General features: G+C 64.7%; 105 protein-coding genes, 1 other RNA gene and 3 pseudogenes (1 of these 109 running past the window's edge). 63 read left to right on the top strand and 46 right to left on the bottom strand.

The annotated features are described in order from the left end of the window. The 6 genes from BJD12_RS14580 to BJD12_RS14555 form a co-directional block, all read right to left on the bottom strand. On the bottom strand, positions 1-384 hold the 5' portion of the coding sequence (locus BJD12_RS14580; RefSeq protein WP_042828193.1) for a 3-carboxy-cis,cis-muconate cycloisomerase. 969 nt of this gene lie to the left of the window's left edge; only the first 384 of its 1,353 coding nucleotides appear in the window; it begins with the start codon at positions 382-384; its stop codon lies off the left edge, out of view. Positions 385-736: 352 nt separating this feature from the next. Continuing rightward, complete coding sequence (gene pcaG / locus BJD12_RS14575) at positions 737-1,300, bottom strand: protocatechuate 3,4-dioxygenase subunit alpha (protein WP_005994073.1); 564 nt, start codon at positions 1,298-1,300, stop codon at positions 737-739. Positions 1,301-1,304: 4 nt separating this feature from the next. Continuing rightward, entirely contained in the window at positions 1,305-2,036 is a 732-nt protein-coding gene (gene pcaH / locus BJD12_RS14570) for a protocatechuate 3,4-dioxygenase subunit beta (RefSeq protein ID WP_005994070.1), read from the bottom strand. Positions 2,037-2,118: 82 nt separating this feature from the next. Beyond that, a complete protein-coding gene (gene pcaF, locus BJD12_RS14565) occupies positions 2,119-3,327 on the bottom strand; it encodes a 3-oxoadipyl-CoA thiolase (RefSeq protein ID WP_005994068.1) in 1,209 nt (402 codons plus the stop codon). Beyond that, entirely contained in the window at positions 3,324-4,112 is a 789-nt protein-coding gene (locus BJD12_RS14560; protein WP_005994066.1) for a CoA-transferase subunit beta, read from the bottom strand. The genes pcaF and BJD12_RS14560 overlap by 4 nt, the downstream gene beginning before the upstream one ends. Continuing rightward, positions 4,109-4,972, bottom strand: coding sequence for a CoA transferase subunit A (locus BJD12_RS14555; protein WP_005994064.1), 864 nt, complete (start codon positions 4,970-4,972; stop codon positions 4,109-4,111). Before BJD12_RS14555 ends, BJD12_RS14560 begins: the two co-directional genes overlap by 4 nt. Positions 4,973-5,228: 256 nt before the next feature. Here BJD12_RS14555 and BJD12_RS14550 point away from each other — a divergent pair, with 256 nt between their 5' ends. The 7 genes from BJD12_RS14550 to glpK all read left to right on the top strand — a co-directional run bounded on the left by BJD12_RS14550 (position 5,229) and on the right by glpK (position 13,430). Continuing rightward, positions 5,229-6,311, top strand: a complete 1,083-nt coding sequence (locus BJD12_RS14550; RefSeq protein ID WP_039429008.1) for an aromatic ring-hydroxylating dioxygenase subunit alpha — start codon at positions 5,229-5,231, stop codon at positions 6,309-6,311. Positions 6,312-6,333: 22 nt separating this feature from the next. After that, entirely contained in the window at positions 6,334-7,137 is an 804-nt protein-coding gene (locus tag BJD12_RS14545) for a GntR family transcriptional regulator (protein WP_005994060.1), read from the top strand. Further along, positions 7,130-8,113, top strand: a complete 984-nt coding sequence (locus BJD12_RS14540; protein ID WP_005994058.1) for a PDR/VanB family oxidoreductase — start codon at positions 7,130-7,132, stop codon at positions 8,111-8,113. Before BJD12_RS14545 ends, BJD12_RS14540 begins: the two co-directional genes overlap by 8 nt. Positions 8,114-8,254: 141 nt before the next feature. Further along, a complete protein-coding gene (locus tag BJD12_RS14535) occupies positions 8,255-9,076 on the top strand; it encodes a DeoR/GlpR family DNA-binding transcription regulator (protein ID WP_042828187.1) in 822 nt (273 codons plus the stop codon). A 218-nt stretch (positions 9,077-9,294) separates the two neighbouring features. Beyond that, on the top strand, positions 9,295-10,809 hold the full coding sequence (gene glpD, locus BJD12_RS14530) for a glycerol-3-phosphate dehydrogenase (RefSeq protein WP_005994054.1): 1,515 nt from the start codon (positions 9,295-9,297) through the stop codon (positions 10,807-10,809). Between the two features lie 169 nt (positions 10,810-10,978). Further along, a complete protein-coding gene (locus BJD12_RS14525; protein WP_005994052.1) occupies positions 10,979-11,800 on the top strand; it encodes an MIP/aquaporin family protein in 822 nt (273 codons plus the stop codon). 130 nt (positions 11,801-11,930) lie between these two features. Next, entirely contained in the window at positions 11,931-13,430 is a 1,500-nt protein-coding gene (glpK, locus tag BJD12_RS14520) for a glycerol kinase GlpK (protein ID WP_042828185.1), read from the top strand. 114 nt (positions 13,431-13,544) lie between these two features. On the opposite strand, the gene BJD12_RS14515 is transcribed toward glpK, so the two are convergent. Both BJD12_RS14515 and pobA read right to left on the bottom strand, forming a co-directional pair. Further along, on the bottom strand, positions 13,545-14,057 hold the full coding sequence (locus BJD12_RS14515) for a nuclear transport factor 2 family protein (protein WP_005994049.1): 513 nt from the start codon (positions 14,055-14,057) through the stop codon (positions 13,545-13,547). A gap of 211 nt (positions 14,058-14,268) precedes the next feature. Further along, on the bottom strand, positions 14,269-15,447 hold the full coding sequence (gene pobA / locus BJD12_RS14510; protein ID WP_005994047.1) for a 4-hydroxybenzoate 3-monooxygenase: 1,179 nt from the start codon (positions 15,445-15,447) through the stop codon (positions 14,269-14,271). Between the two features lie 97 nt (positions 15,448-15,544). On the opposite strand from pobA, the gene BJD12_RS14505 reads away from it, so the two are divergent. Continuing rightward, positions 15,545-16,441 (top strand): helix-turn-helix domain-containing protein, encoded by an 897-nt coding sequence (locus tag BJD12_RS14505; protein ID WP_005994045.1) that lies wholly within the window; start codon positions 15,545-15,547, stop codon positions 16,439-16,441. 124 nt (positions 16,442-16,565) lie between these two features. Here BJD12_RS14505 and BJD12_RS14500 read toward each other — a convergent pair whose 3' ends face one another. From BJD12_RS14500 to BJD12_RS14470, 6 genes and pseudogenes are all read right to left on the bottom strand, one after another. Further along, the gene (locus BJD12_RS14500; RefSeq protein WP_005994043.1) at positions 16,566-18,047 is read right to left on the bottom strand and encodes a benzaldehyde dehydrogenase; all 1,482 of its coding nucleotides are present in this window, start codon (positions 18,045-18,047) and stop codon (positions 16,566-16,568) included. Positions 18,048-18,080: 33 nt separating this feature from the next. Next, complete coding sequence (locus BJD12_RS14495; protein WP_005994041.1) at positions 18,081-18,848, bottom strand: coniferyl-alcohol dehydrogenase; 768 nt, start codon at positions 18,846-18,848, stop codon at positions 18,081-18,083. Between the two features lie 33 nt (positions 18,849-18,881). After that, positions 18,882-19,902 (bottom strand): annotated as a pseudogene (locus BJD12_RS14490) (SphA family protein). Positions 19,903-20,030: 128 nt separating this feature from the next. Then, positions 20,031-20,507 (bottom strand): MarR family winged helix-turn-helix transcriptional regulator, encoded by a 477-nt coding sequence (locus BJD12_RS14480; protein ID WP_005994036.1) that lies wholly within the window; start codon positions 20,505-20,507, stop codon positions 20,031-20,033. Between the two features lie 549 nt (positions 20,508-21,056). Further along, positions 21,057-22,298 (bottom strand): HD-GYP domain-containing protein, encoded by a 1,242-nt coding sequence (locus BJD12_RS14475; protein WP_039425687.1) that lies wholly within the window; start codon positions 22,296-22,298, stop codon positions 21,057-21,059. A 150-nt stretch (positions 22,299-22,448) separates the two neighbouring features. Further along, the gene (locus BJD12_RS14470) at positions 22,449-23,759 is read right to left on the bottom strand and encodes an MFS transporter (RefSeq protein WP_042828180.1); all 1,311 of its coding nucleotides are present in this window, start codon (positions 23,757-23,759) and stop codon (positions 22,449-22,451) included. A gap of 889 nt (positions 23,760-24,648) precedes the next feature. Here BJD12_RS14470 and BJD12_RS14465 point away from each other — a divergent pair. Then, positions 24,649-25,194 (top strand): gamma carbonic anhydrase family protein, encoded by a 546-nt coding sequence (locus BJD12_RS14465; RefSeq protein ID WP_039424448.1) that lies wholly within the window; start codon positions 24,649-24,651, stop codon positions 25,192-25,194. Positions 25,195-25,250: 56 nt separating this feature from the next. Here BJD12_RS14465 and BJD12_RS14460 read toward each other — a convergent pair whose 3' ends face one another. Next, positions 25,251-25,517, bottom strand: coding sequence for a YkgJ family cysteine cluster protein (locus BJD12_RS14460; protein ID WP_074059403.1), 267 nt, complete (start codon positions 25,515-25,517; stop codon positions 25,251-25,253). 403 nt (positions 25,518-25,920) lie between these two features. Here BJD12_RS14460 and ilvD point away from each other — a divergent pair, with 403 nt between their 5' ends. Further along, entirely contained in the window at positions 25,921-27,759 is a 1,839-nt protein-coding gene (gene ilvD, locus BJD12_RS14455) for a dihydroxy-acid dehydratase (protein WP_005994026.1), read from the top strand. Between the two features lie 112 nt (positions 27,760-27,871). Here the strand turns inward: ilvD and BJD12_RS14450 are convergent, their stop codons facing one another. After that, positions 27,872-28,891 carry an integron integrase gene (locus BJD12_RS14450; RefSeq protein ID WP_005994023.1) on the bottom strand — a complete coding sequence of 340 codons (1,020 nt, stop codon included), beginning with the start codon at positions 28,889-28,891 and terminating at the stop codon, positions 27,872-27,874. Between the two features lie 932 nt (positions 28,892-29,823). On the opposite strand from BJD12_RS14450, the gene BJD12_RS25360 reads away from it, so the two are divergent. The 14 genes from BJD12_RS25360 to BJD12_RS14365 all read left to right on the top strand — a co-directional run bounded on the left by BJD12_RS25360 (position 29,824) and on the right by BJD12_RS14365 (position 39,140). Further along, a complete protein-coding gene (locus tag BJD12_RS25360) occupies positions 29,824-30,165 on the top strand; it encodes a carboxypeptidase-like regulatory domain-containing protein (RefSeq protein ID WP_005992643.1) in 342 nt (113 codons plus the stop codon). A 346-nt stretch (positions 30,166-30,511) separates the two neighbouring features. Next, positions 30,512-30,790 carry a hypothetical protein gene (locus BJD12_RS24310; RefSeq protein ID WP_005992639.1) on the top strand — a complete coding sequence of 93 codons (279 nt, stop codon included), beginning with the start codon at positions 30,512-30,514 and terminating at the stop codon, positions 30,788-30,790. Positions 30,791-31,195: 405 nt separating this feature from the next. After that, entirely contained in the window at positions 31,196-31,498 is a 303-nt protein-coding gene (locus tag BJD12_RS25355; protein WP_074059401.1) for a toxin-antitoxin system YwqK family antitoxin, read from the top strand. A gap of 62 nt (positions 31,499-31,560) precedes the next feature. Further along, positions 31,561-31,989 carry a hypothetical protein gene (locus tag BJD12_RS14415; RefSeq protein ID WP_005992919.1) on the top strand — a complete coding sequence of 143 codons (429 nt, stop codon included), beginning with the start codon at positions 31,561-31,563 and terminating at the stop codon, positions 31,987-31,989. Positions 31,990-32,065: 76 nt separating this feature from the next. Continuing rightward, the gene (locus tag BJD12_RS14410; RefSeq protein WP_005992917.1) at positions 32,066-32,656 is read left to right on the top strand and encodes a hypothetical protein; all 591 of its coding nucleotides are present in this window, start codon (positions 32,066-32,068) and stop codon (positions 32,654-32,656) included. 60 nt (positions 32,657-32,716) lie between these two features. Next, positions 32,717-33,244: a hypothetical protein gene (locus BJD12_RS14405; RefSeq protein WP_005992915.1), complete on the top strand. Its 528-nt coding sequence runs from the start codon at positions 32,717-32,719 to the stop codon at positions 33,242-33,244. Positions 33,245-33,309: 65 nt separating this feature from the next. Beyond that, positions 33,310-33,594 (top strand): hypothetical protein, encoded by a 285-nt coding sequence (locus BJD12_RS14400; RefSeq protein ID WP_005997802.1) that lies wholly within the window; start codon positions 33,310-33,312, stop codon positions 33,592-33,594. A 163-nt stretch (positions 33,595-33,757) separates the two neighbouring features. Beyond that, complete coding sequence (locus BJD12_RS24300) at positions 33,758-34,036, top strand: hypothetical protein (protein ID WP_005997800.1); 279 nt, start codon at positions 33,758-33,760, stop codon at positions 34,034-34,036. A gap of 437 nt (positions 34,037-34,473) precedes the next feature. Continuing rightward, positions 34,474-34,758, top strand: a complete 285-nt coding sequence (locus BJD12_RS14395) for a DUF6881 domain-containing protein (RefSeq protein ID WP_042828739.1) — start codon at positions 34,474-34,476, stop codon at positions 34,756-34,758. Positions 34,759-35,492: 734 nt separating this feature from the next. Beyond that, positions 35,493-35,903: a hypothetical protein gene (locus tag BJD12_RS14385; RefSeq protein ID WP_005994021.1), complete on the top strand. Its 411-nt coding sequence runs from the start codon at positions 35,493-35,495 to the stop codon at positions 35,901-35,903. A gap of 1,065 nt (positions 35,904-36,968) precedes the next feature. Beyond that, on the top strand, positions 36,969-37,451 hold the full coding sequence (locus BJD12_RS14380) for a bleomycin resistance protein (RefSeq protein WP_005994019.1): 483 nt from the start codon (positions 36,969-36,971) through the stop codon (positions 37,449-37,451). A 108-nt stretch (positions 37,452-37,559) separates the two neighbouring features. Further along, the gene (locus tag BJD12_RS14375; protein ID WP_196769979.1) at positions 37,560-37,877 is read left to right on the top strand and encodes a hypothetical protein; all 318 of its coding nucleotides are present in this window, start codon (positions 37,560-37,562) and stop codon (positions 37,875-37,877) included. 93 nt (positions 37,878-37,970) lie between these two features. Then, positions 37,971-38,309: a YciI family protein gene (locus tag BJD12_RS14370; protein ID WP_039424470.1), complete on the top strand. Its 339-nt coding sequence runs from the start codon at positions 37,971-37,973 to the stop codon at positions 38,307-38,309. Between the two features lie 417 nt (positions 38,310-38,726). Next, the gene (locus BJD12_RS14365) at positions 38,727-39,140 is read left to right on the top strand and encodes a putative quinol monooxygenase (protein ID WP_005994015.1); all 414 of its coding nucleotides are present in this window, start codon (positions 38,727-38,729) and stop codon (positions 39,138-39,140) included. Between the two features lie 278 nt (positions 39,141-39,418). Here BJD12_RS14365 and BJD12_RS24290 read toward each other — a convergent pair whose 3' ends face one another. Together BJD12_RS24290 and BJD12_RS24625 are read right to left on the bottom strand one after the other, a co-directional pair. Next, the gene (locus tag BJD12_RS24290) at positions 39,419-39,622 is read right to left on the bottom strand and encodes a hypothetical protein (RefSeq protein WP_126936569.1); all 204 of its coding nucleotides are present in this window, start codon (positions 39,620-39,622) and stop codon (positions 39,419-39,421) included. 92 nt (positions 39,623-39,714) lie between these two features. Further along, positions 39,715-39,888 carry a hypothetical protein gene (locus BJD12_RS24625; RefSeq protein WP_155616255.1) on the bottom strand — a complete coding sequence of 58 codons (174 nt, stop codon included), beginning with the start codon at positions 39,886-39,888 and terminating at the stop codon, positions 39,715-39,717. A gap of 244 nt (positions 39,889-40,132) precedes the next feature. On the opposite strand from BJD12_RS24625, the gene BJD12_RS14360 reads away from it, so the two are divergent. Both BJD12_RS14360 and BJD12_RS14355 read left to right on the top strand, forming a co-directional pair. Continuing rightward, a complete protein-coding gene (locus tag BJD12_RS14360; protein WP_005995374.1) occupies positions 40,133-40,966 on the top strand; it encodes a hypothetical protein in 834 nt (277 codons plus the stop codon). A gap of 86 nt (positions 40,967-41,052) precedes the next feature. After that, positions 41,053-41,436 (top strand): YfeK family protein, encoded by a 384-nt coding sequence (locus BJD12_RS14355; protein WP_005995372.1) that lies wholly within the window; start codon positions 41,053-41,055, stop codon positions 41,434-41,436. Between the two features lie 121 nt (positions 41,437-41,557). On the opposite strand, the pseudogene BJD12_RS14350 reads toward BJD12_RS14355, so the two are convergent. Both BJD12_RS14350 and BJD12_RS14345 read right to left on the bottom strand, forming a co-directional pair. After that, positions 41,558-42,061, bottom strand: a pseudogene (locus tag BJD12_RS14350) (methyl-accepting chemotaxis protein); the annotation flags it as partial. Positions 42,062-42,158: 97 nt separating this feature from the next. Next, the gene (locus BJD12_RS14345) at positions 42,159-42,587 is read right to left on the bottom strand and encodes a winged helix-turn-helix transcriptional regulator (protein WP_042828357.1); all 429 of its coding nucleotides are present in this window, start codon (positions 42,585-42,587) and stop codon (positions 42,159-42,161) included. Between the two features lie 135 nt (positions 42,588-42,722). Here BJD12_RS14345 and BJD12_RS14340 point away from each other — a divergent pair, with 135 nt between their 5' ends. Further along, positions 42,723-43,613, top strand: a complete 891-nt coding sequence (locus BJD12_RS14340) for an SDR family oxidoreductase (protein ID WP_005995365.1) — start codon at positions 42,723-42,725, stop codon at positions 43,611-43,613. Between the two features lie 770 nt (positions 43,614-44,383). Next, on the top strand, positions 44,384-45,835 hold the full coding sequence (locus tag BJD12_RS14335; RefSeq protein WP_005995364.1) for an OprO/OprP family phosphate-selective porin: 1,452 nt from the start codon (positions 44,384-44,386) through the stop codon (positions 45,833-45,835). 332 nt (positions 45,836-46,167) lie between these two features. On the opposite strand, the gene BJD12_RS14330 is transcribed toward BJD12_RS14335, so the two are convergent. Further along, positions 46,168-46,452 (bottom strand): winged helix-turn-helix transcriptional regulator, encoded by a 285-nt coding sequence (locus BJD12_RS14330; RefSeq protein WP_196769978.1) that lies wholly within the window; start codon positions 46,450-46,452, stop codon positions 46,168-46,170. 268 nt (positions 46,453-46,720) lie between these two features. Here BJD12_RS14330 and BJD12_RS14325 point away from each other — a divergent pair, with 268 nt between their 5' ends. Then, entirely contained in the window at positions 46,721-47,704 is a 984-nt protein-coding gene (locus BJD12_RS14325; RefSeq protein ID WP_005995360.1) for a quinone oxidoreductase family protein, read from the top strand. Between the two features lie 568 nt (positions 47,705-48,272). Here the strand turns inward: BJD12_RS14325 and BJD12_RS14320 are convergent. The 3 genes from BJD12_RS14320 to BJD12_RS14310 form a co-directional block, all read right to left on the bottom strand. Next, positions 48,273-49,274 (bottom strand): NADP-dependent oxidoreductase, encoded by a 1,002-nt coding sequence (locus tag BJD12_RS14320; RefSeq protein WP_058563218.1) that lies wholly within the window; start codon positions 49,272-49,274, stop codon positions 48,273-48,275. A gap of 58 nt (positions 49,275-49,332) precedes the next feature. Next, a complete protein-coding gene (locus tag BJD12_RS14315) occupies positions 49,333-50,187 on the bottom strand; it encodes an oxidoreductase (RefSeq protein WP_039421246.1) in 855 nt (284 codons plus the stop codon). 160 nt (positions 50,188-50,347) lie between these two features. Continuing rightward, positions 50,348-50,941 carry a TetR/AcrR family transcriptional regulator gene (locus tag BJD12_RS14310; RefSeq protein WP_201765696.1) on the bottom strand — a complete coding sequence of 198 codons (594 nt, stop codon included), beginning with the start codon at positions 50,939-50,941 and terminating at the stop codon, positions 50,348-50,350. A gap of 290 nt (positions 50,942-51,231) precedes the next feature. Here BJD12_RS14310 and kdgT point away from each other — a divergent pair, with 290 nt between their 5' ends. Next, positions 51,232-52,206: a 2-keto-3-deoxygluconate transporter gene (kdgT, locus tag BJD12_RS14300; protein ID WP_005989159.1), complete on the top strand. Its 975-nt coding sequence runs from the start codon at positions 51,232-51,234 to the stop codon at positions 52,204-52,206. 61 nt (positions 52,207-52,267) lie between these two features. Here the strand turns inward: kdgT and BJD12_RS14295 are convergent, their stop codons facing one another. The 3 genes from BJD12_RS14295 to msuE form a co-directional block, all read right to left on the bottom strand. Next, entirely contained in the window at positions 52,268-53,299 is a 1,032-nt protein-coding gene (locus tag BJD12_RS14295) for a methionine synthase (RefSeq protein ID WP_039421239.1), read from the bottom strand. A gap of 28 nt (positions 53,300-53,327) precedes the next feature. Further along, positions 53,328-54,311 (bottom strand): DUF1852 domain-containing protein, encoded by a 984-nt coding sequence (locus BJD12_RS14290; protein ID WP_005989157.1) that lies wholly within the window; start codon positions 54,309-54,311, stop codon positions 53,328-53,330. Positions 54,312-54,480: 169 nt separating this feature from the next. After that, positions 54,481-55,074, bottom strand: coding sequence for an FMN reductase (msuE, locus tag BJD12_RS14285; RefSeq protein WP_005989155.1), 594 nt, complete (start codon positions 55,072-55,074; stop codon positions 54,481-54,483). 96 nt (positions 55,075-55,170) lie between these two features. On the opposite strand from msuE, the gene BJD12_RS14280 reads away from it, so the two are divergent. The 3 genes from BJD12_RS14280 (at position 55,171) to BJD12_RS14270 (ending at position 59,286) form a co-directional block, all read left to right on the top strand. Further along, the gene (locus tag BJD12_RS14280) at positions 55,171-56,076 is read left to right on the top strand and encodes a LysR family transcriptional regulator (RefSeq protein ID WP_005989154.1); all 906 of its coding nucleotides are present in this window, start codon (positions 55,171-55,173) and stop codon (positions 56,074-56,076) included. Positions 56,077-56,175: 99 nt separating this feature from the next. Then, positions 56,176-57,063, top strand: coding sequence for a methylenetetrahydrofolate reductase (locus tag BJD12_RS14275; protein WP_005989153.1), 888 nt, complete (start codon positions 56,176-56,178; stop codon positions 57,061-57,063). Positions 57,064-57,336: 273 nt separating this feature from the next. Beyond that, on the top strand, positions 57,337-59,286 hold the full coding sequence (locus BJD12_RS14270) for a choice-of-anchor X domain-containing protein (RefSeq protein ID WP_005989152.1): 1,950 nt from the start codon (positions 57,337-57,339) through the stop codon (positions 59,284-59,286). A 214-nt stretch (positions 59,287-59,500) separates the two neighbouring features. On the opposite strand, the gene BJD12_RS14265 is transcribed toward BJD12_RS14270, so the two are convergent. Further along, positions 59,501-60,259 carry an SDR family oxidoreductase gene (locus BJD12_RS14265; RefSeq protein WP_005989151.1) on the bottom strand — a complete coding sequence of 253 codons (759 nt, stop codon included), beginning with the start codon at positions 60,257-60,259 and terminating at the stop codon, positions 59,501-59,503. A 95-nt stretch (positions 60,260-60,354) separates the two neighbouring features. Between BJD12_RS14265 and BJD12_RS14260 the strand changes: the two genes are divergently transcribed. Next, complete coding sequence (locus BJD12_RS14260) at positions 60,355-61,254, top strand: AraC family transcriptional regulator (RefSeq protein WP_005989150.1); 900 nt, start codon at positions 60,355-60,357, stop codon at positions 61,252-61,254. A gap of 280 nt (positions 61,255-61,534) precedes the next feature. On the opposite strand, the gene purU is transcribed toward BJD12_RS14260, so the two are convergent. From purU to BJD12_RS14230, 6 genes are all read right to left on the bottom strand, one after another. Next, on the bottom strand, positions 61,535-62,386 hold the full coding sequence (gene purU / locus BJD12_RS14255; protein ID WP_039421232.1) for a formyltetrahydrofolate deformylase: 852 nt from the start codon (positions 62,384-62,386) through the stop codon (positions 61,535-61,537). A gap of 215 nt (positions 62,387-62,601) precedes the next feature. Further along, complete coding sequence (locus BJD12_RS14250; protein ID WP_005989148.1) at positions 62,602-62,994, bottom strand: XVIPCD domain-containing protein; 393 nt, start codon at positions 62,992-62,994, stop codon at positions 62,602-62,604. A 206-nt stretch (positions 62,995-63,200) separates the two neighbouring features. Continuing rightward, entirely contained in the window at positions 63,201-64,076 is an 876-nt protein-coding gene (locus BJD12_RS14245) for an NAD(P)-dependent oxidoreductase (protein WP_039421228.1), read from the bottom strand. A 39-nt stretch (positions 64,077-64,115) separates the two neighbouring features. Continuing rightward, positions 64,116-65,246, bottom strand: a complete 1,131-nt coding sequence (locus tag BJD12_RS14240) for an NADH:flavin oxidoreductase/NADH oxidase (RefSeq protein WP_005989146.1) — start codon at positions 65,244-65,246, stop codon at positions 64,116-64,118. A gap of 48 nt (positions 65,247-65,294) precedes the next feature. Beyond that, a complete protein-coding gene (locus BJD12_RS14235) occupies positions 65,295-66,176 on the bottom strand; it encodes an NAD-dependent protein deacetylase (RefSeq protein WP_005989145.1) in 882 nt (293 codons plus the stop codon). After that, positions 66,173-66,793, bottom strand: a complete 621-nt coding sequence (locus tag BJD12_RS14230; protein ID WP_005989144.1) for a TetR/AcrR family transcriptional regulator — start codon at positions 66,791-66,793, stop codon at positions 66,173-66,175. Before BJD12_RS14230 ends, BJD12_RS14235 begins: the two co-directional genes overlap by 4 nt. Positions 66,794-66,878: 85 nt before the next feature. On the opposite strand from BJD12_RS14230, the gene BJD12_RS14225 reads away from it, so the two are divergent. The 3 genes from BJD12_RS14225 to BJD12_RS14215 all read left to right on the top strand — a co-directional run bounded on the left by BJD12_RS14225 (position 66,879) and on the right by BJD12_RS14215 (position 71,421). After that, positions 66,879-67,598, top strand: a complete 720-nt coding sequence (locus BJD12_RS14225) for an SDR family NAD(P)-dependent oxidoreductase (protein WP_005989143.1) — start codon at positions 66,879-66,881, stop codon at positions 67,596-67,598. A gap of 227 nt (positions 67,599-67,825) precedes the next feature. After that, entirely contained in the window at positions 67,826-70,309 is a 2,484-nt protein-coding gene (locus BJD12_RS14220) for a TonB-dependent receptor (RefSeq protein WP_229000893.1), read from the top strand. Positions 70,310-70,410: 101 nt separating this feature from the next. Next, the gene (locus BJD12_RS14215; protein WP_042827671.1) at positions 70,411-71,421 is read left to right on the top strand and encodes a phospholipase C/P1 nuclease family protein; all 1,011 of its coding nucleotides are present in this window, start codon (positions 70,411-70,413) and stop codon (positions 71,419-71,421) included. Between the two features lie 124 nt (positions 71,422-71,545). On the opposite strand, the gene BJD12_RS14210 is transcribed toward BJD12_RS14215, so the two are convergent. Further along, positions 71,546-72,814 carry an MFS transporter gene (locus BJD12_RS14210; RefSeq protein WP_042827670.1) on the bottom strand — a complete coding sequence of 423 codons (1,269 nt, stop codon included), beginning with the start codon at positions 72,812-72,814 and terminating at the stop codon, positions 71,546-71,548. A 97-nt stretch (positions 72,815-72,911) separates the two neighbouring features. On the opposite strand from BJD12_RS14210, the gene BJD12_RS14205 reads away from it, so the two are divergent. After that, positions 72,912-73,799, top strand: a complete 888-nt coding sequence (locus tag BJD12_RS14205; RefSeq protein ID WP_042827669.1) for a LysR family transcriptional regulator — start codon at positions 72,912-72,914, stop codon at positions 73,797-73,799. Between the two features lie 148 nt (positions 73,800-73,947). Here the strand turns inward: BJD12_RS14205 and BJD12_RS14200 are convergent, their stop codons facing one another. After that, positions 73,948-74,286: a hypothetical protein gene (locus tag BJD12_RS14200; protein ID WP_005989131.1), complete on the bottom strand. Its 339-nt coding sequence runs from the start codon at positions 74,284-74,286 to the stop codon at positions 73,948-73,950. A gap of 574 nt (positions 74,287-74,860) precedes the next feature. Here BJD12_RS14200 and BJD12_RS14195 point away from each other — a divergent pair. After that, positions 74,861-75,529: a VOC family protein gene (locus tag BJD12_RS14195; protein ID WP_042827679.1), complete on the top strand. Its 669-nt coding sequence runs from the start codon at positions 74,861-74,863 to the stop codon at positions 75,527-75,529. Positions 75,530-75,538: 9 nt separating this feature from the next. Here BJD12_RS14195 and BJD12_RS14190 read toward each other — a convergent pair whose 3' ends face one another. Further along, positions 75,539-76,345, bottom strand: a complete 807-nt coding sequence (locus tag BJD12_RS14190) for a TatD family hydrolase (RefSeq protein ID WP_005989127.1) — start codon at positions 76,343-76,345, stop codon at positions 75,539-75,541. 361 nt (positions 76,346-76,706) lie between these two features. Continuing rightward, on the bottom strand, positions 76,707-77,624 hold the full coding sequence (locus BJD12_RS14185) for a LysR family transcriptional regulator (protein ID WP_005989125.1): 918 nt from the start codon (positions 77,622-77,624) through the stop codon (positions 76,707-76,709). A gap of 126 nt (positions 77,625-77,750) precedes the next feature. On the opposite strand from BJD12_RS14185, the gene BJD12_RS14180 reads away from it, so the two are divergent. From BJD12_RS14180 to BJD12_RS14150, 7 genes are all read left to right on the top strand, one after another. Next, positions 77,751-78,803, top strand: a complete 1,053-nt coding sequence (locus BJD12_RS14180) for an aromatic ring-hydroxylating oxygenase subunit alpha (RefSeq protein ID WP_005989122.1) — start codon at positions 77,751-77,753, stop codon at positions 78,801-78,803. A 17-nt stretch (positions 78,804-78,820) separates the two neighbouring features. Beyond that, complete coding sequence (locus tag BJD12_RS14175; RefSeq protein ID WP_042827678.1) at positions 78,821-79,780, top strand: PDR/VanB family oxidoreductase; 960 nt, start codon at positions 78,821-78,823, stop codon at positions 79,778-79,780. Between the two features lie 575 nt (positions 79,781-80,355). Further along, positions 80,356-81,669 (top strand): NCS2 family permease, encoded by a 1,314-nt coding sequence (locus BJD12_RS14170; protein ID WP_005989118.1) that lies wholly within the window; start codon positions 80,356-80,358, stop codon positions 81,667-81,669. Positions 81,670-81,785: 116 nt separating this feature from the next. Further along, entirely contained in the window at positions 81,786-83,354 is a 1,569-nt protein-coding gene (locus tag BJD12_RS14165; RefSeq protein ID WP_005989116.1) for an adenosine deaminase family protein, read from the top strand. Between the two features lie 129 nt (positions 83,355-83,483). After that, positions 83,484-84,662: a nucleoside hydrolase gene (locus tag BJD12_RS14160; protein WP_005989115.1), complete on the top strand. Its 1,179-nt coding sequence runs from the start codon at positions 83,484-83,486 to the stop codon at positions 84,660-84,662. Positions 84,663-84,884: 222 nt separating this feature from the next. Then, a complete protein-coding gene (locus BJD12_RS14155) occupies positions 84,885-86,345 on the top strand; it encodes an AtzE family amidohydrolase (RefSeq protein ID WP_005989113.1) in 1,461 nt (486 codons plus the stop codon). Next, complete coding sequence (locus BJD12_RS14150) at positions 86,345-87,925, top strand: gamma-glutamyltransferase family protein (protein WP_005989111.1); 1,581 nt, start codon at positions 86,345-86,347, stop codon at positions 87,923-87,925. The genes BJD12_RS14155 and BJD12_RS14150 overlap by 1 nt, the downstream gene beginning before the upstream one ends. Positions 87,926-88,133: 208 nt before the next feature. Here BJD12_RS14150 and BJD12_RS14145 read toward each other — a convergent pair whose 3' ends face one another. Beyond that, the gene (locus BJD12_RS14145) at positions 88,134-88,502 is read right to left on the bottom strand and encodes a tetratricopeptide repeat protein (protein ID WP_005989109.1); all 369 of its coding nucleotides are present in this window, start codon (positions 88,500-88,502) and stop codon (positions 88,134-88,136) included. A gap of 681 nt (positions 88,503-89,183) precedes the next feature. Between BJD12_RS14145 and gvpU the strand changes: the two genes are divergently transcribed. After that, positions 89,184-89,642 carry a gas vesicle accessory protein GvpU gene (gvpU, locus tag BJD12_RS14140; protein ID WP_039425248.1) on the top strand — a complete coding sequence of 153 codons (459 nt, stop codon included), beginning with the start codon at positions 89,184-89,186 and terminating at the stop codon, positions 89,640-89,642. Between the two features lie 491 nt (positions 89,643-90,133). On the opposite strand, the gene BJD12_RS14135 is transcribed toward gvpU, so the two are convergent. Both BJD12_RS14135 and BJD12_RS14130 read right to left on the bottom strand, forming a co-directional pair. Continuing rightward, a complete protein-coding gene (locus BJD12_RS14135; protein WP_005989103.1) occupies positions 90,134-91,333 on the bottom strand; it encodes an MFS transporter in 1,200 nt (399 codons plus the stop codon). A gap of 320 nt (positions 91,334-91,653) precedes the next feature. Continuing rightward, positions 91,654-92,547: a LysR family transcriptional regulator gene (locus tag BJD12_RS14130; protein ID WP_005989101.1), complete on the bottom strand. Its 894-nt coding sequence runs from the start codon at positions 92,545-92,547 to the stop codon at positions 91,654-91,656. Between the two features lie 833 nt (positions 92,548-93,380). On the opposite strand from BJD12_RS14130, the gene BJD12_RS14125 reads away from it, so the two are divergent. The 8 genes from BJD12_RS14125 (at position 93,381) to BJD12_RS14090 (ending at position 100,165) form a co-directional block, all read left to right on the top strand. Continuing rightward, the gene (locus BJD12_RS14125) at positions 93,381-94,601 is read left to right on the top strand and encodes an allantoate amidohydrolase (RefSeq protein WP_229003535.1); all 1,221 of its coding nucleotides are present in this window, start codon (positions 93,381-93,383) and stop codon (positions 94,599-94,601) included. Continuing rightward, positions 94,591-95,847: a pyridoxal-phosphate-dependent aminotransferase family protein gene (locus BJD12_RS14120; protein WP_005989097.1), complete on the top strand. Its 1,257-nt coding sequence runs from the start codon at positions 94,591-94,593 to the stop codon at positions 95,845-95,847. Before BJD12_RS14125 ends, BJD12_RS14120 begins: the two co-directional genes overlap by 11 nt. Further along, positions 95,844-96,734 (top strand): allantoinase PuuE, encoded by an 891-nt coding sequence (gene puuE, locus BJD12_RS14115; RefSeq protein WP_005989095.1) that lies wholly within the window; start codon positions 95,844-95,846, stop codon positions 96,732-96,734. The genes BJD12_RS14120 and puuE overlap by 4 nt, the downstream gene beginning before the upstream one ends. After that, a complete protein-coding gene (hpxZ, locus tag BJD12_RS14110) occupies positions 96,731-97,126 on the top strand; it encodes an oxalurate catabolism protein HpxZ (protein ID WP_005989093.1) in 396 nt (131 codons plus the stop codon). The genes puuE and hpxZ overlap by 4 nt, the downstream gene beginning before the upstream one ends. Beyond that, positions 97,123-97,614: a 2-oxo-4-hydroxy-4-carboxy-5-ureidoimidazoline decarboxylase gene (gene uraD, locus BJD12_RS14105; protein WP_005989092.1), complete on the top strand. Its 492-nt coding sequence runs from the start codon at positions 97,123-97,125 to the stop codon at positions 97,612-97,614. The genes hpxZ and uraD overlap by 4 nt, the downstream gene beginning before the upstream one ends. Next, a complete protein-coding gene (gene hpyO / locus BJD12_RS14100; RefSeq protein ID WP_005989091.1) occupies positions 97,611-99,032 on the top strand; it encodes an FAD-dependent urate hydroxylase HpyO in 1,422 nt (473 codons plus the stop codon). The genes uraD and hpyO overlap by 4 nt, the downstream gene beginning before the upstream one ends. Beyond that, a complete protein-coding gene (uraH, locus tag BJD12_RS14095; protein WP_005989090.1) occupies positions 99,029-99,361 on the top strand; it encodes a hydroxyisourate hydrolase in 333 nt (110 codons plus the stop codon). Before hpyO ends, uraH begins: the two co-directional genes overlap by 4 nt. A 330-nt stretch (positions 99,362-99,691) precedes the next feature. Next, the gene (locus BJD12_RS14090; RefSeq protein ID WP_005989089.1) at positions 99,692-100,165 is read left to right on the top strand and encodes a YehS family protein; all 474 of its coding nucleotides are present in this window, start codon (positions 99,692-99,694) and stop codon (positions 100,163-100,165) included. Between the two features lie 229 nt (positions 100,166-100,394). On the opposite strand, the gene BJD12_RS14085 is transcribed toward BJD12_RS14090, so the two are convergent. Then, on the bottom strand, positions 100,395-102,512 hold the full coding sequence (locus BJD12_RS14085) for a methyl-accepting chemotaxis protein (protein ID WP_005989088.1): 2,118 nt from the start codon (positions 102,510-102,512) through the stop codon (positions 100,395-100,397). Positions 102,513-102,808: 296 nt separating this feature from the next. On the opposite strand from BJD12_RS14085, the gene hrpB reads away from it, so the two are divergent. The 3 genes from hrpB to BJD12_RS14070 all read left to right on the top strand — a co-directional run bounded on the left by hrpB (position 102,809) and on the right by BJD12_RS14070 (position 106,241). Further along, positions 102,809-105,310, top strand: coding sequence for an ATP-dependent helicase HrpB (hrpB, locus tag BJD12_RS14080; RefSeq protein ID WP_005989087.1), 2,502 nt, complete (start codon positions 102,809-102,811; stop codon positions 105,308-105,310). 206 nt (positions 105,311-105,516) lie between these two features. Then, a complete protein-coding gene (locus tag BJD12_RS14075) occupies positions 105,517-105,948 on the top strand; it encodes a hypothetical protein (protein ID WP_005989085.1) in 432 nt (143 codons plus the stop codon). A 218-nt stretch (positions 105,949-106,166) separates the two neighbouring features. Next, positions 106,167-106,241, top strand: a non-coding RNA gene (locus BJD12_RS14070) — sX9 sRNA. Positions 106,242-106,346: 105 nt separating this feature from the next. Here the strand turns inward: BJD12_RS14070 and BJD12_RS14065 are convergent. After that, entirely contained in the window at positions 106,347-106,922 is a 576-nt protein-coding gene (locus BJD12_RS14065; RefSeq protein ID WP_005989081.1) for a pseudouridine synthase, read from the bottom strand. A gap of 322 nt (positions 106,923-107,244) precedes the next feature. Continuing rightward, positions 107,245-108,099, bottom strand: coding sequence for a class I SAM-dependent methyltransferase (locus BJD12_RS14060; protein ID WP_005989079.1), 855 nt, complete (start codon positions 108,097-108,099; stop codon positions 107,245-107,247). 229 nt (positions 108,100-108,328) lie between these two features. On the opposite strand from BJD12_RS14060, the gene BJD12_RS14055 reads away from it, so the two are divergent. The 4 genes and pseudogenes from BJD12_RS14055 to BJD12_RS14040 all read left to right on the top strand — a co-directional run bounded on the left by BJD12_RS14055 (position 108,329) and on the right by BJD12_RS14040 (position 111,882). Then, on the top strand, positions 108,329-109,297 hold the full coding sequence (locus BJD12_RS14055; protein ID WP_005989077.1) for an aldo/keto reductase: 969 nt from the start codon (positions 108,329-108,331) through the stop codon (positions 109,295-109,297). 103 nt (positions 109,298-109,400) lie between these two features. Further along, positions 109,401-110,429 (top strand): NADP-dependent oxidoreductase, encoded by a 1,029-nt coding sequence (locus tag BJD12_RS14050; protein WP_005989075.1) that lies wholly within the window; start codon positions 109,401-109,403, stop codon positions 110,427-110,429. Between the two features lie 61 nt (positions 110,430-110,490). Next, positions 110,491-111,294: a 2,5-didehydrogluconate reductase DkgB gene (dkgB, locus tag BJD12_RS14045; RefSeq protein ID WP_005989073.1), complete on the top strand. Its 804-nt coding sequence runs from the start codon at positions 110,491-110,493 to the stop codon at positions 111,292-111,294. Positions 111,295-111,579: 285 nt separating this feature from the next. Further along, positions 111,580-111,882, top strand: a pseudogene (locus BJD12_RS14040) (hypothetical protein). 377 nt (positions 111,883-112,259) lie between these two features. Here BJD12_RS14040 and BJD12_RS14035 read toward each other — a convergent pair. Then, on the bottom strand, positions 112,260-112,676 hold the full coding sequence (locus tag BJD12_RS14035; protein ID WP_005989069.1) for a hypothetical protein: 417 nt from the start codon (positions 112,674-112,676) through the stop codon (positions 112,260-112,262). Between the two features lie 220 nt (positions 112,677-112,896). On the opposite strand from BJD12_RS14035, the gene BJD12_RS14030 reads away from it, so the two are divergent. Then, positions 112,897-113,697 carry a DUF2884 family protein gene (locus BJD12_RS14030; protein WP_005989067.1) on the top strand — a complete coding sequence of 267 codons (801 nt, stop codon included), beginning with the start codon at positions 112,897-112,899 and terminating at the stop codon, positions 113,695-113,697. Positions 113,698-113,821: 124 nt separating this feature from the next. Here BJD12_RS14030 and BJD12_RS14025 read toward each other — a convergent pair whose 3' ends face one another. Further along, a complete protein-coding gene (locus BJD12_RS14025; RefSeq protein WP_005989065.1) occupies positions 113,822-114,523 on the bottom strand; it encodes an alpha/beta fold hydrolase in 702 nt (233 codons plus the stop codon). Between the last annotated feature and the right edge of the window lie 157 nt (positions 114,524-114,680).

Genomic DNA, 114,680 nt, shown 5'->3' with positions numbered 1-114,680 from the left:
CAGCAGCAGGTCCAGGGCGGCGCGTAGCTGCAAGACGCTGCCGGTATCGATGACGTCCTGGCTGGTGGCGCCCCAATGCACCCAGCGCGCAGCCGCCGCATCGTGCGCGGCCACGCGCGCAGTCAGCGCCTTGACCAAGGGAATGGCAGGGTTACCGGCGAGCGCGGTGGCCTGCGCCAGGGCGGCCATGTCGTAGTGCTGCACCTGACAGGCCGCTGCAATCGCTGCGGCAGCCTCGGCAGGAATGACACCGCACTGCGCCTGCGCGCGGGCAAGCGCGGATTCGAAATGCAACATGGCCTGCACCCGCGCCGCATCATCGAACACTGCGTCGCACGCAGGCTCGCCGAACAGGGATCCCAACAACAACGACGTCGCACTCATGCATCGCATCTCTTGGCGTGCCGGCAGCATGGCACCGAAGCACAGGGGTGCCAACTAGACGTTAGGGCAATGCGCGCGACATACCGCAGCGCGGCCGTGGCTGGCGAAGGTGATCGCGTGCACACCTGGTTTTGTCTCCGCGCCCTGGGCACCAAGGCGTACGCTTGCGAGCCGTCATGCTCATCGATTGCTGCGTGGCGCATGCTGGCTACCTGGCCGGATCGGCCGCACTTGGAGACACCGGTTGCGCGAGCAACGCACCGCGCGCGATGTGGCAGAGGCGGACCTTCTTCCTTCAATCTCTGACGCTCGCGGCAAATCGGGGCACGCACCGTGCTTGCCAATTTGCGCATCAATACCGGAAGAACACGGTTTCCATCTCGCCCTGCATGTGGATATCCCATGCGTAGACACCATTGCCCGTTGGCTGGGCCAGCAGGGTGTCGCGGCGCGCGGCCGGTACCAGCGCCAGAATCGGGTCGCTGCCCAACTGCGGGTCGTCGGCGAAGTACAGCCGCGTCGATGCGCAGCGCAACAGCCCGCGCATGAACACCAGCACGGTCAGATGCGCCGCCTGCGCCTTGCCCTCCGGCCCGGCGACGGCACCCGGCTTGACCGTGCTGAAGCGAAAACGCCCCTGCGCATCGGTTGGCACCCGGCCCCAACCATCGAAACTGGCGTCGTGCGCCGCAGAACGGGCATCGGCAGCATGCGCGTAGATGCCGGCGGCATCGGCTTGCCACAGCTCCAGCACCGCGTCCGCCACCGGGGTGCCGGCACCATCGAAGACGCAGCCGCTGATGTGCACCTGCGTGCCGGTGGCATGCGCCGGCGCGATTTTGTCGCGATACAGCGGTTCCAGGCCAAGCCGGTAATACGGGCCGACCGTTTGCGAGGGGGTTGCGTGCAGGCTCATCGCGTCACTCCCAGACCGTTTGCTTGCGGCCGCGCAGCACGATGTCGAAGCGGTAGGCCAGCGCATATTCGCTCACCGCGTTTTCCCAGTCCAAACTGGAGACCATGCGCTCGCGCGCCAGCGCGTCGTCGACGCAGTTGTAGATGGGGTCGTGCGCCAGCAGCGGGTCGCCGGGGAAATACATCTGGGTGATCAAGCGTTGCCCGATGCCATCGCCATGCAGCGAAAAATGGATATGCGCCGGCCGCCAGGCGTTGTAGTGATTGCGCCACGGATACGCACCTGGCTTGATGGTCTTGAAGACGTAGCGGCCGCACTCATCGGTGAGCACCTGGCCGGTGCCGCGGAAGTTGGGGTCCAGCGGTGCGTCGTGGCGATCGCCTTCGTGCTGGTAACGACCGGCGGCATTGCATTGCCACACTTCCACCAGGCTGTTGCGCACCGGCCTACCGTTTTCGTCGAGCACGCGGCCAGACACGATGATGCGCTCGCCCAATGGCTGACCACTGAAACCTGCGGTGAGGTCGGCGGCATGCTCGCCCAGGGTGAGCCGATCCAGGCGCGGGCCGGTGACTTCCGACAGCGTGGCCGGGAGATCGATAGGCGCACGCGTGGGGCCGCGCAAGGCAGTGGAGGCGTAAGCCGGATGCACATACGCCGGCTGCGTGCCAGGCCGGGTACGGCGGTAGCCGAGCAGCGGGTCTGTAAGCGACGGATCAACGTTGGCATCGCGCATCGTGAGATCTCCTGCGCCGCAGTGCGGCATGGTCAAGCGATGTGGGTGTGCAGTAGCAGCGACTTGGTTGCAGTGGGCTGGCTCACAGGCGCTCGAGCGCCAGTGCCACGCCCTGCCCCACGCCGATACACATGGTGGCCAGCCCGAGTCGGCCGTTATTGGCTTCCAGTTGCCGCAGCAAGGTAAGTGCAAGCCGCGCGCCGCTCATGCCCAGCGGATGACCGAGCGCAATGGCGCCACCGTTGGCGTTGACGTGTGCGGCAGCGTCGGGCAACCCGCAGGCGCGCATGCACGCGAGCGCCTGCGCGGCGAAGGCTTCGTTGAGTTCGATCGCATCGAACTGCTCGATACGCAGGTTCAGCCGGGCCAGCAGGCGCTGCGTGGCCGGCACTGGGCCCATGCCCATGTAGGCCGGCTCGACACCTGCCGCAGCAAAACCCAGTACGCGCGCACGCGGGGTCAGGCCATGCGCCTGCACCGCCTGCGCCGAGGCCAGCAACAACGCGGCCGCACCATCGTTGATGCCGGACGCATTACCGGCAGTAACGCTACCGGGCTGGCGGAATACCGGCTTGAGCTTGGCCAGCATCTCGGCGGTGGTGTTCGGGCGCGGCGCCTCGTCGTATTCCACGGTACCGACATCGCCGCCCTTGCGCGCAGCCACGGGCACCGAGGTGATCTCTGCATCGAAGAACCCGGCGGCCTGGGCGGCGGCCACGCGCTGCTGGCTGCGCAGGGCGAAGGCGTCCTGCTCTTCGCGCGAGATTGCGTAGCGCTGCGCGACGTTTTCAGCCGTTTCGCCCATCAACTCAGTGCCGTAGGCGGCCTGCAGGCGCGGGTTGATGAAGCGCCAGCCCATGGTGGTGTCTTCCAGTTGCTGGGTGCGGGCGAAGGCGTTTTCGGCCTTGCCCATGACCCAGGGCGCGCGCGACATCGATTCGACACCGCCGGCGATCGCCAGCCCCAGTTCCCCGGCACGGATACCGCGCGCCACCGTGCCGATCGCATCCAGCCCGGAACCGCACAGGCGATTGAGCGTGCTGCCCGGCACCGAACTCGGCAGGCCTGCCAGCAACAGGCTCATACGCGCGACATTGCGGTTGTCTTCGCCGGCCTGGTTGGCGCAGCCCAGATACACATCGTCGATCGCGGCGGGGTCCAGCTGCGGATGGCGGGCCAGCAACGCGGCGATCGGCACCGCGCCCAGGTCGTCGGCGCGCACGCTGGACAGCGCACCACCGTACCGGCCGATGGGCGTGCGGATACCATCGATCAGATAGACCTCGCTCATGCCTCAGCCCCGGCGGACGGGGTGCCGTGCGCGGCATCGGTGCGTGCCTGCAGCGCGCGCAGTGCCTGCAGCTCGGTCGCGGTGGGCGGAGGGGTCTGGGCAAGTGCGTCGGCAAAACGAATCGGCCAACCGGTGGCCGCACTCACCTGCTCGCGGCTGATGCCCGGATGCAGCGTGGTGACCGTGAGTTCGCGGGTGACCGGATCGGGCTCCATCACGCACAGGTCGGTGACCACCACGGTGGGGCCGGCGCCGGGCAGGCCGGCGCGCGCGCGCGCATCGCCGCCCTCCAGATGCCCGACGGTGGTAATGAAATCCAGTGCCGGCACGAAGCTGCGTTTGGACTGGCGCATGATGATGAAGACCTGCTTGGCGCTTGCCGCGATTTCCGGCGCGCCGCCAGCACCGGGCAGGCGCGTCTTCGGCGCTGCGTAGTCGCCGATCACGGTGGTGTTGAGGTTGGCATGACGGTCGATCTGCGCCGCGCCCAGAAACCCCACGTCCACGCGACCGCCCTGCAGCCAGTAGCGAAAGATTTCCGGCGTGGAGACCACGGTGTCGGCGGTCTCGGCCAGCTCGCCGTCGCCGATCGATAGCGGCAGCACGTCCGGGCGTGCGCCGATCGGACCGGATTCGTAGATCAAGGTGACATCCGGCGCATGCGTGAGCCGGGCCAGATTGGCCGCGGTGGACGGCAGGCCGATCCCGACGAAACACACCGCCTCGTCGGGTAAGCGGCGCGCGGCTGCCACGGTCATCATTTCGTTGGTGCTGTACGCACTCATGCCGCCACCTGCTGCTGCGAGTGCGCATGGAAGCGCACGAATGCGGCGAAGTCGTCGGTGTCCAGGATATGCGTCTGGATCCACGCCTGGAAGCGCGCGCGATCGCGCGCAATGGCGTCCCACTCAAGATAAAACCGGTTGTCGCGGGCGTAGTAGCCATGCGCGTACGACGGCGCGGCGCCACCGGGCACATGGCAGACCGCATCGACCACCCAGCGCGGCAGGATGCAGGCATTGGGTGGCGCATCGAGCGTGTCGACAATCTCTTCCACCGTCACGATCACCTTGCGCGCGGCCAGCGCCGCCTCCTTCTGCACGCCAAGGATGCCCCACAGCAACACGTTGCCGCGGCGGTCGGCCTGTTGTGCGTGGATCACGGTGACATCGGGGTTCACCGCCGGCGTGGTGGCCAGCGTCTCGCCGGTGTAGGGACATTGCAGGAACTTGATGCTGTCGTTGACGCGCGGCAGGTCCGAGCCGACATAACCGCGCAACACCGCAAACGGCAACCCGGAGGCGCCGGCCACATACGCGTTGGCCATGTCGGCGTGGCTGTGTTCGCGGATCTGCACCGGCTGCGGCCAGGCGTGTTCCACCGCATCGCGCAGGCGGTGCAGCGAGCCCACACCCGGGTTGCCGCCCCACGAAAACCGCAATGCCGCCGCGCAACCGGCGCCGATCAGCTGGTCGTAGATCAGGTCCGGGGTCATGCGCACCAGGCGCAGGTCGCGCTTGCGTTGGCGGATCACCTCATGGCCGGCCGCATGCGGGATCAGATGGGTGAAGCCTTCCATCGCCACGCAATCACCGTCGGCGATCAGGTGGGACACCGCCTCTCTCAGGGAAACGACTTCGGCCATGGCAGCACGCCTGGGTTACGAACGAGCCATCACGGTAGAGCCGGCCAGATGGCTCGGTCAATCCGATTATCGGTATTTACATTCGATAACCGCACAACTTTGCGAATGTAGTGATGTCTCGACATTGTCTCCGGTGTATACATAACTTCGCTTGCAAGCAGACGCCAGCGTTGGCATGCGCGTCAACTGCTTGCACGCCGGCGCCGTGCGCCGATTCGTACCCCAGGTTGTATACAAAACCCCAGGAGTCACGGTCATGTCCGAGTCCCAGTCCAAGCCGCTGTTTCCCCTCAACGCGTGGTATGCCGTCGCCTGGGACCACGAAATCAAGCACGCACTGACGCCACGCAAGGTCTGCAACCTCGAGGTGGTGGTCTACCGCACCACGGCCGGCGCAGTGGTCGCGCTGGAAGACGCTTGCTGGCACCGGCTGGTGCCGCTGTCGATGGGCAAGCTGCGTGGCGACGATGTGGTGTGCGGCTACCACGGCCTGGTTTACAACACCCAGGGCCGCTGCGTGCACATGCCCTCGCAGGAAACCATCAACCCGTCGGCCTGCGTGCGCAGTTTTCCGGTGGCCGAGAAGCACCGCTATGTGTGGATCTGGCCGGGCGACCCCGCCAAGGCCGACACCGCGTTGATCCCCGACCTGCATTGGGCCCATGACCCGGCATGGGCCGGCGATGGCCGCACCATCTACGCCAAGTGCGACTACCGGCTGGTGCTGGACAACCTGATGGACCTGACCCACGAGACCTTCGTGCATGGTTCGAGCATCGGCCAGGACGAAATCGCCGAGGCGCCGTTCGATGTGGTGCATGGCGACCGCTCGGTGGTGGTGTCGCGTTGGATGCGCAACATCGACGCGCCGCCGTTCTGGGCCAGCCAGATCGCGCGGCATCTGGATTACCACGGCAAGGTCGACCGCTGGCAGATCATCCGCTTCGAGGCGCCCGGCACCATCGCCATCGATGTCGGAGTGGCCATCGCCGGCACCGGTGCGCCGGAGGGCGACCGCAGCCAGGGCGTCAACGGCTACGTGCTCAACACCGTCACGCCGGAAACCGACACCACCTGCCACTACTTCTGGGCATTCATGCGCAACTACGCGCTGCACGATCAGTCGTTGACCACGCTTACCCGCGCCGGGGTCACCGGTGTGTTCGGCGAGGACGAGGCGATACTGGAAGCGCAGCAACGCGCCATCGACGCGCATCCGGATCACACCTTCTACAACCTCAACGTCGATGCCGGCGGCATGTGGGCGCGGCGGGTGATCGATCGCCTGATCGCGCACGAACAGCGCGCGCAGGATCTGTCGCTGCGCATGGTGGGTTGAGCGCAGCGCGCAGGAGCCTCCCATGCCACCGACCACACCGTTCCACAGCAGCGCGGCACAGACCACGCGCGCGCTGCTCTCGCTGCGCGAGCTGATTCTCGACGGCACCCTGCCCGCCGGTGCGCGATTGTCCGAAGTGGCGGTCGTGCAGCGGCTGGGCATGTCGCGTACGCCAGTCCGCGCGGCACTGCAGCGCCTGTGCGAAGAAGGCCTGGCCAGCGCCTTGCCGGGCGGCGGCTACGCGGTGCAGGCCTTCAGCGAGCACGACGTGCACGATGCCATCGAGTTGCGTGGCACGCTCGAAGGCCTGGCCGCGCGCATGGCCGCCGAGCGCGGGGCGACTGCCGCGCAGCTGGCCCAGGCGCATCAGCTGCTGGAGACGCTCGATGCCATCGTCGGCGCGCCGCAGGACGCCATCGACTTCGCCGCCTATGTCCAGGCCAACGCGCTGTTCCATGCCCTGTTGGTGGCGATGGCCGGCAGCGATGTACTCGGCCGCGAGCTCACCCGCGTGCTGCAACTGCCGTTCGCCTCGCCCAACAGCCTGGTCATGGCCCAGACCAGTGCTGCCGATGCGCAGGTGATCCTGACCGTGGCGCAGGACCAGCATCGCGAAGTGATCGCCGCCATCACGCAGCGCCAGGGCAGCCGCGCCGAAGCGCTGATGTGCGAGCACGCCCGTCTGGCCCACCGCAATCTGCGCCACATCCTGCAAACCCCCGCAGCCATCGCCAAGGTGCACGGTGGCGCCCTGCTCGGCCACGCCCATGCATCCACCGCCGGCACTGCCCGGCACGCTTTTCTGCCTGGAGTTCCCCATGCGTAAAGACACCCAGTGGCATCGCGCCCATGTCGTCAGCATCGCCGACGCCTGCGAGGGCGTGCGCGAAATCGTGCTCGACCCAGGCACTGCAGTACGTGCCTTCGAGGTGGGCAGCCACCTGGATTTTCGTCTGCAGTTGAACGGCCGCAGCGATGTGCGCTCTTACTCGCTGGTGGGCGAGCCGCGGGCGGACGGGTACTACCAGATCGCGGTACGGCAAATGCCCGACAGCCGCGGCGGCTCGCTGCATATGTGGACGCTGCAACCGGGCGATGTGGTGGAAATGTCGCCCCCGAGCAACAACTTTGCGCTGGACGAAAGTGGCGAAGAAATCCTGTTGATCGCCGGCGGTATCGGCATCACGCCGATCCTGGGCATGGCGCAACGGCTGGCGCAGCGGCACCAGGCGTTTCGCCTGCTGTATGTCGGGCGCTCGCGCAGCGCGATGGCTTACGTGGAACCCTTGGAGGCGCTGCTCGGCGCACGCATGCAGCTGCATTGCGACGACACCGACGGCCCGCCCGATCTTGCCGCCGAACTGGCACGGCTTTCGCCCAATGCCGAGGTCTATGTGTGCGGCCCGCTGGGCATGCTGGAGGCCGTGCGCCAGCACTGGCATGCCGCCGGCCGCCCGCGTGCGCGGCTGCACTTCGAGACCTTCGGCAATAGCGGACGGGTGCCGGCGCAGGCGTTCGTGGTCAAGCTGCCCGGGCTGGGCCTGGAAGTGCCGGTGGCCGAAAACGAATCGATGCTCGATGCGCTGGCCGATGCCGGCGTCGAACTGATCGCCGAATGCCGCCGTGGCGAATGCGGCCTGTGCGCGGTGGAGGTGCTCGACAGCGCTGCCGATATCGATCACCGCGATGTGTTTTTCAGCGACGAACAACGCCGCGAAAATCGCAAGCTGTGCGCGTGCGTGTCGCGCGCGGTGGGCGGCAGCATCAGCATCGACACCGGCTACCGCGGCGAGCTGGGCTAGGCATCGTCAGCATGCGTATCGCGCCCGCTGTCGTGCTGGCGCGGTGCTGCTGAACTCGCCATGCAAGATGCGTCGGCGTACACCGACGCGTCTGCGCGACCGAGCATCGCCAGCAACCGCTGTGCTTGCATCCTCACGCGCATGCGCGATCATCAGCGCATGGAGTCAACTCACTACAGGACTGTCCCGGCGCCGGCCTTGAACCCGCGCCAGGAGCAATTGGTGGCGCTGGTGCGGCAGCAGGGCTTTGCCGATGTGGAAGGCCTGGCCACGCGCTTTGAGGTCACCCCGCAGACCATCCGGCGCGATCTGACCTTGCTGTGCGATGCCGGGGTGCTGCGCCGCTATCACGGCGGCGTCAGCATGCCCTCCAGCGTGGAGAACCTGGCCTACACCGCGCGCAAGGCGCTGCAGGCACGCGAAAAGCAGCACATCGCCGCGCACGTCGCGCGCTTCATTCCCGACGATGCCTCGCTGTTCATCAACCTCGGCACCACCAACGAAGAAGTCGCGCGCGCGCTGCTGCAGCATCGCGGCCTGCGCGTGATCACCAACAACCTCAACGTGGCGGTGATGCTCAGCGCCAATCCCAGTTTCGAGGTGATCGTGGCCGGCGGCGTGGTGCGCGGGCGCGACCAGGGCGTGACCGGCGAAGCCACGGTGGAACTGATCCGTCAGTTCAAGGTGGACTTCGGGGTGATCGGCATTTCCGGGATCGATCTGGACGGCACCTTGCTGGATTTCGACTACCAGGAGGTGCGGGTGGCCCAGGCCATCATCGAGCACTCGCGCCAAGTAGTGCTGGCCGCCGACCACAGCAAGTTCGGCCGCAACGCCATGGTGAGGCTGGGCGCCATCGCACAGGTGCACGACTGGTTCACCGATCGCCCGCCGCCCCAGGAACTGGCCAGCGTGCTGGCAGAGGCCGGCACCCGGGTGCATCTGGCGGACGCTGACGGCTGAATTTGTTCGTTTAAGTACATTTTCGATGCGGGCTTCTTCGAAAACGCCACATTTGATTCATAAAATAAATCGAATTCCGATAATCGATTGCTCTCGCGACCAAATTCGTCAGGTTTGAGGGCAGTCCGCGTCTTCACGTCCCGAAAAGGTTGGATGTTCGAATATGTTCGAACATGACAACTTAGGTTCGCTCACAGCGCACCTGGACGGAGGCACCGATGGGCGAGACGTACGATCTTCTGGTGGTAGGTGGCGGCATCAACGGGGTAGGTATTGCCCGCGATGCAGCTGGACGTGGCCTGTCGGTGTGTCTGTGCGAGCAGGATGATCTGGCCGCACATACCAGCAGCGCCAGCACCAAACTCATCCACGGCGGCCTGCGTTATCTGGAGCAGTACGAATTCGCACTGGTCGGCAAGGCGTTGGCCGAGCGCGAAGTGCTGTTGCGCCTGGCCCCGCACATCATCTGGCCGCTGCGCTTTCTGTTGCCGCACCAGCCGCATCTGCGTCCGGCCTGGATGATTCGCGCCGGCCTGTTCCTATACGACCATCTCGGGGGCAGCAAGCGCAGTCTGCCGCGCTCGCGCCGGCTGTCGCTGCGCACCCACCCGGTGGGCGCGCCGCTGCAGGAATCGCTGCGCACCGGCTTCGTGTATTCCGACGCATGGGTGCAGGACGCGCGGTTGGTGGTGCTCAATGCAATGGATGCCGCCAAGCGCGGCGCCAAGATCCACACCCGCACGCGTTGCGTGGGGGCCTGGCGCGATGCCGGGTTCTGGTACGCGGAGCTCGAAGACCGCGATGGCCGCCGCCGCACCGTGCAGGCGCGCGCACTGGCCAATGCGGCCGGGCCCTGGGCGGTGTCGTTCCTGGACAAGGTGGCGGCGGTGCCGCATCAACACGCGCTGCGCCTGGTCAAGGGCAGCCACATCGTGGTGCCCAAACTGTTCGATCACGATCACGCCTATATCTTCCAGCAACCGGACCGGCGCATCGTATTCGCCATTCCCTACGAGCACGACTTCACCTTGATCGGCACCACCGACGTCGATTACGAGGCCGACCCCGCCGCACCCAAGATCGACGCGGCCGAAGTGCAGTATCTGTGCGATGCGGTGAACCTGTATTTCCAGCAGCAGATCAGCCCCACGGATGTGGTGTGGAATTACAGCGGCGTGCGTCCGTTGCTGGACGATGCAGAAGACAACGCCGCCGAGGTAACGCGCGACTATCAACTGGAAGTCATCAACGACGGCGCGCCATTGCTCAATGTGTTTGGCGGCAAGTTGACCACCTACCGCAAACTCGCCGAAGAGGCGGTCGACCGCCTGACGCATGCGCTGGGCGCACGCAAGCCGGCGTGGACGGCGCGCGGCGACGCGCTGCCGGGCGGCGAACAGCGCGATATCGCCAGCCTGCTCGAACGTGTGCGCAGCGCACGCCCCTGGCTGCCTGCCGCCACCGCGCAGCGGCTGGTACGCAATTACGGCACCTCTGCAGAGCAGCTTCTGGGCGATGCGCAAGATGTTGCCGGCCTGGGCACGCACTTCGGTGCAGACCTATATCAGGCCGAGGTGGACTATCTGCGTCAACACGAGTGGGCGCAGACCGCCGACGATATCCTGTGGCGTCGCAGCAAACTCGGGCTGCGGCTCGATGCGGCCGGACGCCAGCGGCTGGAAGACTATCTGCAGACGCAGGTACACCCATCAGCAGATGTCGCGACCGTTTGACACACCGCGTTGCCGGCGAGGACGGGTCGTCCGGCAACGTATCCTGGCGCACTGCCTGCATCAGCCTGTGGAGGGCACCCCCGATGAGCACGACCCACTCCCCCTGCGCACCAACGCGCGCGTCGCAATCCCCTGTTCGTTGCAATGACCTTCTCACGAGCATGCGCGCATGAACCGCCAACTTGTGGGTGAGTTGATTTCCGAAGCGATCGCAATGTTCATCATCATCGCGCTCGGCGATTCGGTTGCAGCGATGTACATCCTCTACGACCCCAGCCCGTATCAGAACGCCTATTGGGGCGTGTGTATCGCCTGGGGCCTGGCAGTGACGTTGGCGATCTATGTCACCGGCTCGGTGTCGGGCACGCATGCCAACCCGGCGGTGACGCTGGCACTGGCGCTGTTCCGCGATTTTTCCTGGAAGAAGGTGGTGCCGTACTGGATTGCCCAGGTCGTCGGCGCCTTCCTGGGCGCGGCCATCGTCTATCAGTTGTACGGGCCGGTGATCGACCATTTCAACCAGGTGCAGCAGCTCACCCGCGAAGCGGGCGGCGCGGCCGGGGTGTTCTTCACCGCGCCCGGTCTTGCGGTCACCCCGATGCATGCGCTGGTCGACCAGATCATCATCACCGCGTTTTTGATCTTCGGCATCTTCGCCATCACCGAGCGCTTCAACGAAGCCGCACCGGGCGCCAATTCCGGCGCGTTGATGATCGGCCTGCTGGTGGCAACGCTGGGCGCGTCGATGGGCTATCTGGAAGCGTGGGCGATGAACCCGGCGCGCGATTTCGGCCCGCGGCTGTTCGCCTACTTCGCCGGTTGGCGCGAGGCCGCGCTGCCGGCCAAGGACAATTACTGGTGGATCCCGATTGTGGGCCCCTTGATCGGCGGGCCGATCGGCGCATTGGCGTACCAATGGCTGATCCTGCCGTTCCTGCCGGCGCGCGTGCGCCATCTGCAGGGCGACACCGGGCCGCTCGATCCGCGCTAATCGCCGTGCCTTGAATCGGCCACCACGACGATGCGCGGGCGACTGATCACTGCCGCCACGCGCATCGCTCCCAGGCTGCACCGACCACTCTCGCCGCGCGCCAATGCCGGCATTGTTTGAGGAATCTTCGATGGAAAAGCAATACGTCCTTGCGATCGATCAGGGCACCACCAGCTCGCGCGCGATGTTGTTCGATCGCCAGGGCAAGGTGGCCGGCGTGGCGCAGCGCGAGTTCGGGCAGATCTTCCCGAAACCGGGCTGGGTGGAGCACAACCCGCGCGAGATCATGACCAGCGTCTACACCACCATTACCGAGCTGCTCAACAACGCGCAGATCGATGCGCGCGCGATCTCCGGCATCGGTATCACCAACCAGCGCGAGACCGCGGTGGTATGGGACAAGGCCACCGGCCAGCCGATCTACAACGCCATCGTGTGGCAATCGCGACAGACCAAGGACATCTGCAACCAGCTCAAGGAGGCAGGGCACGAGCAGATGGTGCGCGACAAGACCGGGCTGCTGATCGATGCCTATTTTTCCGGCACCAAGGTCAAGTGGATCCTCGACCACGTGGAAGGCGCACGCGAGCGCGCACGTAATGGCGAACTGGCCTTCGGCACCATCGACAGCTGGCTGATCTGGAACCTCACCGGCGGCAAGGTGCACGTCACCGACTACACCAACGCCTCGCGCACCATGATGTTCAACATCCACACCCTGGAATGGGATGCCGAACTGCTGGAGATGCTGGACGTGCCGGCGCAGATGTTGCCGGAGGTGCGCTCCTCCAGCGAGGTCTATGGCATGACCCAGACCCAGTATTTCTATGGCGAGCAGGTGCCCATCGCCGGCATCGCGGGCGACCAGCAGGCGGCGTTGTTCGGCCAGGCCTGTTTCGAACCGGGCATGGCGAAAAATACCTATGGCACCGGCTGTTTCATGCTGATGAACACCGGCGACAAGGCGGTGGCCTCCAAGGCCGGTCTGTTGACCACCATCGCCTGGGGTATCGATGGCAAGGTCGAGTACGCACTGGAAGGCGCGATCTTCGTCGCCGGCTCGGTGGTGCAGTGGTTGCGTGATGGCTTGCGCATGCTGGGCAAAGCCAGCGACTCGCAGGCATATGCCGAGCGTGCCGGCGACAATGATGGCGTGTACCTGGTGCCGGCCTTCGTCGGCCTGGGCGCGCCGTACTGGCGCAGCGACATCCGCGGTGCGGTATTCGGCCTGACCCGCGGCACCACGAAAGAGCACTTCGTGCGTGCCGCGGTGGAATCGATGGCGTATCAGACCCGCGACGTGCTCACCGCGATGCAGAGCGATTCGGGCATCGAGTTGAAGGAACTGCGCGCCGATGGTGGCGCGATCGCCAACGATTTCATGGCGCAGTTCCAGAGCGACATTCTCAACGTGCCGGTGCTGCGTCCGGAAGTGGCCGAAACCACCGCGCTCGGTGCGGCCTACCTGGCGGGTCTGGCGACCGGCTTCTGGAGCAGCCGCGAAGAAATCGCCACGCAATGGGCAGTGGATCGACGCTTCGAGCCCGCCATGGCCGAGGACAAGCGCGAGCAGCTCTATGCGGGTTGGCAGCAGGCGGTGGAAGCGACGATGGGCTTCCGCATCAGCTGACAGCTGCGCTCAAACGACTGCGCCCACCATCGGGTGGGCGCACGGTTATGTCGGCTGTTCGCTCGGACGACGCACCGCAGGGCCGCATTGGGCAGCCCCGCAGTGCTGCGACAATTACTGGCCGCCGGTATTGGCGCGGCCGGCAATGGTGTCCGGGTCCCAGTGCTCCTTGATCAGGCCTTTTTCGATGCGAAACATATCGAACCAGGTGGTGGTATAGGTTTTGCTCGGATCACGCGGGTCCGGCAGCGTGCGCACCGACACCAGCGTGACCAGATCACGATCCGCGGTAATGGCCACCAGCGGCAACTGCACGCGTGCCTGTACCGGCGTTGGCGGCACAAACGCTGTCAGGAACGCGATAAAGGCATCGCGACCGTTCGCGACGTTCGGGTTGTGCTGGATATAGTTCTTGTCCATGTATTTCGGCGCTTCCTGCACCTGGCCAGCTTCAAACACGATGCGCCAGAAGTCGTAAACCAGCCGCTTGTTAACAGTTTCGGGCCAGGTGGAACCGAGCAGCATCTTCTGGTGATTGGGATTCTCAGTGACGGCGGTCTGCGCGAACGCCGCCATCGGTGCGACCAGCATGATCAGCAACAGGGCGCGGGAAACGATCTTTTTCATGGGATCTCCTGAGAGGAAACGGGCCGTGCGCTCGCGGGGGAGTTGGCACACGGCGCGATTGGGGCAACGACGCGTCCTTGCACAGACAGCAACCGCCACGCGTCAACGCCACCCTACCGAGCACATCCGCTGCCGCGCTAGCCACCCCGAAGTGCACCAGGGCACTTCACAACGGCCAGGTGATCAAAACATTACCTCTGAACACGCTGCATCAGACCTCGACCAGCGGCAGTCCCGCATAGTTTTCTGCGATGGTCGCGCGGCCAGCCTCGCTGCCCAGCACGTACTCCAGCTCGGCCTGGCGGATACGCGCAGTGAAGGCATCTTCGTCGTCGAAGGTATGCAGCAGCGTGGTCATCCACCACGAAAACCGCTCGGCCTTCCACACCCGCTGCAGCGCCAACGCCGAGTAATGCCGCACTACATCGGCATCGCCAGATGCCTTCCAGCGTGCGAACAGCTGCGCAAGCAGGCCGACATCGGCCAAGGCAAGGTTCAGCCCCTTGGCGCCGGTGGGCGGCACGATATGTGCCGCATCCCCGGCCAGAAACAGGCGGCCGTACTGCATCGGCTCGGCGACGAAGCTGCGCAGCGGCGCAATGCTCTTTTCGATCGATGGGCCGGTGACTAGCTGCTCGGCCAGCGCTGCCGGCAACCGCGCGCGCAACGCATCCCAGAATGCCGCATCGCTCCAGGCTTCCACACTTGCGTCAGCTGGCACCTGCACGTAATAGCGCGTGCGGGTGGGCGAGCGCATCGAGCACAACGCAAAGCCATGCTTGTGGCGCGCATAGATCAGCTCATCGTGCACCGGCGGCGTGTCGGCCAACACGCCTAACCAACCGAACGGATAGACGCGCTCGAACAGGCGCATGCGTTCGGCCGGGATGCTGGCGCGGCTGACGCCATGAAAACCGTCGCAGCCAACGATGTAGTCACAGGCAACGTGCACGCGGCGGCCCTCATGGATGAACTCCACGCTGGGCGTCGCGCTGTCCAATGCATGCAGGGTGACGTCGCGTGCGTTGTAGTACGTCGGCGCATCGCTGCGCTGACGCGCCTGCATCAGATCGGCAGTGACTTCGGTCTGGCCATACACCGTGACCCCGCGACCGCAACCGCGCAGCAGATCGATGCGCTCACGCCGCCCATCGAGCGACAGCTCAAAGCCATGATGCGGCAGGCCTTCGCGCTGCAGGCGATCGCCTACACCGGCGCGTTGCAGCAACTCCACGCTGCCCTGCTCCAGCACCCCGGCGCGAATGCGGGCCATCACGTGTCCCGGCGTCTGCCGCTCGACAATGAGCGTGTCGATACCGGCACGCAGTAACAGCTCGCCCAGCAATAGGCCAGATGGCCCGGCACCGATGATTGCAATTTGCGTCCGCATTGGGGCGCTCCTGCCTTCGATGATCAGACCTGCAGTGTGGGTAGCCAAGCGCGACCATTGAAGGGATGATTGCGTGCAGTGCTTGGACTTTTCGACGATGCCCACACGCGCACGCCACTCTGCTGCAATCGCTGCTGTTCCCGCCTTCGGCCTGTATGGCGAGCGGCACGCCGACGCACCGGAGTTATTGCATTGGGAATCGATCGCCGCGCGCAGCCGGCTGCATGACTGGCACATCACTCCGCACCGGCATGAAGATCTAGCGCAGCTGCTGTATGTGCAGCGCGGGTCGGCGACACTGCAACTGGATGGACGCACCCAACGCCTGCGCGGCGCCACCGTGGTGTGGCTGCCGCCGCTGTACGTACACGGGTTTGCGTTCCACCCGCAGGTGCGCGGGCACGTCATCACCTTGTGCATGCCACTGGTGCGCAACGCATTGAGCGCTGCGCCGCTGCTGCAATCCGGCCTGGCGATGCCGGCGGTGCTGCCGGTCAAGGCGTCGCAACGCCTGCTCGATGTGCTGTTCGGCAGCATCGCCGACGACCATGCGCACCAGCGCTTGGGGCACGACGCCGCACTGCAGGCCGCGGCGACGCAGTTGGTGATCTGGACCGCACGCACGGCGCTGCAACGTCTGCAAGACGCGGCCGTGGCCAACGCGCAGGCCGATCCTGCGCTGCGTCATCTGCGCGCGTATCAGGCCTTGATCGACCAGCACTATCGCGCGCATTGGCCGATCTCCCGCTACGCCGACCAGCTGGGGCTGACGCCGGGCCATCTCAATGCGGTGTGCCGACGGCTTGCCGATGCCTCGGCCCTGGAACTGCTGCAACGCCGGATCATGCTCGAGGCACGTCGCAACCTGCGCTACACCAGCTTGAGCGTGCAGCAGATTGCCGCTGCGCTTGGATTTTTCGATGCTGCGTATTTCAGCCGCTCCTTCGCGCGGCATGCAGGCTGCTCGCCGACGCGTTTTCGCAGCGGCGAGTGAGTGCGTCGATCCGGCAGTGCTGAAAAAACGCAACGACACGGCGTCGATTGGCCCACACCGCGACGCGATCGCACCATGCCTCTCGCCCACGCCGAAACCAACCCATCGATCTCGGCGCCCGCCATCAGAACGGGTATTGCGGCACCTCGCTCTTGATGGTCAGCCACTGCCAGTGCGTGTACTGCTCCCAGTCGGCTGGACCACCGACGCTGGTGCCGTTGCCGGACGCGCCGGTGCCGCCAAACGGGTTGATCACCTCGTCCAACACGGTCTGGTCGTTGATGTGCAGCAGGCCTGGATGCAGGCGTTCGCCCAGCGCCAACGCCCGCGAGACCGAAGCCGACATGATGCCGGCGGCCAGCCCATATTCGCCGTGGTTGGCCATTTGCGCGGCTTCTTCGTCGGTGTCGAACACGGTGATGTTGATCACCGGCCCGAATACTTCCTCGTCGAACACGCGCATGCCTGGGCGCACGTTGGACAACACGGTCGGTGCGTAGAACAGGCCCTCGTTGGTTGCGCCGGCTTCCACCACCGCACCGGCAGCGACGCTGTCAGCGACGATATCGATCACCCGTTGCAGCTGGCGCTGGTCGATGATGGGCCCCAGGGCCACGGTGCCGCTGACCGGATCGCCTACCGGCAGATGCCGCGCTTTTTTCGCCAGACGGTGGGTCAACGCCTCCGCCACGCTGCGCTGTACCAGCACCCGTCCGGTGGCCATGCAGATCTGGCCCTGGTGCATATACGCACCAAAGGCAATCGCCGATGCGGCACGGTCCAGATCTGCGTCGTCGAGCACGATCACCGCGTTGTTGCCGCCCAGCTCCAATGCCACCTTTTTCAGATGCCGCCCGGCAATTTCGCCGATGCGCCGGCCGGCCGCAGTGGAGCCGGTGAAGGCGATCATCGGGATATCCGGCGCTTCCATCAGCGCCTGGCCGATTTGAGCATCGCCGTGCAGCACGTGCAGCAGGCCCTTGGGCAGGCCGGCTTCTTCCAGCACCTGCGCGATGATCACGCCACCGGTGTACGGCGTGCGCGGGTCGGGCTTGAGGATCACCGCATTGCCCATCGCCAATGCCGGCGCCACCGAACGCAGCGACAGGATCAGCGGAAAGTTGAACGGGGAGATCACCGCCACCACACCCAATGGCATGTGACGCGCTAGGCTGAGCTGGCCGGCCCCGGTCGGCAGCACCTGTCCCATCGCCTGCAACGGCAGGCTAGCAGAGTGTTGGTAAAACGCGACCGCTTCATCGACCTCGCGCTGCGCCTTGGGCAGGATGCCGCCGGTTTCGCGTGCGATCAGCAACGCGGCCTCGGCGCTGCGTGCCTGCATCGCCTGCGCGGCACGGTGAAAGACCGCAGCACGTTCGCGCGGCGCGGTGGCGGCCCAGGCGCGCTGCGCCTGTTTGGCTTGTGCGACGGCAGCGGCAACATCGGCCAGATCGGCCTTGCTCACCTCGTGCAGCAAACCGCCGGTGGCCGGCTCATAGATCGGCAACGCGCCACCGTGGCCCGGTATCCACTCGCCATTGAAGATGCAGCCGTGCCACGCGGGTGTCGCGGTGGCGGCAATCGCTGCGCTGGGAAGAGCATTCATGGTCTAGCCTCCTGCTAAAAAACGATGGGGGAATTACAGGGTGGTGGACGCGAGGCCGCCATCGACCGGCAGCGTGATGCCGTTGATCCAGCGCGCCGCATCGGATGCGAGAAACACGATGGCCTCGGCCACTTCGTCGGCATACGCCGGGCGGGTCATGCGCTTGGCATCCTCCTTGACGCGCTCCTCGCCCAGCATGGCTGCGAAATCGCCGAGGATCGGGGTAAAGACCGGCCCGGGCGAGACGTTGTTGACGCGCACACCGCGCTCGGCAAACCACGACCGCGATTGCAGCAACGTCCATACGATCAACGCTTCCTTGAAGTATTGATAGCAGGTGTCATGCGCAACCGGATGCGCGGCAAGCCATTGGGTGCCGGCGTCGAAACTCTCGGTGGCGGCCAATTGCTTATGCAGGTCCAGCCGCTGCGGCCATTCGGCGCCCAGGATCGACGCGACATTGATGATGCTGCCGCCGGAGGCGATGCGCGGCAACAGCGCCTGGCTCAGATGACGCAGCCCCAGGTAATTGACGCGTGCCACCACATCCAGCGGAGCGGTACCCGGCACGCCGGCCACGTTGGCCAGCGCATCGATCTGCTGCGGCAGCGCGCGCACCAGCGCATCGATGGAAGCCGGGTCGCCCAGGTCGGCCTGATGGAAACCGTGGAGTGTCATCTGCACCGGTGTGCGATCAACACCGATCACCGTGGCGCCGTGGAACCGCGCAAGCCGCGCAACCTCTGCGCCGATGCCCGACGCCACACCGGTCACGACGATCGTCTTGTTCTGCAAATTCATTGCCACCCTCCGTAGGAGCCGGCTGCGCCGGCGCTAGAACACATGGACGTACTGCAGGTTGACGTTGTTGCCGGAAGCCGCGTTTCTGACTTCCACCGGCAGGTAAAGATTGGCGAACAGGATGTTGTTGGCATCGAACCGCCACACGCCTCCCGGCCCGGCGTAGAACACGCGCTGGCGGCTGTCGGGAACGCGCTGGCCATTGGTGCGGTTATCGCGAAATTGGGTGAGGTAATACGCGTTGATGCCGAACCGCACGTCCGGCACCACTTCCCAGGACGTGGCGAGGTTGATCCAGCCCGCATCGCCGGCCTGTCCGTTGCGGAAGGCAAACCCGCCGGGCAGGTTGGGCCGGCGTTCGCTGCGAAAGTTGTAGACGTAATTCAGGCGCGCGCTGATTTCCCAGTTGGGCGTAGGTAGCACCGTGACTGCGTAATTGGGGATCAGCGACCAATAGCCCGCGCCCTGGTTGAGATCGCGGTCGCGATCGAACTTACCGATCGGTGCCACCGCGTTGAACTCGAAGCGCTGCGAAAACACCGGCCGCCCGTCGCGCATCACCGGCAGCATCTGCAGATACGGGCCGAAGGTCAGGTCGCCCACCCCGGCGCCGTTGTCGCGCAAGTTGGCGATGCTGTTGCGGCCGAACGAGGCATCCAGATTGACCAGCGGCAGCAGCGTATTGATGCCGAGCGCGCCACCGAACAGCTTATAGGGCGTGACGTACGCGACCCTGGGTCAGCAGCAGTGTCGAGTCGATGCGCGGATTGTCGAACACCGGCACATCGTCGCCACGTGCGTCCTTGACTGCATCCAGCGAGGTCTGGCGCAGATAGGTGACCACCGCCCAGCCGGGCGTGGTGCGGGTAAAGCCATCCAGAAAACTTGTCCCACCGGTGTTCAGGCCGTTGCTCAACGTCATGCTCTGCGGCACGCCCTGCCCAAGCGCTGCCCCGCTCGCAAGCAGCCCAACGATGCCCAGGGCTGCACGCACCCGCCACGCCGTCCGTCCAGCCACGCCACGCACCACCGAGGGTCGAATCACTGCGCACATCTCCAGCGTTGGAAGGAAACAGCGGGCATGCCACCTGGCACGCGATCAGGCAGGGGCGATCCCCGCGCTGCGTACGGCACGTGCCATCAAGACGTTGGTAAGGCCGGCAGAGGGCCGGCGCAGGGGGCTTACAGCGTGTCGAGCCGATCCAGGCGATCGAGCGCGCGCAGCAGCGGCGCTTCGCTGGTGCCGAGCACCGCACTGAGCTGCTGTTCCATGCGCAGCACTTCGGCTTCGGCATCGGTCAGCAGGGTGACGCCGGCCGGCGTCAACGACAGATGCTGCATGCGCCGGTCCTGCCGCCCGCGCACCTGCCGCAGCAGACGGCGCTTGACCAGCCGCGCCACCACGATGGCCAGGTTCGGCGGTGAGACATGCAGCACGTCGCCGATCTGGCGCTGGTTGATGCCCGGATTGCCATCCACCAGCATCAGCAACGAGAAGTCGACCGGCTTCAGATCGAAGGCGGCAACGCATTCCTGAAACATCCGGCGCACCAGCAGCTCGGTGCGGGTAATGCGGTAGCCCAGCAATCGCAGCAGGCGCGCCTGGTCCACCGCAGTGATGGCGTCGGGCAACGGTGCAGCAGTGGCAGTAGCGGGCATGACGGTTCTCGCGACAAAGGCAGCGGGCGGAGCGGGACGCGCCATGCGCCCGGTCCGCAACGCCGATCCCCGGCGTGCAGCGCATTGTAGACGCGGCCAGGCCCGGCAATGTGCACATGCAGGCTGCCGGCAAGTGCGATGACTGTGCGCATGTGCGTGCCGCCGCCGCACCGCCTTTCCACGCGCGCGCCGGGCAGCGGTACGACGCTGCGCTGTGCGATGGGCGGCGATGATCCAGGCACGGCTTGGACATGAGATCCGGTCGGCAAGTGATTGCGTTCCGTAATAGTTATGGCTCATAACTACATTGCCAAGCTGCAGCGCAGCATGGTCGTGCTCGCTAGCCCGCACGGGTGCCAGCCAGGCGGTACGGCAGGCGGACGCCGCCCAGGCGCCAGGGCCATCGTTCTTTGCGGGTGTCTACGCTGTCCGGCAGCATGGAGGTCGCTGCCGGCGTCACCCAGAAAGCCGCAGCAGCGTGGGGCAGTTGATGCACGCGACTGCACCTCGCGCATGCAACGCCCGGCAACGCTGCAGTGCGCAGCGCGCTTATGGCAGCCAGAGCTTCTCTAGATCGCGGAAGCCCCAGTCGGTCGGGCTTTCCATCTGCGCGATGCGGTCCTGGCAGTCGGGCCGCGACAGGTCGATGTCCTGCACCAGCACGTGGCTGCGCAGCTTGGCCGAGTAGAACACGCGCACCTTCGGCTTGAGCAGCGCATCCGGGCTTTGCTCGATCACCACCGCCAGCTTCTGCGATTCCAGGCGCACCAGCGAGCCCACCGGATAGATACCCAGCCGGCGCACGAACGCCTGAAAGATCGTCGGGTCGAAGTGCCCCTTCCAGGACGCCATCTGCTTGAGCGATTCGGCCGGGTCCCAGCCGCGCTTGTAGGGCCGGTCCGAGCTGATGGCATCGTAGACATCACATACCGCGCCCATGCGCGACATCAGCGAGATCTCTTCGCCGACCAGACGGCTCGGATACCCGCTGCCATCCATCTTTTCGTGATGATGCAGCGCAATTTCCAGGACCACCGCGTTCTGTACGCCGCCGGCCACCAACAGGCGATGTCCATCCAGCGGATGCTGACGCATCACGTCCATCTCATCGTCGGTCAGGCGTCCGGGCTTGTTGAGAATGTCCAGCGGCGTTACCGCCTTGCCCATGTCATGCAGCAGCCCCCCCATCGCCGCTTCCACGACCTGGCCGTCGGGCAAACCGAGCTGCCGTGCCAGCCCGCTCATCAGCCCGGCCACGGCCATCGAATGCAGATAGGTGTAGTCGTCTGCGGTCTTCAGCCGCGCCACGCTGATCAAGGCCTGCGGATGACGCAGCACCGAATCGTTGATCGCTTCCACCAATGGCATGGCGGCCTCGGTGTCGACGGTGCGGCCCAGCCGCACGTCACGAAACATCGCTTCCACGGTGTCACGACCGTCTTCGAAGATACGCCGCGCACGTACCACTTCGGCCTCGATACCGACCTGAGCGGTGACGCTGCCGGTGCGGGTACTGCGCGCGGTGGGAGCAGGTTCCGGCTCCGGCTCCGGCGGCGGTTGCGGCGGCGCATCGCCGGCGTCCTGCTGGTCGACGGTTGTACCCGCATCCACATCCAGCCCGCGTGCGGTGTCGATCACCAGCTGCTCGATCCGGCTGCCATGGATCTTGTCCACATCGTCGGAATCGACCAGAAACGATGTCTTCCAAAACGGATGGTGCACCCAGGCGCCCAGCAGCTTGCAGACATACATGCCAGGGCGGAGTTGGTCGGAGTCGATGGTTCTGAGCATGCCGGCGCTGGTCTGCACGATGTCCACGGAAGAGTCCGCCACGGGCTTGGCGGTCTTCGAAGTTATCGGCAGGCGTTGCGATTTCTTTGGCTAGCCGGCGCAAAGCTCGGCTGCTTGGTCGGCGCGGTTTTGACCTGCAGGCTGAGCAGTTCAGCGATCCGGCAGGCGCATCGCCACCACCGCGGCGGCAGCGAACAGCAACGGCACGCTGCAGGCCAGATACAACATGGCCGGCGACCACCCAGCATCCAGCAGGACCCCGGCGCATAGCGGCGACACAATCGCGCCAAATCGCCCCACACCAATCGCCCAGCCCATACCGGTGGAGCGCACCGCCGCCGTGAAGACCACCGGCGCCACTGCATACAGCCCGCCCATCGCAGCGCTCATGGCCGCGCCGGTCAGCAGCGCGGTGGCGAATGCCCAGTGCAACACCGTACTGCTCAGCCCGAACGCGACCATCGCCACTGCCATCATGACCAGCGCGCCGGCTGTCAGCGGCGACAAGCGGCCGCGCAGGGCCAGCCAACTGAACACCGTGCCGCCGACGATGCCGCCCAGATTCAGAAGCACCCCGCCGGTGACGCCCTGGGCTGCCGACAGGCCGGTCGTCACTAGCAGTTTGGGTGTCCAGCTGAGCACAAAATAGAACCCGAACATCAGCAGGAAAAATGCCAGCGCGATCAGCAGCGATGGCCGCCGCATGGGACCGACGAACAGAGCCGCATAACCCTGCGCCTGCCCGGCGGCTTGCGCCGGTGGCAACGGCAACTGGGGATGCGGCGGCATCCCCATGCGTGCCAACACCGCATTGAAACGCGCATGTGCGCCGGCCGGCCGGCGGGCAATCAGAAATTCCAGCGACTCGGGCAAACAGGCCAGCACCAACGGCACGCAGAGCAGCGCGCCAAGCGCGCCCAGCCAGAACACCGATGGCCAGGACCAATGCTGTAACAGCAGCGCTGCGATCGCGCCCCCGATTGTCGCCCCCACCGGGTAGCCGGTGGCCTGCAGCACCGTTGCCGTACTGCGCCACCGAGCTGTGGAATATTCGGCAGCGGTCACCGCCACGCAGGCCAGCATGCCGCCGATCCCGATCCCGGTGAACGCCCGTAGCGCGCCCAGCTGCCAGGCGTTGCCGGCCAGTGCGGATGCGCCCATGCCCACGGTCAGGATGGCCAGACACACCAGGATCAGCGCACGCCGGCCGATGCGGTCTGCCAACGGCGCCAGCAACAGCGAGCCCACTGCCATGCCGACCAGCCCGGCACTGAACAGCACCCCCAGCAGCTTGCCCGACAGTTGCCAGTCGGCCGACACGTGCGGGGCGGTGAACGCCATTGCCATCACGTCGAAGCCGTCGAGCATCGTCAGCAGCACGCACACCGCCACGGCCCTCCACTGGAATGGCGTCATCCGCTCCAAGGCGAAGTGCGTGGGTGTTGGCGTGCTCTGGAGCATTGGCGTGTCCTGTGAGAGAGCTGGGGTGGCGTCGCGTTGGGGCTCTTGCATCGGGCCTGCGACAGGGGAGGCCACGTCCGCGCAACCTTGCAGATCTTGTGCACGCGGCAGCCGCGACCGGTGGGTGGCAGCAGCATGCACGCTAGGCCAGTGACAGGTGCCGTTCAAGGCCGATTACCGCAGTGCTGTGCGCTTATCGGATGCAAGCCTGATGGACTTCGCTTGTGCAGCGCTGCGTTCGGATGTGGCGTCTGCGTTGGCGGCTGCGCCTCAAGCAATGAAGCGCGACTGGTGATCAGATCCGTCGCGCTGCAGCGTTGTTGGCCGCATCGTTAACCGCTTAGCTGTTTGAGATCGCGCTTAACGCGAGTGTGCGGCGCTTGTTCGGAATGTCGCGCCACCTTGCATAAGGCACTTCATCGGCGAATGTCACGGCAACAAGGATCTTTCGGCTCATGGCAGCTGACACATTCTGGCGAGCAACCGCCAGATGGCAATGGACTGCGCACTCAGAATCGGGGGACTACGAGTAGCCCATGCCGATTCCGATGACCGGACGGACGCGCCCGCCTGTCGGTCGCGCACGCGTTTTGTCAGCTGTTCCGCACCTGCACGCCTCGTGATTTACGAACGCGCTGCCCGTCTGTCATAGCGCGGGAGAGACAGCATGCGCATGCAACAACACCGTGCGTGACGTCGAAACTCCGGCTCACATGCGCGACACCATAGCTCGCCCACACGCATCGAAACGCGCTGCCTCCAACGCATCCACAGCGCGCATCTATGCCACCTGCACCCATCGCGCAGCACCGCCGCAGCAACATGCACCGCACAGGTATCATCCACCCGTGTCCGCAGTTGGCGGCACGCTGACTTGCCGGAGAGTGCCGTGACCCCGATTCGCCCGTTTCTGGACCACACCCCACAGCTGGGCGACCGCGTCTATGTCGACCCGGCCTGCACCATCATCGGCAAGGTGAGCCTGGGCGACGATGTCTCGGTGTGGCCGGGCACGGTGATCCGCGGCGACGTCAATCATGTGCAGATCGGTGCGCGCACCAATGTGCAGGACGGCACCATCATTCACGTCAGCCACCACAGCCCGTTCAACAAGGCCGGCTATCCAACCCTCGTCGGCGCCGACGTGACCGTGGGCCACGGCACCATCCTGCATGCCTGCACCATCGAAGACCTGTGCCTGATCGGCATGGGCGCCTGCGTGCTGGATGGCGCCACCATCAAACGCTACGGATTTGTCGGCGCCGGTGCGGTGGTAGGCCCAGGCAAGGTGGTTGGCGAAGCGGAATTGTGGCTGGGCAATCCGGCGCGGCTGGCGCGCACGCTCAGCGACAGGGAAATCGAAAGCCTGCATTACTCCGCACAGCATTATGTGCGGCTCAAGGACCAGTATCTGGGCGTGCCGGCCGGCGACTGAGCAGGCCCGCGGCCGGATCCTCACTGGCGTCGACGCGCCAGCGCAGGCCTGGTGCTTCAGGGCTGTGTGGCGCGCTCCAGCGCCGTCAGCATCCTCAGCGCCTGTTCGCGCGATGTGCCGCACATCTCCAGCGACGGCCGCAGGCTGCCGCAGACCGCCGGGCGCTGCGGCGACCCGAATAGCCGGCAGCCCAGCTGCGCATCCAGTTGTACGCACGCCACCCCGGCCGGCTTGCCATTGGGCATCCCGGGAATTGGCGAACTGATCGAGGGCGCGATGCAGCACGCGGCGCAGCCGGCGCGGCACAACATGGCAGAAGTCATGCGCGCAGTTTAGAGCGGCCAGCAGAGCGTAGCGAGCGAGCGCCGGTGACAGTGGGCCAGGCACGCGGACCAAAAGTCCGCGTACTTGGCGACGATGCTGCGGAACGCGCGGGTCCGCCTGACAGTGAGCGCAGTGGTTGTGGTGGCGGCACGCGACCCGCGCAACGGCGCGCAGCCTGGAATGCGCATGTTTCGCTTCGCATCAATGGACACGGTTCGGGTAGCCGCATACGTCCGCCTGGCCGCGCGTTCGCCGTCTCCAGCTCGCCTGTGCCGCGCTCCTGCCCGCACCTGCGTGCTACCGTGACCGATCACCAGAACGCGCCGGGACGGTTGCAGCAGCAACAGTCGCGACGCGCTCTAATTGCCAGCCACCGCTCGCTGATCAGTCGTCGATATCGCCATGCCCGAATACCGCTCCAAGACCTCCACCCACGGCCGCAACATGGCTGGCGCACGCGCACTGTGGCGCGCCACTGGCATGCAGGATGGCGACTTCCACAAGCCCATCATCGCCATCGCCAATTCCTTCACCCAGTTCGTGCCCGGGCATGTGCACCTGAAGGATCTCGGTCAGCTGGTCGCGCGCGAGATCGAGCGCGTTGGCGGCGTGGCCAAGGAGTTCGACACCATCGCCGTGGACGACGGCATCGCGATGGGCCATGACGGCATGCTGTATTCGCTGCCCAGCCGCGAGATCATCGCCGACTCGGTCGAATACATGGTCAACGCGCATTGCGCCGACGCGCTGGTGTGCATTTCCAATTGCGACAAGATCACCCCCGGCATGTTGATGGCCGCGCTGCGGCTGAATATCCCCACCGTGTTCGTCTCTGGCGGGCCGATGGAAGCCGGCAAGACCAAGCTGGCCGAACATAAGCTCGATCTGATCGATGCGATGGTGATCGCCGCCGACGACAGCGCCTCCGACGAAAAGGTGGCCGAGTTCGAGCGCAGCGCCTGTCCCACCTGCGGTTCGTGCTCTGGCATGTTCACCGCCAACTCGATGAACTGCCTGACCGAAGCGCTGGGCCTGTCGCTGCCCGGCAACGGCACCGTGGTGGCCACGCATGCCGACCGCGAACAACTATTCCTGCGTGCCGGCCGTGTCGCGGTGGAACTGTGCCACCGCTGGTATGGCGGCGAAGATCCCACCGCATTGCCGCGCGGCATCGCCACCTTCGAAGCCTTCGAAAATGCGATGACGCTGGATATCGCCATGGGTGGCTCGACCAACACCATCCTGCATCTGCTCGCCGCCGCGCAGGAAGGCGAGGTGCCGTTCGGCATGCGCGACATCGACCGCCTGTCCAAGCGCGTGCCGCAGCTGTGCAAGGTGGCGCCGAACACGCCCAAGTACCACATCGAGGACGTGCATCGCGCCGGCGGCATCATGGCCATTCTTGGCGAGCTGGCACGCGGCGGTTTACTGCATACCAACGCCGCCACGGTGCACGCACGCAGCCTGGCCGATGCCATCGCGCAATGGGACGTCACCCAGACCGGCGATGACAAGGTGCATACGTTCTACAAGGCCGGCCCGGCCGGCATTCCCACGCAGATCGCCTTCAGCCAGGCCACGCGCTGGGACAGCCTGGATACCGACCGCAGCGAGGGCTGCATCCGCGATGTCGCCCACGCGTTCTCGCAGGAAGGCGGCCTGGCCGTGCTCTACGGCAACATCGCACGCGACGGCTGCGTGGTGAAGACCGCGGGCGTGGACGAATCCATCCATGTCTTCGAAGGCAACGCCCGCGTGTTCGAGAGCCAGGATTCGGCGGTCAAGGGCATCCTTGCCGACGAAGTAAAAGCCGGCGACATCGTCGTGATCCGCTACGAAGGCCCCAAGGGCGGCCCCGGCATGCAGGAAATGCTGTACCCCACCAGCTATCTCAAATCCAAGGGCCTGGGCAAGCAATGTGCCCTGCTCACCGATGGCCGCTTCTCCGGCGGCACCTCGGGTCTGTCGATTGGCCATACTTCACCGGAAGCGGCGGCAGGCGGGGCGATCGGCCTGGTGCGCGGTGGCGACAAGATCCTGATCGACATCCCGAATCGTTCGATCAACCTGCTGATTTCGGACGAAGAACTTGCCCTGCGTCGTGCAGAGCAAGATGCCCAGGGCTGGAAACCGGTGGAGGTGCGTCCGCGTAAGGTCACCACAGCGTTGAAGGCATATGCGTTGTTGGCGACTAGCGCGGACAAGGGCGCAGTGCGCGACAAGGCGCTGCTGGACGGCTGAGGCATTCGGGCGAATTTCACCGGCGTCGGTTCTATCGCCGTCTACAGGGAAACGCTTCGGCAACGGAGCAGCACCTGCGCCCCAAGACCGCGCATCCACCGCCGGCTTGGCCTTACGCGTCACTCCCGGTGAGGCCGAGCCTATCAAGTGGACTACGCACCGCAGACGCACCGCAGCCCAACACATGCGTATAGATCTGCGTGGTGGCCACATCCTTGTGACCCAATAGCTCCTGCACCGTGCGGATGTCGTGGCCCGCCTCCAGCAAATGCGTCGCGAACGAATGCCTCAACGTGTGGCAGGTGGCCGGCTTGACGATGCCGGCATGCCGGCGCGCCATCTGCACTGCACGCTGCAGGACTTCCTCGGACACGTGATGGCGACCGACCCGACCACTGCGCGGATCCCGCGACTGGCGCGCAGACGGAAACAGGTACTGCCATCCCGGTTCGGCGCCGGCATTGGGATATTTGCGTGCCAGGGCATGCGGCAGGAAGACCCGTCCTGTGCCGGCCGCCAGATCAGCCGCATGCAGCAGCAATGCCCGTTCGCGTTGCCGCTGTAGCACCTCTTTCAGGCTGCGTGGAAGCGGCACCCGCCGATCCTTACCGCCTTTGCCATCGCGTACCACGATCTCGCCACGCGCGTCGTCCACGTCCTTGATGCGCAGCCGCAGGCATTCCAGCAGACGCATGCCGCTGCCGTAGAGCAGGCTGGCCATCAACCAGCACGGCCCCTCCAGCGCGGCGAGCAGGCGTGCAACTTCCTCACGCGAAAGCACCACCGGGATGCGCCGGGGCCGCTTGGCGCGCACCAGGTTTTCCATCCACGGCAGCTCGATGCGCAGCACCTCGCGGTAGAGAAACAACAGCGCCGCCAACGCCTGGTTCTGCGTTCCCGCGGACACCTGCCCATCGGTTGCGAGCCGTGTGAGGAACGCCTCGACTTCCGCCTGCCCCATTTGGGCCGGATGGCGCCTGCCGCTGGCCAGAATGAAGCGGCGTATCCAGCTCAGATAGGCCTGCTCGGTACGCAGGCTGTAGTGCCGAACCCGCAGCCGATCGCGCACCTGATCCAACAACTTCGGCCCCGATCGGGCTGTTACACCTCCATCTTTCTGGGTGTAATTCATACGCCTGCTCAACAGTGGGATAACACCACCAGCATCGACGCCGGGCGTGGCCCCGGCTATCAGGTAAGCGACTGATATTAGATAGGAAGAACCTATTCCCACGCGCCCGCCGATTGCGGATACTAGGTGCAACACCGCGTTTAGGCGGTCCAATAGAAGTTAGGCATTGGTGGAGCAAATGCGTTGGTGGTTGCTGCTTCGGTAAGTTCGCTGGCGTGCATGCTGTCGGCTCCAGGCAGCAGCCATCGCCGTTATTTGTGGGGCAAGTTCGGTGCTTCGCCCTTAGCCGTCGTTGCCGCGCTGCGCTCGTAGCACTTGGCTTCGGTGGCATCACGCGCTGCTGAATCGCTTGGCAAGCTCCAACCCGTGAGGTGTGGCACACTCGGTCTAGGCGGCTGTGCTGGGGAGCAGGGTTGCACCATCAACCTTTGCGGCCACTCACTGCCTAACAACTCATTCAAGCCGAAGTTACTTCGCAACTCGGCTTAATTCAAGCGTTAGGCCCGCAATGGAAATTCCAGGCACACTTGCTCAAGAGCTGAAAGACATCGTCCTCGCCGAGATTTGGGCTGGAAATGTCATCAGCCAAGTCGATGCAATTTGGCCTCGCCCAGGCGCACTCTGCGTACAGTTGAAGCATCGCTTTGTTCTCAAGCACCGCGCAGATGGCCTCATCCAGTATGCTGAGGACAATGATCCACATGGTCCGGTAGCAGAGTATGTCCATACACAATCCGGCCAAAGCGTCCTGTGCTCATTGCATGGCGTGCGGCCCTAACAACTCATTCAAGCCGAAGTTGCTTCGCAACTCGGCTTAATTCAAGCGTTAGGGGCCGCTAGTGAAATCATTGATCTCAAGGATTTTTCTTCTAAGCACTCCGTTACTTCTCAGCGGCTGCTGCTATTTCACGCCGTGCCATCGCGGCACCTACATGACGGGAGTAACGACTGACGCGGTGTCGCACCAGCCTATCCACAACGCCGCCGTTCGCCTGTACCACTACGAGACCCGCACGGCTCGGTCGGGCTGCTACTCACTGGGGGGCGCTGATGCACTCCCATTTGAGTTTCACGTCTCGGCCCCTGGTTACAAACCCATTGCCACTGAGGCCGTACCCGGCTCTTACCAGGCAACGGTTACACTCGTGCCGGAGGGCAGCTCGGGTGAGAGCTCATTTAAGGTTATCGAGATTTCTCGGACCGGTATGCCGAGCTTTCACGGAGCTGCCCCTAACAATTCATTCAAGCCGACACCGCTTCGCGGCGCGGCTTAATTCAGGCGTTAGGCCCGCAATGGAAATTCCAGGCACACTTGCTCAAGAGCTGAAAGACATCGTCCTCGCCGAGATTTGGGCTGGAAATGTCATCAGCCAAGTCGATGCAATTTGGCCTCGCCCAGGCGCACTCTGCGTACAGTTGAAGCATCGCTTTGTTCTCAAGCACCGCGCAGATGGCCTCATCCAGTATGCTGAGGACAATGATCCACATGGTCCGGTAGCAGAGTATGTCCATACACAATCCGGCCAAAGCGTCCTGTGCTCATTGCATGGCGTGCGGCCCTAACAACTCATTCAAGCCGAAGTTGCTTCGCAACTCGGCTTAATTCAAGCGTTAGTCCTCATGAAGCCAGCTCTCCCAGATATCTTCTGCGATTTGAACGCACGCATGACTGAAAATGGCTACGCTTTGGCCAGCGGCTCAATAGAAGATCTGGCACGCCTTGGGCTCACTCCAGAGCAGGCAGTTGGAATGCCGTTTATCTTCAACGGCGGTGATGACACTCCTGATGGAGGAGACCCAGTCGAGATCGTTTTTGACGGAACGATAGAACGGGATTCAAGATGGGGCTATCTTGCAGTCTCGGATCCGAAGGGCGTTTACTGGCGGACTAAGGCATGAGGCCTAACAATTCATTCAAGCCGACGCCGCCTCGCGGCGCGGCTTAATTCAGGCGTTAGGCCGTGGTGGAGCAAATCAGTTGGTGAGTTCGGCTTCGGTGGACTCGTTGGCGTGCAGGTAGTCGGCTCCGGGAAGCCGTCATCACCGATGCTGGTTGCGGTAAGTTTGGTGCTTCGCGCTTGTTCGTCATTGCTACGCTGCGCTCCTTGCGTTTGTCTTCGGTGGCATCACGCACCGCAGCCTCGCTGGGCAAGCTCCATCCTGCAAGCTGTGGCACACTCGGTCCAGGCGGCAGTGCTGGGGAGCATGGTTGCACCATCCAACCTTTGTGACCACTCACTGCCTAACAACTCATTCAAGCCGAAGTTGCTTCGCAACTCGGCTTAATTCAAGCGTTAGGCCGCTATGACAGATCTCCACATAGCTGAGATTCCATATCCGTCAGGCGTGGTTCGCTTACGGTATATGCGCTACTTGTCGGCAGATGGCTCTGCTTGGTTACGGCATGGCTTATTCTGTGCATATCACGGAGATGGCTCGCTTGCGTCCGAGGGCAACTATGAGCACGGCCAAGAGTGCGGGCTATGGCGGGACTACCATTCCAATGGACAGCTTGCGGCGGAGGGTTCCTATGCAAATGGTGTTGAGATTGGCGTTTGGCGTTACTGGTCATCGGACGGGTCGCCCGAGCCGTCCGACGCGGCCTAACAATTCATTCAAGCCGAAGCCGCTTCGCGGCTCGGCTTAATTCAGGTGTTAGGGCTCACACCATGCAACTCGACGACTTCATAAAAACGACTCTCATCCAGATCGCGCGCGGCGTGCATGACGCTCAGAAATCTGTGAGCGATCTCGGTGGCATCGTCAATCCCGCGACTCTCGGAACATCGCAGACTAGCGGCGCGTACTTCGCTACGGTGAATGACATGCACCATGTCTTTCTCGTTGACTTTGACGTAGCAGTAGAGGTCTCCCAGAGCACCGGCACTAACGCAGAGGCGGGCCTCAGTGTTGCCTCCTTTGCCAAACTCGGCGCTGGTGGCAAGTCAGCCAACTCAAATTTTACGTCTAACCGCATCGCGTTTAAGGTCCCGCTGGCGCTGCCAATTGACCAGACTAGTCAGACTCAACTAAAGAACGAGATCGAGCAGGCAAATGCCAAGGTCCGGGGCGTTAACTTCAAGTCGGAGTGGCAGTGAGCCCTAACAATTCATTCAAGCCGAACCCGCTTCGCGGGTCGGCTTAATTCAGGCGTTAGGGCCCACCGCAAGCAACATGGCAACTGAACTTTATCCACTCACCGAAGCCAAGCTCAATGAGCTCTCTCGCCCGACGAGCGAAAGAATCATGAAGTGGCGGTTCTTCAACGCACAGAAGGGTGTTGAGACAACAAAGCAGGATGGTTCGGTTGTTTCAATTCATGGGGTCAAGTACGCGGGTTCTGTCCCGCTTGTCTATTGGTCCGGTTTCTTTGAGCCATTCATGATCCACGCCGCATCCGAGAATCTCAAATGGGTATCGGAGCACTGCAAGGCTAATCGTCTTGACCCAGCTGCTTACATTGATGAAGCGCGCCTGCTAGTTCACGACTTCATCAGAAAGAGCTATACAGAGATCGCTCGTACGGACCAGCTTCTACGAGGCAATGGATTTCCGGACACTGTCACCCCACGGAACGTCTCGGGCAAAGCGCAAGCCGCGTGTGATCAAGTTGATCAGCTAGCCAAGGCCTATCTTCTGTCTGGTCCGCCCATGGCCTTGGTGGCGCGCGAGGACATCTTGGAGCTAAAGCCCAACTTATGGGGTATCGGCCTCAATCTAAACGCGGCATGGCGTCGCTTCAGGGCCAAAGTAAGTGGGCCCTAATAGTTCATTCAAGCCGAACCCGCTTCGCGGGTCGGCTTAATTCAGGCGTTAGGTGCCCTTTTGAACACTGTCGCGAACGTCAAAGAAAGACATGAGCTTGCAGTCCTTAACGCTGCCTTGGCGGAGCACAATCGATTGCATGGCTCCGTGCTGAAAATTGTCGCTCGCCCCGACCCGCCTGACGCGATTTTGTCGGATGGGTCTACCACAACATGGATGGAGCACACTGACGCCTTCTTCTCGAGGGATTGGGCAAGGGACTTGACCACCTATGCAGCAGATGTAGTCCATCGCCCTATGGAGCAACGTGGGTATTTTGAGCCAGACGCTCAGCTTGCGGGTGCCTTTTGCAAATCCGTTCTGGACAAAGCCGGCAAGACCACGTACTCCGCCAGCATTGCTCAGTACGGCCCAGGCATACTTGTTGTCGGTATCGAATCACCTTGGCTCGATGACGACACAATCCGCGAGATCAATGAGGCTTGGGCTGAGCTGGGCAGTCCTGATATCTCTGGCACGTTCGCGCATGTATATCTCGGGTATCGTGACGCATCAGGTAACCGGGCTACAGCTTGGCCGGGCACCTAACAATTCATTCAAGCCGACGCCGCTTCGCGGCGCCGCTTAATTCAAGCGTTAGGCGTCTCTAGCCCATGAAGCAATACTCGCGAATTTCGTCCGTCCTCAAGACAGCCTTCAACGCCGAAGACGGCTTGTCGCTTGAGGTAAGCAAGAGACTCTACGAACGGTTAGTCACACGCTCTCCAGGATTCGAAGGGTTCAAAGCGGAGTTGGCGGAGGCATTCGAGAACCCACGCACTTCGTGGAAATCTCTACTGCTGAATGATCAATACGAGGTCTACGACGCGATCAATGAAATGGAAGCGCGCGACTACGCGTTCAGCATTCTCTGGTTGCCACTTCAGGACAACCTATAAACGGAGTCGCAGGTTCTCTGCTGTTGTCTTCGTTCGAGAGCGCTCACGCCATGCCACGAGGGCAGTGGCACGCGAAACAGACGCCCAACCCTTCCGTCGAGCGGACGTCGTCGGCAAGCCGGACGACGCCTCTCATATCAAAGGTTAGGCCGCAGGAGATAAGGTGCGCGACATTGATGCAATCATTGCTCAGCTGCATCTGACACATCCGAACATGTCGGCAGCGCAGCTTACTGTCTTACATCCCGAGAGTGACGATGACGGTTTGTGGTTCTTCCGCCATCCGGCTACTGACATTGAGGTGCAGCTTGAGTCCTGTTCGGGATCTTGCCCGTTCTTGTTTGAACGTTCGGGGTCTCCTGATCGGCTCACTGCGAGCAATGTTGAGCAAGCTGTTGCATTCGTGGTCGCTGGACTTGGCTTTTCCGAGCCAGCGGCCTAACAATTCATTCAAGCCGGACCCGCTTCGCGGGTCGGCCTAATTCAGGCGTTAGCCCGCACATGAGCCGTCCAGCTTCTGAAGTACTGAAGGATATCCAAGCGTTTACTCCGACAGACGGCTTATGGCGGCCTCTGGATACCCTCTTGGCAGAGCTTTGGGCACATGGCCCTCTTGCGCGTGAGGCGTTGCCGGTCCTATTCGGAGTTTTCGAGCGCTTCCCAACCGATGATGGCGCTGGCGTGCTCTGGTCGATAGTTCATGGAGTAGAGGATCTGCCGTACGACTATGAGAATGAGCTAGCAGCCTCCAACAATAGGGCATCGTCATATATGGCCGAGGTTATGCTTGCGCGCCTTACCCGTTCATAGGGTGAGGGCTAACAATTCGTCCAAGCCCACACCGCTTCGCGGCGCGGCTTAACTCAGGTGTTAGACGCTATGGAATACATAGACGTAATTTGGCACCACGAAGAGCATCAAGATCCCATTCGTCTCGTCTCCGAGTTGGATGCTCAGCGCTATGAAGTCCGTAAGCTTGAGTTTTTCCGCAGCGGGGCGGTCGGCTTCGCATTCATCGGCCAGCACTCTGAGGGCACCGAGCTTGGTGAGTTGCCAGTTCCACCCTTGACAGAGATCAATGCATCGCCCGAGTTCTCCGGCATCCCCATATCCGGCAAGGCATTCGAGCAAATTTGGCACGAGCATGTATCGCGACGTGTCTAACAATTCGTTCAAGGCGGACGGCTTCGCCGCCGCTTAACTCAGGCGTTAGGCCACGTCCCCATCATGACCGACAACATCAGAAGAATGTCGCAATCTCAGGCCGCCGCCGCTGTTGAGCGAATAGCTCTGGCATACGCCGCGACTGAAGGCATTGAGGGAAACTACTTGAGGTTTTGCCGGACAGTTTCTCCGCGGAGCGCAGGGGCAAAACACCCGTTAACTGGGTCGCCGTGTTTGAGTCGGTGATAAGCGAGGCTACGTTTGATGGCCCGCTGGTAGTCTGTGTCAATTTGGAGGCCGGTAATGCGTCACCCGCGGCCTAACAATCCATTCAAGCCGAAGCCGCTTCGCGGCTCGGCTCAATTCAGGTGTTAGGCATTGGTGGAGCAAATGCGTTGGTGGTTGCTGCTTCGGTAAGTTCGCTGGCGTGCATGCTGTCGGCTCCAGGCAGCAGCCATCGCCGTTATTTGTGGGGCAAGTTCGGTGCTTCGCCCTTAGCCGTCGTTGCCGCGCTGCGCTCGTAGCACTTGGCTTCGGTGGCATCACGCGCTGCTGAATCGCTTGGCAAGCTCCAACCCGTGAGGTGTGGCACACTCGGTCTAGGCGGCTGTGCTGGGGAGCAGGGTTGCACCATCAACCTTTGCGGCCACTCACTGCCTAACAACTCATTCAAGCCGAAGTTACTTCGCAACTCGGCTTAATTCAAGCGTTAGGCGCGAGGGGAGCTTTCACTGATGGCCATGCAAGACAAGATCATTGCAGGGATCATGCTGGTTCACGGCTCGCTCGGAATTCTCTGGACTTTTTGGGTTGCTTCCCAGATTGGCTTTCCTGCGGCATTCCTTGCCGCAAACCTAGCGCTCGCTGCAATTGGCATTGCTGCCGGCATCGGCTGGCTCAAGCGACGCCGCTGGGCGGCCTACTTAGCCATTGCGTTCTTTCTTGTGCAACTTGTACACGTGCTCACCTCAACCATCCAATGGTCGTTCACTCTCGGATTCAACCTCAACATTTCGATTGGTTGGCTCAGCAGCGGAGAGCTTGGCCTCAACCTGTTCGCTTTAGTCATGCTGCTGTGGTCGAGTGCACGGGCCTTCGCACCTAACAACTCATTCAAACCGAAGTTGCTTCGCAACGCAGCTTAATTCAAGCGTTAGAGGGCAGGACATGCATCAAAGGTTCGTGCGATTCCTGTCCGTCATAGCACTCGGATCATTCGGGTACTACGTTAAAGGCAAAGTAGCGCTACCTTGGTCTGCTTGGCTGCTGCCGGCAACTCGCCCATCCAGCTTATTAACTCTCTTTGTTGTGCTACACCTAGCAAACACGGTCATCCTAGTGGCAATCTCCCTGCCCATTGCGATGCTCCTGCGGTCACGCTTAGTCCGCCTCAGACAACCGATGCTAGCTGCGCTACTCATTGCGCTTTGCGGGTTAGTAGCCCCTACCCTGCAGGCTGTCATCTTCCCAAGATATGTGGGTACTACGGTCGCCATATCGGGCGCGGTAGATCTCATAAGGTTCGCGCTGGTTTTGCCAGTACTCACATGGCTACTAAGCTCACGGCTGCCCTCTAACAATTCATTCAAGCCGAAGCCGCTTCGCGGCTCGGCTTAATTCAGGCGTTAGGCATCATGCCAAAGATCTTCGTCGTCGAAGACCAGAGTCACGCCGAGTCGATGGGTGAGTTCGGAACTCTCCCCGATGCCTGGACCGAGCTGGAGCGACTGTCTGCCATTCCCTGGGCAAACATCCCACCTCGCGCCTTGTCAAAGCTGGCGGACTTGCGGCCGGGACTACGAGATCATCGAGTACGAGACCTCATCGCTCCCACGAACTCAGGTCAAACACTATGCTGGGCTGGAGGTGAGTGCCAAAGGGATTGCGTGGGGGGCGGAGGCACCGCAGTATGGTGCCTAACGATTCATTCAAGCCGAACTCGTTTCGCGTGTCGGCTTAATGCAGGCGTTAGGCCCCATGATCATTTCCTTTCGAGGTCCAACATTCTTTTGCTCTGAGGATGAGGATCAGTTTTTGGTTGGCTGTACTCGCTACCCGAATACAAAGACGTTCGCGGCACGCTCAGTACTTTAGATCTGGAGCTAACCTATCCGGTGAGTGCTGGCTCCGTCCGGCAACTGTTGGTGGTCTTTCATCGTTGGTACATTGACCCGACTCCGTTGCTTCCTCTGCGGTCGCCTGAGACAGACATGTTCGTCCTTTGGGATACTTCCCTGCGAGAGGCCTCAGTCGGGGCCAAAAAATTCATTCAAGCCGAACCTGCTTCGCACGTCGGCATTTCAGGCGTTGGGCAGCAAGGAGAGAGTGTCGTGACCCAAACCGTGATTCCCGTTCTCCGGGTAACTGACGCAACTTCAAGCTTCCCGTTCTACACCCAAGGACTTGGGTTCACTATCGACTTTGAGTATCGGCATGAGCCAGGATTTCCTGTCTTTGCGCAACTCACCCGAGAGGGCCAGTCCATCTTCCTGACCGAGCACGCAGACGATTGCCAAGTTGGCGGTGCTATCCACTTTATGGTTCCGGATGTGGACGCGTGCTACTCGGCATTTAAAGCAGCTGGGCTCGCCCAGACTCCACCGCCATTCAACACAGCATGGAAGACCCGAGAGATTCAGGTTGTTGATCCGGATGGCAACAGGCTCACGTTCTCAACTGAGCTTGCTGCCTGACAATTCATTCAAGCCGAAGCCGCTTTGCGGCTCACCTTAATTCAGGCGTTAGGCACCTAAAATGCGCACTGGCTTTAAACACTTTTACTGGCAATCAGTGGAGCAACAATGGCGGCTGTTATCGATCCGATCAAAGAGCTCGACGTGGGAGGCTACGCGGAGATTTCAACACGTCCCAACCCTCAGCACCTGACTATTGAATTCATTCCATCTCTGGCTGCAACGCTCCTTTCCGTCGAAACGAGATATGGTCAGCCTCTAGCGGAAGCGCAGGTCAATGCAATAAGAGATAAAGCGACTGTCATGGTTTCGTCCGAGCAAGCTGCAAAAATCGCCGAAGATCGTCGCGGTTATAAAGACATCAACCCCAAGCACTGTTGGCAAGAGTGGCAGTTGCTTCGTGTGCAACTCACGCCCAGGGCCTAACAACTCGTTCAAGGCAGACGCCCACAGCGCCGCTCAACTCCAGTGATGGGACCCACATCAACAATCTCGCCGTTCTTAAAAGAGGGAAGCGCAGTGAAATATCTCATCTCTTTCCCAAGCGCCGCGATGGTCGTGCCGGACGGCGAGTGGGATGCGGTGGTTCATGATTCTCACGCGGTCATCGAAGAAGCAAAGATTGCTGGTGTTTACGTCTTCGGCGGTGGAATCGACGAAAGCGTCGCGCCTGTCCTGGTCTCATCGAGCGGCGAAACGTCACAGGGCGGGTATCCGTGGGCTCCGCCGTTGAACGGGGGATTTACGGTGCTTGAGCTGCCTTCGCGTGAGGATGCCATCGTTTGGGCGGCGCGTATCGCATCTGCTTGTCGCTGCGACCAGGAGCTGCGTGTCTTCAGCTTCGACCCGCAGTCTTAGTCTGGCAAACTGCGGCCGACTAATGCGTTCAAGCCGAGGCCGCAACGTGCTCTGGCTTAACTCAGACGTTCGGCAATGGTGGAGCAGAACCAATGGATGGGTCCGGATTCGGCCGGCTCGCTGCCATGCAGCAGGCCGGCTCCGGGGAGCAGTCATCGCCGTCGTTGGTTGCGGCAAGTTCGGTGCTTCGCCCTTGCCGTCGTTGCCATGCTGCGCTCTTTGTGTTCGGCGGTGGCATCACGCGCGCCCCCGCGTATTCGGCAAGCTCCGTCCCACAACCTGTGGCACACTCGGCTCAGGCGGCAGTGCTGGGGAGCATGGGTTGACCATCCAACCTTTGGGTCTACTCACGGCCTGACAGCTCATTCAAGCCGAAGTTGCGTCGCAGCGCGGCTTAACTCATGCGTTAGGCAGCTCATGAAAGATCACGGTCGCCGCGAGTTTATCTTGGCTGCAGCGTCAGCGGCCGTCACCTACGCCCTCCCGTTGCACGCCACCCAGGCTCCAGGAAAACAGATGTACGGACTCATCGGAAAAATCAATGTTGCGCCCGGCCAACGTGACGCGGTGGTCACCGCCCTACTGGCCGGCACCCGCGGCATGCCTGGCTGCCTCAGCTATGTGGTGGCACTCGATCCTACGGACGCGGATGGCATTTGGGTAACGGAGGCGTGGGACAGCCAGGAGAGCCATCACGCGTCACTTCGGCTGCCGGCGGTCCAGCAGGCGATCTCGCAGGCCCGGCCGCACATCGCGGGCTTTGGCGCCCGCTTTGAGACAATTCCGGTCGGTGGGCAGGGCCTGACGGATACCAACGCAGCTGCCTACTGATTCGTGCAAGCCGATGCCGCGTGCGGGTCGGCTTAGCATTCCATGAGCATGTCTAGCACCCTGTGGGCTTCTCTACTGGCTGCTTCAGACCAGCCTTCGATGCGGACGAGCCCAAGCATATCGACACGGCCTCGTGAGGGCCGACGGCGGATGTTTTCTGCCGGACACTCAGCACGCCAGGTTTCAATCAACTGTCGGACGCGAGCATTTGCAACTCGTGAGCCCTGACGATCCGTGTGGCCGCACTTCGGCCACGACACGGTCACTCGGCTACACGATCAAGTGAAAGCCGTCGCCGCTTCATCACTTTCCAGAAGCGGAGCTTCGTCCGTCATCAGGGTGCAATACACATACACCTGATAGCCCGCTATATTTGAGATGCATACGATGAGCGCAGCTGGCATACAAATACACACCGTACCAATTCTTACCATGCGGCAAGGGATGCCAAAGCCTTCCGGCCAGTAAGCCGCACTGTCCATGTCGCGATCCAGTACAAAATCTCTCCTGCCTCGGCCCTCCCAGGTGGCTGATCTTCCTTTCAAGCCGACGCTGTTTCGCGTCACTGCTTAGCTCAGGCATTGCAACGCAGCAACAAGGGCTCGCCTGTTTTAGCAATGATGATCGGCGCTTCACCGGCAGTCGGCACATCGGTAGCGATCAAAACGGGACAACCAATGAAGGCGCTCGCCATCCTGCCCTTGTTGTTACTGACTGCGCGCACGTGGAGGCAACCCGGCAGCAGCATTCAATCGGCTACGCGCGCGCGTACGCATGCTGCATCCGGTAACGCGGGCAGTGACATCGTGTCCCCTTGCCCACGCTCATGTCGCTTACTGAAGTCGCCGTCATCGCTTCGAGGGCCCGCCGTACCATGCCGTGGACGGCAGCGCGTGCGCAGCCGTGTTGGGCGTCCAGCAAGACAGCAGCGCTGCGCGAGAGCGTAGACTTGTCACTCGGAAGCAGCTGCTTCATCCACGAGGCAAGGACGCATGTTCGATTTTCTCAAGAAAACGCCCGCTCCACTGTTGAGCGCGCAGCTCAATGGACGCGAGTTCTGCCGCATTGCGCAGGACCAGCTGCCGTGTGAGGTGACGCCCAAGATGCGAGTGAGCGAGCACAGCGTGCTGCGCTTTGTCGATGCGAGCGGGCAAAGCCAGACCCATGCGCTCGGGACGCTCTCGGGATGGTTCCATTTCTCGATCCGGGTGCATCCCAATCTGGGATGCCAGGCAGATTGTGTGATCTCCGCTGAGGAGCACATGGAGCCAGGTGCGTTCGAGGCCGGGACGGTGGTCGGGGTCAGGTTCCAGCCGTTTTTCCTGCCCGGCGCCAGCATCCAGAACGCCGCGCTTCACGGTAAGGGCCTGTTTGCCCGAGGGCTGCACTTCAGTGGTTTGGTGACGGGCAGCAACGTGATGCTGTCCTGTATCTGCGACCGGTGCGCTGCATCGTTCCTGGTGCATTCTTACCATTCAGGCTTCAGCAATGCCGGATATTTCTATTCCGAATCCGGCAAGTACACGCTGACCGTCGATGACCGCATTGCCAGCAGCCCTGCGGCCTTGTCCGATCCGGATCCGGCGCAACTGGCGGCGCTGGAGGCCATGCTTCCCAGCGCACCGGATGGCTCGGGCTTTCGCTACATGCACCCGTTCCGCTGCCCGCACTGTGCCGCACCGTATATCGATTTCGCCGGCAATCCCGGGTTGCGGCGAGGTGAGTACTACGGCAATTATCATGTGGGCACCGAACTGTTGCGCTACCCATCCAGCATGCCCGAACCGATGCATTCCTCCGTATCGTCGTCGGACGCTACGCCCTAGCGCCGCGCATGGCACGCACGTCCGCGCGCGCCTCGCCGCGTCGCTGACAGCGCACCGCTCCATCCACACAACCGACAATCAGAGCCATGACCTCCCGTTTTCTGTTTCTTCTTTTGCTGACCTGCGGCAACGTGTGCGCACAAGGTGTTTCTGCGACGACCTCGCGGGAGATCACCCAGTTGTTCACCGCACTGGAGCAGTCCAACTGCGAGTTCTCGCGCAACGGATCCTGGCATGACGCGCCCGAGGCCAGCGCGCATCTGCAACGCAAGTACGCATACCTGCAGAAGAAGGGGCTGGTGACCTCGACCGAGTCCTTCATTGCACTGGCCGCGACCAAGAGCAGCATGTCCGGCACACCGTATGCGGTGCGATGCGGCCAGGCCGCGCCGGTGGCCAGCCAGACGTGGTTCACCGACAAGCTGCGGGCGTTACGCAACGCGCCGGCTGCCGGTGCAATGGGTCACTAAGCCCGTGCATGCTGCGCTTCCGGATCCTGCCAAGCGCGCGCGTATTGGCTGGTGTTGTTCCTGACGCCTAGGCGGCCTGCTCCGGCGATATCGCACTGGCTGTGCGCCGCAGCCACGCGGCTCACGCGGCGCTGCGCATCCCGGCCGGGCCGTTAGCTGGTGCGGGCGTGCCGCCACCCAGGATGGGCGCAGCGGCATCCGTAAACCGGCTGACCACATCATCCAGCTGGGCAGCATGGTCGCCCATGGCACGTGCGGCGGTACTGGCCTCCTGCATGCGTGCCACGCCGTCGCGCATGTCGGCGTCCACGCGGCGCAGGGTCTGGTGCACCTGCCCGATGCTGCCGGCCTCCTGCTCGGAGGCGGCGGCAATCTCGCTGAGGGTGGCGCTGACTTGACCGATGGTGCCCACGATGCGCTGCATGCCCTCGCCCGCACTGCGCACCTGCTGCACGCCTAAGTCGACATGCGCCACCGATTCGCTGATCAGCACCTTGATCTGACTGGCCGCGGTGGACGAGCGTAGTGCGAGCGCGCGTACCTCGCTGGCCACCACTGCAAATCCGCGGCCTTCATCGCCTGCGCGCGCCGCTTCCACGGCGGCGTTGAGACTGCGCATCTTTGTGAGCATGCTTTCACGAACGTATCGACGCGATACGACGCGTGCTGGAGCGCTCGCCTGCGCGAGTGGACACCTCGGCCGGCAGCAGCGCTGCGCCGCCTCAGGCGATAGGGTCGTTGGCTCCCATCAGGCCGGCAGTCTGTGCGCGATCGAACCGCTCGCGCGCGGCGCGAATGCCCGCGTGGTTTTCGCCTGCCCAGTTGAGCAGTTGCGAGACCGGGCCGAGCAGGGCGACACCGAGCTTGGACAGGGCGTATTCCACGCTGGGCGGCTTGGTGGCGTAGACCTTGCGCGTGATCATGCCGTTGCGCTCGAGGTTGCGCAGCGTCTGGGTCAGCATCCGCTTGGAGATGTCCGGCACGGCGCGCTGGATGGCACTGAAGCGGGACGGGCCAGGGATCAGCGTCAACAGGATCAGCAAGGTCCACTTGTCGCCGATCTGATCGAGCACATCGCGCACGGGGCACTTGGTGGCGTCGAAGGGGCCTTCCAGGGAGGGCGGCGGTGGGAACAAGGCAATCGCATTCACGGGGGTATCTCGCAGTAACCAGGGGGAATAAAACTGCCTCCTTGCGAAGGACCGAGCGGTCCTGACAATAGGCTCGCTGACCACAAGGTCTAGATACTAGACCAAACCTCTTCTCTAAACCTATTGGAGCACACCATGGCACACGCCTCCCCCCTGATTCTTGTCACCGGCGCCAGCGGCCAGCTGGGCGCGCTGGTCGTCGACGCACTGCTGAACCATGTGCCTGCCAGTCGCATCGTAGCAACGGCCCGCAACACTGCGTCACTTGCCGAGTTCGCAAAACGCGACATCACGGTGCGTCAGGCCGACTACGCCGACCCGCGCAGCCTGGACCTGGCGTTTGCGGGCGTCGGCCGGGTGTTGCTGGTGTCGTCCAACGCGGTGGGTGCGCGCGTGGAGCAGCACCGCAATGTGATCGACGCGGCCAAGCGTGCCGGCGTGGAGTTGCTCGCCTATACCAGCATCCTGCGTGCCGATACCAGCACGCTGTCGCTGGCAGAGGAACATGTGGCCACCGAGGCGCTGCTGCGCGAAAGCGGCGTACCGCATGTGCTGCTGCGCAACGGCTGGTACACCGAAAACTACACCGGCTCGATCGCGGCCGAAGTGACACACGGCGGGGTGATGGGCAGCTCGGGCGAGGGCAAGATCAGCGCCGCCACCCGTGCCGACTATGCAGCGGCCGCAGCGACGGTGCTGGCGTCTGATGCACCGCAAGCCGGCCAGGTCCATGAGCTGGCCGGCGATACCGCCTTCACGATGGCCGAGTACGCAGCCGAGCTATCGCAGCTGGCGGGCAAGCCGGTGGCGTATCACGACCTGCCGGAAGCCGACTACGCCGCGGCGTTGGTGCAGGTGGGCGTGCCTGCCGGGTTTGCGCAGGTGCTGGCGCAGTGCTCGGCGTCCTCGCGCGGCGGCAGCCTGTTCGACGACAGCCACACCCTGAGCCGTTTGATCGGGCGCCCCACCACGCCATGGCGCGATACCGTGGCGGCGGCGCTGGCGGCGGCACAGCCGGCCGCTTGAGCCAGGGCCGGCCGCGAGACGCAGCGATGCTGTGTGGCGGCCGGCGGCGAAGAGATGCAACGCCATGCCCGCAGGGTGTGGCGTTTTTTTTTTGGCCTGTACAGCGCGGTGCAGATGACGTGCTCGGCGAGGACTGGCTGGGCAAGGTCGTAGTGCCGGCCGGGCTTGGCATCGCCTTGTAGGGCCTCTCGATGGTTGCCCTGCACTTTTCAGCGCGGCAATCGGCTGCTTGGTCACCCGCAGGCATGCCTTTGCAAGCGGCGCGATGACCTTCCGGCGGCAATAAGTGCCGGTGATTTCAGCCAAAGGATAGACCGCGACGCGGCCCCGGCAATCTGGCGGTCTGCTGGCGAGGCGTCGTCAAACAGGCTCGAAGAGCGCATTCCTCAACCCGGCCGACTGTTCGAACCGTGCGTGCCAGACGTGTCGCCCAAAGGCAACGCCTGCGCAGGCAGCTTCGCCACGCCAGGAGCGGTAGAGACGGCATGGCGTCCGGGCTTCAGCCGTGGCAGGGTCGCGCCGCTTCTTGCCACAGCGCCCGTCGCCAGACTGACATCTGCCGGACACGCCGTTGACATAGTCGTCGGTCGGATGCCAGCCCGGATGTCACCAAACTGACATCAAACCTAAATATAACTGCACCCCATTGCTGCTACGGCAGCCGTGCGGAGCGCCATGACGGTGCCCGGCGCCTGGCCGCACGCGCCCCTGCGAGGGCGCCCCCACTGGCCACGCCACCGCCACCCAGTTTCCCTTGCCGAGCCGTGTCCATGAAAAAACGCAATCTCGCCACCGTCCTGTGCGCCCTCAGCGCGACCGCCAGCGGCAGCACGCTGGCCGCCGAGCTGGAGTTGTACGTCGACCGCAAGACCAAGCAGATCTTTGCCGAGCCGGCACCCGGGCGCGACAAGCTGGGCACCTTCGTGCAGGTGGACGAAAACGGCAAGGTGCCCGCCTCGGCGATGCCTGCCGCACCGGCACAGACGCTGCCACCGGCGCCTGGCGCACCCGTGCCTGCCGACACCGGCATCGCACAGGCCGCCCCTGCCCCGGTGCCGGCCGCCGCACCGGCCAAGGCCAGCGATGCCGGCAAGAAGTGGTACGACAAGCTCAGCCTGCGCGGCTACACCCAGATTCGCTACAACCAGGGCATCGGTGGCGATGCGCAGGACCTGCGCGCGCCGGGCGAACGCTTTATCGGCAACGACCAGAGCCTGGGTATCCGGCGTGCACGCCTGGTGCTCAGCGGCGATCTCAACGAGCACGTGTCGCTGTATTTCCAGCCGGATTTTGCGAGCACGCCCACCGGCTCCACCACCTCCAACTTCGCGCAGCTGCGCGATGCGTACGCCGACATCTACTTCGACAAGAAGCGCGAGTACCGCGTGCGTGTGGGCCAGTCGAAAATGCCGTACGGCTGGGAAAACCTGCAGTCCAGCCAGAACCGCCTCACCCTGGACCGTGCCGATGCGCTCAACTCCGGCCTGCGCGACGAACGCGATATCGGCGCGGTGTTCTACTACAGCCCCACCGTGGCCAAGGGCCGCTTCCAGGATCTGGTCAAATCCGGCCTGAAGGGCTCGGGCGATTACGGTGTATTGGGCGCGGGCGTGTACAACGGCCAGGGCGCCAATCGCGCCGAGCGTAACGACAGCATGCATGCGGTGGTGCATGCCACCTACCCGTTCAAGTTCGCCAACGGGCAGTACCTAGAAGTGGGCGCCGATGCGTATAGCGGGCGCTTCGTGCCGACCGCTGCGGCGGTGAATATCGGCGGCCGCAGTTTCACCCCGGCCATCACCGACCCCAACGGCTATACCGACCAGCGCGTGGCCGCGCACGTCATTTACTACCCGCAGCCGTTCGGCTTGCAGGCCGAGTGGACGGTGGGTCGCGGCCCGGAGCTGGATGTGGCGCAGCGCCGTATCCGTACGCGCTCGCTGAGCGGCGGTTATGTGCAGGCGATGTTCAAGCACGACTTCAATTACGGCACGCTGCTGCCGTACCTGAAATGGCAGACCTACCGCGGCGGCTCCAAGTTCGACACCAATGCGCCGCGCATGCGCCTGGACGAAGTGGAAGCCGGTGTCGAATGGCAGCCGATGGATGCGCTGGAACTGGTGTTCGCGTATTCGAAGATGAAGCGCACCGACGTCACCACCGCGCCGTATCCGGTGGTGGAAGGCGATCTGCTGCGCCTGCAGTTGCAGGTCAATTACTGAGTCACTGCACTAGCGCTGGCGACGTGCAGGCGGCTTGCCGATCACGTCGCGACGTTGTCCACGATGCGCAGGCGCTGTTTCAGGCCTGCGTATTTTTTATGCGGATTACGTGGTCGCGCCGAAGCGCTGTCACGTCGTTGGGTGGCACTACGAAGGGGCTGACGCGCAGCTCCCGCAACGCAACTGCGTGGTCCCCAGCTCGCGGCATGGCCTCTACCCACGGCATCGCTCCGCAAGACGCCAATCGCCCACCGTAGCGTGCGAAGCAGTGCCGTCAGAGCGATGCCGTGTGTGCTGCACAGCGAGTCGGAGAGTCGTCGCAACACCCACCTTCATGCCGCGTTGCGGTCGAATTCCTGCTGCGCCAGCTCGATGACATCCTGGTATTGCACCGTCCAGGCGCATAACAGCTGGATGGGTTCTTTCAAACTCAAGCCCAATGGCGTGATTGCATATTCCACCGCGATCGGCGATCGCACGATCACGGTGCGCGAAATAATGCCGTTGCGCTCTAACCGGCGCAGGCATTGTGTCAGCGCTTTCTGCGTGACGCCTTCCAGATTGCGTTTGATCGCGTTGAAGCGCATTGGCGTGGCGAGCAGGCACAGCAGCACCATGATCGACCATTTGTCGGCGACTTGCTCCAGTAGCAGGCGCCCTTTGCAGTCCTGTCTGAAGGCCGGTTGCGCAGCAGTGTTCATTTCAAGTGTCTCCCGAGATACCTAGTTGCATTTAAGTGCCTGATTGACACTAGGTTTACTGAGTATACCATTGCCAGGCCAGCGAGCGCGGCAGCTTTTTTGCAGCGCGCATGGAGACCGCAGCCCGCTCCGGGCAGCCGCTCCGGCCATCGGTGGCCATCCTTTCTCAACCGAGCAAAGCATCATGAAAGCAGTACGTTTTCACCAGCATGGCGGTACCGATGTCCTGACCTATGAAGAGGTCGCCGACCCACGCGCCGGCGACGGTGAAGTGTTGATCAAGATCGAAGCGGTGGGGCTCAACTTCGCCGATGTCATGCGCCGACGCGGCGACTACATCGAAGCATCGCCGACGCCTTACACGCTGGGCTTGGAAGTGGCCGGCACCGTTGCCGCTGTCGGCACCGGCGTGACTCACCTGGCGGTCGGCACGCCGGTACTGGCCACGCCCGGCGTGGGTGGCTACGCGCAATACATCGCCCTGCCTGCTGCCATGGTGATCCCATTGCCGCCCGGCGTGAGCGCCGTGCAGGCGGCCGCCGTGGTTGCGCATGGGACGACCGCGGGGCTGGCGTTGCGTCATGCCGCGCGCCTGCAACCTGGCGAAACCGTCTTGATCGAAGCGGCCGCAGGCGGGGTAGGCTCGTTTGCCGTGCAACTCGCAAAGCTCTACGGCGCCGGCAAGGTGATTGCCGCAGCCAGCACCCCGGAAAAACGCGCACTGGCAGAGCGGCTAGGCGCCGATGCGTCGGTGGATTACACAGCGCCAGGCTGGGCCGACCAGGTGCTGGCGCTCACCGACGGCCGCGGTGTGGATGTCATCCTGGAAAGCGCCGGTGGCGCTAGCGTGACCGAAGCGTTGCGCGCGTTGGCCCCGTTCGGCCGCATGGTGTTCCTGGGCCAGTCCAGCGGTGAAAACACGCTGTTGGACCCCTGGCAACTCACGCTGAAGAACCACACCGTCACCAGCTTCTATATCGGCGGCTACATGGCGCTTCCGGAGCTCATGCAATCCACGCTGGGCGAGATCATGGGCTTCATCATGGGCGGCAAACTCGCGCTGCAGATCGGCACCGTACTGCCGCTGTCGCAGGCCGCCGAAGCGCATCGCCTGCTGGAGAGTCGTCAGACCACGGGCAAGGTGGTGCTGCAACCCTGGGCAGAGTAGACGCGAACAGGACGACCGCCCCGGCCACCGGGTGCGGTCTGCGCCGGCGGTCGTTACGCAACAGGATGCAGAGCAAAAGCTACCGCTGGGCTTCAACGTCTTCGCGGGACTGGATGCATGTGAGGCATGGGTGGCAGCACTGCCGCACGGCTGCTTGCACTACATGACGCCCGCAGCAACCGTCAGATGGCGGTTGCTGCGGGCGTTGCGCATTGCGCGAGACACGCGTCGTCCGTGCCGCACCGTGCGATTGGCCGCGGCATGTACTGGGTCATTGCGTGGCTGCCGGGTATCCCGAACGCAACTCGGCGCCGCTACCTGTGCATCGGCGATTTTTGCCCCGCAGATAGCAGGAAACGACGGCCTTCGGGCCTAGGCGGCAAGCGCGGCTCGCTTGGCGACCCAGCCGCAACACGCAGGTACGGCGCGCGTGCAGCGCAAACGCAAACGGCGTGGACCGATGCCCACGCCGTTGCTGATGTTGATGTTGATGTTGATCTCGACGTCGTCATATTTGCCGACACACGTCCATAACGCTGCCGCCAATGCAGCGCCGCAGGACCCGCCACTACGCCAAGGTGACCACGACCTTGCCTTTGACGCGACCGCTGTCCACATGCGCAAGCGCTTCTTGCACGCGCCCAAGCGGATACACCGAGTCGATCACCGGGCGAAGCGCACCGCTGTCGAGCAATCCCGCCAACATGCGCAGCTGTGCGCCATCTCCGCGCATGAACAGGAACGTGTAGGACACCTGGCGCTGCCTGGCCTGCGCACGCACCTTGCGGCTGAGCAGACGCATCACCAGCCTGAGCGGAAGCGCCAGATCAAGCTGCTGCGCAAATGCCGGCGTCGGCGGGCCGGACAGCGAAATCAATGCGCCGCCGGGCCTGAGCAGCTGCAGCGACTTGAGCAGCGTTGGCGTATCCAGGCTGTGCAGCACCACATCGTAGTCGCGCACCAGCGCCTGGAAATCCTGCTGCTTGTAGTCGATCACCAGATCGGCGCCCAACGACCTGACCAACGCCACATTGGCGGTACTGGTGGTGGCGGCCACATACGCTCCCAACTGCTTGGCCAGCTGGATCGCGATGGTACCCACACCTCCGGAACCGGCATGGATCAACACCTTCTGCCCCGGTTTGAGCGCGGCGGTTTCCACCAGCGCCTGCCAGGCGGTCAGACCGACCAGCGGAAACGCTGCGGCTTGTTCCATGCTCAGGCTGGCAGGTTTGGGCGCGACCACCGCCGCATCGATGGCCACGTACTCGGCCAGGGTGCCGATGCGGCCCGGCTCGATCTTGGCGAATACCGCATCGCCGACCGCGATATCGCGTACCGCCGTGCCGACCTGCGTGACCACGCCGGCCACATCGTTACCCAGCACGAACGGGGTCTTGAACGGCAGCAGCAGTTTGAATTCGCCATCGCGCAGCTTGGTATCCAGCGGATTAAGACTGGCGGCACTGACCTTGATCAACACATCGTTGGGGCGCAGCTGCGGCATCGGCATGTCGCCGATTCGCACCGGGCCATGTTTCTTGTATTGGTCGACAATGACGGCTTTCATGCATGTCCCCCACAGATGCGTGCGCCCATCTTGGCACCGGCGCGATCGATCCTGCGCATCATGTGCGTGCGCCGGCAGCGGCCGAGCCGCCGGCTGGCGACGCGACCCGATCCAGCTTGAGTTCCTTGCGCAACGCATTGCCGAGCATGCGGTTGGGCAACAGGCGGCGCAGCAGGCTCATCTGCCTGGCGACCTTGCCGGCGGTGTAGCGCGCCTTCGGGTGTGGGTCCTGCGCTGCCTTCACTACGACCTCGGCTACAACGCTCGGCGTATCGGCCTTCTGCATCACCTCAGCCACGTGTGCGGCCAGATGCGCGCGTATGTCACGGTAGATCTCCAACGGTACGTCCGGCTGCAGCGAATTGGCATCGAACGGTGTCCTGGTATACGCCGGCTCGATCACCGAGACCCGGATGCCCCAATCGCGCAGTTCGTGGTCCAGCGATTCGCTATATCCCTCGATCGCATGCTTGCTGGCCACATACAGCGCCGTGTACGGAATCGGCACCAGCCCCAGCACCGACCCGATGTTGAGGATGCGTCCACCGCCTTGCTTGCGCATCTGGCCGATCACCGCATTGGTCATGCGCACGGTGCCGAAGAAATTGGTGTCGAACACCGACTGCGCCTGCGCGATGGAGCTTTCTTCCGCAGCGGCGGGCGCGACGCTGAAGCCGGCATTGTTGACCAACAGGTCCAGACGGCCCTCCTTGCGCAGCAAGGCGTCGATCGCAGCGGCCACCGACGCGTCGTTGGTGACGTCCAGCGACAACATCTGCACGCCGGGCGTACTGGAGCGGCCACCACGGCGGCTGGTGCCGTAGACGGTATAGCCGGCCTTGGCCAGGTGGGCGGCGGTGGCTTCGCCGATGCCGGAGGAGGCTCCGGTCACGAGCGCGATCTTGCTGTTCATAGGTGCCTCTTTCTCGGGTGATGGGTGCCGGCAAGCCAGTGAGGTGCTGCCGTCGCACGCGGTGGTGGTGAGGAGCCGCGGCTGCGGCGGACTGCAATCTGCACATCTAAAATATTACGTACATCATATTTTTGGACAGCACTCAATCCGAGCGTTTTGCTCAGGCTGCGTCGAAGTGGTCGAGTGCCGCCTTGCGCATCGCGGCCGACAGGGCGGGGTCGTCCACGGCGCGCGCCAGCATCAAGGTGCCGGCCATGGCGCAGACCGTCACCAGCGCCCGTGCATGCGCCTGCGGCGTTCCCCAGTCCGGTGACTGGCGGGCAGCCAGGTCGATCATTTCCTTGATCCGACGCGTTGCCGCCTGGCGCACTTCCGGTGCCTGACGCGGCATCTCCGATCCCAGCGCGGCGATCGGACAACCGGATTCGGCGTTATTGACGTGCCCATCGGACAGATACGCCCGCATCAGCGCCTGCGCCGCCTGCTCCGGCGGCGCGGCAGCCACGATCTGCGCGGAGGCGGCGACCGTCTGCGCGCCGGCATGGTCGGCGGCCTCGGCCAGCAATGCATCGCGCGATGCGAAGTGCGCGTAGAAGCCACCGTGGGTCAGCCCGGCCTCTTTCATGATGTCGGCCACGCCAGTGCCGTCGTAGCCGGTGCGCCGGATCGCACGCGCAGCGACTTCGACGATGCGGGCATGGCTGTCGGCCTTGCGGCATGACGATGCGCGGGAGCGTGGCGAGGTCTTTTTCATGACGGTCATCATACATAAGATCCGCAGCGATGGAAGCCGCCCCGACTGCTGTCCGACGAGCGGTAGAGGTGTAGCGCCGGGCACCGCCCGCTTTCAGAAACCCGCGGCGCTGCGACAATCGCCGGGCGGGCGTGTCGGCAGGCAGGCATCCACCTTGTTCGCACGCGGCCGCAGCGGTTCGCGTCGGGCGCGGGCCCCCTGCCGGGTGACGCCGCATGCTGCGGTAATGGTCGATTGCCGCACGTATCCAGCACGCATGTGCGCATGGCCGCTCATTCCCGAGGTGTTGTATGCGCATCAAAGCCACGCTCGAGCGCCTGCCTGGCGGCCTGATGCTGGTCCCGCTGCTACTGGGTGCGCTGTGCCACACGCTGTGGCCGACTGCCGGCACCACCTTGGGAAGCTTCAGCAACGGCTTGATCAGCGGCACCATCCCGATTCTGGCGGTGTGGTTCTTTTGCATGGGCGCGACCATCCAGTTGCGTGCCACCGGTCAGGTACTGCGCAAGTCCGGCACGCTGGTGCTGACCAAGATCGGCGTGGCATGGTTGGTGGCGGTGCTGGGTCGCTCGGTGCTGCCGCCCGGCGGCCTGTCCAGCGGTCCGCTGGCAGGAGTATCGGTGCTGGCCTTGGTGGCGGCCATGGACATGACCAACGGCGGCTTGTTTGCGGCGTTGATGCAGCAATACGGCAGCCGCGAAGAAGCCGGCGCGGTGGTGCTGATGTCACTGGAATCCGGTCCGTTGGTCACCATGCTGATCCTGGGCGCCAGCGGTGCCGCCGCGTTCGAGCCGCGCCTGTTCCTCGGCGCCGTGCTGCCGTTGCTGGCAGGCCTTGCGCTTGGGAATCTGGACGCAGAGCTACGGCAGTTCTTTGCGCAAGCCACGCACACGCTGGTGCCGTTCTTTGGCTTCGCACTCGGCAACACACTGGACCTGACCACGATCGCCACCACCGGCGTGCATGGCGTATTGCTGGGTGTGGCGGTGGTGGTGATCACCGGTGTGCCGCTGATCGTGGCCGATCGCCTGATCGGCGGCGGTAATGGCACCGCAGGCCTGGCCGCCTCCAGCACTGCAGGTGCGGCGGTGGCCACACCGGCATTGATCGCAGCGATGGCGCCGCAGTTCGCAGCGGCCGCACCGGCCGCCACCGCGTTGGTGGCCGGTGCGGTGATCATCACCGCGCTGCTGGTGCCGCTGCTCACCGCCTGCTATTGGCGCATGCTTCAACGTAGCGCGGCGGCGGCGCCCTCACCGGGCTGAGGTGCCGGTAAGCGCGGCGCCCCAGTCCTTCGGCCGCTGGATTGACGCAAGCAGCGCCGCGCTACCGCGCCGACAGTTCTGCACGAATCATCGCTGCGCCTGCACTGAGGGCTTTGAGCTTGCCTCTTGCGACGTCACGGGCGAGCGGCGCCATCCCGCAGTTGGTGGACGGGTAGAGCTTGTCGGCATCGACAAACCGCAGCGCCTTGCGCAGCGTATCGGCCACCTCCTGCGGTGTTTCGATCGTATTGCTTGCCACGTCAATGGCTCCAACCATCACCTTCTTGCCGCGGACAAGTTCGATCAGATCGATCGGCACGTGCGAGTTGTGGCACTCCAGCGAGACAATGTCGATGCTGGATGCCTGCAGCTTGGGGAACGACTCTTCGTATTGGCGCCACTCCGACCCCAGGGTCTGCTTCCAGTCGGTGTTGGCCTTGATGCCGTAGCCATAGCAGATGTGGACGGCGGTCTCGCACTTGAGTCCTTCGATCGCCCGCTCGAGGGTGGCAACTCCCCAGTCGTTGACCTCGTCGAAGAAGACGTTGAAGGCCGGCTCGTCGAACTGGATGATATCCACGCCGGCCGCTTCGAGCTCCTTGGCTTCCTGGTTGAGAAGCTTGGCGAATTCCCACGCCAGCTTTTCGCGGCTCTTGTAATGCGCATCAAAGAGCGTGTCGATCATCGTCATGGGACCCGGCAACGCCCATTTGATCGGCTGCCGGGTTTGCTGGCGCAAGAACTTTGCATCGTCGACGAACACCGGCTTGGGCCGGCTCACCGCGCCAACAACGGTCGGCACGCTGGCGTCATAGCGATTGCGGATCCTGACGGTCTCGCGCTTTTCGAAATCGACGCCGCTGAGGTGTTCGATGAAGGTGGTGACGAAATGCTGGCGGGTCTGTTCGCCGTCGCTGACGATATCGATACCTGCGTGCTGCTGTTCCTGCAGCGACAGGCGCAATGCGTCCTGCTTGCCTTCGATCAGTTCGGCGTCCTGCAGCTTCCAGGGAGACCATAGTTTCTCCGGCTGTGCGAGCCAGGACGGCTTGGGCAGGCTACCGGCGGTGGAGGTGGGGAGCAGCGTGTGCATGATGGGCGATGTCTTGGGTTCTGGTTGATCAAGGCGCATGGCGGGAGGCCCACTGCGCAAGAAGACGTCCGTAGGGCCTGATGAAATGCTCCTCGGTGAATTTCCCCTGCGTCACCGCGAGCTGGCTGCGCTCTTGCCGGTCGTAGACGATCTGGGTCGCCGAATAATCCTGATGTTTCAGGCTCGGCTGATAGATAGCGCCGGCCGCGGAATTGGCGTTGTAGATTTCTGGCCGGTAGATCTTCTGGAACGTTTCCATGGTGCTGATGGTGCCGATCAGCTCCAGATTGGTGTAGTCGTTGAGCAGGTCGCCGAAGAAGTAAAACGCCAACGGGGCGACGCTGTTGGGAGGCATGAAATAGCGCACCTGCAGGCCCATCTTCTCGAAGTAACGATCGGTCAGGGAAAATTCGTCCTGCATGTATTCGATGCCCAAGACGGGGTGCCGATTGCCGGTTCGGTGATAGACCCTGCTGCTGGAGACGCTGATGCAGATGACCGGCGGCTTGGCGAAACGCGCCGTGTAGGCGTCCGAGTCCACGAAGTGCTTGAACAGCTTTCCATGCAGGCTGCCGAAATCATTCGGGATGCTGAAGCCGGATGCGTCCTGGTTGTGCGCCGGCAGCAACACGCTGAAATCGTAGTCGCGCACGTAGGAGGAAAAATTGTTCCCTGCAATGCCGTCGATGCGCGCGCCGGTCGTCTTGTCGAGGATGCTGGGCTTCAATATCTCGATCAACGGAAATACATCGCCGTTTTCGCTCGCATCGATATCCATCTCGACAGAGATGATGTCCAGTTCGACAGCGTAGCGGTCGCGCTTGGGGTTATCCCAATGCGCCAGGTCGTTGAAGCGGTTGTCGATCATTGCAAGCGTGTTACGCAGATTTTCCTGCCGACGCTGGCCCCTGGCCAGGTTGGCGAAATTCGTGGTATTCCGCGTATTGGCTGCGGGACGGTAGTCTTCGTCGAACCGCTGGCTTTTGATGCTGAAGGTGAATTCTTGAGTCATTGCAAGCTGACGCCTTGTTTCCGAAATGAGAGACGAGCGCACTTCGCTGCGCAGGATTGGATGTCTGCTGGATGGAAGCCGGGACGCCAAGCGCGGCGAGCAATCGCCGATCGATTCTTTGCCCGGCAAGCAGCGTGGTAGTCACTCAGGCAGTTTGGCCGGATGGCCCTCAGGCCGCGGCCACGTTTTCTGTGGGGATGACGCCAGCCTGCCGCGTCAATCTGATCAGCGGCAGTGCCCGTTGCACTGCCAGCCTGGCCCGCTCGGCCAGGGCATCGTTGTGCACGCGGTAGTCCAGGAAGTCGCGGTCGGTGGCGTAGACGCCCAGCGGCAACGTGCGTGCCTGGAAGAAACTGAAAAGCGGCCGCAGTTGATGATCGATCACCAACGCATGGCGCTCGCTGCCGCCAGTTGCCGCCAACAGGACTGGCGTGTCGATCAAGGCATCCTGATGGATGAAGTCGAAGAAGTGCTTGAACAACCCGGTAAAGGAACCGCGATAGACCGGCGTGGTCACCACCACCACGTCGGCTTGCTCCACGGCTGCAAGCTCCTGCTCCACCGCTGCGGGCAGCTGGGAGCGCCAGACTGCGCCAGCGAACTGCGGCGCCAACGCCCCCAGTTCCACCAGATGCTGCTGGCATGGCACTGCGTCGGCGATCAAGGCCAGCAGATGCTCGGCCAGGGCGATGGCTTTGGAGGGACGTTGCAGCCCGCCGGAGACCGCGACGACGCGGAGCGGGGGTGGCACGTTGACAGTCATGCGGGTCACCTGGAACGACGAATCCTGATGCTAGGGCTCGCATTCGATGAAGTAAAATGGTGTTATTTCAACAATCCATGAATTCGGATCATCTGAATGCTTGAGCGGATCCATCTCACCATCGTCCAGCAGGTCGAGCAGCAAGGCTCGCTAACCGCTGCCGCCGGCGTGCTGAACCTGACCCAGTCGGCGCTGAGCCACAGCATGAAGAAGCTGGAGCAGCAGCTGGGCACCGACGTCTGGTTGCGCGAAGGACGTAGCCTGCGCCTGACCCAGGCCGGCCAGTATCTGCTGGCGGTTGCGAACCGGGTGCTGCCGCAACTGGATCTGGCCGAAGAGCGGCTGGGACAGTTTGCGCAGGGCGAACGCGGCGCGCTGCGCATCGGCATGGAGTGCCATCCCTGTTACCAGTGGCTGCTCAAGCTGGTGGCGCCTTATCTGGCCACCTGGCCGGATGTGGATGTGGACGTCAAGCAGAAGTTCCAGTTCGGCGGTATCGGCGCACTGTTCGGCTACGAGATCGATCTGCTGGTTACGCCCGACCCGCTGTACAAGCCTGGGCTGCGGTTCGAGCCGGTGTTCGATTACGAGCAGGTGCTGGTAGTGGCCAAGGGCCACGCGCTGGCGTCGGTTGCCTACGTCAAGCCCCAGCAGCTGACGCGCGAAGTCCTCATCAGCTATCCGGTGGACCTCGATCGCCTGGATATCTACAGCCAGTTCCTGCTGCCAGCCGGTGTCACGCCGCGGCGCCACAAGGCGATCGAAACCACCGACATCATGATGCAGATGGTGGCCAGTGGCCGCGGCGTGGCCGCGATGCCGCGCTGGCTGGTCGAAGAATATGCGGCCAGGATGGACGTGGTGCCGGTCCGGCTTGGTGCGCGCGGCATCCCCAAGCAGATCTTCCTGGGCGCACGCGAGGCCGATATCGCCATCGACTACCTGCGCGCCTTCATCGAACTGGCGCGCCAGCCTGCCGCCAGCACCGCCACGACATCCTGAGCCCACTGCCGGATACCCCCGCCAGGCGCACGCGTGCCATGCCTGCCTTTCGGCTCGATCAGCGCTGACGTACCGCCCCCACCCCATCACCACCAAATAATGGCGCAACCTTTGATCGATCCGGAGACGTCCAGCCTCGCCAGCGCCCTCACCGCGGATTACTCGCTGGAGATCAGCGCAAATGACATTGCCGGGCTGGCTGCAGCGGCGCCTGGAATGCTGCGTGGCTCAACCATTGCCATCCCCTACCTGCCCAATCAGGACGACGACGCGCGCCTGGAAGCAGCACGGAGGGTGCGCGCACTCGGCTTTCAACCCATGCCGCATCTTTCCGCGCGCCGCATCGGCTCGCGCGATGCGCTCCACACCTTCGTCAGGCGCGCCGTCGATGAGGCCGGCGTTGCGCGCTGCCTGGTGATCGCGGGTGATCCGCCTGTTCCGGCAGGGCCGTTTCCGGACAGCTTGTCGCTGATCGAGACAGGCGTGTTCGAGCGTTCGGGCATCCAGACCATCGCCGTGGCCGGACATCCGGAAGGACATCCGAGCATGCATGCAACCGATCAGTGGGATGTGCTGGACCGTAAGTGTCGCAGCATCGCCGGGCGCGGCATGGCGCCGCTGATCGTCACCCAATTCGCGTTCGATGCCGACATCGTGCTGGCATGGTTGCAAGCGCTGCGCGCGCATGGCATCCAACATCCCGTGCGTATGGGCGTACCCGGTCCTGCCGGTGTGGCGGTGCTCGCACGGTATGCCGCACGCTGCGGTGTGGGTGCATGCACAGCGATGCTGTCCAAGTACGGCATTTCGCTCGGCAAGCTGTTTGGGACGACCGGGCCGGAGCGTTTTGTGGATCGCCTGGCCACTGGCCTCACCGAAGCGCATGGAGCGGTCAGCCTGCACTTCTATCCCTTCGGCGGTGTCGCACAGACTGTCGCGTGGGTGGAGCGCTACCGCTCCCGCATCGCGCGCCCCGGGCTGGACTGACACCCGCGCATTCCGTGATCGCTATTGACCACACCCTTGCGTTGATCCAGCAAGACACGGGCGGATGATCGACCTGTCCACGACCTGGACCACAGTCTGCGCACTGCCCGTCTGTCGGCTTTTTTTCTGTGCGTGAGGTGTTGCAGCGCACAGCAGCCCTGTCACAAGTGCGAGGTATAACCATCGGCGAATCGCGGCGAGGGGGCGCTGCATCCGATGCCGTTGCCATGCGCGGCGGCATTGCATCCGCAACGTCCAAGGAGAGATGTCGCCATGCCCAAGCCGTCGTTGTTATCGCTGATGTGCAGCCTGTCGCTCGTGTCCATGCCGCTGGCCGCGGCCGAGCTGCAGCCCAAATTGCTTGCCGGCCCACCGGAGGAGTTCGCGCAGATGCGCGCGCCCGATCCGGCCGAGTCGGCGATCCTGTCCAAGAGTACGTTGCTGCCGGTGGAACTGACCCCCGCAGGAACTGCGGCGCGGTGGCAAGGCACGCTGCCGGTGGAAAACGGCCACCTGCGTTTCATGGTGCTGGCGGGCGAGCAAGCGTGGGATGCGGCGGTAAGCGCACCACGCGTTGCCGGTGCACGCGCCGCTGCCACGCCCCAGATGCAAGCGCAGCGCACCCTGCTGGGCAGCGCGGAAAACGGCACCAGCGGCATGCGTTACGCGGTGGAGTCGGCGCAGAGCGGCGATTGGTCGCTGACCCTGCAATCCGCATCGCCGGTGGCGCAGCGCGGCTATGTCCTGATGGAAGGCGATCCGCGCACGCAGCTGGCCTCGTATCCGCGCGACCGCCAGCAGCTGGTGGGCAAGTCGCTCACGCTCAACGCCATGCTCAGCGGCAACGATGCGCGCGGGGCCACATTGCTTGCGGGCCAGGCCGGACAGATCGACGACACCAGCCTGCGCGTGATCGACCCGCAAGGCGCGGTGCGCGTCCTGCCGATGGCCGACGATGGTGCGCACAACGATGGCGCTGCCGGCGACGGCGTGTACGGCGGCAACTTCCAGCCAACGCGTGAGGGTACGTGGATCGCGCAGGTGATCGTGCATGGCCACGACCAGGCCGGGCAGGCGTTCGTGCGCACCAGCGAGCATGTGCTGCCGGTGCTGGATACCTCGTTGCGATTGCTCGGCAATGCGCTCAGCGCGCGCGCTGCCGATGGAACCCGGCTCAGCATCGCAGTGCCGGTCGCTGCACGCGGCAACGCACCGTCGCACTATCGGGTGTTCGGCCAGGTGTGGGGCACCGATGCCAAGGGCAAGGACGTGCCGGTGGCATGGATCGGCGGCATGCTGACGCCGCAGCAGGGGCAGTTGCCGCTGAGCCTGGACGAACGCTGGATTGCGCGTGCCGGTGCGCGTGCGCCTTTCACGCTACGCGGGCTGCGTATCGAAGACCCGGACCACTCCATCCCGCTGGCGCAGGCCGGCACGCTGCCGTTGCAGGTGCCCGCGTTGCGACGTGCCAGCATTGCGCGCTCCAGCGCGGCGATAGACGAAAGCATGCGCATGGGGCCGCGCCCGTCGACGCTGGCCACCGCGATGGCGCAACCACAGGCAACTGGCTCGCAGCTGGTACTGGTGCACGGCTATTGCTCCAATGGGGTGTGGCCGCAGGCGCAGTTCACCAATGCCTCAACCTTCCTGGATGCCAAACAGAACCGCAGCAACGACCAGTTCGCGCAACGCATCGCACAGTTCGCCAGCCAGTGGTCGTCGTTTTCCACGGTGGCGCACAGCCAGGGTGGCATGGCCGCACTGCATCTGTATGCGTACTACTGGAGCGGTCTGGATAACGCCAGCGGCGGGCGCGTGATGCAGTCGGTGGGGACGCCATACCAGGGCACCAATCTGTCCGGCGTACTGGCCGCGGTGGGCTCGTGGTTCGGGGTGGGCTGCGGCACCAATTCGGACATGACCTACGACGGCGCCAAGGCCTGGCTGGCCGGCATTCCCGCCGACGCACGCGCCAAGGTCAACTACTACACCACCTCGTTCGCCAAGACCCACTGGTACACCAACGACTACTGCAACGCCGCATCCGACCTGGTCTTGAACGACCCGGAAGACGGCACCGTGGAGCAGGTCAATGCGCAGCTGCCGGGCGGCGTCAACCGCGGCCACACCACCGGCCAATGCCACACCACCGGCATGCGCGACCCGGCGCAGTATCTGGATGCCAACCGCAATGCAGTGATGAACGCCAACGCGGCGCGGTGATGCCGTGCTTGAGGTGAAATGGCCGGCTCTGCGCCGGCCATCTTACCGACACACCGCATTACGACACGACTTGACGATAACGCGTGTTCTCACCCGCAGCTGCGTCGCGCGGAAACCCAGGCCTGCCCGGCAATCGATACGCGGTGACTCTACCTCTCGCCTTTTGATTTCGGTACGGCGTTCGAGAGGGCTGTTAAACACTCCAAGCGGTTTATTAGCCACTCAAGGCCGCTTCGGCAGCCCACCGTTCTGCATCTGCGCCTGCGGGGATGAACATCGGCGCAGCCGGGTCGGTGGCGGCGCGCCAGATGGCTTGCGCGACATCGATCAACTGCGTCCCGGGGCCGGCCGATGCGCCCATTCGCGCCAGGGTTTGCTGCATAAAAGTTCCATAGACGGCGTCATCGATGCCGCGAACACCGGTGCGTGCGGTGGCACGGAAATCCGTCTCCCCACATGAGCCCGGCGAGACGACGCGTACGCGGATGCCGAAGTCCTCCAGCTCGGCGGCCAACGATTCGCTCAGCGCATTGACCGCGGCCTTGGCAGCGCGGTAGGCACCGATCAGTGGGAGGGGTTTGAGCGTTGCGCTCGATGACACGTTGACAACGACCCCGGCGCGGCGCGCACGCATCTGCGGCAATACTGCTTGCGTCACCGCAAGCGTGCCGAACGTGTTGGTTTCGAACAGCTCGCGTACCGACTGCAGGCTTGCCAGCTCCAGCGGAGCGGGCGCACCGAAGCCTGCGTTGTTGACGAGAACGTCGATGGCACCAGCAGCGTGGATCGCGGTTTGAATGCTGACCGCATCCGTGACATCGAGCTGCAACACCTTCAAACAGGAAGACTCAGGAAGCAGACCCTTGCGCGGGCCGCGCATGGGGGCGACCACGTTCCAGTCGCGCTCCAGGAAGTAGTGGGCGGTTGCCAGACCAAAGCCGGACGAGCAGCCAGTGATGAGTACGGTTTGCATGAAGCACCCTCGGTGATAGGACGAGGGGTGTACCGTAAGCTGCCAAAGCCGTACTTTCGATATTCTAAAGTGCAAATTTCATTTGCGAGAGTCCAATGCTCGACCCGCTTGCCGAAGTTGTCTTGCTGCTCAGGCCAACCGCAGAGTTTTCCAAACTTGTCGTTGGCGCTGGTGCGTGGTCGGCGCACCGCTCCGATGCCCCAGGCCCGTTTTATTGCGCGGTCATCGAAGGGGCGTGCCGGTTGGCGCTTGAAGATGGGCAGGCCTACGTTCTCCAAGCCGGCGATTTTGTGCTGGCGCCCGCCATGCTCGCCGTCACGCTCTCTAGCCTGCAGGCCTCGGCCGGGCAAGCGCATACGGTGCCCACCGACATGGGCGACGGCACGTTCCGCATCGGCGTCATGGACGGACCTGCGAATCTTCGCATCGTGATTGGGCACTGCAGATTCGGCTCGCCCGATGCCGCGCTCCTGGTCTCGCTGCTGCCACACCTGGTGCATGTGCGCGGCGAGCCGCGACTCACCACGCTGGTGCATCTGGTTGGCGAAGAAGCACGCGCACACCGACCTGCACGCGAGCCGGTGCTTGCACGCCTGCTGGAAGTCCTGTTGATCGAAGCATTACGCTCACTGACAGCCGGCGATACGACACCAGGCCTGGTGCGCGCGCTCTCCGATGCGCGCTTGGCCGCGGCAGTGCGCGCGATGCACGGTGCACCGGCGCATGCGTGGACAATCGACGCGTTGGCCAAAGAAGCGGCACTATCGAGGTCATCGTTTTTTACGCGTTTCCATCGCGCGATGGGCGTGGCACCGATGGAATATCTGCTGGCATGGCGCATGGCGCTGGCCAAGACGCTTCTGTCAGAGCGAGGGCTTGGCGTCGCGCAGGCAGCGCAACAGGTAGGCTACGGCTCGGCCAGCAGTTTCAGCGTTGCATTTACGCGCCACACTGGCAGCCCACCATCACAGTACGCGCGCACTGCAGTTCCGTAAACGCGTTGTAACGGCATCCAGCGGCTTCAGGCCGAGCGCCCGCAACTGCAAGCAAATGCGCTCACGCTGGCGCATCGATGCGTGACGACTTCTGCGCCTGGGCGAACTCCTGCAAGAAGCCCCGCTTTGGCAAGGGCCGGGCTTTATCAGTTTCACTTTCGACGTCATTCGCCTTGACTGCCCAATTGAACTGCGCCTGCCGTTACTGGACGCCCGAGCCACCCAAGTAGCTCGCTGTGTCAGCACACTGGATATGTCACATCGATCCAACGACCTTGCCCTAGCGAAACACCACCGTACGATGGCCGTTGAGCACGATGCGATGTTCGACATGACGGCGCACCGCGCGCGCAAGCACCAGCGATTCGGTGTCGCTGCCCAGGCGTACCAGGTCGCGTGGAGTCATGGCGTGGTCCACGCGGGCGACGTCCTGTTCGATGATCGGGCCTTCGTCCAGGTCTTCGGTGACGTAATGCGCGGTGGCACCGATGATCTTGACCCCGCGCGCGTGCGCCTGGTGGTACGGCTGCGCGCCCTTGAAGCTGGGCAGGAAGCTGTGATGGATATTGATCGCGCGCCCGGCCAACGCACGGCACAGGCCGGGCGAAAGAATCTGCATGTAACGCGCCAGCACCACCAGATCGATGCGCAGGTCGTCGATCAGCGCGAGCAGCTTCGCCTCCTGTTCGGCGCGTGTGTCTGCGGTCACCGGCAGATGATGGAAGTCGATGCCGTAGGAGGCGGCCAGCGGTGCGAAATCGGCATGGTTGGAGACCACTGCGGCGATCTCCACCGGCAGTTGCCGGCTATGCGTGCGGAACAATAGATCGTTGAGGCAATGCCCGTGCTTGCTCACCAGTACCAGCAGCCGCGCGCGGCGACGCGCATCGTGCAATTGCCAGTCCATCTGAAACGTATTGGCCAACACCGAAAACTGCTGCTCCAGGCTGGCGATATCGGTTGCCGGCGGTTTGTCGAAATGTACGCGCAAGAAGAAGCGGCCGCTTTCGTCGTCGCCGAATTGCTGGGCATCGAGAATGTTGCAGGCAAGATCGAATAGCAGCCCGGTCACGCGATACACGATACCGGTGCGGTCGGGGCAGGACAGCGTGAGAATGTAGTCGGAGCGCATCGGCGCAATGATAGCCAATGGATGACACCGCTGGCGCAGTGCTTGCGTCGGTAACTTTTATGCAGCGACACAGTGCACGCGTTGGGCTGGCTGCACTACCGCTATGCGCCGTGGCACGGCATTCGCCGTGCATACGGATCGCCGATCAACGCCTTGCAGATGGTGGGCTGGTGGCATGCATCGCCAACGCGATGCACATGCCCTCCCGATAAGGATCAACGCGGCGGCAGGCGCAGCATCAGCCGGCGATTGATCTCGTCCAGTTGCGCCATCGAGGTTTCCACCGAGGTTTCCATCGCTTCCTGGGTGGTGATGTGCGCACGCAGATGCGCGGGGTCTGAAAGTTCGCCGCGCACCAGGAACACGTTCTCGCCCACCTCGCCGAGGTGCCGGCTGAGCACGACGTAATCCACCTGATCGAAGCCATGCTGCTTGGCCAGCGGCAGCAGGCGCGCAGCCATGCGCACGCTGGCCTCGTCGGTGGGTTTGTTCAACTCGGCATCGAGCACGCCCACCGCTTCGCGGATCTGCGCAAACAGATAATGGTCCGGGTGCTCGGGGTGGTCCGGACCCACCGGGCCCTGGTTGACGACCGGTTCGGCGGTCATCGTATTCCACCGGCGCAGGTCATTGCGCGCGGTATGCGCTCGGTGGAACCGAGCGTGATATGCAGGTGTCGCATCGCATCCTCCCTGGAGCGGCGGCTGTCACGAACCGGCATTTTAGAAGGTCTGCTGCATGTTGAGGTGAGCAAGACGCATCGCACGTGGCTCTAAAGCGAAGCGCGCCACGCACTCGCGCCTCCAGGTGGCACTCAGGCCTGCCCTGCCCGCCGCGCCGATACTTCTGCCAACACCGCCCAGTCCGCGTTGCCGTCGCCGTGCGCGATGGCGTCGTCCAGGCTGACGCGCAGCAACTCGCCCAATGGCATCGGCACCTGTTTGTCGGCGCCGGCCTGGATGGCCAGGTCCACATCCTTGCGCCCCAGCGTGGCGGTGAAGCCGGCCGGTGTGTAGTTGCGCTGCATGATCAGCTTGCCGTAACCCTGGTACGCGGGTGCGGCGAACAAGGTGGTGGTGAGCATGCCCAGGAACTGGGTGGCGTCTACGCCGTGCCCGCGCGCCAGTGCGCTGGCCTCAGCCATGGCGCCGATGGCGCTGGCCAGGCAGAAATTGGCCGCCAGTTTCACCGCGTTGGCCTGCTCCGGCGTATCGCCGATGTGCCAGGTCTTTTGCCCCAGCACATCGAACATCGGCTGTACCCGCGCCAGTGCGGCCGCATCGCCGGCCGCCAGGATGTTGAGCTTGCCGGCCTCGGCCACGTCGACGCGGCCGAGCACCGGTGCGGCAACGTAGGCGATGCCGCGCTCTGCGTGCAGTGCGGTCAACTCGTGCGCCAACGCCACCGAGATGGTGGCCATGTTGACGTGCACGCTACCTGCCGGCAGTGCGTCCAACACGCCGCCATCCAGTACGGTCTGACGGACCGCGGTGTCGTCGGCCAGCATCGAGAACAGCAGCGGGCCGTGTGCGGCACCCACCGCCGTAGCCACCACCGTTGCCCCGGCATCACGCAAGGGTTGCGCGCGTTCTGGCGAACGGTTCCAGACGCTCACCTCGAAGCCGCCGCGCAGCAGGTTGTGCGCCATCGGCAGGCCCATCGTGCCCAAGCCCAGAAATCCTATCGGCATGCGTGTGCTTCCTCTTCGGTATGGCGTCGGTCGTGTGAATCAGCTGGCGAAGACGCCACGCGCATCGCGCGGCTCGCAGCGCAGGTATTGCGGGGCCGGCGTGACCGATGCACCCAGCGCGGCGGCGGCATGCCACGGCCAGCGGGGGTCGTACAGGATGCCGCGTGCCAGCGCGATTGCGTCGGCCTGGCCGTCCTGCAGGATCGCCTCGGCCTGCGCCGGCTCGGTGATCAGGCCCACCCCGATCACCGGCGTGGCGACCTGCGCCTTGATCTGCTGCGCAAACGGAATCTGATAGCCGGCTTGCACCGCAATCTGCTGGCGCGGATCCAGCCCACCGCTGGAGACATGGATGTAATGCGCGCCACGTGCATCCAGCGCCTTGGACAAGGCGATGCTCTGCTCCAGATCCCAGCCGCCGTCCACCCAATCGGTGGCCGAGATGCGCACGCCGACCGCGATGCGCTCAGACACCGCCGCACGTACCGCATCGAAGATGCGCAGCGTCAAGCGCATGCGATTTTCCAGCGAGCCGCCATACGCGTCGCTGCGCTGATTGCTCAGCGGCGACAGGAACTGATGCATCAGATAGCCATGCGCGGCATGCAGTTCGATCAGGTCCAGGCCCAGGCGTTCGGCGCGCGTTGCCGCGGTGACGAACGCGGCGACCACTGCATCGATACCGGCCTCGTCCAGCGCCTGCGGCGCCGGCTTGCCTGGCTGGAACGGCTGCGCCGAGGCAGACACGGTCTGCCAACCATGCGGATGATCGGCGGCGATGGCCTCGCCGCCCTTCCACGGCAAATCGGTCGAGGCCTTGCGGCCGGCATGCGCCAGCTGGATGCCAACCGGCATCGGCGACCAGCGCCGCACCGACTGCAGCACCTCATCGAGTGCCCGCTCGGTGGCGTCGTCGTACAAGCCAAGATCGGCGTAGCTGATGCGCCCTTCCGGCACCACCGCAGCCGCTTCGAGAATCAACAGGCCGGCGCCGGATTGCGACAGCGTGCCCAGGTGGATGCTGTGCCAGTCGCTGGCGCAGCCGTCCTGTGCGGAGTACTGGCACATTGGCGCGATGACGATGCGATTAGCGAGCGCGAGCGGGCCGAAGGCGATGGGAGTGAACAACTGGCTCAAGGCAACATCCAGGCACGAGGTGGGGGCGCCCATTGCACTGCGCCGCGCGCCGCCGCACAACCGCTGCGATGGATCACTGCGTCATGCAGAGCGCGCACTGTCGTACCTGGAAGGCCCGGTGTGCAGCGGGTCCGGCGGCGCATGCAGAAAGGCCAGCGCCTGCGCGCACGACTGCTCCACCTTCAGCGTGAGCAAGTCGTCGGCGCGGGTGCGCCCGAAGTTGAGCGCGGCGATCGGCAAGCCGTTGCGCGCGGCCGTCTGTACGAAGCGAAAGCCCGAATACACCATCAGCGACGAACCCACCACCAACACCGCATCGGCGGCCTGCAAATGCGCGAAGGCACGCTCCACCCGCTCGCGCGGCACGTTCTCGCCGAAGAACACCACATCCGGCTTGAGCACGCCGCCACACACCGGGCACGGCGGCACCACGAAGGTCTCGAAGGCGACATCGTCCAGATCCGCGTCGCCATCGGGTGCCTGCGCCGCGTCCAGCGCAGCCCAGCCGGGGTTGTCCCGCTCCAGCAGCAGCTGGAACTCGGTCCGCGGCATGCGTCGCTCGCAACCCATGCAACGCACCACATCGAGCCGGCCGTGCAGATCGATCACCGCCTGACTGCCAGCGGCCTGATGCAGGCGGTCTACGTTCTGGGTGAGCAACACTTCCAGTTGCCCGCGCGCTTCCAACGCGGCCAATGCGTAATGGGTGGCATTGGGTTGCGCCAGCCCGAAGCGCGGCCAGCCAACCAGGCTGCGCGCCCAGTAGCGCTGACGCGTGGCCAGCTCTCCCATGAAGGCCTGAAACGTCACCGGTTGCGGACGCTTCCAGCCGCCCTGCAGATCGCGGTAATCGGGAATGCCCGAATCGGTGCTGCAACCAGCGCCGGTGAGCACAAACAGGCGCTGGTGGCGCTCGATGAAGTCCTGCACCGTGCTGCCGTCTTGAACCATTTCGGTATTCATCGTGCAACTCCGGTGGAAGCGAGATAACTGTGCAGCAACACCACCAGTTGCGCTTGTAGCGGTGCAACCCGCGCAGCTGGCGCACCATCTTCCAGCAGGCTTCTCAGCGGCCCGATAATGGCGGCCATGCCGATCTCGGCCACTGCCTGGCAATCGTCGAACTGCACATCTGCCGCAGTAGCGAGCGCGGCTGCAAATGCCTGCTGCGAGCGCTTGCGCGCCTGCGATCCCAGTGCCGTACCACCATGCAGTTCGGAGATGGCATACAACGCGCGCGAGACATCCACGTGCTGCAACTTGGCATGTACGAACGCACGCACCAACGCCTCGCACTGCTCGGCGAGCGGACGTCCGTGCTGTTGCGCGCAGGCCTGCTCCACCGCATGGACCACCGTCTGCAAATACCAGTCCAGCACTGCGATCAACATGGCCTGACGGTTCGGGTAGTACTGATACACGCTGCCCACCGAGACACCGGCACGCTCGGCCACCCGCGTGGTGGTGCAACCATGCAGTCCTTCGGCCACCAAAACCTGAATGCTGGCCTGGCGAATGACCTCCACGGTGGCGCGTGAACGCGCTTGTTGCGGGGATTTACGCGTTTTTTGCAGTGGCAAGGAGGTGCTCACGAATGCGAATGTACACACTGACGGATGACCCCTAGTCTGGGGTGACTTCTTCGCGATTCCAAGGAACGCCTGCATGTCCGCTTCCGCACCGGTTGCATTGATCACTGGCGCCAACAAAGGCATTGGCCTGGCGCTGGTCGCCCACCTGGCCGACGCCGGCTGGACCGTCTACCTGGGCAGCCGCGACCCGGTACGTGGCGAGGCCGCACGCAGCAAGCTGCGCAATCCAGACAACGTACATGTGGTGCCGTTGGATATCACCGACACCGACAGCATCGCCGCTGCGGTGGCACAGCTGCAGGCAGCCGGCACCGCGCTCGATGTGTTGGTCAACAATGCGGCAGTGATTGTCGATGACGGTACGCCGGTCACCGCGACGCTGGACAACCTGCGCGCCACCTACGAGGTCAATCTGTTCGGCCAGGTCGCCGTCACCCAGGCACTGTTGCCAGTGCTACGCGCCGGCACGCTCAAACGCATCGTCAATGTCTCCAGCGATCTGGGTTCGTTGTCGCTGCAGGGCGACCCCGGTTATCGCTATCACGCGGTCAACGTGCTGGGCTATTGCTCGTCCAAGACCGCGCTCAACGCCTTCACCGTGTTGCTGGCAAAGGAATTGCGCAACGAAGGCTTTGCGGTGAATGCAGTCAATCCCGGTTACACCGCGACCGATCTCAACGGACACACCGGCTCAGGCAGCGTGGAGCAAGCGGCCGCCACGGTCGCGCATGTGGCGATGTCCGAATTGGGCACCGGCGGCTATTACACCGAAGGTGGGCGATTGGCGTGGTGATGCGGCGCTGAGTCCACCCATCCGGGCGCGAAGATAACCATTGTCGCGCCCGCTTTGAACTATGCAACATGTCACATATTCATGCACCGGATTGCATAAATTGCGTGATCTGGCGCACACGCAACACCGTGGAAACATGACGCCACGACAGTGGGCCCCTCCCCCGCTGACCCACTCCCGCCATGCCCTACACCCACACCCGGACCCTCTCCGGAGTGCGCCGTGCCGTGTCGCGTCGTCCGCTCGCCGTCGTTCTTGCACTGACTCTGGCGACTCCCGCCTTTGCGCAAGAAGCCGCACCCTCCACGCCTGCAACACGCAAGAGCGAGGACGGCATCTTCTCGCTGGACCGCATGATCGTCACCGGTGCCGGCCAGGCCCAGAATCAATTCGATGCCTCGTATGCGATCACCGCACTGACCGCCGAGCAGATCGACAAGCTGGCCCCGCTCAATCTCGCCAGCCTCATCGGTTCGATGCCCGGCATCTATGCCGAATCCACCGGCGGCGAAGTGCAGAACGTCTACCGCATCCGCGGTATTCCTGACGAAGGTTCGTTTGCGGTGATCCAGGAAGACGGCATCAGCCCCTACCCGGACAACAACGGCTACTTCTACAAGACCGAAGGCCTGGTACGCCCGGACCTGATGGTTGAATCGGTGGAAACCGTGCGCGGCGGGCCCTCGCCGATCTTTGCCTCCAATGCCGCAGCCATCGTCAATTTCGTCACCCGCCAGGGCGGCGACACGCCCGAAGGCGCGGTGCGCACCACCGTCGGCGACACCGGGCTGTACCGGCTCGATGGCTATTGGTCGGGCAAGCTGGCCGACGGCTGGTATCTGGCGGCCGGCGGCTTCGTACGCCGCAACGACGGCTACCGCGATGTGGGTTTTCCGGCCGACGAGGGCGGGCAGTTCCGCATCAACCTCACGCACACGCTGGAGCACGGCAAGCTGACTTTCACCGCCAAGCATCTGGACGACAAGAACGCGTTCTACATGCCGATCCCGCTGTACGACCCGCGCAACACCTCGCGCTCGCTGGACCCGCTGATCGACCGCTTCACCGGCACCTTGAGCACCGCGCAACTGGAGCGCGCCAGCATCGTGTCCAGCGATGCCAACGGCGCGCCGCAACGCGAGCGACGCGACCTGTCCGACGGCCGCCACATGAAGTTCAACCATCTGGGCGCCAACCTGGACCTGGCGTTCGATAACGGCTGGAGCCTGTCCAACAAGGCCATTGTCAATCGCCTGGACATGACCTTCGACGCGCTGTATTCCAGCAATGCGCCGCAGGATGCAAACACGTATGCCAACAGCCGCCGCGCCGCCGCCAGCGCTGCATTTCCCGGCCTCACCTCGCTGGGCTACGTCTACACCGACGATGGCAGCCGCTTCGATCCAGCCAGCACCGACGGCCTGGTGATTCAAGGCCAGTACCGCGCGATGAATGTGCGCGCCGATTCGTTCGCCGACGACCTGCGCCTGCATCGCCGCTTCGATTGGGGCGGCGACAGCCACGACATCACGCTGGGCGTGTACGGCGCCTATTACGCGCGCTCCTACAACTCGCGTTACCAGAGCTATCTGTTCGAGATGCGGCAGAACCCGCGCACCATCGACCTGCTCGGCTACGACGCGGCCGGCAACGTGGTCGGCGGCGTCACCAAGGACGGCGTGGTGATCTACGGCGCCGACCGCACCCAGGGCAAGGCCTACACCAGCATGCTGGCGCCCTACATCGCCGACACCTGGCAGGTGACCGACAAGCTGCGCCTGGAAGGCGGCGTGCGCTACGAGCGTTATCGCTATCGCGCCTGGAGCATGCTGCGCACCACCGGCAACCTGGGCATGGCCGACACCCTGGCCGACGATGCCGCGCGCCTGTTCACCGGTGCCCGCGCGCAGACGGCGCTGGACGTGGGCGTGACCAACTGGACTGCGGGCTTCAACTACGACATCAACCCGACGGTCGGCATCTACGGCCGCGCCTCGCGTGCGCACCGCGCGCCCAGCGAGGGCGCCAACGAAGGCAACGTCAACATCCCCACCGCCGACCAGTTCGAACTCGGCACCAAGCTCAACTTCGACACGCTGGACGTATTCGCCACCGCCTTCTATACCAAGTACGACCCGTACAACATCGGCACCAGCGCGGTGAACCCGCAGACCGGCGCGGCCGAATCCAAGGACTACCGCGGCAGCGTCACCAACCCCGGTATCGAGCTGGCGGCAGTGTGGACGCCGGCGCAGTGGCTGCGCTTCGACGCCAATCTGACCTACAACGACACCCAGGTGTCCGATCTGACCGAGGTGGTGGCCAATGGTGCGGTGGCGGTGGTCGATGTGGACGGCAACATGCCCAACCGGCAGCCCAAGCTCTATGGCAATGCGGGGCCAACGGTGTGCTTCACCACCGGCGCGTTCGATTGGGAAACCTCGCTGCGCTACGCCTATGTGGGCAAGCGCTACGCCGACCTGGAGAACACCACCGTGCTGGCCGCCTACGACACCTTGGCGGCCAACATCCTGGTGCGCAACGGGCCGTGGGACGTGCAGCTGTCGGTGGACAACCTGACCAACACCTTTGCATTGACCGAAGGCAACCCGCGCACCGACACCATCTCCGGCCAGGGCACGCGTGAGCCGATCTACGGCCGCCCGATCTACGAGCGCAACTCGCGGCTGGTGGTGACGTACCACTTTTGAGTGCGCTGACGTTGATGGTTGCATCGTTCGATGCCGGCACTCCACTTTCTCGATGCATCGCCTGCAGCGCGCCCGACGCGCTGCAGGCCACAAGGACCACCATGACACCTTCCCGTCTTGCCTTTGCGCTGCTGTTTGCAGCAGCGACGTGCTCCGGCAACGCCGCCGCCTGGGGCCACCGCGCGCATGCCGCCATCGACACCGCCGCCGTGCAGGCGCTGCCCGACGACGGCCCGGTCTTCCTCAAGCGGTACGCGCAGGTGATTGCCGACGGCGCCACCCTGCCGGACGGCTGGCGCAGCGAAAGCGAGCCGTTTCTCAAGATCGAAGAAGGCCCTAACCACGGTTGGTTCCGCGAGCAGTTCGCCTTCATGCAGCACCCGCCACGCTCGCGTTACGCCTTCGTGCTGGCGCTGTACGACGAACAACGGCGCATCGCCCAACGCGACCCGCAACTGGCGCAGCGCATGAACGTACGCTGGGCCGGCACCTTGCCGTACGCAGCCACCGAAGGCTACGAACGCGTCGTGGCGACCATGCGGCAACTCCGCACGCTGCGCGCCAAGGGACAGGACACCGGCGAGCTCGAACGCACCTGCGCGTTCTACGTCAGCTGGTTTGCGCACTACATCGGCGATGGCGCGCAGCCGCAGCACGACAGCATCCACCACGACGGCTGGCAGGGGCCGAACCCGAACGGCTACAGCACCGACCCGAAGGTGCACGGCAAGTTCGAGAGCGATTACGTCGAGAAGATTGCGCTGACCCCGCAGGACCTGCTGCGCCACATGTCGGCCCTGGCGCATCAGGATGGCGATGTGTTCGAGCAGATCCTGGACTTTCTCGCCATCGGCACCGGCCGCGTCGAGCAGGTCTACCGCCTGGAAAAAGCCGGCGCCTTCGACGATGCGTCCAATCCCGATGGACGCGCGATGGTCTATCGCACCGCCGGCGATGGCGCGGCGATGCTGCGCAACCTGCTGGTGCGCGCCTGGCGCGAAAGCGCGCTGCAACCAGAAAATTCCACGCGGCCGCGCAGCATGGACCCGAGCCATCCGCAGTACGACCCGGCGACCGGATCCGCACCCGCCGGCAGGTCGCCAACGGCGTAACTACCGATGGCGAGATTCCTCTGTCGCCATCGGCATGCCGGGGTGCGCGTCGGCCAGCCGGCGCTGCGCGTCTCGGGTGCGTCTGCAGTTGATTGAACGCGAGATCGAATCTGGTCGATCGGCCTCACTCGCCGCGCGCAGGATGCGGCGCAAACCGGCCGTACGGGCGTGCATCGTCGGCACGTTGGCGCAACACATGTGCGGCGGCAAACGCCAGCGCCAGCAGGGTCAGGCACATACCCACCAAGCCGGCCCAACCGCCATGCTGCCAGAACCAGCCGCCAAGCGCGCCGATCACGCTGGAGCCGGCGTAATAGGCCAGCAGATACAGCGAGGCGGCATGACTGCGGTGCGCGCCGCCAAGCCGGCTCACCCACGCGCTGGCCGCCGAATGCGCGATGAAAAAGCCGATCGTCAGCAATACGATGCCAGCCACCACCAGCGCCAGCACATGCGCCAGGGTCAATGCCACGCCGAGGATGCATAGCACGATGCCGGTGCTGACCACCGGGCCGCGCCCGAAGCGATCCGACGTCGCCCCTGCCACCGACGAGCTGACGATGCCGAACACATAGGCGCTGAAGATCATGCCGATCTGGCTCTGGCTCAAGCCGAATTCCGGCCCGCCCAGCCGAAAGCCGGCATAGTTGTAGAGGCTGACGAACACGCCCATCAACAGGAACGGCAACGCGAACAACCACGGCAGGTTACGGTCGCGCAGATGGCCGGCCCAGGCATGCAGGTGGAACTGCAGATTGACCCCATGCCGGCGCACGAAATGGCGCGACGGCGGCAGCAGCCACACGAATGCCACGGCACACAGCAGGTCGAACCCGCTCAACAGCGCCAATGCGGTGCGCCAATCGGTGTGATCGGTCAGCACGCTCATCATGATGCGTCCGCTCATACCGCCGAATGCGTTGCCGGCCACATACAGGCCGGTGGCCGCGCCAAGCTTGTTGGCCGGCAGCTCTTCGCCCAGGTACACCATCGCCACCGCCGGCACCCCGCCCAACGCGATGCCGGACAGGGTGCGCACCACCACCAGCGCGCCCCAGTGCGGCAGAAACGCCGCGACGAGATTGAGCACCGCGGCCAGCGCGATGGAAGCGAACATCAACCCGCGTCGACCCAGGTTTTCCGAGACCGCACCGGCGCAGAAGATCGCCACGGCCAGCCCGCCGGTGGCCAGCGACAGCGGTAGCGAGGCAACCGCTGCATCCACGCCAAAGGCACGTGCGAACTCCGGCAGTGCCGGCTGCACGCTGTACAGCAGCGAAAAGGTGGCAAAGCCGGCCAGGAACAAGGCCAGGCGAATGCGGCCGGCCGCCGGCATGTCAGCGGACAGCGTGGCGACGGGCACAACGCCCGGGCGGCAATCGGAGGAAGACACAGGGGCGCAACCGAGACGTGGGACGGCGAGTATTCCCCCCGGCCCACCCCCTGTCCAATATATGATGGTCGCAGCATCCATATGCGAAACAGATACCTTGGAACTTCGCCACCTGCGCTACTTCCTGGCGGTTGCCGAGGAGGGCAACTTCACCCGCGCCGCCGCGCGCGTCGGCATCGGCCAGCCGCCGTTGAGCCAGCAGATCCAGGCGCTGGAGCGCACGCTGGGCACGCCGTTGTTCCGGCGCACCCACAGCGGCGCCGAGCTGACCCCAGCCGGCGAGGCCTTCCTGGTCGAGGTGCGCCGCGTGCTCGCCGACGTGGAGCGCGCCGCGGAAACCGCACGGCGGGTGGCGCGTGGCGAATCCGGCCGGCTGCGCCTGGGCTTCACCGCCTCGGCCGCGTTCAACCCGGTGGTGCCGCACCTGATCCGCGACTTTCGCCGGCAATGGCCGCAGGTCGAGCTGTTGCTGGAAGAAACCAATACCGCCGGACTGCTGCTGGCCCTGGCCGATGGCCGTCTGGATGCGGCCTTCGTGCGCTACGGCCTGAGCACGCCGCCCGACCTGCAACTGCTGCGCTTTGCCGACGAACCGATGAAGATCGCCGTGCCCACCGCGCATCGCCTGGCCGCCCACAACAGCGCGCCGCTGGCGGCGCTGGCGGGCGAGCCGTTCATCCTGTTCCCGCGCAGCTTCGGTTCCAGCCTGTACGACGAGATCCTCGCCGCCTGCCGGCAATCCGGCGTGACCTTGCGCATCACCCAGGAGGCACCGCAGATGTCGTCCATCGTCAATCTGGTCGCCGCCGAACTGGGCGTATCGGTGGTGCCGGCGTCCACCGCGCAGCTGCAGTTACCCGGCGTGCGCTACCTGGATATCGAAGGCCAGATGCCGCTGGCCAGGCTGGCCCTGGCGGTATCGCCGGGCGCCCTGGATACCGCACCGCTGGTGCGGCATCTGTGGGCGCTGGCAGAACTGCTTTGAGCGATGGCCTGGGGCGCACCTTGCGTCAGCCTGGGGAGCGAGGATCAAGGTCGTGCTCGAAGAAACGTGACGGCTCCTGGCCTGTGCCTGACGTCAACTGCAACAGATCACCTTCAGGCCTGGTCAGCTTCACCCTCGGACACGGGATTCATCTGAGTAAGGTGACAAGCAATGCCGGGCGTATTGAATCAAAGCCTCCGGGATCCTTATTTTGAAACATCCGCTTAAGCGTATCCGCCTGCATTTGCATGAGTTCCAGCTCCTTTTCCCATCTTTCGAAGTTCGGATCGGCAGCGACGTTGGGATCCATCGCGCGAATCAACTCCCTTTGAATCTCCTCCAGGCGTGGCTTCTTTTCTTCAAATTTACGTGCCAGCTCCGCATCTCCTCTCTGCAACAAGGAATTTTGCAGTTCCCCCCAGCGACCGATAAGCAAGGTTGCGTCCTCACTCAGCTCGCCCAGCCGTTCACGTTCCTTTTGCCGCATCCGCTCCACCCGCTCTCTGGGCGTGGGTATGGCTGCAGCAGACGGGCTGGATCGCCTAGATGCGGGGGGCCGACGCAATGCTACGAGCCGGTGATCCGCCGCTACGCTCCCGCCGCTACTAGAGGACACGATCGAGCTGCCGCCAGGAATCTCCAGTGGCGGGGGTGTATGTGCTGAAGAGGCACGCTTTATGGAATTTCCCATCTCAATTCTCCGCAATGACTTTGAGAAAAATAGATGATTTCCGGCGACCCTCGTATTCCGCCGTGGAAGACGCGTTTACACGAGCGAACCCACCACACCCCTTGCGTCCCGGCATTTTCGTCCATCGGCGTTGCGCTCCATCTTGCTTGGAGCGGTCGCCGGAGAACCTTTCACATTGCGCAATCGGGCTCGATCACCCGTCTGGATTGGGCGCCGAGGCCTCGTGCATCGACCAGGTGCATAGCGATTAAAGCGTTTCTGATCGCTGCGGCTTGGAATCCGGGCGTGATCATGTCTGGCCCATCGAATGCTTGACCTCAACTGCGATTGAGATTGTTCAATGCAGGCCTCTCCCATCGATCTGAGTGCCATGCATCTACGTCATCTCTTGCTGCCCTGCCTGGACCCCGCACTGACCCGGCGTTTTTATCGCGATGTGCTGCAGCTTCCGTTGCAGGGTAATATCGTGCACATCGGCTGGACCACGCTGGACTGCGTGCAGGCACAGCATCCGGTCGGCAGTGTGCACCTGGCCTTCAATGTCGCGCCGGCGCGCTTCGAGGCCGCAGCACAATGGATCGGTGCGCGCACCACGCTACTTGCCGATCCGCAAGGCCGCCAACGGTTTGCGCTGGAGGGGGTATGGCAATCGCAATCGGTGTATTTTGCAGGTCCCGATGGTGCGGTGCTGGAGCTGATCGCGCGCGATGCGCTGCAGGATGTCGCCACCGGCGAAGGCGAGTTCCACGGCGAGGAATTGCTGTGTCTGAGCGAGATCGGCTTGCCCAGCAATCACGTCGCCGCGGTGACCAGCAGCGTGGCCCATCATTTTGGCGTGAAGCCGTTTGCGCCGGCCGTGGAAGGCTTTGTCGCGCTCGGCGACGATCAAGGCTTGTTGATCGTGGTGGATCAGCGCCGGCGTTGGTTCCCGCAACAACGCCAGCTGCCGTGGGCCGACGGCTTGCGCATCAGCGTGGACGCACCACAACCCGGCTTGCGCCTGCGCGATGCGCAGGGCTGGGAATTGCTGGCCGCGTGAGCCCACGGCTCATGCAGCGGCGGCAGGTGCCGGCAACCGGAAAAACGCACGCGCTGCAGCGGTGCTGTTGGCCGCGGTCAGCGCAACCGCTTCGCCACGATCGCGCGCCAGTTCTTCCACGATATGCGACAGGAACATCGGCTCGTTGCGGCGGTCCTTGGGCATCGGCTTGAGCGTGCGCGGCAGCAGGTAGGGCGCATCGGTTTCGATCATCAACCGGTTGGCCGGGATATTGCGCACCAGCTCGCGCAGATGCGCGCCGCGGCGTTCGTCGCACAACCAGCCGGTGATGCCGATGTAGTAGTCGCGGTCCAGATAGGCGAACAGTTCTTCGCGCGTGCCGGTGAAGCAATGCACCACGGCCGCACCCAGCTTGCCGTCGAAGCTGCGCATGATGGACAGGAAGTCCTCGTGCGCATCGCGCTGATGCAGGAACAGCGGCTTGCCATTGTCGGCGGCCAGTTGCAGCTGACGCTCGAAGGCTTTGTGCTGTGCCGGGCGCGGCGCAAAATCGCGGAAATAATCCAGCCCGCATTCGCCCACCGCCACCACCTGCGGATGCGCCTGCAAGGTGCGCATTTCGGCCTCGCATTCAGCGGTGAATTCCACGGCGTGATGCGGGTGTACGCCGGCGGTGGCGTACAGGAATCCGGGATGTTGCTGCGCCAGTTGCAAGGCCAACGGCGAATGCTCGCGGCTGGCGCCGGTGATCACCAGCTGCGCCACGCCCGCCTCGCGTGCGCGTTGCAGCACGGCGTCGCGGTCGCGATCAAAGGAATCATGGGTGAGGTTGGCGCCGATATCGATCAACTGCATGGTGCGGGTGTGGCCTGAAAGAGCAGATGCGATTGTACCGGGTGGACGTTGCCTCATCCGCCCTGCGGGCACCTTCTCCCGCACGCGGGAGAAGGAACACCCACTGCGGCAGCCGCGTGCGATCGGCGATATCTGCACGCGCATTGCAGTATCTGCACGCTATCGGCGTTACCTGTATGCACATTGCAGTGTCTGCTCGCAATCCGCGTCGCCTGCACGCGCATTGCAGCACCTGCGTGCCGTCTGCGGCGCGTTTACCGTATCGACCGGCAGCGACCGCGTGCTGCTTCCCTCTTCCGCCTGCGGGAGAGGGGTTGGGGGTGAGGGCCACTGATGGGTGAGGGCCGCTTGCGCAACACACTCAACCCACCACCGGCACCGCCATTGCATCGATCTTCGCCGCCAGCGCCTGGATCGCCAGCTGCGCCGAGCGCGAGAGCTGGCGTTGCGGGGCCACGCACAGCGCCAGCGTCATCGGCTTGGTCAGGTGCTGGCGAAACGGCACGAAGGCCAATCGCCCATCGGCCACGTCGGGCGCAGCATCCAGCCACGACATCAGCCCCACGCCGGCACCGGCGCGCACCAGGCCGCGCAAGGTGCGCACATCATTGCAATGGGTCAGTCGCTTCACGTCGATGTGCTGGCGCTGGTACAGCACCTTGGCGTGCTCGCCCACGATCAACGGCGCGGCCGGCAGCAGCAACCGGTGTTCCAGCGTCTCGCTCAGCTGTAGCTCGGTGCGGGTGCTCAACGGGTGGCCAACCGGCATCGCGATCCCCAACGGGATGTCGGCAAATGCGCGTACCTCCAGGTCCACGCTGCTCACCGGGTCCAGCAGCAGGCCGATGTCCACGTCGGCGGAAGTCACCATTTCCATCACCCGCTGGTTGCGCGCGGTGGACAGGTTGAAGGTGATGCCGGGGTATTCCTGCACCAGCGCGGCCACCGCCGCCGGCACCACACCTTCGCTGAGGGCGTCGATCATGGCGATCTCCACATGCCCCCGGCGCAGCCCCTTGAGCTCGTCGAAGCGCTCCAGCGTGCGCGCATAGGCCTTCTCCCAGCCGCGCACATCCACCAGCAGCAACTCGCCGGCGGCGGTCAGCCGCAGCCGGCCGGGCAGGCGCTCGAACAGCTGCGCGCCCAGTTCCTCCTCGACCTTGAGGATCTGCCGGTCGATCGCCGAGGCCGACACGTGCAACACCTCCGAGGCCTTGCGGATACTGCCGCAGCGGGCCACTTCAATGAAGTAACGGGTGAAGCGGGAGAAGGTCAGCATCGGGCGGGACTCGGTTGGCGTTGCATTTTTTGCAATGGCTTGGCGGAAAAACGATGTTTGATCACACACCCCCGGCTTCCTAGAGTCAATCCGGCACTGCTCCCGCCCTACGCCAGAGACCGCCCCATGGATGTCGCTGTCCCCGCCCTGCCCCTGCACTGCACCTTCGAGGCCGCCGACTGGCAGCGCCTGGCCCAGCATTGGCACGCGGTGGCGCTGAGCAGCGAGGTGGGGCAGGCACCGTTCAAGGCCACCCTGCTGGACGAGCCACTGGTGCTGTACCGGCTGGGCGAGGAACTGGTGGCCGCGCGCGATGTCTGCCCGCACCGCGGGGTACCGCTGAGCATGGGCACCGCCGATGGCGGCGGCGTGGTGTGCGCGTACCACGGCCTGCGCTTCGGCGCGGGCGGGCGTTGCAATCACATTCCGGCCAGTCCGACTCAGAACATCCCGGCCAAGATGCGACTGCACACCTACGCGGTGGCCGAGCGCTACGGCCTGATCTGGGTGTGCTTGGCCAAACCGGCCGATGTGAGCGAGGCCGAGGTGCAGATCCCGCCGATGCCGGGCTGGGACGAGGATGGCTTTCAGCAGATCGTGTGCCCGGCCTTCGACATCGGCGGCAGCGCCGCGCGGCAGCTGGAAGGCTTCATCGACGTGGCGCATTTTGCCTTCGTGCACACCGCCACGTTCGCCCAGCCGGACAAGCGCGAGGTGCCGGCCTACACCACCACCGAAACGCCCACCGGGTTCAACGCCGATTACCTCAGCAGCGTGGCCAACTATTCGGTGGACATGCCGCTGCCGGACGTGGACCCCAGCTTCCAGTGGCTGCGCCATTTCGAAGTGCATCTGCCGTTCACCGCCACCCTCACCATCCACTTCCCGGTGCCGGGCAAGCGGCTGGTGATCATGAATGCCGCAAGCCCGGTCTCCAAGCACAAGACCCGGCTGCTGGTGCCGATCGCGCGCAACTTCGACACCCATCTGCCGGTGGAAGACGTGCATGCCTTCAACCTGCGCGTGTTCGAGGAAGACCGCGCCATGGTCGAAGCGCAGCGCCCCGAATACCTGCCGCTGGACCCGCTGCTGGAGGTGCATATCCCGGCCGACCGCAGTTCGATCGCCTATCGCCGTGGCCTGCGCAACCAGGGCTATAGCGACTTCTTCCTGCGTTGACCGCCAAGGAGCGTGCCATGAGCCTGCACGAAGTGCGTGTCGCCGACGTCGTCGATCAAGGCCATCGCCAGCGCGCCATCCGGCTGGAACCGGTCGGCGCGCAATTGCCGGCCTTCGAGGCCGGCGCGCATGTGGACCTGCACCTGCCGGATGGGTTGATTCGCCAGTATTCGATCGCCAGCGCACCGCATGTGCGCGATCACTATTTGCTGTGCGTCAAATTGGCCGATGCCTCGCGCGGCGGCTCGCGGCACCTGTGCGAGCAGCTCAGCACCGGCGACCGCCTGCAGATTTCCAGCCCACGCAATCTGTTCCCGCTGCATCCGGGCGAACGGCATGTGCTGCTGGCCGCCGGCATCGGCATCACCCCGCTGCTGTCGATGGCCGAGGCACTGGAAGCGCGTGGCGAGCCGTTCGTCCTGCATTACTACGCGCGCCGGCATGCCGATGTGGCTTTCGTGCAGCGGTTGCAACAAGGCTTCACCCATGGGCAGGCGCACGTGCATCTGAGCGATGGCGGGCAAAGCCCGCGCGTGCATGTGCCCGACGCGCTCGTGCAGGCGGGTGCGCACGATCAGCTGTATCTGTGCGGGCCGGCCGCGTTCATGGACCACTTCACCCAACTTGCCAGGACGCATGGCTGGACAGCGGCGCAGCTGCATCGCGAACACTTCGCCGCGGCCGATACCGGCGGCGCGCATGACGCCGACAGCGCCTTCGAAGTGGAGCTGGCCGCCAGTGGGCGCGTGGTGCAGGTACCGGCCGATTGCAGTATCGCCAACGCCTTGTTGGATGCCGGCATCGAGGTGCCGCTGTCGTGCGAACAAGGCATGTGCGGCGCCTGCCTGACCGGCGTGGTCGCCGGGACGCCGGATCACCGCGACAGCGTGCTCAGCGACGCCGAACGCGCGGCCAATCGGCAGATCACCGTGTGCTGCTCGCGTAGCCGCTCACGGCGGCTGGTGCTGGACCTTTGAGCGCTACATGTGCGCACAGTGGCATCGCGCTGGCTGGTGACTGGGTTGCGTCCACCGATGGTACGCAGCGTGGCGCGCCATCCATCCCTGCATCGTCGCCGCTGTGTGCGCCGTTCGGTGCGCATGCAGGGCGGCAACGCATGATGTCCTGCATGCGCTCCCGCAGCACTGATCGGTGGCCTCCCGCGCGCAGTCGATTGCCACAGCGCAGGCGCACGAGGTGGGTGCAGGCAGCTACACCATCCTGCACTGCAAGGCGCTCCCTGCCTGGAGCGGAGATCGGAACGACGAGGCAGCCGCCAGGCGAACGTGGCCGGTGCTCGAAATCGGCATGTCCTACGCGTGCGCTGCGGATCCGGCGTGCAGTGCGCCTCTGCACGCGGGCTGCTCTTTTTTTGCTAGCCGCTTTTGAACCGCGTTCCGTGCCCGATGCCCGTGGCAGGCGCAGCGCAGCAAGGCAAGATGGGCGACCCGCGTGAGTGCGCCGCCACCACGTGCCGTCCCGTCACGATGAGATGCCTGCCGATGTTCGTTTGTCTTGTCGCCACCCGGCTCCCCACCCAGAGCGCACGCTGATGCGCTGGCCGGGTTTTGCGCTGTCCGCCAATGGCAGCAGTGTGCGCACGGAGGTCCTGGCCGGCGCCACCACCTTCCTGACGATGGCCTATATCGTCTTCGTCAATCCCGACATCCTGGCCACTACCGGCATGGACCACGGCGCGGTGTTCGTGGCGACCTGTCTGGCTGCGGCGCTTGGCTCGCTGCTGATGGGCGTGCTGGCCAACTACCCCATCGGCATGGCGCCGGGCATGGGCTTGAACGCGTTTTTCGCTTTCTCGGTGGTGGGCACGCTGGGTTACAGCTGGCAGCAGACGTTGGGGCTGGTGTTCGTGTCCGGCTGCGTGTTCCTGCTGCTCAGCGTCACCGGCGCGCGGCGCTGGCTGGTGGATGGCATCCCGCCCCCCTTGCGCAGTGCGATTGCGGCGGGCATCGGCCTGTTCCTGGCGTTGATCGGCTTGCAAAAAGCCGGGCTGGTGGTGGCGCATCCGCAGACGCTGGTGACACTGGGCGACCTGCATCGACCCGAGCCATTGCTTGCATTGGCGGGGCTGCTGCTGATCGGCATGCTGGAAGTGCGCCGCGTGCGTGGGGCGATGTTGCTCGGCATCCTGGCGGTCACCGTCGCGGCACTGGCGCTGGGCCTGGTGCACTACCAGGGCGTGCTGTCGCTGCCGCCGAGCCTGGCGCCTACGCTGCTGCAGCTGGACATTGCCGGCGCCTTGCAAGGCCATGGCAGCAGCGGCGCATTGACCGCCGTGCTGCACGTGGTGCTAGTGTTCGTGCTGGTGGAGATGTTCGATGCCACCGGCACCTTGATGGGCGTGGCCCAGCGCGCCGGCCTGTTGCACACGCAGGCGCACCGCCGCCAGTTCGACCGCGCCCTGCTGGCCGACAGCACCGCCATCCTGGCCGGCTCGCTGCTCGGCACCTCCAGCACCACCGCTTACGTGGAAAGCGCGGCAGGCGTGCAGGTGGGTGGGCGTACCGGCCTTACCGCGCTGGTGGTGGCAGCGCTGTTTCTGCTGGCGCTGCTGTTCTCGCCATTGGCGGCGATGGTACCGGCGTATGCCACCGCACCCGCGCTGATCTACCTGGCCTCGGTGATGCTGCGCGAGTGCACGCAGATCCCGTGGGACGATGTCGGCGACGCGTTACCGGCCGCGATCTGCATGCTCACGATGCCGCTGACCTACTCCATCGCCACCGGCCTGGCTTTCGGCTTCATCACCTATGCGGCACTCAAGCTGGGCAGCGGCCGCTGGCGCGCCGTGCATCCGGCCACCTGGGCGATTGCTGGCCTGTTCGTATTGCGCTATGCATTGGAGTGAGCGGATCGCCACAGCTATTTCATCGCACGCCTCACTGGTCACCCGCCGCGTCGCCCGGCAAGCTGCACCGCAACCGGCAGCCATGGCGCCGCTACCTCTTCCTCAGAGTTCACCGCATGCCACATCGCTACCGCTGTCTGATCCTCGCCTTGTGCACCTTGTTACCGGGCATGGTGCTCGCGCGCCCGGCGCAAGTGCCCGCGCAACAGCGCGAGCAGCAGGTGGCGCAGCTATTCCATGATGCGGCAGCGCAACCTGCGCAACTGCGCGCCTGGCTGCAGGCCATGCCCAAGGGCGGCGACCTGCACAACCATCTCTCCGGTTCGGTGTACGCCGAGGACTATCTGCAATGGGCCAGCGAAGACGGCGCCTGCGTGCAACTGGACGACCTGAGCCTGCGCGCTGCGCCGTGCGGCAAGGGCCAGGAGCCCGCGCGAGGCTTGGCTGCGCGTAATGCGGCGTTGTACGGGCGGGTGGTCGATACGTTGTCGATGCGCAAGTTCTTGCCCAGTGTGACCCAGCCCACTGGGCATGACCAGTTCTTCAGTACGTTCGGCAAGTTCGATGCGGTGGTGCAGGCGCGGGTGGCAGACACCGTGGCCGCAGTGCTCGACCAGGCCGCACGCGACCGCGTGCCGTATGTGGAGATCATCGCCAACCCACCGCAGATGGAGCAGGCCGCCCAGCGCATGCAGTCGCTGCCGTGGAATGGCAATGACGATGACGCCAACCTGCGCGCCCTGCAGGGCGACTTGCCGCCGCTGGTGCAGGCCGCGCAACGCGAGCTGGCGGCCACCGACGCGCAGGTGCGCCGCGTCCTGCGTTGCGACCAGGCCGATGCACGCCCCGGCTGCCGGGTGAGCTACCGCTACGTGCCCTATGTGCTGCGCCTGTTGCCGCAACCGATGGTGTTCGGGCAGATGGCGCTGGCGCATGCGTTGATCGCCGCCGGCGGCAGTCGCGCAGTGGCATTGAACATCGTCGCGCCCGAGGACAACCCGGTGGCGTTGGCCGACTACACCCGGCATATGGCGATGTTCCGCTTCTTCGCCAAGCGCTATCCGGGGGTGCCGCTGTCCTTGCATGCCGGCGAGCTGTCGCTGGGGCTGGTGCCGCCCGTGCAGCTGCGCTCGCATATCCGCCAGGCCGTTGACGTCGGTGCGCGACGCATCGGCCATGGGGTGGACCTGCCCTACGAAGACGATGCCAATGGGCTGCTACAACGGATGCGCAGCAAACAGGTTGCTGTGGAGATCAACCTCACCAGTAACGATGTGATCCTGGGCGTCAAGGGCGCCGCGCACCCGCTGGCGATGTATCTGCGTGCCGGCGTGCCCGTGGTGTTGTCCACCGACGATGCCGGCGTTTCGCGCGCGGACATGACCCACGAATATCAGCGTGCCATGCAGGAACAAGGGATCGATTACCCCGCCCTCAAGCAGCTGGCACGCAACGGCCTGACGTACAGCTTCCTGCCGGGCGACAGCCTGTGGAACGCCAACGGCGCAGCCGCGCACGCGTGTGCCACTGCACTGCAGCGCGAAACCGATGATGCCGCGTGTCGAGCCTTTCGCCAAGGCAGCGAGAAGGCACGGCTGCAATGGCAGCTGGAAGCCGATCTGGTGCAGTACGAGCGTACGCTGCTGCAGCAACGCAGCGCGCAAACAGCACCAGCTGACGCATGACACGTAGGAGCGTGCCTGAGCGCGATAGAGGCACTACCCGGAACGCCTCGTCGCGCGCAGGCACGCTCCTACAAACGCACCTCCATTTCATGCTCGCTGCAATGCACTCCACCCCATGACCAAAGCGCAATGACACAATCGCACTCCGCCCTGCCCAAACGCCGCGTCATTCTCGAAGATGACATCGATGGCTTCACCCCTGCGCAGTTGTTGCTGCTGCAATCGCCCGAGGTAGAGGTGCTGGGCATCAGTGCGGTCAGCGGAAATATCTGGCGCGACGAAGTGCTGGCGCATAGTTGCCGCTTGCTGGAACTGGCCGGTCATCCACAGATTCCGGTGCTGCCCGGCCCGGTGCATCCTTTGCTCAACAGCGAGTCTGCCACCGAGCGGTGGGAGGCGCTGTACGGCAAGCTGGTCTGGAAGGGCGCCTGGACCAAACACTGGGTGGACGGCGATACGGTGCAGAGCGCACCGCGGTATCACGCGCACGATGTGGTACCCGATCTGCCGCTGGGAAATCCCAGCGTCGTGCGTGCCAGCTGCGAGCCGGCTGCGTTGTTCATGCTGCGCATGGTGCGGCAGTACCCGGGGGAGGTCAGCATTATTGCGACAGGCCCGCTGACCAATCTGGCGCTCGCGCAATCGTTGGACCCGACCTTCGCCACGTTGGCGCGCGAGCTGGTCTATATGGGCGGCAGCCTCAATCCACGGCAGCAGCGCAACAGCGTGAGTGCGCAGCAATTCGCGCGCGAGTTCGTCAATTCGCCGCGCCGCGAATTCAATATCCGCTGGGATCCGGAAGCGGCCAGCATCGTCATGCGCGCACCGTGGCGCCGGATCACCATGGTGCCGGTGGACCCATCCACTGCGACCGAGCTGACGCCGGACCTGTTGACGCGCATGAGCGCGGCCGACACCACCATTGGCCACGCATTGCGGCGACGCGAGCCGGGCTTTCCGATGTGGGACGAACTGGCCACCGCGGTATGGCTGTGCCCTGCGCTGGCGACCCGCACCGAAACGCTCTACGTGGATACCAATACGGCCTTCGATGCCGGTTACGGCGACATCCTGTCGTGGGCGCCTGGCTACCAACCCGGCCTGGGCGAGCAGGCACAGACAGTGGTGCATGCGGTGGATGTGGCGGCGTTTGAGCAGCTATTGGTCGATCGCCTCACCGCGCCGCAACCGCCAGCAGTGGGATTGCCACTGCCCTTTCGGCCTGCGGAACAAACTCCCCAGGTGACGGATGAGGATGCAGCACTGCAACACATACTGCGTCGATCGAGTGACCAGCAAACGAGGTAGACGACCGTCCAGTACGAACCCGACTATCGGCCGTCCCATTCCACTTGTTCCCACAGGAGGGCGGCCAGCGCCACAGTCCACCGCGCTGAGACAAACCGGCCGCAGGTTCGTGTACATCGCAGGTTGATCGAGTGTCTGCACCGTCGCCTGGCCTCGCAGTCGCACCGCGCTACCTTCTAGCAAGCGCCACGCCCCGTACTCACAGCAATTCAAGGTGGACCCATGCAACTCCCAGCGCAGTGGCAGGCCGGCATCGATCGCAATAGCGAGGTCCTACGCGGCCACGCACAACTCCTCGCCAACTTCGTCGCGCCGCGTCCCGCATCGCCGGAGGCAGCCACTCCACGCGGCCAGATCGCCACGATCGTCGGCGCGACCCGCGGCCAGCCCGCGCTGGCCGCACGCCATGCCACCCAGACGCTGACGCGCATCAACCAGGCCAACGACCGCCTGTGCGCAATCACCCGCCTGCTGCCCGCACGCTCGGCCGCCGATGCTGCGCGCGTGCAGGCCGCGCTGGCCGGTGGCAGCGATGGCGGTGTGTTGGCCGGGGTGCCGTTCGTGGTCAAGGACCTGTTTGACGTCGCCGGCCAGGTCACCACCGCCGGCGCCGCGATCCGCGCGCAGTGCGCCCCCGCCACCCGCGATGCGGCGGTGGTGCAGCGCCTGTGCGATGCAGGAGCGGTGCTGGTCGGCACTGCCAACATGGACGAATTCGCCTACGGCTTTGCCACCGTCAACGCGCACTACGGCACCACCGCCAACCCGCACGACCACCGGCATCTGGCCGGCGGCTCGTCGGGCGGCTCGGCGGCTGCGGTGGCGGCCGGGCTGGTGCCGTTCGCACTCGGCTCGGACACCAACGGCTCCATCCGGGTGCCGGCCGCGTTGTGTGGCGTGTACGGCCTGCGCCCGACGCATGGCGCGTTGCCGCTGGAGGGCGTGTTTCCGTTCGTCGATGCGCTGGATGTGGTTGGCCCGTTCGCCACCTCCGTCGCGGATGTGCGCCGCGTGTACGAGGTCATGCACGGCCATGCGCTGCATAGCTGCAACGTCGCCAACCTGCGTATCGCCCGGCTCGGCGGCTGGTTTCAACGCAATCTCGATCCCGAGCTGGATGCCGGCATCGGCGCATTGCTGGCCGCCTGCCACAGCACCACGCTGATCGAACTGCCGCAAGCAGAACGCGCCCGCGCTGCGGCTTTCGTGCTCACCGCGGCCGAAGGCGGCCATCGCCATCGCGCAGCGCTGGGCACGCACGGCGATCAATTCGACCCAGCCACGCGCGACCGCCTGTTGGCCGGTCTGCAGCTGCCCGCCAGCGCGGTAGCCGATGCGCGCCGCTTTGCGCAGTGGTTTCGCGCAGCCATGCAACAGCTGTGGGACGACGTGGACGTGCTGATCGCCCCCGCCACGCCCTGCGTTGCGCCGCGCATCGATCAAGACACCATCGTGATCGACGGCCTGCCCGTGTCTGCGCGCGCCAACCTCGGCATCTTCACCCAACCGCTCGGACTGGCCGGCTGCCCCGTGCTGGCCGCACCGTTGCCACGTCCGGGGCGGCTGCCGCTGGGGGTGCAGTTGATTGCAGCGCCCGGCCGCGAAGACCGCCTGTTCGCGCTCGCCGCGCACCTCGAGCGCGACGGCCTGCTCGCCTTCAGCGCGCCGTCGGAGACACCCTGATGTTGCATACCCTGCGTGCACGTCGCGGCATGGTCGTCGCCCCGCACCATCTGGCCGCGCAAGCCGGGCGCGACATCCTGCGCGCCGGCGGCAACGCCATCGAAGCGGCCGTCGCCACCGCTGCCTGCCTGGCGGTGGTGTATCCGCACATGACCGGGATTGGCGGCGATGGCTTCTGGTTGATCCATGAGCCCGATGGCCGCGTGCATGCCATCGATGCCTGCGGCCGCGCCGCGCAGGCGGCCACGCTGGACTTCTATCGTGGTCACACCCAGGTCCCCTGGCGCGGCCCCGGCGCCGCCAACACCGTGGCCGGCACCGTTTCGGGCTGGGCGCTGGCACTGCAACAGGCCCGGGGCACATTGCCCTTGCCCCAGCTGCTGCAAGAGGCCATCCATCACGCCGAGGCGGGCGTCCCCGTCACCCTCGGCGGCGCACAGGTAGCCGCCAGCAAGGGCGATGCACTGCGCTGCCTGCCCGGCGCGTATGCGCGCATCTTCGAACCACGTGGCGCGCCCCTGCACGAAGGCGCCGCGCTACAGCAGCCGCACCTCGCTCGCACCCTGCAGCGGCTGGCAAGCGACGGGCTGGACAGCTTCTATCGCGGCGCCCTGGCCGACGACATCGCCGCCGATCTGCACGCGCTCGGCAGCCCACTGCATGCCGACGACCTGGCCGCACACACCGCCGAGGCCAGCATGCCGCTGTCGGTGTCCATTGCCGGTGCGCGGTTGTACAACCATGCACCGCCAACGCAAGGGGTGGCCTCGCTGCTGATCCTGGCCTTGTTCGATCGCCTGCAGGCCGAGCAGCCCGACAGCTACGCGCATCTGCACGGCCTGATCGAAGCCACCAAACAGGCCTTTCTGATCCGCGATGCGCACGTCGGCGACCCCGCCTGGATGTCGCTCGATGCGCAGGCATTGCTGGACGATGGCGTCGCGCTCGATGCACTGGCCGCACGCATCGACATGACCACCGCCTTGCCCTGGCCGCAACCCTCGCAGGCCGGCGATACCGTGTGGTTCGGCGCCATCGACGCGCAGGGCCGCGCGGTCAGCTGCATCCAGTCCACTTACTTCGAATTCGGCTCCGGCCTGGTGTTGCCGCGCACCGGCATCACCTGGCAAAACCGTGGCTGCAGCTTTCGTCTTGCATCTGAGGGATGGAACGCCCTCGCCCCGGGGCGCAAACCCTTCCACACGCTCAACCCCGCGCTGGCCACCTTCGACGATGGACGCGTCATGGCCTACGGCACCATGGGCGGCGAAGGCCAACCGCAAACCCAGGCAGCGCTGTTCTCACGCTACGCCCGCTATGGCATGCCGCTGCAGCAGGCGATCACCGCACCGCGCTGGCTGCTCGGCCGCACCTGGGGCGAAGACAGCACGACGTTGAAGCTGGAAGACCGCTTCGATCCAGCCGTGGTGCAGGCACTACGCGCCGCCGGGCATGCAGTGGAACTGCTGCCCACCTATACCGCGGTGATGGGACATGCGGGTGCATTGGTGCGCGAGGTCGATGGCGTGATCAGCGGAGCAAGTGACCCGCGCTCGGATGGGGCGGTGGCTGGGTGGTGAGGGTTGGGACGTGGATCCATCCAGGTGGGCAGCCCAGACGTGCGTACCAAGACCCAGCTCTCCTTTCACACGGGTCTGCATGTGCGCATCCGCAATCATGACTTCTCACACCTGCTGTGAGCACGGCTGATGAATTCAAAATAAAACAGGTGGAATTTATTTCGAGGCCGTCCGGCACTGTCTCAACTGCACATCACCCTATCGCTCTTCAATGCGCCTGAGGATCGAAGTAAGCCTGCCAGGACAGAGGCGACGCCTGAAACGATCTTGCCTTGTCGAAGAACTTCATGGCTTCCTTCCTGTCTTTGGAGTTGAGCAGTGCAACCCCGAGATTGAAGAAGGCATTTCCGTCTTGTGATGCGTGCGCTATGGCCTGTCGCAATTGCATGGCAGCAGTTTCGTGTCGACCTTGATCGCAAAGAACTGCGCCAAGACAGGTGAGCAAGAGCGGGTTGTTTGGATCGTCCACCAGCGCCTCCGAAAGCAGATGCTCGGCATGCGCAAGATTCGCCTCCCACTTCTCGGGTAATGCGTATCCCTCCTGGACCAACGCTTTGCAGTTTTCTACGATCTTCATCGGTGGTGCGTGTGTCTTTACATGGCAGGACATCTTGATCGACGAGGACCAAACCATTGCAAGAATAAGCCTTTCTTCGCCTGGCAATATCTTCGCAAGTGGCAAGACGTCTCCAGGTGCCCCCTGTACAACGCGCAAGCAATGACGTTGGTGGGGCCACCGCACCCTATCAGCAGGGCCACTCGCCTTTTCTTTCGCCATGGAGGGGTCCTGTCTCTACGTCACATCGAAACACGTGCATAAGGGATCAGCGAACGAAGCTAACGAGCTCAGAAGAGCCACAGCCAGTCGGCGCCTCATCAAGTCGCCCAATCCTCAAGACACGTGCCAAGCCGCTATTCAAGCCACTGCAAGCCGCCATAGACATCGCCACACTGCGCCGCGACGTCCCGATGGCCCAGAACGAACATTGACTGACAGCCTCTTGGAAAGGGCGGGATCACCGAACTTCTGTCCGCAGCCTGGGCTGGCACTGACAAGCGATAGCCGCAGCCACGACAAGCCGACGGGCTGAACATGTCATAGACTCTGGCCATGCTCTCCAAGGCGACGATAGCGGACCCAACCGTGCCAATCACCAGGCACGATGCACTTGCTTTCTTGGGCATGCGAGGCGATGGGTAGATACCTCGCCACGTTTATTTGAACAAACGCATCAAACCTTCCACCAAGGAGAGCCACATGACAGATCAAGAAGACAATCAGCCAAGCCTGGAAGACGTCAAGCTGGCGTTCGACGGCCAGAGCCTGGATTGGTATCTGCAGAAGCTGGTCGCGACCGTCAACACGTCAAACGTACAGTTCGGCATCACGCTGTTTGTCGAAGGCATCATCATTTCCGGCCAGCTTGTCAGCGGCAAGCAATACTTCGAAGCATTTGCGCAGGAATTTTCTGCCGCCTATCCCGGCGATGCCGAGGAAAAAGAGGATATCCGTCGCGCGTTTGCCAGCCATGCCAGCATCTACGACACCGAGGACGATACGCAGCAAAGCAGCAGGCCGCCGCAGTTCATTCACCTGATCGACTCGCGTTGCTTCTCCCCTGGTGGGCAGCCGCTGCCCAGCAACCGTGGTGTGCTCTGGCGCGGCAAGGTGAATGCCGTGTCCGGCTTCACGCTGGGATCGCTTTCGTCAGATTAAACCCGGCACGCTCCGCGTTGGTGTGAGGTGCTCGCCACTTCACACCAATGCGTCATGCAGAACGCCAAGCATGCTCCAGCGCTGCGTAGCACTGAAAGTTGCTCGCATTACGGTCAATCCAGCCGGCGGTCGCAGCATGGCAGCGGCGTCATTGTCTGCCGACAGACCGATAGTCTCCAGGCGTGGCATCCGTGTGCAGCAAGCAATCGGTGCATACCAAGCATCGCATCATGATCGAGGCCCGAGGTCTTACGCCTTTTTTGTGTTCGGGTGCGTGCGATCAAGGCAATGAATAACTGCCGCAGCCTGCTAGAGCAATCGGGTTCAGCACACGCACCCGATTAATCACCTTCGCTGGCTTCGGCTGATTATTTCTGATTACGCGATACCTGCACCGAGGCAATCCAGGTGTAGAGGCGAGGTAAATTGTCTCTGCCGCTGTAATCGCTTGATCGACAGTTTCAGGTCGCTAAGCGGCCGCCACCCTACTCCTATGGCTGAAGTTCGTTCCCCCTGCCGACTACCAGCGACGAGGCCAGCAGGAGCACGCCTGCACCGATGAACGTGGCGCTGATCGACAGGTGATCCAGCAGCACTCCACCCAGCGCGCCACCGAGCATGATGGACAGCTGGATCGCAGCCACCATCAGGCCGCCGCCGCTTTCGGGCGCATCCTTGATGCAGCGGCTGAGCCAGGTGGACCACGCCACCGGGATCGCTGCGTTGAGGGTGCCCCAGGCGATCATTGCCACCGCCACCGCCCACAGCACGTGGCCGCCCAGCAACATGCCGAGCGTGACGACGCCCAACGCGGCCGGCAACACGGTGAGCAGCGTGAACAGCCGCTTGGCGACCAGTGCGGTGGCCGCGTAGGTGCCAACGAAACCGGCAAGGCCCAGGCCAAGCAGCAGTAGCGACAGCTGCGACACATCGACCTGCGCAACAGTCTCCAGGAACGGGCGGAAGTAGGTGAACGCGGAAAATGCGCCGGCAAAGCCGAGCATCACTGCGAGCATTGCGCGCGCGACGTAGCGGCGTTTCAACAAGCGGGCGATGTCGCCCAACGAACTGGCACCCTGCGCCGGCATCGATGGCAGGCTGCGCCATTGCCAGGCGATCGCCAGCGCCACCAGCGGCACCATTCCCCAGAACACACCACGCCACCCGATGACGGCGCCGAGATAACTGCCCAGCGGTGCAGCGAAAGCGGTTGCCACGGCATTGCCGATATACACGATGCCCAATGCCTTGGGCACGGCATGCTCGGGCATGATGCGCATCACCGTAGCGGTGGACAGCGCCCAGAAGCCGCCGATGGTGATGCCGAGCAAGGCGCGCGCGGCCATCAGCATGCCAAAGGTGTGGGCGCTGGCAATCAACAGCAACGACAGCAGCATCACGACGCTCAGACTCAGCAATACGTGGCGCCGGTTCAAGCGCGACGACAGTGGGGCGATCAACAGGCTCGCAATCACCGCAAACAGCCCGGAGATGGAGATCGCCTGCCCGGCCATGCCGGCACTTGCCTTCAGGTCTGCAGCGATCGGCGTGAGCAGGCTCACCGGCATGAATTCCGATGCGATAAGCAACGCAACGCAGAGCGACATCGAACCGACTGCACTCCAGGTCTGGCGGGTCGCAACGACGGTATCGGGCTGGGCTGCGTCGGTGGTCAATGTGCTGGCTGGCATGGCTGAAGCCTTACGTAGGGGACAGGACGCACAGCGCGTCGTAAGGACACGCAAACGCGTGTGCTGGTCGGGATGGGGGCGCTACGGGCGGCGATGGACAGCACTGGCCCGTGCTTGCTTCGGCCGCACGGGGAACGTGGCGCACTGCGTGAGCACGGCACGGGCGTGCGCGTCTGTGCAGGTGACGCAGGTTACGTGGCCTACGCGGTGGGAGTAAGACGCTTACGCTGCACGGGCTTATGAAGCGCACTCATGAGCGTGGCCGGAGGCTGATCATGGCGAGGTAACGGCCGCGCATGTTCAACCATCACGCATGCGCATCAGGCTTTGTAGCGCAATGCGTCGAGCACCAGATTGAACGCGGGCGAAGAATGGCGGCGGCTGGGATAGAACGCATGCAGGCCCGGCCAGGTGGGCGACCAATCCTTCATGATCCAGCGCAGACGCCCGGCCTTGAGATGCGGGCGCACCAGATCCTCCTGCACGAAAGCGATGCCGAAACCATCGACAGCCGCATCCATCGCTTCGTAGGCACCGTTGAAGGTCAGCTGGCCCTGCACGCGCACGATGACTTCGCGGCCGTCCTTCTCCAGCTCCCAGGCATAGATGCCACCGGCGGTTTTCATGCGTAGATTGATGCAGCGATGCGCGGTGAGATCCTGCGGCGTTTTCGGCAAGGGCCGGCGTGCCAGATACGACGGCGCGGCGACGATGGCCATGCGCATGTCCGGCGCGATGCGCGCGGCAATCATGTCCTTTTCGACCTGGTCGCCCAGGCGCACGCCCAGGTCGTAGCGGTCGGCAACGATGTCGGTCAGCCCGTTGTCGACGACCATTTCGACATGGATGTCGGGATATTGCTGCAATAGTTTGGACAGCTTGGGCCACAGGATCTCGCGCGCGGCGTAATCGGTGGCGGTGATGCGCACCGTACCTGCAGGGGTGTCGCGCATTTCGCTTAGCGCCGACAGCGCTTCTTCGATCTCGGCAAAGCGCGGCGCCACGGTCTGGATCAGACGTTCGCCGGCCTCGGTCGGTGCCACGCTACGGGTGGTGCGCGTCAGCAGGCGTAAGCCGAGGCTGGCTTCCAGACCGCGGATGGTATGGCTCAGCGCCGATTGCGAGACACCCAGCTTGGCCGCCGCCCGGGTGAAGCTGCCTTCGCGAACGATGGCGATCAGCGCCAGCAGGTCCTTGAAATTGTCGCGGGCCATTGGTGAATCTCTTTCATGGAATACGGTCAACTGTAGCAGCCGTTCGCACGCGAGGCGGCGCGGTTTTTTGCCCCCTTCCTGCGGAACTTCAGAGCACGGCTGGCGCGCCCTTGGCACCGGCATTGGTGCACACGCGCCACAAACGGGCCAGGGCGCGGAGCGCGGTCAGGCAAGGGACTTGGCGAAGCAGGCGTTATGTCACTTCTGAAGACTCAGGCGAAGCATTTGTCATGGCAGGAACCGACAGCGCTCTGCGGCGCCCCTCATCCGCCCCTTCTGGGCATCTTCCCGACGGGAGAGGGAGATAAGTCACTTTCCTGCGGGGCCGAGGCGCGGCTTACGGGCCACAAGCGCTTGCATGGTGCGCCCTCGCGGCAAGCGCTGGCCTGGGCGCGAAGCGAAGCGGTCGGCGATTCACCTCAGTAGGCGCGTGACGACGCATTAGTAATGCAAGCAATTGGCCGATCGCCGCGCCGCGCCTTCACCCGCCCTGTGGGTCCCCTTCTCCCGGCAGGAGAAGGGGCGGCGAGCCACCGTCGCCTGTCGCATTTTTTGCAACGCGTGACCCTAAAAAAACCGCTTCGGGGTGACGGGGGTGGTTCGTATAGTCGATTTCAGAGGCGCCGCCTGCTCGGCACGCGCCTTACCCACACCGTCGTTCGGTCCTTCCATCGCCCGGCGATGCCTCGCCTTTCCAACGCCTACGGAGACCTTATGCATCAGTCGCTATCGCATTGCGGTCTGCACAGCGGCGGTGAAACAGCGCGCCCGCACGGCGCCCTATGCTGAGCGCGCAGCGCAGCGCACCGGCCAGCTGCTCCGGCGCACGTGCGGTGGCGCGTTGCGATGCACTGGGCGTGGCGCCTTACAGCGACACTCCCAACGGATTGTTCCGCGCCTGGCTCAGCCCGGCGCACCGCGCTGCCATCGCGCAGGTCAGCGAATGGATGCGTCAGGCCGGCATGCGGGTGCGCCTGGACGCGGCGGCAAACCTGATCGGCCGCTACGACGGCACCCGCGCCGACGCACCGGCATTGCTGATCGGCAGCCACCTGGACAGCGTGCGCGATGCAGGCCGTTACGACGGCCCGCTCGGCATCCTGCTCGGTATCGAATGCGTGGCCGCACTGCAGGCGCAAGCGCGGCGCTTGCCATTCGCCATCGAAGTAATCGCATTCGGCGACGAAGAGGGCTCGCGCTTTCCCGCCTCCATGTTCTGCAGCCGCGCGGTGGCCGGCACGCTCGACCCGACCACGTTGGCGGTGAGCGATGCCGCCGGCATCGATGTCGCCGGCGCGTTGGCACACTGGAATCTGGACATCGCGCAGATCCACCACGCCGCACACGCGCCGGGTAGCGTGCTGGCGTATCTGGAGACGCATATCGAACAAGGCCCGGTGCTCGAAGCCGACGGCCTGCCGGTGGGCATCGTCACCGCGATCGCCGCACAACGGCGTTTTGCGCTGCGCTTCGACGGCCGCGCCGGGCATGCCGGCACCACCACGATGGCGCTGCGTCGCGATGCCTTGAGCGCCGCGGCCGAGGCGCTGCTGGCGATCGAACATATCGCGCGCGATGGCAGCAACGGTCTGGTCGCCACCGTCGGCAAGCTGCAGCTCGCCCCCGGCGCGGTCAACGTGGTGCCCGGCCGCGTGGACTGCACGCTGGACGTGCGCGCCGGCGATGACGCCACCCGCGATGCGGCTGTGCTGGAGATCGAACGCACACTGGCCGAGATCGGCAAGACCCGCGGCATCGCGATTGCCATCGAACCGCTGCAAACCCTGGCCGCCAGCCCATGCGCACCAGCGCTGATGACCCGGCTCGAACACGCCGTCGCCGCGCAGGGCATCGCCCCACGGCGACTGGTCTCCGGCGCCGGCCACGATGCGATGACGATGGCTGCGCTGTGCCCAACCGCGATGCTGTTCGTGCGCTGCGCCGGCGGCATCAGCCATCATCCGGACGAACACGTCGACCCGGCCGATGCCGAGGTCGCCCTGGCGGTCATGCGCCACTTCATCGAACACCTGGGAGACCCCCTTGTCACCTGATCTGCGTCACCTGCACACCTTCGGCGAACTCGATCCCCCGCAGCGCCTGTTGATGGGTCCGGGCCCGGTCAATGCGCACCCGCGCGTGCTGCGCGCAATGGCGGCCGATCTGCTGGGCCAGTTCGACCCGGAAATGACCAGCTACATGAATGAGGTGATGGCGCTGTACCGGCCGTTGTTCGGCACCGACAACCGCTGGACGTTCCTGGTCGACGGCACCGCGCGTGCCGGTATCGAAGCGGCGCTGGTGTCGCTGGTGCAGCCTGGGGACCGCGTGCTGGTGATCAATTTCGGCCGCTTCGGCCTGTTGCTGACCGAAATCCTGCAGCGCCTGGGCGCCGACGTGCACAGCGTGGAGGCGCCCTGGGGCGAGGTGGTGCCGCTGAGCGCGATTGCCGAAGCCATCGAGCGGGTGGCGCCCAAACTGGTGGCTACCGTGCACGGCGACACCTCCACCACCATGGCGCAGCCGCTCGATGGCCTGGGTGCGCTGTGCCGTGCGGCCGGCGCGCTGAGTTACGTGGATGCCACCGCCACCATCGGCGGCATGGAGATCGCCAGCGACCGCTGGGACGTGGATGTCGTCACCGCCGGCCTGCAGAAATGCCTGGGCGGTCCCTCCGGCTCGGCACCGATCACCGTGTCCGAACGCGCGGCCGAGACGATCTTCACACGCCGCCATGTCGAACGCGGCATCGTGCGCAACGACATCGCCAACGGCAGCGGGCCACGCATCGCCTCCAATTATTTCGACCTGGCGATGATCATGGATTACTGGTCGGACAAGCGTCTCAACCACCATACCGAAGCCACCACCATGTTGTACGGCGCACGCGAATGCGCACGCGTCGCACTACAGGAAGGCCTGCCCGCACGGTTCGCACGCCACACCGCGGCCGGCCGTGCGGTGAGCGCAGGGGTGCGCGCGATGGGCCTGGAGGTCTTCGGCAGCGATGCGCATCGCATGACCAACGTCACCGGCGTGGTGATCCCCGCAGGCATCGACAACGACGCGGTGCGTCGGCGCATGCGCGAGGATTTCGAGATCGAGATCGGCACCGCCTTCGGCCCGCTGCAAGGCAAGATCTGGCGCATCGGCGCGATGGGCTACAACGCGATGAAGCACAAGGTGCTCATCACCCTGGCCGCGCTGGAAGCAGTGCTGCATGCCGAAGGCTACGCCTGCACGCCTGGCCTGGCAGTGGAAGCCGCCTTGGCAGCCTGGCATGCGGAGCCGGCTGCATGAGCGCGGCGCGCGAGCTGGTCGGCTACGGCGCCACGCCGCCGGCTGCGCAATGGCCCGGTGGCGCGCGCATCGCGGTGCAGTTCGTCATCAATTACGAAGAAGGCGCAGAAAACTGCGTGCTCAATGGCGATGCCGGCTCCGAGGCGTTTCTGTCGGAAATGGTCGGCGCGCAAGCGCAGCCCGGTGCACGCGCCATGGCCATGGAAAGCCTGTACGAATACGGCAGCCGCGCCGGGTTCTGGCGCCTGCATCGGCTGTTCACCGCACGCGCGGTGCCAGTGACCGTGTTCGGCGTTGCGAACGCGCTGGCTGCCAATCCCGACGCCGTCGCCGCGATGCAGGCCGCCGACTGGGAAATCGCCAGCCACGGCCTGCGCTGGATCGACTACCAGCACATCGACGAGGCCACCGAGCGCGCGCATATTGCGCAGGCCATCGCGGTGCACACCCGCGTCACCGGCAGCAGCCCGCTTGGCTGGTACCAGGGCCGCACCAGCCCCAACACCGCACGCCTGGTCGCCGAAGAAGGCGGCTTTGTCTACGACGCCGACAGCTACGCCGACGATGTGCCGTATTACGACACCCGCCACGGACGTGCGCAGTTGATCGTGCCGTACACGCTGGATGCCAACGACATGAAATTCGTCGCATACAACGGGTTTGCCGATGGCGAACCGTTCTTTCGCTATCTGCGCGACAGCTTCGAGCAGCTGCGCAGCGAAGGCGGGCGCATGCTCTCGATCGGCCTGCACGGGCGCATCGTGGGCAAGCCCGCACGCGCGGCGGCACTGGCGCGCTTTGTCGATCACGTGCTGGCCAGCGGCGACGCATGGGTGGCGCGGCGCATCGATATCGCGCGCCATTGGCTGCAGGTAAACCCCGCATGAGCATCCACGCCTCCGACATCGATCTGCCCGAGGTGATCGCGCAAGTGACGGCCGCCTTCCACGCGTATGAGAGTGCATTGATGCGGGATGACATCGCCGCGATGGATGCGCTGTTTCACGCAGCGCCCAGCACCGTGCGGTATGGCGTGGGAGAGGTGCTGTACGGCATCGATGCCATCCGCGCGTTTCGCATCGGCCGCGGCGGCTCGCCGCAACGTCAGCTCATGCACGTGGAAGTGCACAGCTACGGCCATGTCTACGCGACCACACATGCCGAATTCGTACGCGAAGGCAGCAGCGCGCGCGGCCGCCAGAGCCAGAGCTGGGTACGCTTTACCGATGGCTGGAAGGTGGTGGCCGCGCATGTCTCGCTGCAGGGGACGCATGCATGAGCGCGATCGACGACAACATGCTGGACGATGCCGCCTTCGTGGCACGCTACCGCGAGGTGTTCGAGCATTCGCCGTGGGTGGTGGAGCGCGCCGCGCGGCGTCGCCCGTTCGACGATGTGCATCGCGGCTTGATGCAGGTGGTGCATGACGCATCGCCGGACGATCAGGTCGCGCTGATTCGCGCACACCCCGAGCTGGCCGGCAAGGCGGCGATCGATCGCACGCTCACTGCCGCCTCGGCCACCGAGCAGGCCTCGGCCGGGTTGGACCGGCTCAGCGAACCCGAATTCAAGCGCTTCCACGCGCTCAACCGGGCCTATCGCCACCGGTTCGGATTTCCGTTCGTGATCTGCGTGCGGCTGCATGACAAGGCCGGCATCCTTGCCGAGCTGGAACGCCGCCTGGAGGCGGCGCGCCGCGACGAGATCGCCACCGCCATCGCCGAGATCGGCAAGATCGTCCACTTGCGCCTGGAGGCACTGCCATGAGCCTGGCCCACCTCGAACGCGAGCTCGCCCGCGACCTGCAACGTCTGGCCCATGGCGGCGATGCCTGGGTGCAACCGCGCGTGCATCCGGCCGGGCACGTGTATGACGTGATCATCGTCGGCGCCGGCCAGAGCGGCCTGGGCGCGGCCTTCGCGCTGCAGCGCGAGCGCGTGCACAACGTGCTGCTCATCGACGAAAACCCCGCCGGCCAGGAAGGCCCCTGGGTGACCTACGCGCGCATGCAGACGCTGCGCACGCCCAAGCAGATCACCTCGATCGACCTGGGCGTGCCATCGCTGACCTTCCGCGCCTGGTGGGAAGCGCAACACGGCAGCGCCGCCTGGGACACGCTGGACAAGATTCCGCGCGGCAGCTGGATGGATTATCTGCGCTGGTACCGCGCGGCGCTGCGGCTGCCGGTGCGCAACGCCACGCAACTGGCGCGCGTCGAACCGGACGTCGCGCCCGGCATCCATCGTCTGCATCTGACGATGGGCGCGCCACTGCTGACGCGCAAGCTGGTCCTGGCTACCGGCATCCAGGGCGGCGGGCAGTGGGTGGTGCCGGACTGGATCGGCCGCGCCCTGCCCACCTACCGCTACGCCCACACCTCCAGCCACATCGACTTCGCCGCATTGGCCGGCAAGCGCGTGGGCATTCTCGGCGGCGGTGCCTCCGCATTCGACAACGCCTGTTTCGCGCTGGACCAAGGCGTCACCAGTGCCGAGGTGTTCGTGCGTCGCACTGAGCTGCCGCGCATCAACCCGTTCCGCCACATGGAACAGGCCGGCATCATTCCGCGGTTTCTGGCGCTGCCCGATGCGGACAAGTACCGCATGATGGCCAGCTTCTTCGCACACAACCAACCGCCCACCAACGACACCTTCCAGCGCGCCTGCGCGCACACGGGCTTTGCGCTGCATCTGGGCGCGCCGTGGCTGGACGTGGCCGAGCGCGATGGCGCCGTGGTGGTGCGCACTCCGCACGGCGAACACCGTTTCGATTTCCTGGCCGTGGCCACCGGCCTGGTCACCGACCCACGGCTGCGCCCGGAGCTGGCCGCGCTGTCCGGGCGCATCGCCTGCTGGGCGGACCGCTACCAGCCACCGCCGGGCCAGGCCAACCCGGTGCTGGATGCACACCCGTACCTGGGGCCGGGCTTCGAGCTGCTGCCGCGTACGCCGGACGATGCCGCGCTGCTGCACGGGCTGTTCGCCTTCAACTATTCGGCGCTGATCAACCACGGCCCGTCGGCGGCAGCGCTGTCCGGGCTCAAGGTCGCATTGCCACGGCTGGCGCGCGCGGTGGCCGACCAGCTGTTCCTGGACGACCGCCAGGCCATCGTCGACAGCTATCTGGCCTACGACCAACCCGAATTCGTCGGCCAGTGGCCGCAACCGACCCAGGCGGTGGCATGAGCACCCTGTCCACGCATGTGCTGGATACCGCAAGCGGCCGCCCGGCCGCGGGCGTGACGCTGCGCCTGTTCGCCGGCGACACGCTGCGCTTCGCTGGCCTCACCAATCCGGACGGCCGCTGCCCGGAACTGACCGCGCTCACCCTGCCGGCGGGCCGCTATCGGCTGGAATTCGAGGTGGCCGACTACTGGCATGCGGCTGGCGTCGCCCTGACCGACCCGCCGTTTCTGGAGCAGGTTCCCATCGCCTTCGGCATCGCCAACAACGCTCATTACCACGTGCCGCTGCTGCTTTCGCCGTACGGATATTCCACGTATCGCGGCAGCTGAAACCGCCCCGCGGAGGCTGGGGCGACACCTAGACACGGCCCACGCTCCACCCGGTCTCGGGCAGAAGCCTCATGCCGGCGACGAACGACAGGGCGCGGTGCACTGCAGCCTGTTTGGCACGAGTACACGCGCAAAGCGAGGCGGATCACTGTGATGGCTGGAACTGCGCCACTGCGCGATCTCCGCATCCATCGGACGGCTGCCTGTGCCATCGCGGCATCCGCTGAGCGGCGTCAGCGTTGCGACCGTTCGGCGCGAAACACGCCGCGTTCCGCCGCCGCCCCGTAGAATGACGCCTTTCCGGCCACAGGCCGGGGCTCCGGAATTGTCATGATCCACAACGATGTACTGCGCAGCATCCGCTACATGCTCGACCTCAGCGACGACAAGGTGGTAGAGATCACCCACCTGGCCGACCCCGAGTTCGCGCTCGACAAGCCGCAGGTACAGGCCTGGCTGAAGAAGGAAGACGAGCCCGGTTTCGAGCCCTGCACCGATGCGATGCTGGCGCGTTTTCTCGATGGCCTGGTGCTGCGCTTCCGCGGCCGCGACGACAGCCAGCCGGCCCGCCCGCTGGAAACCCGGGTCGGCAACAACCTGGTGCTGAAGAAACTGCGCGTGGCCTTCGAACTGAAGGACGTGGACATGCACGCCATCTTCGCCGGCGCCGGCTTCCCGCTGTCCAAACCGGAACTATCGGCCCTATTCCGCCAGCCCGGCCACAAGAATTTCCGCCCCTGCGGCGACCAACTGCTGCGCGCCTTCCTCAAGGGCCTGACCGCACGGGTACGCGAAGCCGGTTGAAACCACCCACGCTGCACCGGCAGCGCATCGCGCACCAGCGGCGCTTCTTGTAAGAGCGCACTTGAACGCGATGGACGTTGCCGGGAACGGCGTATCGCATGCGAGCACGCTCCAAGGTCGGTGATCTAGCGGCTTCCTTTCGGCGTGGCCGGCTGCGCAATCCCCGGTGGCAGGCAAGGCACACGCTTCAAGCAACGCCTGTGCCGGGCCCTGCAAGGCAATCAGCCACTCATGCGACCGCCGCCAGGCGCGGTTTGCGTGCATCCAGACGGAACACCGATACCGCTTCGCTCAGCTCCACGGCCTGCTCTTCCATCGCGCGTGCCGCGGCAGAGGCCTCCTCCACCAATGCGGCATTGCGCTGGGTGGTTTCGTCCATGTCGTTGACCGTGCGCGCCACCTGCTCGATGCCGGACAATTGCTCGCGCGAGGCGGCAGAGATTTCGGCGATCAGCGTGGTGACCTGCTGCACCGATTGCACGATGTCCTGCATCGTTTGCCCGGCCTGATCCACGCGCGCGCTACCGCGCTCGACGCTCTGCACCGACGCATCGATCAACTGCTTGACCTCCTTGGCGGCACCAGCCGAGCGCTGCGCCAGCGCGCGCACCTCCGAGGCCACCACTGCAAAGCCGCGGCCCTGTTCTCCCGCGCGTGCGGCTTCCACCGCCGCATTCAACGCCAGGATATTGGTCTGGAATGCGATGCCGTCGATAACGCTGATGATCTCGGCGATTTTCTTCGACGACACTTCGATCTCGCCCATGGTGTCGACTACGCTGGCGACCATCTGGCCACCACGTCCGGCGATCTCGGCGGCAGCCTGCGCACCTCGGCTGGCCTGCTGCGCTGTCTCGGAGTTCTGCCGCACGGTGGAGGTGAGTTCTTCCATCGAGGCGGCGGTTTCTTCCAGGTTCGCTGCTTGCTGCTCGGTGCGTTGCGCCAGATCGCTGTTGCCGGCGGCGATTTCTGCCGAGGCGGTGCGAATGGTCTGCGCGGCCAGGGTGATATCGCCGACGATATCGGTCAGACGCTGCACGGTCGCGTTGGCATCGTCACGCATGCGCGCGAACACGCCCTGCTGGTTGCCTTGCATGCGCGCGGTCAGATCGCCATCGGCAATCGCCTTGAGCAACTGCGACAGCTCGGCCAAATTCTGGTCCACGTTCTGCATCAGACCATTGAGCCCGCTGACCATGCCGCGGAATTCGAACTGGTAGGCATCGGCGTTGCCGCGCATGGCGAAATCGCCGGCCGCCGCCGCTTCCACCAGACCACGGATTTCGCCATTGATGGCGGCCAGATTACGCTTGGTGGTGTCCATCGCATCGGTGATCTGCGCCTTCTCGCCCGGCAGGCGCGGCATGTCCACCGACATGTCGCCCACCGCGTAATGCTGCATCACCTGCAGCATGGTGCCGACCAGGTCCACCTGCGCGCCGATCAACCCATTGGTGTCATCGACCATGCGGCCGTATGCGCCAGGAAACGCCTGCGCATCCATGCGGTAACTCATGTGCCCAGCTTCATGGCGCCGCGCCATCTCCGCCTGTGCGGTGGAGACATCGGTGAGCGTGTTGACCACCTGCCCCATCGCCTGGCCGAGCAGGCCGATCTCATCGCGATTGCTGACCACAGCGCGCGCCGACAGATCGCCGGCCGCCACCAGGCGTGCCGCAAGCGCGACGTTTTCGATGGGCCGCACGATCGAGCGCCGGATCCACCACCCCAGCACCACCACCAGACACAACGCGGCGGCGATAGTGGCCAGGGCCGAATACACCAGCTCGCGCTGCGCCGATTGCGAACTTGCCAATACGGCCGCATCGGCCAGCGCCTTGCTGCGCGTGACCAGCGCCTCCAAGGTCTGGCTGGGTGCGCGGTCCTTGCCCTTGACCAGCTGATCGCCCACCTGGGTGTCGTAACCGGCATCGGCGAACTTGCCCAACGCCGCTTCGTAGCCGTTCTGCAGCTCCAGGTGCGCCTTGGCGAAGTCCTGCGCCAGCGTGCGCGCCTGTGGGTCGGCCAGCGCACCTGCCAGCGCAGTGACGGTGGCCTGCACGCTCTTGCCCTCGTCGCGGAAGCCGGCCAAATGCTTTTCCAGCTGTGCCGGGTCGCGGCCACGGATCAGCACGTTCTTCCACTCCTGCACCTGCAGGCGAAAATCGCGGGTGAGTTCTTCAGTTGCCGTCGCCTGCGCCACTTCTACCGGCACCTTGCCTGACAGACTCAACCAGGCTGATCCCAGACCGCCGAGGGCGCACAACAGGATGATCGACAGGCCAAGTGCAAGTGCGCCTAGCAGTTTGCTTTGCAGGCTGACAAAACGCAGGGACGGGGTGGACATGGTCGATCCAGTGGCGGGTTCAATCGGGTTATCGACACCAGCCATGCAATCTGAAGCATGCCAAGCCTCATCCAAATGGGACTAGCGTGGCCATCCGCACGGCGTTCGGCCGGCGCTGGCGGGCCGCCTCGCGCGGTCAGGCTCCAAGCCCGCAGCACGCCCGGGGCGGCGACCGGCTTTTGCAAGTGCTCCCGAAGCGTGGGCGAGCACGAGACGGCCGGCGCGATTCCCCGACAGCCTTCACCTACCTCCCCGACCGTCGCCCTGGCGCAAGCAGGCCCGTATCCTTGCCGCGCATGACCGACCCTGCATTCCCCATCGCCCCACTGCTGCCGCAGATCCGCGACAGCCTTGCCGCCCATCCGCGCCTGGTGCTCGAAGCCCCGCCCGGCGCCGGCAAGACCACCCAGGTGCCGCTGGCACTGCTGGAGGCGCCGTGGCTGGCCGGCCGCAGCATCGTGATGCTGGAACCGCGCCGCGTGGCCGCGCGCAGCGCTGCGCTGTTCATGGCGCGCCAGTTGGGCGAGCCGGTCGGCGAAACGGTGGGCTACCGCATCCGCTTCGAGAACAAGACCTCTGCGCGCACCCGGATCGAAGTGGTCACCGAAGGCATCCTGACCCGGATGATCCAGGACGACCCGATGCTGGAACGCGTGGGGGCGTTGCTGTTCGACGAATTCCACGAACGCCATCTGGCCGGCGACCTGGGCCTGGCATTGGCGCTGGACGTGCAGGCCCAGGTGCGCGAGGACCTGCGCATCGTGGCGATGTCGGCCACGCTCGATGGCGAGCGGCTGGCCGGCTTTCTGGATGCGCCGCGCCTGAGCAGTGCCGGGCGCAGTTTTCCGGTGGAGATCGCGCATTTCCCCGCGCGCCGCGACGAAGCGCTGGAGCCCCAGACGCGGCGCGCAGTGGAGCATGCCCTGCTCACCCATCCCGGCGATGTGCTGGTGTTTCTGCCCGGCCAACGCGAGATCGCGCGCGTGCAAGGCGCCTTGCAGGACGCGCTGGATCCGGCCATCCAGGTGCTGCCATTGCACGGCGAGTTGTCGGTGGACGCGCAGAGCCAGGTGCTGCAGCCGGATGCGCAGAGCCGCCGCCGCGTGGTGCTGGCCACCAACGTGGCGGAGTCGTCGGTGACCTTGCCCGGCGTGCGCGTGGTGATCGACAGCGGCCAGGCGCGCGAGCCGCACTACGACCCCAATAGCGGCTTTTCGCGGCTGGATGTGGCGACCATTTCGCAGGCCTCGGCCGACCAGCGCGCCGGCCGTGCCGGGCGCGTGGCCAGCGGCTGGGCGTACCGGCTGTGGCCGCAGTCGCAGCGGCTGGAACCGCAACGGCGCGCCGAGATCACCCAGGTGGAACTGGCCGGCCTGGTACTGGAGCTGGCGGCCTGGGGCAGCGATGCGCTGCGCTTTGTCGATGCCCCACCCACCGGCGCGCTGGCCGCCGCACGCGAATTGCTGCAACGGCTGGGCGCGTTGAGCGGCAGTGGCGGCATCACCCCATTGGGCCGCCGGATGCTGGCGCTGGGCACGCATCCGCGGCTGGCGGCGATGCTGGCCCAAGCCGGCGATGCGCCGCGGCTGGCACTGGCCTGCGACCTGGCCGCGTTGCTGGAAGCCCGCGACCCGCTGCGTCAGGGCGGCGATGGATTGGCCGCACGCTGGCGCGCGTTGGCAGCATTTCGTCAGGGCCGCAGCGCGCCCGATGCTAACCGCGGCGGCCTGGCCGCGATCGACAGTGCCGCCAAACAATGGCGACGCCGGCTGCGCTGCGACACCGCCCCGCCCGCCAGCGTGGAAGCGCACGCGCTGGGCGACCTGCTCGCGCACGCCTTTCCCGACCGCATCGCCGCCCGCCACCCGGCCGACCCGTTGCGCTATCTGCTCGCCAACGGCCGCAGCGCGCGCCTGTTCGACCACAGCGACCTGCGCGGCGAGCCATGGCTGGTTGCCAGCGAGCTCCGCTACGAAGCCAAGGATGCGTTGCTGCTTCGCGCCGCTCCGGTCGACGAGGACTACCTGCGGCGCAGCCTGCCGGAGCGTTTCGTGCAGCAGGACGTGGTGCAGTGGGACGCCGACAAGCGCGCCCTGGTCGCGCGCCGGCAATCCAGCTTCGACCGCATCGTGCTCGACAGCCGCCCCGCCGGCCGCGTCGACCCCGCCCAGGCCGCTGCCGCACTGACCGAGGCAGTGCGCCAACTCGGCCTGGACGCGCTGCCCTGGACCGAAAACCTGCAGCAATGGCGCGCCCGCGTGCTGTCTCTGCGGGAATGGATGCCCGAGCTGGAGCTGCCCGATCTCTCCGATGCCGCACTGCTCGCTTCGTTGGACCATTGGCTACGCCCGGCCTTCGCCGGCAAGACCCGGCTCGATGCACTGGACGAGTCCAGCCTGGGCGAAGCGCTCAAGGGCGCACTGCCGTGGGAGCGCCGCCAGGTCATCGACCGTCATGCCCCCACCCGCATCAGCGTGCCGTCGGGCATGGAGCGACAGATCAGCTACGCACTCGACCACGCACAGCAGCCACTGCCACCGGTGCTGGCGGTCAAGCTGCAGGAACTGTTCGGCCTGGCCGAAACCCCGCGCATCGCCGACGGCCGTATCCCGCTGACGCTGCACCTGCTCTCGCCCGGCGGCCGCCCGCTGCAGGTGACGCAGGATCTAAAAAGCTTCTGGGCCACCACCTACCCGGACGTCAAAAAAGAAATGAAGGGCCGGTATCCACGGCATCCGTGGCCCGACGACCCCTGGACAGCCGCCGCCACCCATCGCGCAAAACCGCGTGGCACCTGAGCCTCTTGCCCTGGCCCCTCTCCCGCCGGGAGAGCGGTAAGGGTACGGCCACGCGTTGGGTGTGCCAGCGCGAAGCGGCATCTGATTGGAACTCAGGCGATAGCGTTTTTTAACCGTTAGCCAAACGGCGCCTACTGCCGCTAACGCCGCCTATACGCCCTTGGCCACAGACTGCAGTCCACGTACTCAGAAAGGAAACGCCTCCAATGAGCAAGCTGACTGTGATCACCGAACGCGCCCTGGAGCGTGCCCTGGAACTGGCAGGCAATGCTGGCGACCAACTCCGCCATGCCGCATCCACTGCGGGCGACCAGGCACGTAACGCCGGCAGCAGCCTGCGTCATTTCGGTCCGGGCGCCAGCGAGTGGCTGAAGACCGGTGTGGCCCTGGGCGCGGTGCGTAGCGGCGGCAAGGCAGCCAGCAAGCTGGTCAAGCGCAACCCGGCCATCACCGTGGCAGCGGCCGTCGCCGGCCTTGGCCTGATCGGCTATGCGGTGTACCGCAAGCGTCAGCGCGATCAGCAGGTGCTGGGTGGCAACGTGCATCGTCTGGATCGCGAACACGCCAGCAACGCCAATGCACGTCGCGCTGCCTATCAGCGCCGTGCTGCCGTGACCCCGAGCGACGGCGTCGAATAAGACAGCGGTTCCGCCGACGAGGCGGATTGCAACAGACGACACAACGCCACGGCCTTTCGCCGTGGCGTTTTCGTTTGGGGAGGGCGTTGCATACGCGCTGCATCAGATGCGACAGTGCAACAACGCACTGCGTTGGCAGACCGCGACGCAGCTCGCACGCAGCTGACAGAACCACTGCGCTCACCGCCAACAGGTGCGGCTGGCGCGCTCGATACGACACGGACCACTCGTACGCACTGCTTGTCCGTGCGCCGTCCCCATCCACCTGAGCGCTGCTCGCTACGTTGTCAGCTGCTCCATGGAAGACGCATGCAACCGCCGAAGTTCGATCACATCACCATCGATTGCAGCGATCGCGCCATCGACGTGATCGCAGTGATGTGATCGCACTAACACAGCTATCTGTGCGAACCACGCCCCTGTCGCGGGCTCGGCGCGTCATCCACACGCCATTGGCCAGGCGCAAGCCCATCCAGCCTCCAATCGCCGATCGCCACCCGCACCAGACGCAAGGTGGGCAGGCCGACCGAGGCCGTCATCCGCCGCACCTGACGATTGCGGCCTTCGGTGATCTGCAGTTCCAGCCAGGCATCGGGCACGGTCTTGCGCACACGCACCGGAGGGGTGCGCGGCCACAGCTCGGGTGCCGGATCAAGCATGCGCACGCTTGCCGGCCTGGTCGGGCCATCGTTGAGCACCACGCCATCGCGCAGCGCCTGCAACTGTGCTTCCTGCGGCTCGCCTTCCACCTGCACCCAGTACGTCTTGGGCTGCTTGTGCCGCGGGTCGGTGAGCCGATGCGCCAATGCGCCATCGTCGGTGAGCAATAACAGCCCTTCGCTGTCGTGATCCAGGCGGCCCGCCGCATACACGTCCGGCGGCAAGCCGAACTCGGCCAATGTGCGCTTGGGCGGCTGCGAGCGGTCGCTGAATTGCGACAGCACGCCATAGGGTTTGTTCAACAGCACCAACATGGACAGACCTGTGGACAGGGGAGCGCTGCGCGGCGACTGCCGTGCGGGGCTGTGGGGCGTCGATAAGCTGCGCGCAGCCAGCAGCGCACTCACGGGTCTGCGACGTCGCAAGCGCACGGCGGATGTCTCGGGTGTCCACATCACGGCGTCGGCCGCGGCAACTGTTCCCACGTACCGTGTCCCCGTTGTGAAGCACACGCAACACCTGCGCTGCGTTGTCGTGTCGCCTCGGCATGCACACGTCAACGCAAGCCACAGACAGCTGTTACACGCAACAAACGCTGCATGCCGCCCGCACCTGCGCCGGCATGCAGACACGCGCTTACTGTTTGACGAACTTCAACGTCATACGATCGCTCTCGCCGATGGCCTTGTACTTGGCATCATCGGCAGCGTCATGGCTGTTGCTCGGCGGCAGCGTCCACACACCGCCTGGATAGTCCTTGGTATCGCGCGGATTGGCGTTGAGTTCGCTTTTTCCGGCCAGCTTGAAGCCGGCCGCCTCGGCCATCGCGATCACCTGCGCCTGACCCACATAGCCGCTCTTGTCGTCGGCCGGCACATCGGTCTTGGCGCGGTGCTCGACCACGCCCAGCACGCCGCCGGGCTTGAGCACCTTGTAGAAGCCGGCAAACATCGCCTCGGCACTGCCGGCCATGCGCCAGTTGTGCACGTTACGGAAGGTCAGCACCAGGTCGGCCGAGTTATCCACGCCGAACGACGGCGACTTGGGCACGTACGACACGAACGCCGGCTTGCCGTACACCTCGGGCTTGGCCTGGAACTTCTTTTCCAGCTCGTCGCGTGCACGCTGGGCGTAATCGCGGCTGCGGCCTTCGGGCGCCGATGCCGGATCGACCACCGCTGCCACGTACTTGCCCTTCTCGCGCAGGTACGGCGCCAGGATTTCCGAATACCAGCCGCCGCCGGGCGTGATCTCGATAACGGTCTGGGTCGGCTTGATGCCGAAGAACGCCAGCGTCTGGCCCGGGTGGCGATATTGGTCGCGCTGCACGTACACGCGGTCGCGCCAGTTGCCGTTGATGGCCGCCTGCAGCGCAGCATCGGGCGCCGGCAGGCTTGCGCTGTCGGCCGGCTTCATGGCCATCGCCAGCGGCGCACTCATCGCCACCATGACACTCATCACACACGCACAGGCCAGCTTGTTGCGGATCATCGCAGCGCCCTCTCCGGATAAAAGTAGCGCGAGCCTAGCACGCGGCCCGCAGCCTGCCATGTGCCCGAATCGCCGCGCTCAGCCATGGTTCGTATCGCCGTCCATCGGCCAGATGTTCATATCCTGTGAGCCGATGGACACGATCGACGGAACGCTGAATCCACATCGATGTCACACGCATGATCGGTGCGCATGACTATCCTGTCGGCAGTAATCAGGAGCATCCACGATGACTCACCCCCGCGCACTGGGCCGCTCCGGCCTGCAGGTTCAACCGATCGTCTTTGGCGGCAATGTGTTCGGCTGGAGCGCCGACGAGGCGACCTCGTTCGCCTTGCTGGATGCGTTCGTCGATGCTGGTTTCAACATGATCGACACCGCCGATGCGTACTCCGGCTGGGTGCCGGGCAATCGCGGCGGCGAGTCGGAAACCATCATCGGGCGTTGGCTGGCGCGCAGCGGCAAGCGCGACAAGGTCCTGATCGCCACCAAGGTCGCCAAGTGGAGCGAGCATCCCGGCCTGTCGCCAGAGAACATCGCAGCGGCAGTGGACGATTCGCTGGCGCGTCTGCAGACCGATGTGATCGATCTGTACCAGGCACACGAAGACGACGAATCGATTCCGCTGGAAGCCACGCTGGCCGCGTTCGGCCGCCTGATCGAACAGGGCAAGGTGCGTGCAATCGGCGCGTCCAATTACAGCGCTGCACGCTTGCGCGATGCGCTGGATATTTCCGAGCAATACACGCTGCCGCGCTACGAAAGCCTGCAGCCCGAATACAACCTCTACGACCGTGCCGGCTACGAGGCCGAACTGGAACCGCTGGTGCGCGAGCGTGGCCTGGGCGTCATCAGTTATTACTCGCTGGCCAGCGGCTTTCTGACCGGCAAGTACCGCAGCAATGAGGATGCCGGCAAGAGCAGCGCGCGTGGCGCTTCGGTGGTCAAGCAATACGTCAACCCGCGCGGCCTGCGGATCCTGCAGGCATTGGACGATCTGGCCGCCACCCACAACGCCACGCCGGCGCAGATCGCCCTTTCCTGGTTGATCGCACGTCCCAGCCTCACCGCGCCGATCGTCAGCGCCACCAGCGTGACCCAGCTGCACGATGTGCTGGCGGCGGCGCAGCTGTCGCTGAGCGCCGAGCAGATTGCGCAACTGGACAGCGCAAGCGCGCCGGAACCTGCGGCAGCGTAGCGCCGCCGCAGCGCCGCATCGGTCTTTATTCGTTCGCGCAGCCATTGCGGTGGCTGTGCTCCCTCGGTCGCGCACGCGCGGCTCCCCTGCGAGGATCTTCCGCATGACATCTGTTACCAACCGCCGCATCGTGCTGGCGTCACGCCCGCAAGGCGAACCCAACGCGGACAACTTCCGGCTCGAAGAAGCCCCCCTGCCGCCCACCGGGCACGACCAGATTCTGGTGCGCAACCGCTTCCTGTCGCTCGACCCGTACATGCGCGGCCGCATGGACGATGGCCCATCGTATGCGGCGCCCGTGGCGATCGATGCGGTGATGGAAGGCGGCACCATCGGCGAAGTGGTCGAGTCGCATCATGCCGACTACCAGCCCGGCGACCTGCTGGTGCTGCACGGCGGCTGGCAGACCTATAGCTTGCTCACCCCGACCACGCCGCTGCGCAAACTGCCCAAGGACGACAGCCTGCCGCTGAGCACCGCGCTCGGTGTCTACGGCATGCCCGGCTTTACCGCCTATGCCGGCCTGCACGAGATTGGCAAGCCGCAGCCCGGCGAAACGCTGGTGGTGGCTGCAGCCAGCGGTCCGGTCGGCGCCACGGTCGCGCAGTTGGCACGCCTGCAAGGCCTGCGCGTGGTGGGCATTGCCGGCGGCGAAGAAAAGGTGCGCCACCTGCGCGAGTCGTTGAAGCTCGATGTGGCACTGGATCATCGCGCCGACGACTTTGCCGCGCAGCTGCGCGCCGCCACCCCCGACGGCATCGATATCTATTTCGAAAATGTCGGCGGCAAGGTATTCGATGCGGTGCTGCCGCAACTCAACGACTTCGCGCGCATTCCGGTGTGCGGCGTGATCGCCACCTATAACAGCCGTGGGCAGGCACTGCCCGGGCCCGATCGCCTGCCGGACTTCATGGGCCAGGTGCTGCGCAAGCGGCTGACCGTGCGCGGCTTCATCCAGCACGATTTCATCCGTCTCATGCCCGCGTTTCTGCGCGAAATGGGCCAGTGGCTGCGCGAAGGCCGCATCCAGTATCGCGAGCACGTGCTGCACGGGCTCGATGCCGCGCCGCAGGGGCTGATCAGCCTGTTGCGCGGCGAAAACTTCGGCAAGGCCGTCGTCGCACTCGATTGATCAATTCGCAGCGCTCCAGCGGCTCTTACGATTCCCCTTCCCCATTCCCAAAAGGAACACAATGACTGTCCCCGCATTTGGCCTCGGCACCTTCCGTCTCAAGGACCAGGTCGTCATCGACTCGGTGCGCAACGCGCTGGCGTTGGGATATCGCGCGATCGATACCGCGCAGATCTACGACAACGAAGCCCAGGTTGGCCTGGCGATCGGTGAATCCGGCGTGCCGCGTGACCAGTTGTACCTGACCACCAAGATCTGGGTCGACCGGTTCAGCCGCGATACGCTGCAGACCAGCCTGCAGGAAAGTTTGCGCAAACTCGGCACCGACCATGTCGACCTCACCTTGATTCATTGGCCGTCGCCGAAGGGTCAGGTGCCGATGCGCGAGTACCTGGAAGCCTTGGCGCAGGCCAAGCAGCAGGGCCTGACGCGTGCGATTGGCGTATCCAACTTCACCATCGCCCTGATCAAGCAGGCGATCGAGATCCTGGGCGCCGAAGCGATCGCCACCAACCAGATCGAAGTGCACCCGTACCTGCAGAACCGCACGTTGATCGCCTTCCTGCGCGAGCAAGGCATCCATGTCACGTCCTATATGACGCTGGCGGTGGGCGAGGTGCTGAAGGATCCGGTGATCCTGGCCATTGCCGCGCGCCACAACGCCACCCCGGCGCAGGTGACGCTGGCCTGGGCATTGCAGCAGGGATATTCGGTGATTCCGTCGTCGACCAAGCGGGCAAATCTGGAAAGCAATCTCAAGGCCCAAACGCTGCGTTTGAGCGAGCAGGACATGGGTGAGATCGCTGCGCTCGACCGCGGGCAGCGGCTGGCCAACCCGCACGCCATTGCGCCCGACTGGGACTGATGGTGCACCGGCGCATGCAGCAGGTTGAGAGCGACTGAGAAGACCACTGCGCTCGCCCACGCAGGCGCACAGCCGGTGTGATCGATGCGGCAGGGGCACGCGGCCGCGTGGGTCCAGGCGCGTCATCCAAACCCACATGGCGACTGCCCGCTCTGTTCTACCCGCATGCACGCAGTACCCCCTGACCAGCACGCGTCGACCGCTTGTCGTCGCGTGCTGGTGAGCGGGGAGCGACGCTGCTACGGTGCCCGCACAGGGGGGTAGCCCGGTCACGGAGTCCTACCCATGCACAGCGCAGCCGTTCAGACCCGCAGCACCGTCAATGTCGATACAGAGCTCGCCTACTGGCGCGACGTCCATGCCGAAGGGCATCTGGGCGGCTATGCGTTTGCCGATTACGCCCGCGTGCTGATGCTGGGTTACGACATTTATCTGGCCTATCCGCGCGCGACCGAAGCGCAGTTGTACCGCGTCTTGCAGGACGCGTAGTATCAGGACCAGCCGCTGCTGTCGGTGCCCTGGGACCAGGCGCGCTGGATCGTGCGGCACGCCTGGCAGCATCTGCAGGCTGCAAGCGTTCGACACTGAAAGCAGCGACGCACTGGCGCGACGCGAGACCGCAGCAGGCTGAATGGCAGCGTGTTTCGATCAAAGAAACGCTGGCTGAGCGCCGTGCTAGGCGCGATGTGGTCGCGATAAAGTGCATGCCACCGCATTGGTCGATTGGCAGGGGACGTCTTTCGCAAACCGCATCGCATCGTTTCGGCGGTAAGAGCGAATGTGCCGCGTTCAAGAGGCACCGACGCTAGAACGTCGAAGGACGCTGGCGCGATCAGGCGGCTGGCTACACCAATGGCATCCACCACGCGATGACCGAATACGCGCGGTGCAGGCGCTCCGCTACGCGGCCCCATCAACCCAGCAGCCGCCGGCCGCGCCGCATTGCGCGGCACCTTGGACAACGATCAGTTCAACTGACCCAGCGCCGTCGCCTGTCGATCGATCCGGTGCTTCTCGGCCAGCGCCTGCATGCCTTGCAGCGTGGACGCGATCAAGCTCGCGTAGCGCAGCCGCCACAGCTTGGCGCGGTCGTCATCGTCCTGCGTGCTGCCCAGCCCGTCCAGCACCTGCGGCAGGCGGCGGTCTGCCAGGGCGGATGCGGCCAGATACGGCTTTGCCGGTGCGATGACATCCACCGGCGCGCGCCAGTCGTTGGCGACATGGCGGGCAATGCCGGCCAGATGCGACAACTGATGCATGCCGATCAGGGTTTCGTGCAGCATCTCGCGGCACGCCCATTGCCACAGCGCCACCTTTTCCGAGGGGTCCTGGGCAATCTCGGTCAACGCCAGGTCAACCTTTTCGATACGTGTGTCGAGCATTGCTGAGCTCCCGATGCTGCTATGCAACATAATTCACACCATACGCCGTGAGAATCAAGTGAGCCAGTCGTTTGGATGCCGTCATCGTGCCGATGCTCGACCCGGTTCACGCTTTACGACGACCGCCGGTTGCGGCGGCACGGCCGGCACCCTGACTTCCTGCCCATGCACCCCAGGTGCCGCTACGTGATGCTGCAGTTCCCCGCCAGCGGCCCCTCCCATGCGCCTTGCCGTTCTCCTGCCGCTACTGCTGTTGGCGACCTGCGCTGCGCAGGCCGAGACCGCCAGGCCGCAACTGTCATCGCGGCAATGCCAGGTCAGTACCTCCTACGACGTGCTGGCCGATAGCGGCGGCATCTGGCTGCGTCGCAAACAGGGCGCGCCACGCGAGATTTTCTTCCACGATGGCGAGCTCAACGTGGATCGCCAGGCGCAGCCGGTCAGCGCAGCCGATGCGCAACGGCTACGCGAGCTCGAACAGCGCACCCGCGCATTGATGCCGGCGGTGACCTCCATCGCCCACTCGGTGGTCGACATCACCTTCGATGCGCTCGGCGGCGTGGTGCATGTGCTCTCCGGTAGCGCACGCCAGCAGCGCAAGGTCGAGCAACTGCGCACCGGCGCGCTGGCGCAGGTGGATGGCAGCTTGGGGCGTGGCCGCTGGGAGCAGCAACTGTTCGACGAGCGCTTCGAGGCCAGCGTGGAGGACGCTGCCGAGGATCTGGCCGGCAGCCTGACCCGCAGCGTGATGTGGACGGTGATGACCGGCCGCGCCGGGCAGCTGGAACGCCGTGGCGCGGAACTGGATGCACAGCTGGAGCAGACAATGCAGCAGCGCAGTCACGTACTGGAGGCACAGGCGCAGGCAGTGTGCGTGCAGGCGCAGTCGCTGTATGCCATCCAGCAGGCGCTGGAATACCGCTTCCAGGGCGAACAGCTGCAGATGCTGGAACTCAATGCGCCCGCGCAGAAGGACGACGCGCCGGTGTCTGCCAGCGTGGTTGCTACCGCGGCGCATTGAGTCCGCCGCCAGCGTGTTGCATTTGCTGGCCCAGGCCCATTGCCTGATGCGCCGTGTCTGCGTCATAAGAACCATGCGCCAGCGGGAAGCCACGCCGTGATCGACCAGGTTGGCGCATGGCCGCCTAGCGCAACAGCCAGTCGCGTAACGCCTCCGACACCGCCTGCGGCTGTTCCAGCGGCGATAGATGCCCGCACATCGGCAGACGTACCAGTTGCGCATGTGGCGCCAACGCCGCCATTTCTTCGTGAAGGGCCGGTGGCGTGATCGCATCGTCTTCGCCGCACAGCACCAACACTGGTTCGCCGTAGGTGCGTAATAACGCGCGCCCGTCCTGGCGTTGCAGGCTGTTCTGGCGCAGGAACACCTCAACGCCCAACCGCTGGGTCATGCCGCGCACACGCTCCAGCAAGGCCTCGTCCTGCCAGCGCGAGGGGTGCACGTAGTGACGCATCAGGCGTTCGCCGAACCCATGGAACGTGCTGCCGGCGCGCACGCTGGCTTCCTGCGCACGCCGTTGCGCCACCCGCTCGGGTGCATCTCCGCGCGCGGAGGTATCCAGCAAGGCGAGCCGCTCCACCCGCTCGGGGGCAAGGCGCAGGAGTTCCTGCGCCACGTATCCGCCCAGCGAGAAACCGGCTAACGCAAACCGCGGTGGCATGTGTTCAAGCAGTTGCGATGCCAGCGCGCGCATGCTGTCGGCCCGGGTGAGATCGCCGACCACGCAGTCGGCGATCCCGGCCAGCGCGGCACGCTGCGCATGCCAGAGCTCGGCATCGTTGAGCAAGCCCGGAAGCAGCAACAGCGTAGGGCGATCGGCGCTCATGCATGCACCTTGCCGCGCGATTCGAACGCGGCGATGTGGGAGATGGTGGAAACAGTCATCGCCGTAGTGTGCCGCGTGCTACGTGCAGACTCCAACTGCAATGGCCTGTTTGCGCAGGGGCTCGCCCCACATGCGCGCGGCTGCGTTGTCGGCGGAG

Source organism: Xanthomonas vesicatoria ATCC 35937, assembly GCF_001908725.1.
GTDB lineage: Bacteria > Pseudomonadota > Gammaproteobacteria > Xanthomonadales > Xanthomonadaceae > Xanthomonas > Xanthomonas vesicatoria.
Note: the sequence above shows the minus strand (reverse complement) of the source record. Positions and strands in the feature narration are given on the sequence as shown.

Coding starts and splice junctions, on each gene's coding strand:
- pcaG (WP_005994073.1), bottom strand. CDS start 1,300: ATGAGCCTGCACGCAACCCCCTCGCAAACGGTCGGCCCGTATTACCGG.
- pcaH (WP_005994070.1), bottom strand. CDS start 2,036: ATGCGCGATGCCAACGTTGATCCGTCGCTTACAGACCCGCTGCTCGGC.
- pcaF (WP_005994068.1), bottom strand. CDS start 3,327: ATGAGCGAGGTCTATCTGATCGATGGTATCCGCACGCCCATCGGCCGG.
- BJD12_RS14560 (WP_005994066.1), bottom strand. CDS start 4,112: ATGAGTGCGTACAGCACCAACGAAATGATGACCGTGGCAGCCGCGCGC.
- BJD12_RS14555 (WP_005994064.1), bottom strand. CDS start 4,972: ATGGCCGAAGTCGTTTCCCTGAGAGAGGCGGTGTCCCACCTGATCGCC.
- BJD12_RS14550 (WP_039429008.1), top strand. CDS start 5,229: ATGTCCGAGTCCCAGTCCAAGCCGCTGTTTCCCCTCAACGCGTGGTAT.
- BJD12_RS14545 (WP_005994060.1), top strand. CDS start 6,334: ATGCCACCGACCACACCGTTCCACAGCAGCGCGGCACAGACCACGCGC.
- BJD12_RS14540 (WP_005994058.1), top strand. CDS start 7,130: ATGCGTAAAGACACCCAGTGGCATCGCGCCCATGTCGTCAGCATCGCC.
- BJD12_RS14535 (WP_042828187.1), top strand. CDS start 8,255: ATGCGCGATCATCAGCGCATGGAGTCAACTCACTACAGGACTGTCCCG.
- glpD (WP_005994054.1), top strand. CDS start 9,295: ATGGGCGAGACGTACGATCTTCTGGTGGTAGGTGGCGGCATCAACGGG.
- BJD12_RS14525 (WP_005994052.1), top strand. CDS start 10,979: ATGAACCGCCAACTTGTGGGTGAGTTGATTTCCGAAGCGATCGCAATG.
- glpK (WP_042828185.1), top strand. CDS start 11,931: ATGGAAAAGCAATACGTCCTTGCGATCGATCAGGGCACCACCAGCTCG.
- BJD12_RS14515 (WP_005994049.1), bottom strand. CDS start 14,057: ATGAAAAAGATCGTTTCCCGCGCCCTGTTGCTGATCATGCTGGTCGCA.
- pobA (WP_005994047.1), bottom strand. CDS start 15,447: ATGCGGACGCAAATTGCAATCATCGGTGCCGGGCCATCTGGCCTATTG.
- BJD12_RS14505 (WP_005994045.1), top strand. CDS start 15,545: ATGCCCACACGCGCACGCCACTCTGCTGCAATCGCTGCTGTTCCCGCC.
- BJD12_RS14500 (WP_005994043.1), bottom strand. CDS start 18,047: ATGAATGCTCTTCCCAGCGCAGCGATTGCCGCCACCGCGACACCCGCG.
- BJD12_RS14495 (WP_005994041.1), bottom strand. CDS start 18,848: ATGAATTTGCAGAACAAGACGATCGTCGTGACCGGTGTGGCGTCGGGC.
- BJD12_RS14480 (WP_005994036.1), bottom strand. CDS start 20,507: ATGCCCGCTACTGCCACTGCTGCACCGTTGCCCGACGCCATCACTGCG.
- BJD12_RS14475 (WP_039425687.1), bottom strand. CDS start 22,298: ATGCTCAGAACCATCGACTCCGACCAACTCCGCCCTGGCATGTATGTC.
- BJD12_RS14470 (WP_042828180.1), bottom strand. CDS start 23,759: ATGCTCCAGAGCACGCCAACACCCACGCACTTCGCCTTGGAGCGGATG.
- BJD12_RS14460 (WP_074059403.1), bottom strand. CDS start 25,517: ATGACTTCTGCCATGTTGTGCCGCGCCGGCTGCGCCGCGTGCTGCATC.
- ilvD (WP_005994026.1), top strand. CDS start 25,921: ATGCCCGAATACCGCTCCAAGACCTCCACCCACGGCCGCAACATGGCT.
- BJD12_RS14450 (WP_005994023.1), bottom strand. CDS start 28,891: ATGAATTACACCCAGAAAGATGGAGGTGTAACAGCCCGATCGGGGCCG.
- BJD12_RS25360 (WP_005992643.1), top strand. CDS start 29,824: ATGACGGGAGTAACGACTGACGCGGTGTCGCACCAGCCTATCCACAAC.
- BJD12_RS24310 (WP_005992639.1), top strand. CDS start 30,512: ATGAAGCCAGCTCTCCCAGATATCTTCTGCGATTTGAACGCACGCATG.
- BJD12_RS25355 (WP_074059401.1), top strand. CDS start 31,196: ATGACAGATCTCCACATAGCTGAGATTCCATATCCGTCAGGCGTGGTT.
- BJD12_RS14415 (WP_005992919.1), top strand. CDS start 31,561: ATGCAACTCGACGACTTCATAAAAACGACTCTCATCCAGATCGCGCGC.
- BJD12_RS14410 (WP_005992917.1), top strand. CDS start 32,066: ATGGCAACTGAACTTTATCCACTCACCGAAGCCAAGCTCAATGAGCTC.
- BJD12_RS14400 (WP_005997802.1), top strand. CDS start 33,310: ATGAAGCAATACTCGCGAATTTCGTCCGTCCTCAAGACAGCCTTCAAC.
- BJD12_RS14395 (WP_042828739.1), top strand. CDS start 34,474: ATGGAATACATAGACGTAATTTGGCACCACGAAGAGCATCAAGATCCC.
- BJD12_RS14385 (WP_005994021.1), top strand. CDS start 35,493: ATGGCCATGCAAGACAAGATCATTGCAGGGATCATGCTGGTTCACGGC.
- BJD12_RS14380 (WP_005994019.1), top strand. CDS start 36,969: ATGTTCGTCCTTTGGGATACTTCCCTGCGAGAGGCCTCAGTCGGGGCC.
- BJD12_RS14375 (WP_196769979.1), top strand. CDS start 37,560: ATGGCGGCTGTTATCGATCCGATCAAAGAGCTCGACGTGGGAGGCTAC.
- BJD12_RS14365 (WP_005994015.1), top strand. CDS start 38,727: ATGAAAGATCACGGTCGCCGCGAGTTTATCTTGGCTGCAGCGTCAGCG.
- BJD12_RS24290 (WP_126936569.1), bottom strand. CDS start 39,622: ATGGACAGTGCGGCTTACTGGCCGGAAGGCTTTGGCATCCCTTGCCGC.
- BJD12_RS24625 (WP_155616255.1), bottom strand. CDS start 39,888: ATGCTGCTGCCGGGTTGCCTCCACGTGCGCGCAGTCAGTAACAACAAG.
- BJD12_RS14360 (WP_005995374.1), top strand. CDS start 40,133: ATGTTCGATTTTCTCAAGAAAACGCCCGCTCCACTGTTGAGCGCGCAG.
- BJD12_RS14355 (WP_005995372.1), top strand. CDS start 41,053: ATGACCTCCCGTTTTCTGTTTCTTCTTTTGCTGACCTGCGGCAACGTG.
- BJD12_RS14340 (WP_005995365.1), top strand. CDS start 42,723: ATGGCACACGCCTCCCCCCTGATTCTTGTCACCGGCGCCAGCGGCCAG.
- BJD12_RS14335 (WP_005995364.1), top strand. CDS start 44,384: ATGAAAAAACGCAATCTCGCCACCGTCCTGTGCGCCCTCAGCGCGACC.
- BJD12_RS14330 (WP_196769978.1), bottom strand. CDS start 46,452: ATGGTGCTGCTGTGCCTGCTCGCCACGCCAATGCGCTTCAACGCGATC.
- BJD12_RS14325 (WP_005995360.1), top strand. CDS start 46,721: ATGAAAGCAGTACGTTTTCACCAGCATGGCGGTACCGATGTCCTGACC.
- BJD12_RS14320 (WP_058563218.1), bottom strand. CDS start 49,274: ATGAAAGCCGTCATTGTCGACCAATACAAGAAACATGGCCCGGTGCGA.
- BJD12_RS14315 (WP_039421246.1), bottom strand. CDS start 50,187: ATGAACAGCAAGATCGCGCTCGTGACCGGAGCCTCCTCCGGCATCGGC.
- BJD12_RS14310 (WP_201765696.1), bottom strand. CDS start 50,941: ATGAAAAAGACCTCGCCACGCTCCCGCGCATCGTCATGCCGCAAGGCC.
- kdgT (WP_005989159.1), top strand. CDS start 51,232: ATGCGCATCAAAGCCACGCTCGAGCGCCTGCCTGGCGGCCTGATGCTG.
- BJD12_RS14295 (WP_039421239.1), bottom strand. CDS start 53,299: ATGCACACGCTGCTCCCCACCTCCACCGCCGGTAGCCTGCCCAAGCCG.
- BJD12_RS14290 (WP_005989157.1), bottom strand. CDS start 54,311: ATGACTCAAGAATTCACCTTCAGCATCAAAAGCCAGCGGTTCGACGAA.
- msuE (WP_005989155.1), bottom strand. CDS start 55,074: ATGACTGTCAACGTGCCACCCCCGCTCCGCGTCGTCGCGGTCTCCGGC.
- BJD12_RS14280 (WP_005989154.1), top strand. CDS start 55,171: ATGCTTGAGCGGATCCATCTCACCATCGTCCAGCAGGTCGAGCAGCAA.
- BJD12_RS14275 (WP_005989153.1), top strand. CDS start 56,176: ATGGCGCAACCTTTGATCGATCCGGAGACGTCCAGCCTCGCCAGCGCC.
- BJD12_RS14270 (WP_005989152.1), top strand. CDS start 57,337: ATGCCCAAGCCGTCGTTGTTATCGCTGATGTGCAGCCTGTCGCTCGTG.
- BJD12_RS14265 (WP_005989151.1), bottom strand. CDS start 60,259: ATGCAAACCGTACTCATCACTGGCTGCTCGTCCGGCTTTGGTCTGGCA.
- BJD12_RS14260 (WP_005989150.1), top strand. CDS start 60,355: ATGCTCGACCCGCTTGCCGAAGTTGTCTTGCTGCTCAGGCCAACCGCA.
- purU (WP_039421232.1), bottom strand. CDS start 62,386: ATGCGCTCCGACTACATTCTCACGCTGTCCTGCCCCGACCGCACCGGT.
- BJD12_RS14250 (WP_005989148.1), bottom strand. CDS start 62,994: ATGACCGCCGAACCGGTCGTCAACCAGGGCCCGGTGGGTCCGGACCAC.
- BJD12_RS14245 (WP_039421228.1), bottom strand. CDS start 64,076: ATGCCGATAGGATTTCTGGGCTTGGGCACGATGGGCCTGCCGATGGCG.
- BJD12_RS14240 (WP_005989146.1), bottom strand. CDS start 65,246: ATGGGCGCCCCCACCTCGTGCCTGGATGTTGCCTTGAGCCAGTTGTTC.
- BJD12_RS14235 (WP_005989145.1), bottom strand. CDS start 66,176: ATGAATACCGAAATGGTTCAAGACGGCAGCACGGTGCAGGACTTCATC.
- BJD12_RS14225 (WP_005989143.1), top strand. CDS start 66,879: ATGTCCGCTTCCGCACCGGTTGCATTGATCACTGGCGCCAACAAAGGC.
- BJD12_RS14215 (WP_042827671.1), top strand. CDS start 70,411: ATGACACCTTCCCGTCTTGCCTTTGCGCTGCTGTTTGCAGCAGCGACG.
- BJD12_RS14200 (WP_005989131.1), bottom strand. CDS start 74,286: ATGCGGCAAAAGGAACGTGAACGGCTGGGCGAGCTGAGTGAGGACGCA.
- BJD12_RS14195 (WP_042827679.1), top strand. CDS start 74,861: ATGCATCTACGTCATCTCTTGCTGCCCTGCCTGGACCCCGCACTGACC.
- BJD12_RS14190 (WP_005989127.1), bottom strand. CDS start 76,345: ATGCAGTTGATCGATATCGGCGCCAACCTCACCCATGATTCCTTTGAT.
- BJD12_RS14185 (WP_005989125.1), bottom strand. CDS start 77,624: ATGCTGACCTTCTCCCGCTTCACCCGTTACTTCATTGAAGTGGCCCGC.
- BJD12_RS14180 (WP_005989122.1), top strand. CDS start 77,751: ATGGATGTCGCTGTCCCCGCCCTGCCCCTGCACTGCACCTTCGAGGCC.
- BJD12_RS14175 (WP_042827678.1), top strand. CDS start 78,821: ATGAGCCTGCACGAAGTGCGTGTCGCCGACGTCGTCGATCAAGGCCAT.
- BJD12_RS14170 (WP_005989118.1), top strand. CDS start 80,356: ATGCGCTGGCCGGGTTTTGCGCTGTCCGCCAATGGCAGCAGTGTGCGC.
- BJD12_RS14165 (WP_005989116.1), top strand. CDS start 81,786: ATGCCACATCGCTACCGCTGTCTGATCCTCGCCTTGTGCACCTTGTTA.
- BJD12_RS14160 (WP_005989115.1), top strand. CDS start 83,484: ATGACACAATCGCACTCCGCCCTGCCCAAACGCCGCGTCATTCTCGAA.
- BJD12_RS14155 (WP_005989113.1), top strand. CDS start 84,885: ATGCAACTCCCAGCGCAGTGGCAGGCCGGCATCGATCGCAATAGCGAG.
- BJD12_RS14150 (WP_005989111.1), top strand. CDS start 86,345: ATGTTGCATACCCTGCGTGCACGTCGCGGCATGGTCGTCGCCCCGCAC.
- BJD12_RS14145 (WP_005989109.1), bottom strand. CDS start 88,502: ATGAAGATCGTAGAAAACTGCAAAGCGTTGGTCCAGGAGGGATACGCA.
- gvpU (WP_039425248.1), top strand. CDS start 89,184: ATGACAGATCAAGAAGACAATCAGCCAAGCCTGGAAGACGTCAAGCTG.
- BJD12_RS14135 (WP_005989103.1), bottom strand. CDS start 91,333: ATGCCAGCCAGCACATTGACCACCGACGCAGCCCAGCCCGATACCGTC.
- BJD12_RS14130 (WP_005989101.1), bottom strand. CDS start 92,547: ATGGCCCGCGACAATTTCAAGGACCTGCTGGCGCTGATCGCCATCGTT.
- puuE (WP_005989095.1), top strand. CDS start 95,844: ATGAGCGCGGCGCGCGAGCTGGTCGGCTACGGCGCCACGCCGCCGGCT.
- hpxZ (WP_005989093.1), top strand. CDS start 96,731: ATGAGCATCCACGCCTCCGACATCGATCTGCCCGAGGTGATCGCGCAA.
- uraD (WP_005989092.1), top strand. CDS start 97,123: ATGAGCGCGATCGACGACAACATGCTGGACGATGCCGCCTTCGTGGCA.
- hpyO (WP_005989091.1), top strand. CDS start 97,611: ATGAGCCTGGCCCACCTCGAACGCGAGCTCGCCCGCGACCTGCAACGT.
- uraH (WP_005989090.1), top strand. CDS start 99,029: ATGAGCACCCTGTCCACGCATGTGCTGGATACCGCAAGCGGCCGCCCG.
- BJD12_RS14090 (WP_005989089.1), top strand. CDS start 99,692: ATGATCCACAACGATGTACTGCGCAGCATCCGCTACATGCTCGACCTC.
- BJD12_RS14085 (WP_005989088.1), bottom strand. CDS start 102,512: ATGTCCACCCCGTCCCTGCGTTTTGTCAGCCTGCAAAGCAAACTGCTA.
- hrpB (WP_005989087.1), top strand. CDS start 102,809: ATGACCGACCCTGCATTCCCCATCGCCCCACTGCTGCCGCAGATCCGC.
- BJD12_RS14075 (WP_005989085.1), top strand. CDS start 105,517: ATGAGCAAGCTGACTGTGATCACCGAACGCGCCCTGGAGCGTGCCCTG.
- BJD12_RS14065 (WP_005989081.1), bottom strand. CDS start 106,922: ATGTTGGTGCTGTTGAACAAACCCTATGGCGTGCTGTCGCAATTCAGC.
- BJD12_RS14060 (WP_005989079.1), bottom strand. CDS start 108,099: ATGATCCGCAACAAGCTGGCCTGTGCGTGTGTGATGAGTGTCATGGTG.
- BJD12_RS14055 (WP_005989077.1), top strand. CDS start 108,329: ATGACTCACCCCCGCGCACTGGGCCGCTCCGGCCTGCAGGTTCAACCG.
- BJD12_RS14050 (WP_005989075.1), top strand. CDS start 109,401: ATGACATCTGTTACCAACCGCCGCATCGTGCTGGCGTCACGCCCGCAA.
- dkgB (WP_005989073.1), top strand. CDS start 110,491: ATGACTGTCCCCGCATTTGGCCTCGGCACCTTCCGTCTCAAGGACCAG.
- BJD12_RS14035 (WP_005989069.1), bottom strand. CDS start 112,676: ATGCTCGACACACGTATCGAAAAGGTTGACCTGGCGTTGACCGAGATT.
- BJD12_RS14030 (WP_005989067.1), top strand. CDS start 112,897: ATGCGCCTTGCCGTTCTCCTGCCGCTACTGCTGTTGGCGACCTGCGCT.
- BJD12_RS14025 (WP_005989065.1), bottom strand. CDS start 114,523: ATGAGCGCCGATCGCCCTACGCTGTTGCTGCTTCCGGGCTTGCTCAAC.